The sequence below is a fragment of the Pseudomonas sp. THAF187a genome (genome assembly GCF_009363395.1).
In the GTDB taxonomy this organism is placed as follows: domain Bacteria; phylum Pseudomonadota; class Gammaproteobacteria; order Pseudomonadales; family Pseudomonadaceae; genus Aquipseudomonas; species Aquipseudomonas khazarica.
The window spans coordinates 4,644,149-4,758,057 of the sequence record NZ_CP045349.1 but is presented as its reverse complement, the minus strand read 5'-3'; the positions used below and the strand labels follow the sequence as shown (position 1 = coordinate 4,758,057).

Genomic DNA, 113,909 nt, shown 5'->3' with positions numbered 1-113,909 from the left:
GATCTTCAGCGCGCGCTCGAGCTTGGCCTGAACGGCGTCGGAGTTGAGGCGGTTCTGTTCCAGCCAGCTGCGATAACGCGTGATCTCGCGCATCAACTCGCGCTTCCAGGCAACGTAGGCGTCGACCTGTTGGCTGAGACGTTCCATGCTCATCCTGGCTCTCCTGTCGCAAGGGCAGCGGCTTGCCGGTTAAGGGGTTGAGTGGCTACGCGCTCACCGTCGTCGTGACGGGGCGCGGGTTGGCCGCCAGGACGCACGGCATTCGCAAGAATATTCTGCATTATGCGAGACGCGAAGCTGGCGTCAATTGCCTGCCTGTCAGTCCCGCCTTATGGTCGGGTATGGGGGCTGAGCGGTCATTTTCAGGCGCGCTGCAGCCCCGGCAGGGGTGGCAGGCTTTTCGGGGCATGGATACGCAGGCGCTTCTGACGGTTGAGCTCGCCGCTTTCCAGGCTCACCTGGCTCTTGGCAACGCCGAAGGCCTTGGCCAGGAACGCCTGCAGCTGCGCGTTGGCCTTGCCCTCCACCGGCGGCGCGGTCAGGCGGATCTTCAGCCGCTCACCATGCAGCCCGGCGAACTCGTCCTTGCTCGCCTTGGGCTGCAGGTGACAGTCGAGGATCAGGTCCTCGCCGTCCCAGCGGAAGTAGCTCACCGCCTCAGAGGAACGGGCTGAGCATCGGCGGCAGGCCGGTGTAGGCTGCCAGGCTGCCGATGATGAAGCGGTCTGCGAGGTTGATCGCGATGAACGCGAAGATCGGCGAGATGTCCAGGCCGCCGAGGTTCGGCAGCAGGCGGCGGAAGGGCGCCAGCAGCGGCTCGCAGATCTGGTTCACCAGCTGGGCGCCGGGGTTGTAGCTGCCCGGTGCGACCCAGGAGAGGATCACGCTGACGATCAGGGCGAAGAAGAACACCTTGAGGAACAGCGAGGTCACGCCGATCACCGACCACACCAGCAGCTGCAGGATGAAGCCGCCGACGTTGTAGCCCATCAGGGTCAGGGTGACCACCATCAGGACCAGCTGAACCAGGATGGCCAGGACCAGCGAGGCCAGGTCCAGCCCGGAGAAGCCGGGGATGATCCGGCGCAGCGGCGTCAGCAGCGGCTGGGTGGCCTTGACCACGAACTGGCTCAGCGGGTTGTAGAAGTCGGCCCTGACCAGCTGCAGGATGAAACGCAGCAGCACGATCAGCAGGTACAGGCTGCCGAGGGTCTGGATGATGTAGATCAGCGCTTCGATGAGTCCGGACATGCTGTCTCCTTATTGACCGAGCTGTTCGGCCAGTTCGGCGGAACGGTTGGCGGCGGCATTGAGTGCCTGTTGCACCAGCGCTTCGAAGCCGCCGGCCTGGAAGGTTTTGATCGCCGCTTCGGTGGTGCCGTTCGGCGAGGTGACGCGGCGGCGCAGCTCGGCTGCGTCGACATCGCTCTCGCTGGCCATGCGTGCGGCGCCCAGTGCGGTCTGGATGCTCAGCTGCGCGGCGGTCTCGCGCGGCAGGCCGAGCTGCTCGCCGGCAGTGGTCATCGCCTCGATCAGCAGGAAGAAATAGGCCGGTCCGCTGCCGGAAACGGCGGTCACGGCGTCGAGCTGGCTTTCCTCGTCCAGCCACAGGGCCAGGCCCACGGCGCTCAGGACCTGCTCCGCCTGCGCCTTCTGCGCGCTGCTGACTCGTGGGTTGGCGAACAGGCCGGAAACGCCCTGACGCAGCAGGGCCGGCGTATTGGGCATGCAGCGCACCAGCGGGCGTTCGCCCAGCCAGCCTTCCAGGCTGGCGCAGCTGATGCCGGCGGCGATGGAGATGATCACCTGGTTGGGCGCGAGGTGCGGCGCGAGGTCCAGGCAGACCGCTTTCATGACCTGTGGCTTGACCGCCAGCACGATCAGGTCGGCGCCGGCGATGGCCTCGGCGTTGTTGCCGAAGGTGGCGATGCCGTGTGCCTGTTGCAGGCGCTCACGCTGCTCGGTGCCCGGTTCGCTGGCACGGATGGCGCTGGCCTCCACTCCCTGGGCGCGCAGGCCGCCAATCAGGCTGGCGGCCATGTTGCCGGCGCCGACGAAGGTGATGATCGGGTTGCTCATTGCAGGAATTCCTTCATTCAGTGAGTGGGCTGGCCGTAGTCGCGGGCGCCGAACAGGGCGGTGCCGATGCGTACCCAGGTGGCGCCTTCGGCGATGGCGGCCTCCAGGTCATGGCTCATGCCCATGGACAGGGTGTCGAGGTTCAGCGCCAGGTCGTCGCGCAACTGGCGCAGGCGAGCGAAGGCGGCGTGTTGCGCGGCGATATCATCGGTGGCTTCGGGAATCGCCATCAGCCCGCGCAACCTGAGGTTGGGCAGGGCGCTGATGGCCCTGGCCAGCTCCGGCAGTTCCTCGGGGCTGCAGCCGGATTTGCTGGCCTCGAGGCTGACGTTGACCTGCAGGCAGATGTTCAGCGCGGGCAGGTGCGCCGGGCGCTGGTCGGACAGGCGTTGGGCGATTTTCAGGCGATCCACCGAATGTACCCAGTCGAAATGCTCGGCGATGGGCCGGGTCTTGTTCGACTGAATGGGGCCGATGAAGTGCCAGATCAAGGGCAGGTCGCTCAAAGCGGCCTGTTTTTCCAGGGCTTCCTGCAGGTAGTTCTCGCCAAAATCGCGCAGGCCGGCGGCATGGGCCTCGCGAACGGCGTCCGCGGGCTTGGTCTTGCTCACCGCCAGCAGGCCGATATCCTGCAAATTGCGCTGCGAGGCTTGCGCCGCCTCACGGATGCGCGCACCGACCTTTGCAATATTCTCTGCTATCGTGGACATTACTTGCGCTCTATCAGCCCTGCCGTTCGAGAGGGTGTCTACACGTCGCTGTGCCCGGCCATGCCGCGCTGGAATCAGCCGAAAAATGCTCATGTACGGCTCGTACGTGCCACTTTTCGCCTGATTGCCTCCCGCCTGACCGCTGCGCGCTGCCGTGTGAACACCGTCCAATGGGTCGCGGCATTCTACCTGCTTGCTTGTAATTGGGGAGTCCCATGGATATCACTGAGCTGCTTGCCTTCAGCGCCAAGCAAGGCGCGTCGGATTTGCACCTCTCGGCCGGTCTGCCGCCGATGATCCGCGTAGACGGCGATGTTCGCCGCATCAACCTGCCGCCGCTGGATCACAAGCAGGTGCATGCGCTGATCTACGACATCATGAATGACAAGCAGCGCAAGGATTTCGAAGAGTTCCTCGAGACCGACTTCTCCTTCGAAGTACCTGGCGTCGCGCGTTTCCGGGTCAACGCCTTCAACCAGAACCGTGGCGCCGGTGCGGTGTTCCGTACCATTCCGTCCAAGGTCCTGACCATGGAAGACCTCGGCATGGGCGACGTGTTCCGCAAGATCACCGACGTGCCGCGCGGCCTGGTGCTGGTCACCGGCCCGACCGGTTCGGGCAAGTCGACCACCCTGGCGGCGATGCTCGACTACCTCAACAGCAACAAGTATCACCACATCCTCACCATCGAAGACCCGATCGAATTCGTTCACGAGTCGAAGAAGTGCCTGGTCAACCAGCGCGAGGTGCACCGCGATACCCACGGCTTCTCCGAAGCCCTGCGCTCGGCACTGCGGGAAGACCCGGACATCATCCTGGTCGGTGAGATGCGTGACCTGGAGACCATCCGCCTGGCGCTGACCGCCGCGGAAACCGGTCACCTGGTCTTCGGCACCCTGCACACCACCTCCGCCGCCAAGACCATCGACCGGGTGGTCGACGTGTTCCCGGCCGAGGAGAAGTCGATGGTTCGCTCGATGCTCTCCGAATCGCTGCAGGCGGTGATCTCGCAGACCCTGCTGAAGAAGATCGGCGGTGGTCGTGTGGCCGCTCACGAAATCATGATCGGTACGCCGGCCATCCGTAACCTGATCCGTGAGGACAAGGTCGCGCAGATGTACTCGGCGATCCAGACCGGTGGTGCGCTGGGCATGCAGACCCTCGATGCCTGCCTCAAGACCCTGGTCAGCAAGGGGTTGGTCAGCCGCGACAGTGCGCGGGAAAAGGCCAAGACCCCGGAAAACTTCTAAACCGTTCGGCCGGCGCGTGTGGAGCACGCCCGCATGCGCCGCTGAGTGCCGAACAGTGCGTGTGGATTTGCGAGAGCGACGATGGAATTCGAAAAACTGCTGCGCCTGATGGTCGAAAAAGGTGGTTCCGACCTGTTCATCACTGCCGGTGTGCCGCCGTCGATGAAGGTCAACGGCAAGATCATGCCCGTGACCAAGAACCCCATGTCGCCGGAGCAGACTCGCGAAACCGTGCTCGGCGTGATGAACGAGGCGCAGCGCCGCGATTTCGCCGAAAACCACGAGTGCAACTTCGCCATCAGCGCGCGCGGCATCGGTCGTTTCCGCGTCAGTGCCTTCTACCAGCGCAACCTGGTGGGCATGGTGCTGCGTCGCATCGAGACCAACATCCCCACCATCGATGACCTCAAGCTGCCGGAAATCCTCAAGAAGCTGGCGCTGACCAAGCGCGGCCTGGTGCTGTTCGTCGGTGCGACCGGTACCGGTAAGTCCACCTCGCTGGCGGCGATGATCGGCTACCGCAACAAGAACAGCAGCGGCCACATCATCTCCATCGAAGACCCGATCGAGTACATCCACCAGCACCAGAACTGCATCGTCACCCAGCGCGAGGTCGGCATCGACACCGAGTCCTTCGAGGTGGCGCTGAAGAACACCCTGCGTCAGGCGCCGGACGTGATCCTCATCGGTGAGGTGCGCACCCGCGAGACCATGGACCACGCCGTGGCATTCGCCGAGACCGGCCACCTGTGCCTGGCGACCCTGCACGCCAACAACGCCAACCAGGCGCTGGACCGCATCATCAACTTCTTCCCGGCGGACCGGCAGAACCAGGTGTGGATGGACCTGTCGCTCAACCTCAAGGCCATCGTCGCCCAGCAGCTGGTGCCGACTCCGGATGGCAAGGGCCGCCGTGCGGTGATCGAGGTGCTGATCAACACCCCGCTGGCTGCCGACCTGATCCGCAAGGGTGAGGTGCACGAGCTCAAGGGCCTGATGAAGCGCTCCACCGAGCAGGGCATGCAGACCTTCGACCAGGCGCTGTACAACCTCTACACCCAGGGCGAGATCACCTACGAGGATGCCTTGCTCTACGCCGACTCGGCGAACGACCTGCGCCTGATGATCAAGCTCGGTTCGGAGACCGATGGCGACCACCTCACCAGCATGGCCAAGGGCCTGGAGCTGGAGGTCAGCGAGGAAGATCCGGGGCGTCGCTTCCGCTGATGCCTGAGAGGGGACGCAAGGCGTCCCCTTCGTTCATCCGGGCAATGCGTTTGCCCTTCCTGCCGGCCAGCACCCGTGCCTGGCCATCGCGCTGGGCACCGGCGCGCGCCTCGCTCATCAATTGCGGGATCAGTGGGCCTTCCGGCAGGTTCTTCCAGAACCTCAGCGGCAAGTGCTGCTGCATGGCCGTGCGATTGAGCCGCGCCGGGTTGAAGGTGCTGCCGTAATAGGCGCGCCACAGCGCCTGACCACTGTCATCGGGTTGCTGTGCCCAATCCTGCCACTGGGCCGGACAGTGCCGTTCGTGCTGCAGGCGTTGGCCATCCCAGTACACGCCGTCGCGCGGTGTCGTGATCAGCCAGCTGTGCTTGCCCAGGCGTTCGGCGAAATGGCCGCTGGCCGCGGCGAGGATGTCGTGAGCGGGCTCGAACCAGGCGACGAAGTCTGGCGCAGCGGGGGCCACGCATGGCTGGAAGCGCACGAAGGCATGCAGGTGATGGGCCTCGCGGCGCACGGCCTTGAGGCGACGGTGCAGCTCGCTGCCGTCGGGGTCGCCGGCCAGCACGGCGCTGCGCTCACCCTGGACGAAGCGCCAGAGCACGCGGTAGAGCAGGCTCCAGCGCTCATCGCCGCGATACTGCGCGGCGCTCTCCAGCAGTTCCAGCAGCTCGGGCGATACGCGCAGACGTCCGCTGGGTTCCTGCGTCCGCTCGGCAGGCTGGTCGAACAGGCCGGGGGCCGCCTCGTCGTCCTGCCATTGCAGCTGATGCGGCGCCAGGCCTTGCAGCAGGGCACGGCGCGCCACCTGGCGCCAGGTGGCGAAGGTGCCGTCGAAGCGCAGGCAGTGCATCACCACAGCGCCATCTGCGCCGGGGTATCGCGCAGTTGCTGGCGCAGCACCACGGACTCGTGTTCGCCACGCGGTGGCCGGTAGTCCTGGGTGACGATGAACGGCTTGGCCTTCTCCAGCACGCAGCGCAGGCGGGTCAGGTCTTCGAAGCGGATGCGTCGTTCCCGCCTCAGCGCCCCCAGGCGGCGTGCACTCAGCACGCCGATACCCGGAACGCGGGCGATCAGGGTTTCGTCGGCGCGGTTGAGGTCGACGGGAAACTGCTCGCGGTTGGCCAGTGCCCAGGCCAGCTTGGGGTCGATGTCCAGCGCCAGGTTGCCGGGGCCGTCGAGCAGCTCGGTGGCGCTGAAGCCGTAGCCGCGCATGAGGAAGTCGGCCTGGTACAGGCGGTGTTCGCGCAGCAGTGGCGGGGCTTCGAACGGCACGCTCCTGGGGCTCTGCGGAATCGGGCTGAAGGCCGAGTAGTAGACGCGGCGCAGGCGGTAGTCCTGGTACAGGCTCTGGGCGTTGTGCAGGATGGTGCTGTCGTCGGTGGCATCGGCGCCGACGATCATCTGCGTGCTCTGCCCGGCCGGGGCGAAGCGCGGCGCCCGCCGTTCTTCCCGTGCTTCGCGTTCGCCCTGGTGGATGTTGTGCATGGCCTGGTGAATGCTGCCGACATTCTTCTCCGGGGCCAGGCGGACCAGGCTGGTCTCGGTGGGTAGCTCGATGTTGACGCTGAGGCGGTCGGCATACAGGCCGGCCTCGGCGATCAGCTCCGGCGCGGCGTCGGGAATGGTCTTGAGGTGGATGTAGCCACGGAACTGGTGCTGTTCGCGCAGCAGCCTGGCGACGCGGATCAGCTGTTCCATGGTGTAGTCGGCCGAGCGGATGATGCCGGAGCTGAGGAACAGGCCGCTGATGCAGTTGCGCTTGTAGAAGTCGAGGGTCAGGGTGACCACTTCCTCGGGGGTGAAGCGCGCACGTGGCACGTCGCTGGAGCGGCGATTGATGCAGTACTGGCAGTCGTACAGGCAGAAATTGGTCAGCAGGACCTTGAGCAGCGCCACGCAGCGGCCATCCGGCGTGTAGCTGTGGCAGATGCCCATGCCGTTGGTCGAGCCGATGCCGTCCTTGCCCCTGGAACTGCGCTTGGGTGCGCCGCTGCTGGCGCAGGAGGCGTCGTACTTGGCGGCGTCGGCGAGGATGGTGAGTTTTTCGATCAGTTGCATGGCGGGCGATATCGATACTGTTTGTTTATACAGTATATGGGCGCCGTACAGCTATCAAGCAGTTCGTCCTGTTGCCTTGTCGTGGCAGGCATGCAACCTTCGCCTGGCGCGCAGCGTCTGAATCGTATCTCGCACAAGGAGTTCGTCATGCAACGACAGGACACGCATAGCAAGCTGATCGGCTACCTGCTGTGGATCTTCGGTTTCCTCGGTTCGCACCGTTTCTACTACGGCAAGCCGGTCACCGGCACCATCTGGTTCTTCACCCTCGGCCTGTTCTTCATCGGCTGGATCATCGACCTGTTCCTGATCCCCTCGATGGACCGCGAGGCCGACCTGCGCTTTACCGCCGGCGACACCGACTACAACGTGGCCTGGATCCTGCTGACCTTCCTTGGTGTGTTCGGCGTGCATCGCATGTACCAGGGCAAGTGGATCACCGGGATCATCTACCTGTTCACCGGCGGTCTGTTCCTGATCGGCGTGCTCTACGATTTCTGGACGCTGAACACGCAGGTCTCGCTGAAGAACGCGCAGCGCGCTTGAGCGGCAGAGGCCGGCGCTATGCGCGGTCTGCTCCCTCTCAAGCAAACGTCAGATGGGAGACAGTTCCGTAGCCCGGATGCAATCCGGGGAAATGAAAAGGGCATCCTGTGGGATGCCCTTTTTTCGTGACTCGGCGGGATCAGTCGTCGCTGTCGTCGTCGTCCCCGCCGTCGACCTTCATGCCCAGCTCCTTGATCTTGCGGGTCAGGGTGTTGCGACCCCAGCCCAGCAGCAGTGCGGCATCCCGACGGCGGCCGGCGGTGTGCTTGAGGGCTGTCTCGATCATGATGCGCTCGAAGGCCGGTACCGCGGTGTCGAGCAGGTTGGACTGGCCACGGGCCAGGGCCTGGTCGGCCCACAGGCGCAGCGCCTGCTCCCAGTTGGTGACGGGCGCGGCATCCTGCGGTTGGGTCAGCAGCTCCGGAGGCAGGTCGTCGACATGCACCTCACGGCCCGAGGCCATCACCGTGATCCAGCGGCAGGTGTTCTCCAGCTGGCGCACGTTGCCCGGCCAGGGCAGGTGCTTGAGGTAGTCCTCGGTTTCGCTCTTGAGCAGCTTGGGCTCCACTGCCAGTTCCTGCGCGGCGCGGGCGAGGAAGTGGTTGGCCAGGGTCGGGATGTCCTCGCGGCGGTCGGCCAGACGCGGGATGTGGATGCGAATGACGTTGAGGCGGTGGAACAGGTCTTCACGGAACTTGCCGGCCTGCACCAGGGTTTCCAGGTTCTGGTGGGTGGCGGCGATGATGCGCACGTCCACCTTCACAGGGGTGTGGCCGCCGACGCGGTAGAACTCGCCATCGGCCAGTACGCGCAACAGGCGCGTCTGGGTGTCGGCCGGCATGTCGCCGATCTCGTCGAGGAACAGGGTGCCGCCGTCGGCCTGCTCGAAGCGTCCGCGGCGCTGGTTGGCCGCGCCGGTGAAGGCGCCTTTCTCGTGGCCGAACAGCTCGGACTCCATCAGGTCCTTGGGGATCGCCGCCATGTTCAGGGCGATGAAGGGCGCTGCGGCGCGCGGGCTGTGGCGGTGCAGGGCATGTGCCACCAGCTCCTTGCCGGTCCCGGACTCGCCGTTGATCAGCACGGTGATGTTGGAGTGGGACAGCCGGCCAATGGCGCGAAACACCTCCTGCATCGCCGGCGCCTCGCCGATGATCTCGGGCGTGCGTGCCTGGGCGGCAGGGGCGGCCAGGCTCTGCTGCTCCTGGGCATGCTGGAAGGCGCGCTTGACCAGCGACACGGCCTCGTCGACGTCGAACGGCTTGGGCAGGTACTCGAAGGCGCCGCCCTGGTAGCTGGCCACTGCGCTGTCCAGGTCGGAGTGCGCGGTCATGATGATCACCGGCAGGCGCGGATACAGCTCGCGGATGCGCGCCAGCAGGTCGAGGCCACTGGCGCCGGGCATGCGGATGTCGGAGATGATCACGTCCGGCTGCTGGCGGGTCAGGCGGGCGAGGACACCGTCGGCACTGTCGAAACTCTGGGTGGTCATGCCTTCCTGTTGCAGGGCCTTTTCCAGTACCCAGCGGATGGAACGATCGTCGTCGACAATCCAGACGGTTTCACTGCGGCTCATGGCGTGGGCGCTCCTTGTTCCAGCGGCAGGAAGATCGAGAATACGGTGTGGCCGGGATAGCTCTCGCATTCGATCAGGCCTTGATGCTGGCTGATGATGTTCTGGGTGATGGCCAGGCCCAGGCCGGTGCCGTCGGCACGGCCACTGACCATGGGATAGAAGATGGTTTCCTGCAGCTCCGGCGGGATGCCGGGGCCGTTGTCGATGATCTCCACCTTGACCACCAGGCGGTGGCGGGTGTGGCCGATGGTGAACTGGCGCAGGGTGCGGGTGCGCAGGCTGATGCGCCCAAGTCTCATGTCGTGCTTCTGCCCGGCGATCGCCTGCATGGCGTTGCGCACGATGTTGAGCACGGCCTGGATCATCTGCTCACGATCGATGAGCAGGTCGGGAATGCTCGGGTCGTAGTCGCGCACCAGGGTGATGCCGCCCTGGCTTTCCGCCTCGATCAGGTTGGCGACGCGCTCCAGCACCTCATGCACGTTGGTCATCGCCAGCGACGGCAGCTTGTTCGAGCCGAGCATGCGGTCGACCAGGTTACGCAGGCGGTCGGCCTCCTCGATGATGACGTTGGTGTAGTCCTTGAGGTCTTCGTTGGGCAGTTCGCGCGAGAGCAACTGAGCCGCGCCGCGAATGCCGCCGAGCGGGTTCTTGATCTCGTGAGCCAGGCCGCGTACCAGCAGCTTGGTGGTCTCCTGCTTGGACAGCTGCGCCTCTTCCTTGGTGATGCGCAACAGGCGGTCGCGTGGGTGCACCTCCAGCAGCAGCAGGGTTTCGCCCTTGCTGAACAGCGGGGTCACCGCGTAGTCCACGGTCAGCGTCTGGCCGGTGACCGAGGTCAGCACGGCTTCGCGCTTGTTGAACGGATGCGCCTGTTCCACCGCCTGGCGCAGCGAAGTCAGCGCTTCAGGCGATTCGGTGAACAGGTCGCTGATGAACTGACCATGGCTGCGCTGGCCGCTGACGGCCAGGAGCATTTCCGCCGCCGGGTTCATGTACTCAAGGCACAGCTGGCTGTTGAGCAACAGGGTGGCGGTGGTCAGGTTGTCGAGTAGCAGGCGGTGCAGTGCGTCGTTGATGGTCATAGGCAGCGCGTTCCGGCAATGGGCAGGAAAATGCAAGAAGCAAACCAAGGCCCCGAAAAGACGCATTTTTTGTGCGGTCTGCCAGGTTTTGGTTGTGTGGCGGCGCGGCTGGGCGGGGAAAAACGACCCAAAACAGGGAGAGTTTAGGAGGTGGTGCGTCAGTGCGCACCATAAAGGTGCGCTCTGTCAGAAGAAGGGCAGGATGCTCACGTCTTCCTTGGGTTTGTCCTTGAGCGGGCACTCGGGACGTACGCCGTAGTCGTTCTTCTTGCAGGGGTTGACCTTGCGCTTCTGCGCCAGGCTCATCCGGTGCATGTGGAACGGCTGTGGCGGTGTGCGCTCGACGATGAGCCCGGCGGCGTCGATGATTTCCGCGGCCAGCTGATGGGTGCCTCGGTCGACGTGCTGCAGCGAGAATACCGGGCTGCGGCTCGCCTCGCCCTGCAGCTCGCCATCGAGCAGCAGTCGATAGCTGTGCCCTGGCAGCAGGCCGGGTTCGCTGGTGAGGGTGACGATCATGTCGCCGGAGCCGTTGTGAATCGAGGCGTCGGGCTCGGGGACGAGGATGCGCAGGACCTGGTAGTGCATGACCGGTTTGCTCACGGCGGGCGCCGGGGCCATGCGCACGGTCGGTGCCGGCGCGTTGAGCTGCGCGCTGTTGGACGGGGCGAGGATCACCCGTTCGGCGCTGCTGCTGCGCGGCTTGTCCGTGAACACGCGGTTACCCTCGGCGTCGATGTAGGTGTACACCTGGGCCAGGGTGGTCTGGGTCATGAGCAGCAGGCCGAGCAACAGCGTACGCATGGTGATGGGGTGCTTCACGGCGCGCCACGAGCCGGGCTGTTGACGCTGATGCGCTGCACGGTGAAGGTCTCCGTCGCGCTCTGCTGGACGATGCGATCGCCGGCCATCACCGCGACGGCCAGGCTGTGCTCGCCACGGTCGACGTTGGTCAGTTGCAGGCTCGGGACATTGCTCGCCTGGCCGTAGGGCTCGCCGTCCAGAATCAGGCGCAGGCGGTGGCCGGCTTGCAGGCGTGGCTGGATGTTCACGCTGACGATGAAGGTGCCGTTGTTGGCGCGCATCGCCTCTTCGTCAGGAATGCCCTGCAGGCTCAGCGCGGAGTAGGGCGCTGTGCTCTGGCTGGTGTCGCTGTCGTGCTTCTGGTCGGCCGGGACGTTCGGCGTCTTCATGTCGACCGTGTTGGTGCGCGGCAGGGTGACGCTCTCGCTGGGCGTGCCTTCCGGTGGCTGATTGGTGAACACCGTGTTGCCGTTGGCGTCGGTGTATTTGTAGATCTGCGCGCTGGCCGGCAGGGCCAGGGCGAGCAACAGGCAGGCGAGTAACGGGCGCATGGGCCGATCCTTCCGCGGATGATGCGCTAAGCCTTGCACTGCTGAGGATTCCTGGCAAGCGCAGGGCGTCGTGGCTGTGATGCCCGGCCCTAAATCAGCTGCACCGCGTCTGCCCCTTAAATGAAAAAAGCCCCGCCTGGCAGGGCCGGGCGGGGCTTTCGAACGCGCCGCCCGAAGGCGGCGCGGCACTGGCTTAGACGCTGTAGTACAGGTCGTATTCCAGCGGGTGTACGAAGGTACGTACCTTGATTTCTTCTTCGCTCTTCAGCTCGATGTAGGCATCGATGAAGTCGTCGGAGAACACGCCGCCCTTGGTCAGGAACGCGCGGCCCTTGTCCAGCTCTTCCAGGGCTTCTTTCAGGCTGCCGCAAACCTGCGGGATCAGCTTGCCTTCTTCCGGCGGCAGATCGTAGAGGTTCTTGTCAGCGGCATCGCCCGGGTGGATCTTGTTCTGGATACCGTCCAGACCGGCCATCAGCAGAGCGGCGAAGGCCAGGTACGGGTTGGCAGCCGGGTCCGGGAAGCGCGCTTCGATGCGGCGGGCTTTCGGGCTGGCGACGTACGGGATACGGATCGAGGCGGAGCGGTTGCGAGCCGAGTAGGCCAGCATGACCGGTGCTTCGAAGCCCGGAACCAGACGCTTGTAGGAGTTGGTCGACGGGTTGGTGAAGCCGTTCAGGGCCTTACCGTGCTTGATGATGCCGCCGATGAAGTACAGGGCGGTCTCGGACAGACCGGCATAGCCTTCACCGGAGAAGGTGTTCTTGCCGTCTTTGGAGATCGACATGTGCACGTGCATGCCCGAGCCGTTGTCGCCGTACAGCGGCTTCGGCATGAAGGTGGCGGTCTTGCCGTAGGCGTCGGCCACGTTGTGCACGCAGTACTTCAGGGTCTGAACTTCGTCAGCCTTGTTGACCAGGGTGTTGAACTTCACGCCGATTTCGTTCTGACCGGCAGTGGCCACTTCGTGGTGGTGCACTTCGACGACCAGGCCCATCTCTTCCATGGCGTTGCACATGGCGGTACGGATTTCGTGGTCGTGGTCGCACGGCGGAACCGGGAAGTAACCGCCCTTGACGGCCGGGCGGTGCCCCTTGTTGCCGCCTTCGACGTCGCCGTCGGTCATCCAGGAACCTTGCTCGGAGTAGATCTTGAACATCGAGCCGGAGATGTCGGACTTGAACTTGACTTCATCGAAGATGAAGAACTCGGGCTCCGGGCCGACGAATACGGTGTCGCCGATGCCGGTGGACTTCAGGAACTCTTCGGCGCGCTTGGCGATGGAACGCGGGTCGCGGTCATAGCCCTGCATGGTGCTCGGCTCGATGATGTCGCAGACCAGGATCAGGGTCGGTTCTTCGGTGAACGGATCCAGTACGGCGGTCTCGTCGACCGGCATCAGGATCATGTCGGAGGCTTCGATGCCTTTCCAGCCATGGATGGACGAGCCGTCGAACATCTTGCCGTGCTCGAAGAAATCTTCGTCCAGGGCGTCACGGGCCGGCATGGTCACGTGGTGCTGCTTGCCCTTGGTGTCGGTGAAGCGCAGGTCTACCCACTTCACGTCGTGTTCTTTGATCAGTTGAACAGCCTTAGACATGTTGTCCTCCAGGTGGAAAAGGCTCCTATCTATGAGCCTCGAATGTACGGTGAAGCCCGGCGGGATAGTCCGTCAGGGCGACCTGCCTCACAAGGGAGCAAATTGCATGCCAGTGCCCTGTATTGGGCAGAAGCCTGGAAACTCAGGCATGACGCCGGCTGCGCGGATTTTCCCTGGGGATATTTGCACTGATATGGGGCTGTAAATTATGGCAATGCCCGCTTTTGGTGCGCGCAGTGTTCGTTGCAGTATTTTTGGTCAAAGCTTGAGCAATTTCCGCTATAATCCGCGCCCCTGTTTTTTCGTCGCCTCGAGCGGGCGCCTTATCCATGAAACTGATCGTCAAAGTTTTCCCTGAAATCACCATCAAGAGTCGCCCGGTGCGCAAGCAGTTCATCCGCCAGTTGGGGAAGAACATCCGTGCCGTGCTGCGCGACCTCGACCCCGCACTGCGGGTGACCGGTGTGTGGGACAACCTGGAGGTCGAGACCGACCTGGACGATCCGCGCCTGCTCGCCGAGATGACCGAACGCCTGCGCAACACGCCGGGCATCGGTCTGTTCCTCGAAGTCAACGAGTACCCGCTGGGTGACCTCGACGAGATCACCGAGCACTGCAAGCGCCACTACGCCGACCAGCTGCCGGGCAAGATCTTCGCCGTGCGTTGCAAGCGCGGCGGCAAGCATGCGTTCAGCTCCATCGATGTCGAACGCCATGTCGGCAGCCGACTGCGTCAGGAGTGCGCTGCTGCCGGTATCGACCTGAAGAAGCCGGAAGTCGAAGTGCGCATGGAGATCCGCGACCAGCGCCTGTTCGTGGTGCACCATCGTCACGAAGGCCTGGGCGGCTATCCGCTGGGCTCGCTGGAGCAGACCCTGGTGCTGATGAGTGGCGGCTTCGACTCCACCGTGGCGGCTTATCAGATGATGCGCCGCGGCCTGGTCAGCCACTTCTGCTTCTTCAATCTCGGCGGTCGTGCCCATGAGCTGGGCGTGATGGAGGTTGCGCACTATATCTGGCAGAAGTTCGGTCGCTCGCAGCGCGTGCTGTTCATCAGCGTGCCGTTCGAAGAGGTGGTCGGCGAGATTCTCTCCAAGGTCGACAACAGCCAGATGGGCGTGATCCTCAAGCGCATGATGCTGCGTGCCGCGACCCGCGTGGCCGAGCGCCTGGATATCGAGGCGCTGGTGACCGGCGAGGCGATCAGTCAGGTGTCCAGCCAGACGCTGACCAACCTGGCGGTGATCGACTCGGCCACCGACATGCTGGTGATGCGCCCGCTGATCGCCAGCCACAAGCAGGACATCATCGATACCGCCACGCAGATCGGCACCGCCGAGTTCGCCAAGAACATGCCCGAGTACTGCGGGGTGATCTCGGTCAACCCGACCACCAAGGCGCGTGGTTACCGCGTGGAGAAGGAAGAAGCGCAGTTCGACATGGCCATTCTCGAGCGTGCCCTGGAGCGTGCGACCCAGCTGCCGATCGATCGGGTGATCGACGAGCTGGGCAAGGATGTGCAGGTCGAGACCGTTTTCGAGGCGCTGGCCGGACAGATCGTCATCGACATCCGCCATCCCGATGCCGCCGAAGACGAGCCGCTCGAGGTGCCCGGCGTCGAAGTGCAGGCGCTGCCCTTCTATGCGCTGAACAACAAATTCAAGGAACTGGATGAGAATCGCCAGTACCTGCTGTATTGCGACAAGGGCGTGATGAGTCGCCTGCATGCCCACCACCTGCTGAGCGAGGGGCATGCCAATGTGCGCGTGTACAGGCCCTTCGGGCAGCCGCAAGCTGCAAGCCACCAGCCGCAAGACGGGCGCGTGCAGTCACCATGAAAGGACATATCAGACGCAGTGCGCGGCGCCGCAGGCATCCTCCCGACTGCGACACCTGAATCCGTCATGTTTTTAGGCTTTTCTTTGGCTTTATCTTGCAGCTTGCCGCTTGCGGCTCGCGGCTCTCTTTCTAGGAAAAAACAGTGATCGAAAATCTGCGCAACATCGCCATCATCGCCCACGTTGACCATGGCAAAACCACCCTCGTCGACAAACTGCTGCGTCTGTCCGGCACCCTCGACCGCAAAGAAGCGGAAAACGAGCGCGTGATGGACTCCAACGACCAGGAGAAAGAGCGCGGCATCACCATTCTGGCGAAGAACACCGCACTGAAGTGGGGCGACTACAACATCAACATCGTCGACACCCCCGGACACGCCGACTTCGGCGGTGAAGTGGAGCGCGTGATGAGCATGGTCGACTCCGTGCTGCTGGTGGTCGACGCCCAGGACGGCCCGATGCCGCAGACCCGCTTCGTGACCCAGAAGGCGTTCAAGGCCGGCCTGCGTCCGATCGTCGTGGTCAACAAGATCGACCGTCCGGGCGCGCGTCCTGACTGGGTCATCGACCAGATCTTCGACCTGTTCGACAACCTCGGCGCCACCGACGAGCAGCTGGACTTCCCCATCGTCTACGCCTCGGCCCTGAACGGCATCGCCGGCATGGATCACGAGAACATGGACGACAACATGGACGCCCTGTTCCAGGCCATCGTCGACCACGTGCCGGCACCGGTCGTCGATGCCACCGGCCCGTTCCAGATGCAGATCTCCCAGCTGGACTACAACAGCTTCCTCGGCGTGATCGGTATCGGCCGCATCGCCCGCGGCACCGTCAAGGCCAACAGCCCGGTGACCGCCATCGGCGCCGACGGCAAGAAGCGCAACGGCCGCATCCTGAAGATCATGGGTCACTCCGGTCTGCAGCGCGTCGAAGTGCAGGAAGCCACCGCGGGCGACATCGTCTGCGTATCGGGCATGGACGAGCTGTTCATCTCCGACACCCTGTGCGACCAGAACAACGTCGAGGCCCTGCCGCCGCTGACCGTCGACCAGCCGACCGTGAGCATGACCTTCCAGGTCAACGACTCGCCATTCGCCGGCAAGGAAGGCAAGTTCGTCACCAGCCGCAACATCAAGGACCGTCTGGACAAGGAGCTGCTGCACAACGTGGCGCTGCGTGTCGAGCCGGGCGAGACTCCTGAAAAGTTCAAGGTCTCCGGCCGTGGCGAGCTGCACCTGTCGGTACTGATCGAAACCATGCGCCGTGAAGGCTTCGAACTGGCCGTTGGCCGTCCGGAAGTGGTGATCATCGAGAACGAGGCCGGCGACAAGCAGGAGCCGTACGAGAACGTCACCATCGACATCGAAGAGCAGCATCAGGGTTCGGTGATGGAGCAGATGGGCCTGCGCAAGGGCGATCTGACCAACATGATCCCCGACGGCAAGGGTCGTATCCGCCTGGAGTACACCATCCCGGCACGTGGCCTGATCGGCTTCCGTAACAACTTCCTGACCCTGACCTCGGGCAGCGGCATCCTGACCTCGACCTTCAGCCACTATGGCGCGATCAAGGCCGGTGAAGTGTCCAACCGCCAGAACGGTGTACTGGTCTCCATGGCCACCGGCACCGCGCTGACCTACTCGCTGGAAACCCTGCAGGCGCGCGGCAAGCTGTTCCTCGAGCCGGGCCAGGAAATCTACGAGGGCCAGCTGGCCGGTATCAACAGCCGTGACAACGACCTGGTGATCAACCCCACCAAGGGCAAGAAGCTCGACAACATGCGCGCTTCCGGCAAGGACGAAGTCATCGCTCTGGTGCCGCCGATCAAGTTCACCCTCGAGCAGGCGCTGGAATTCATCGCCGACGACGAGCTGGTGGAAGTGACGCCGAAGTCGATCCGTCTGCGCAAGAAGTACCTGAACGAGAACGACCGCAAGCGCTTCGAACGCGCCAAGGTCTGAGTCTCCCCAGGCTGAAATGAGAAGCCCCGCCAGAGCGATCTGGCGGGGTTTTTCATTGTGTGGTGCCCATCGGGCATCGCGCCCCGTGCGGCAAAAGAAAACCCCGGCCTCCATGCGGAGCCGGGGTTTTGCGTATCTGCCTCAGCCGCGCTGCGGTCGACAGGCCAGCAGCCCGTAGGCCGTCAGTCCGATCAACAGCAGCAGGCTGAGCGTCATCACTCGCCCGCCACCTGGCGCAGCGACTGTGCCGGGGTGTCGCCGAGGTTGTTGAGCATGCGCTCGCTGTACCAGTCGATGAAGTTGATCACGCCGAACTCGTAGGTCTTCGAGTAGGGGCCGGGCTGGTAGGCGGTGGAGTTGATGCCGCGCTGGTTTTCCTCGGCCAGGCGACGGTCCTGGTCGTTGGTGGCGTCCCATACCTGGCGCAGGCGGGCGACATCATAGTCGACGCCTTCCACGGCATCCTTGTGCACCAGCCACTTGGTGGTGACCATGGTTTCCTGGGCGCTGATCGGCCACACGGTGAAGACGATCATGTGATCGCCCATGCAGTGGTTCCACGAATGCGGCAGGTGCAGGATGCGCATCGAGCCGAGGTCCGGGTCGGTGATGCGGCCCATCAGCTTCCTGCAGCCCTGCTTGCCATCCATGGTCATGGATACGGTGCCCTTGAGCAGCGGCATGCGCACGATGCGGTTGCGCAGGCCGAAGCTGGCGTGAGCGTAGGGGATGTTGTCCTTGTCCCAGCGGGTGGTGCACTCGGCGACCTGATCCTTGAACGCCTGGCTGGCGCGCGGATCGGTGACGTCGTCCCACTCCAGCAGGGTGTTGAGCAGTTCGGGGTGCGAGCCGTTGCAGTGGTAGCACTCGCGGTTGTTCTCGAGCACCAGCTTCCAGTTGGCCTTCTCCATCAGGGTGGTCTGCACGGCCACCTTGGTGTTCTCCATGTCGTAGGGTTCCATGTAGTGCGTCAGGGTCGCGAGGAACTCGTCGATGGCTGGCGGGTTTTCCGCCAGGGAGATGAAGATGTAGCCGCCGGCGGTCTTGCAGGCGACCGGCTTGAGGCTGTAGTCGGCAAGGTTGAAGCCTTCGCCCATCTCGGTGCCGGCGAACAGCAGGCGGCCGTCCAGTTCGTAGGTCCACTGGTGGTAGGGGCAGACCAGCTTGGCGACCTTGCCCTTGTCGCTGACGCACAGGCGCGAGCCGCGATGGCGGCAGACGTTGTGGAAGGCGTGCACCTGGCCGTCGTTGCCGCGCAGGACGATGACCGGGTTGTCGCCGATCTGCAGGGTGAGGAAGTTGCCCTTGGTCGGGATTTCGCTGGTCATGCCGGCGATCAGCCATTCCTTGTGGAAGATCTCCTGCATGTCGACCTGGAACAGGCGCTCGTCGTTGTAGAAGGGCTGCGGCAGCGAGAAGCTGTGGTCGCGCTCGTTGAGCATCTGTGCGGTCGCCTTGCGGACGGGCTCCAGCGGGTCGCCCAGGCTCAGGTTTTGGGTGCAGTCCATGATGACTCCTCATTGGCGGGTGCCTGGCACCTGCCGGAAATAGTGGCTGTTACGGTATGTGCCGCAAGGTGTCGAGCGGTCGCTGCTGCCTGCTAAGGGCACGCATGCTTGGTGAGGCGGAGTGTGGATCCGGCCCGCGCTGAATCCTTATCCATGGGCGACATGGCCGGATGCGTTTCCGACGCGCCAAGCCCCGTGCAATGGGGCAGGTCGCGATAAGCATGCGGATGTCGCTGGTGGATAAATGACGTCCGCCAGCCTTTCGCACAATCCGCTGCAATTAGGCCGATGTCCGGCCGTGTGGAGAGTCGTTCATGACCGCCAACGCCTTCCTCAATCCGGTGACTACCCAGACCTGGACCAATGGCCGCCACGTGGTGCGCTGCGTCAAGGTCATTCAGGAAACCTGGGATGTGCGCACCTTCTGCTTCATGGCCGATCAGCCGGTGCTGTTCTTCTTCAAACCCGGGCAGTTCGTCACCCTGGAACTGGAGATCGAGGGGCAGCCGATCATGCGCTCCTATACCATCTCCAGCTCGCCGTCGGTGCCCTACAGCTTCTCCATCACCATCAAGCGGGTGCCGGGCGGCCGGGTTTCCAACTGGCTGCACGACAACCTCAAGGAAGGCGACGAGGTGCCGGTGCACGGCCCGGTGGGGCTGTTCAACGCCATCGACTTCCCGGCGGACAAGGTGCTGTTCCTGTCCGGTGGGGTCGGCATCACTCCGGTGATGTCGATGGCGCGCTGGTTCTACGACACCAACGCCAATGTCGACATGGTGTTCGTGCACAGCGCGCGCTCGCCGAAGGACATCATCTACCAGCGCGAGCTGGAGCACATGGCCGCGCGCATCAACAACTTCAGCCTGCATGTGATTTGCGAGAAGCATGGCCTGGGCGAGTCCTGGGCGGGCTATCGCGGCTACCTGAACAAGGCGATGCTGGAGCTGATGGCGCCGGACTACCTGGAGCGGGAAATCTTCTGCTGCGGCCCGACCCCCTACATGGGGGCGGTCAAGCGCCTGCTGGAGGCGGCGGGCTACGACATGAGCCGTTACCACGAGGAGGCGTTCGGGCCGACGCCGCCGGAGATTCGTGCCGAGGTCAAGGAGCTGGCCGCCGAGGCGGCCGACGCGCCGGAAGTGCCGGTCGGCGAGCTCAATCAGGTGGAGTTCTCCAGTACCGGCAAGAGCATCCGGGTGGCGCCGGGGGAAACCGTGCATGCGGCGGCGGCCAAGCTCGGCCTGCACATTCCCAAGGCCTGCGGCATGGGGATCTGCGGCACCTGCAAGGTCATGAAGACCTCGGGCGAGGTGGAGATGGAGCACAATGGCGGCATCACCGACGAAGACGTCGCCGAGGGCTACATCCTGTCCTGCTGCAGCGTGCCGAAGGGCGACGTGGCGATCGATTACTGACGCAGCTGCCGGCGGCATGGCGCATCGGGTTTCAGTGGCTCTGCGTCATGGTGTCTGCGGTGGGCTGCAACGCCACTCATGCGTGCCCTCCAGGCGTTCGGCATCCCTCACCGACCAGTTGCCGGCGCTACCGACCAAGCAGAAGCGCTTGTAGAACCACGCTCGTCGACGCTTCTGATCGCCAGCCTGTAGCAGAACCTCATAGATGCCCGGCTCAAGCGCACGAGGTGGGACCCTGGTCTCGAAGGAGGCAACAGGCTGGCCATACTCGATGCAGGTGTCGGGGCGTAGCTGCACGGTGGAACTCGTGGTGCCGGGTGGCAGGCTGGCTTCCCATGCCTGCGCTGACGGTCGATTGACCTGTACTGCATACAGCTCCACCTGATTCTGGTCGAGGCGAGCGTTGCGAGAAAAGAAGCCAGGCACTTCATAGGTTTCACTGGCTCCGATGCACAGCGCCTCGTCACGTATCCAGGCACGTGCGTCACCATCATGGTGTCGAGACATCGCATAGCCGTCACACACGCAGACGAGGGCCAGGATCGGCAGTAAAACGCTACGGAAGCAGTTTGCGGTCATTTGGATTGCTCAGAAAATCGCCGAGAACGTTCTTGTAAGCGTCTATGCTGGGCACTCGCCTGCCACTGGCACTCCTCGTGGCGTTGTTGGTCGACCAGCAATAGTAGTCGGCGATGATGTCGCCCTGTTGCTCCATGTTGAAGTCCTGCAGCTTGTCGCCAGGCTTAAGTTCGTACTGGTAGGGATCGCCAAGAAGCCCCCAAAGCGTGCCGGGGTGCAGCAGCAGGCCATGTAGTCTGACCCAATACCCGAGTTGGTATTGCCATACATGCACCATCTCATGCATGAACCAGTGTTGATCATTGGGGAGAAGGGAGAAGTCTTCCTTGTAGTAATCCGGATTGAAGTACATCTCACCATTTGGGGTCATCGCCGTATTGTCCGGTTGTAGACCGAACGGCAGATATTCTTCGCTGTGGATTTTTATCTTGGTGTAGTCAACCGAGTCTTTGAACAGGCTTTGCGCCATGGCGAGTTCGCCACTGGTCAGCATTCTGAACCTGTCGCTCTTGTTCACCGGTATAGGCGCTGTTTTCGTTCCGGCGTTTTGCGTTGTTTGCACTCCACTCAACGGGATCGATATACCGCTTGCCTGAGTCTGTACATGGCGGCCGCAGCAGTTCGATGCGGCCGTCGGTGGCAGCAGCTCTACGTTGGTGATAGCCATCTGCGTGAAGGTCCGTATTGCCTGGGTCGTGCCGGATGTATCTGTAATTCCTTTCTGAATTGAGCCATCTGCCAGGGTTACCCTGTACGGCAAGCACGAATACGCCTGCCCGTTGCTAGCCAAGAGTTGTAGCTGGCAACTGAAGGCGCTCGGCAGGGAGGTAGGTGCGGTGAAAGGGGCAGACGCGTGCTGGTTCCCGACTACTACATCTCCCGAGCCGGTAATGATGCTGCCGCCGTGACTGGTAGAGCTGCCGAGAAAGGCGATCGGTAATCCATTGACCAGAATACTGCTCATGCCTTCGGCCACGGTATCGCCGCAAGCACTGTTATCGCCTATTCGTAGTGTTGGTAGGCCATTGATCAGAACATCGGGGGAGCCGGTGACGGTTGGGTTGACGGCGTGTCCCGGCAGGGGGCAAGCATCTTGGTCACTTTGGCGAGCTGCGGGTTTGGACATGTCTTTGCTTCCTGCAATGGTATCCGACAGGCCTGGATCCGGCGGCCTGTGTCTTTGGTGTCTTTACATGGTTGATAGTTCCCCGAGTGATCGGTCTCATTCCATGACGTGTGTCGCTATTCGAGGGAATAGTCGAGGCTTAGGTGACGCAGCAACCATCCCGGGTCAGGCCGCTCGGCTGCATGGAAGGGCGCGTTGCGCCGCTGCCATGCTCAGCCAGGGCAGATTGCTCAGGCACCCATCACTTCGCGGATATCGGCGGCCAGCTGGCGCACGCGGGCTTCGTCGGTATCCCAGCTGCACATGAAGCGTGCGCCGCCGGCGCCGATGAAGGTGTAGAAGCGCCAGCCGCGGGCGGTCAGGGCGGCGATGGCGGGTTCCGACAGCTGCAGGAACACACCGTTGGCCTCCACCGGGAACATCAGGCTGACGCCCGGTACGTCGGCGACCAGCGTGGCCAGCAGTTGCGCGCAGTGGTTGGCGTGGTTGGCGTACTTCAGCCAGGCGTCGTCCTGCAGGATGCCGACCCAGGGAGCCGACAGGTAGCGCATCTTCGAGGCCAGTTGGCCAGCCTGCTTGCAGCGGTAGTCGAAGTCCTCGGCGAGGGCCTTGTCGAAGAAGATGATGGCTTCGCCCACGGCCATGCCGTTCTTGGTGCCGCCGAAGCACAGCACATCGATGCCGGCCTTCCAGGTCAGCTCCGCCGGGCTGCAGCCGAGGAAGGCGCAGGCGTTGGAGAAGCGGGCACCGTCCATGTGCAGGTGCAGGCCGAGTTCCTCGCAGGTCTGGCTGATGGCGCGGACCTCTTCGGGACGGTAAACGGTGCCGACCTCGGTGGCCTGGGTGAGGGTCACCACGCGCGGTTTCGGGTAGTGGATGTCCTGGCGCTTGAGTGCCACGTCGCGAATCGCCTGCGGGGTCAGCTTGCCGTTGTCGGTCCGGGCCAGCAGCAGCTTGGAGCCGTTGGAGAAGAACTCCGGTGCGCCGCATTCGTCGGTCTCGACGTGCGCGGTCTCCGAGCAGATCACGCTGTGGTAGCTCTGGCACAGCGAGGCCAGGGCCAGGGAGTTGGCCGCTGTGCCGTTGAAGGCGAAGAACACCTCGCAGTCGGTCTCGAACAGACGGCGGAAGTGATCGGCGGCGCGCGCCGTCCACTCGTCATCGCCGTAGGCGCGCTGGTGGCCCAGGTTGGCTTCGGCCATGGCTGCCCAGGCTTCGGGACAGATGCCGGAATAGTTGTCGCTGGCGAATTGCTGGGCATTGTCGGGCATTGGCGCGTTCCTTCTGAGTCGCAGCCGGCGAGGGTGCCGGCAAAGCCACCACTTTACTCCGTGGCTGGTGGGATGGACGTCCGTGGCGGCGACGACTTGTTGTGTCGATGCGTACTGCCGGGTCGGATCCTGAATGACCGTTCGCCGCAGGGAGGGAACTCGTGTCGGCGGATGGTGTTCCCACTACAGAGGGCGGCATCTGGCCCGTCTTCCGCAATCAAGAGAAGGAGTTTCATATGACCTATCGTCACCTGCTCGCCATCGCGCTGCCACTGGTCGTGGCCGTACCCGCCTCCGCCGCCGAGTGGTCCGACAATGCCAAGACCGAGTTCGTTCAGCAGTGTATCGCTGGCGCTCCGGCAGGCTACGAGGAGCCACAGCTGAGGGCGTATTGCGACTGCGCCGCGACCAAGGTCAGTCAGGAATTCAGCGAGGCCGAGCTGCAAGCCATGAGCCGTCAGTCGCCGCCTGATCAGGCCATGCAGCAGCGTCTGGTGAATGCATCCAGCAGCTGCAGCGGCAAGCTCAAGCCTTGAGTCGCATTGAGCAAATAGCACACGCTTGCGCCGGAGCCGCATCGGCTCTGGCCTGGCGCCGGTTTTCCACAGACAGCCCACAGCACTGCTCACAGTATTTGTGCACAAGCAGATGCTATCTTATTGATCCTGCTCGATTTTTACTCTCGCCTCGGTAAGCCCCGTCAGTACTGGCCTGGGCCGTTAACCGAACAGTCTATGCACAGCTTCATCCACATATTCTGTGCATATCCCCAGCGTTCCTCCCCTTGTCGTCCCGGTCGCAGGTGGACAACTCCGTCCGCGCGCAGCCCTGGGTGGATATCGATCAGTTCAGCGTACGTCAGGCCCAGCGAGGCCCCTGGCCTGGTATGGACAGCTTTTCCACAGCCTGCTCCACCGCTTCTGTGTATGTCTCTGGTTATTAACTTATTGATATTGCTCGGGAAATGACCTGATTCCGGGAGCCCGCGTGGCATCGGCCCTGCGCCCGCTTGTGCACCGCTTATCCACCGAACGATCCCCGTTTTCTGTGCGCAAGAGGCGCCGCCCGGGTGGCGCTTCCGTTTGCGACAGAGGCATGTCGCAAACGAATGCTCTCGCGGCGTTGGCAGGCATTTGAGGGGGCAGGGCCGGCCCTACCATCGCTGCAAATGGGCCTGCCGGCCCGCCCGACCAAGACCGCCGCCAGCAGGCGCGCAGGAGAATCGAGATGTTCAGCAAGCAGGACCAGATCCAGGGTTACGACGACGCGTTGCTCGCCGCCATCAATCAGGAAGAGCGCCGTCAGGAAGAGCATATCGAGCTGATCGCCTCGGAGAACTACTGCAGCCAGCGTGTCATGGAAGCTCAGGGCAGCGGCCTGACCAACAAGTACGCCGAAGGCTATCCGGGCAAGCGCTACTACGGTGGCTGCGAGTACGTCGACAAGGTCGAGCAGCTCGCCATCGACCGTGCCAAGGAACTGTTCGGCGCCGATTACGCCAACGTCCAGCCGCACTCCGGTTCCTCGGCCAACAGCGCCGTCTACCTGGCACTGCTCAACGCCGGTGACACCATCCTGGGCATGAGCCTGGCCCATGGCGGTCACCTGACCCACGGCGCCAAGGTGTCGTCCTCGGGCAAGCTGTACAACGCGGTGCAGTACGGCCTGAACCCGGCCACCGGCCTGATCGACTACGACGAGGTCGAGCGCCTGGCCGTGGAGCACAAGCCGAAGATCATCGTGGCCGGCTTCTCCGCCTACTCCAAGACCCTCGACTTCCCGCGCTTTCGCGCCATCGCCGACAAGGTGGGTGCCCTGCTGTTCGTCGACATGGCCCACGTCGCCGGCCTGGTGGCCGCCGGCCTGTACCCGAATCCGATTCCGTTCGCCGACGTGGTCACCACCACCACGCACAAGACCCTGCGCGGCCCGCGTGGCGGCCTGATCCTGGCCAAGGCCAACGAAGAGATCGAGAAGAAGCTCAACTCCGCCGTGTTCCCCGGTGCCCAGGGTGGCCCGCTGATGCACGTCATCGCGGCCAAGGCGGTGTGCTTCAAGGAAGCCATGGAGCCGAGCTTCAAGGCCTACCAGCAGCAGGTGATCGACAACGCCCAGGCCATGGCCGAAGTGTTCGTCGAGCGTGGCTACGAGGTGGTCTCCGGCGGTACCGACAACCACCTGTTCCTGCTCAGCCTGATCAAGCAGGGGCTGACCGGCAAGGAGGCCGATGCGGCCCTGGGTCGTGCCGGCATCACCGTGAACAAGAACGCCGTGCCGAACGACCCGCAGTCGCCGTTCGTCACTTCCGGCATCCGTATCGGCACGCCGGCGGTGACCACCCGTGGCTTCAAGGTCGCGCAGTGCCAGGCGCTGGCGGGCTGGATCTGCGACATCCTCGACCACCTCGGCGATGCCGACGTCGAGGCGCAGGTCGCCAAGCAGGTGGCCGCACTGTGCGCGGATTATCCGGTGTATCGGTAATTCGCAGGGTGGAAGGCGCTGTTTCCTTCCGCCCGCTATCGGTGGATCGATGAGGCGCGATCCACTTCAAGTGACCCTCTCCCCCGGCCCCTCTCCCGCAAGCGCGAGAGGGGAGTAAAAACTGGAGCATGCCCATGCAACGTTATTCCGGCTTCGGCCTGTTCAAGCACTCGTTCAGCCACCATGAGAACTGGCAGCGCATGTGGCGCAATCCGACGCCCAAGCCGGTGTACGACGTGGTCATCGTCGGCGGTGGCGGTCATGGCCTGGCCACCGCCTACTACCTGGCCAAGGAGTTTGGCGTGAAGAACGTCGCGGTGGTCGAGAAAGGCTGGCTCGGTGGCGGCAACACCGCGCGCAACACCACCATCGTGCGCTCCAACTACCTGTGGGACGAATCCGCGCATCTCTACGAGCATGCGATGAAACTGTGGGAAGGCCTGTCCCAGGACCTGAACTACAACGTCATGTTCTCCCAGCGCGGCGTCTACAACCTGTGCCATACCCTGCAGGACATGCGTGATGCCGAGCGTCGCGTCAGTGCCAACCGCCTCAATGGCGTGGATGGCGAGCTGCTCGACGCCAGGCAGGTCGAGGCGGAGATTCCCTACCTGGACTGCAGCAAGAACACCCGCTACCCGATCATGGGCTCCACCGTGCAGCGTCGCGGCGGCGTTGCTCGTCATGATGCCGTGGCCTGGGGCTATGCCCGTGCGGCCGATGCGGCCGGTGTCGACCTGATCCAGAACACCGAGGTGATCGGTTTCCGCAAGCAGAACGGCGCTGTGATCGGCGTGGAGACCAACAAGGGCTTCATCGGCGCCAAGCGTGTCGGCGTGGTCACTGCCGGTAACTCCGGGCACATGGCCGGGCTTGCCGGTTTCCGCCTGCCGCTGGAATCCCACCCGCTGCAGGCGCTGGTATCCGAGCCGATCAAGCCGATCATCGACAGCGTGATCATGTCCAACGCCGTGCACGGCTACATCAGCCAGTCGGACAAGGGCGACCTGGTCATCGGTGCCGGTATCGACGGCTACAACGGTTATGGTCAGCGTGGCTCCTACCCGACCATCGAACACACCCTGCAGGCCATCGTCGAGATGTTCCCGGTGCTTTCGCGGGTGCGCATGAACCGCCAGTGGGGCGGCATCGTGGACACCTGCCCGGACGCCTGCCCGATCATCTCCAAGACGCCGGTGGACAACCTGTTCTTCAACTGCGGCTGGGGTACCGGTGGCTTCAAGGCCACGCCGGGCTCGGGCCACGTGTTCGCCGCCAGCCTGGCCAAGGGTGAGATGCACCCGCTGGCCAAGCCGTTCTCCATCGATCGTTTCCACACCGGTGCACTGATCGACGAGCACGGCGCGGCTGCCGTGGCTCACTAAAACGCGCGTAGCGCAAAACCGATGACCCTCTCCCGCTCGCGGAAGAGGGTGGCCCGAAGGGCCGGGAGAGGGTGGCGCGGCCAACACCGCACGCCCTCTCCCCCGACCCCTCGCCCACGGGTGGGCGAGGGGAGACCAGATAAACCCCGTCGGCATCTGCGAGCGGGGAGCGTTTCAGGAGGCCACCATGCTGCACATCTTCTGCCCCTACTGTGGCGAACAGCGCTCCGAAGAGGAGTTCCATGCCAAGGGCCAGGCGCATATCGCCCGCCCGCTCGACCCCGATGCCTGCAGCGATGCCGAGTGGGGCGAGTACATGTTCTTCCGCGACAACCCGCGCGGTATCCACCATGAGCTGTGGGTGCACGCGGCCGGTTGCCGCAAGTATTTCAACGTCACCCGCCACACCGTGACCTACGAGATCCTCGAGACCTACAAGGTCGGCGAGCAGCCCTCGGTCACCGCAGCCGGCGCCTCCGAGAAGAAAGCCGTGGCAGAAGGAGTAACGGCATGAGCCAGGTCAATCGTCTTGCCAAGGGTGGTCGTATCGACCGCAGCCAGCCGCTGAGCTTCAGCTTCAACGGCCAGAACTATCAGGGCTACGCGGGCGACAGCCTGGCGGCCGCACTGCTGGCCAACGGTGTCGACATCGTCGGTCGCAGCTTCAAGTATTCGCGTCCGCGGGGCATCGTCGCGGCCGGCAGCGAAGAGCCCAATGCCGTGCTGCAGATCGGCTCCCGCGAAGCCACGCAGATCCCCAACGTGCGCGCCACCCAGCAGGCCCTGTACGGCGGCCTGGTGGCCAGCAGCACCAACGGTTGGCCGAGCGTCAACACCGACCTGATGGGCATTCTCGGCAAGGTCGGCGGGGGCATGATGCCGCCCGGCTTCTACTACAAGACCTTCATGTACCCGCAGAACCTGTGGCTGACCTACGAGAAGTACATCCGCAAGGCGGCGGGCCTTGGCCGTTCGCCCACCGAGGTCGACCCGGACATCTACGACCAGCTGAACCAGCACTGCGACGTGCTGATCGTCGGCGCCGGCCCGGCCGGCCTGGCTGCCGCGCTGGCCGCGGGTCGCAGTGGTGCCCGTGTGATCCTCGCCGATGAGCAGGAAGAGTTCGGCGGCAGCCTGCTCGACACCCGGCAGACCCTCGATGGCAAACCGGCCAGCGACTGGGTGGCCAAGGTGGTCGCCGAGCTGGAGAGCCTGCCGGAAGTGACCCTGCTGCCGCGTGCCACGGTCAACGGTTATCACGACCACAACTTCCTGACCATCCATCAGCGCCTCACCGATCACCTCGGCGAAGTCGCGCCCATGGGCCAGGCGCGCCAGCGCATGCACCGCGTGCGCGCCAAGCGCGTGGTCCTGGCCAGTGGTGCGCACGAGCGGCCGCTGGTGTACGCCAACAACGACGCGCCGGGCAACATGCTCGCCGGCGCCGTGTCGACCTACGTGCGCCGCTACGGCGTGGCGCCGGGCAAGGCCCTGGTGTTGTCGACCAACAACGATTATGCCTACCGCGTGGTGCTCGACTGGCTCGACGCCGGTCGCCAGGTGGTGGCCGTGGCCGACGTGCGCAGCAATCCGCGTGGTACCTGGGTCGAAGAGGCGCGCTCGCGTGGCGTGCGCATCCTCACCGGCAGTGCGGTGATCGAGGCGCGCGGCAGCAAGCGTGTCACCGGTGCCCGTGTCTGCGCCATCGACGTCAAGAACCACAAGATCACCAGCCCCGGCGAAGTCGTGGACTGCGACCTGATCGTCAGCTCCGGCGGCTACAGCCCGGTGGTGCACCTGGCTTCCCACCTGGGCGGTCGTCCCGAGTGGCGCGAGGACATCCTAGGCTTCGTTCCCGGTGCGGGCAATGGCATCCAGCAGCGCATCGATGCCGGTGCGGTGAACGGTGTGTTCGGTCTCGGCGACGTGCTGGCCAACGGCTTCGAGGCCGGTGCCAAGGCCGCCGCGGATACCGGTTACAAGGCCGTCAGCGACAGCCTGCCGAAGGCCAGCATCCTCAACGAAGACCCGATGCTGGCGCTGTTCCAGGTCCCGCACGAGAAGAACACCGCGCGTGCGCCGAAGCAGTTCGTCGATCTGCAGAACGACGTCACCGCCGCGGGCATCGAGCTGGCCACCCGTGAAGGCTTCGAGTCGGTCGAGCACGTCAAGCGCTACACCGCGCTGGGCTTCGGTACCGACCAGGGCAAGCTGGGCAACATCAACGGTCTGGCCATCGCGGCCCGTTCCATGGGCATCAGCATCCCGCAGATGGGCACCACCATGTTCCGCCCGAACTACACCCCGGTGACCTTCGGCGCCGTGGCCGGCCGTCACTGTGGTGCGCTGTTCGATGCCAAGCGCTACACCGCGATGCAGGCCTGGCATGTCAGCAACGGCGCCGAGTTCGAGGACGTCGGCCAGTGGAAGCGTCCCTGGTACTTCCCGAAGAACGGTGAGGACCTGCACGCCGCCGTGGCCCGCGAGTGCCTGGCGGTGCGCAACAGCGTGGGCATTCTCGATGCCTCCACCCTGGGCAAGATCGACATCCAGGGCCCGGATGCGCGCGAGTTCCTCAACCGCGTCTACACCAACGCCTGGACCAAGCTGGACGTGGGCAAGGCCCGCTACGGCCTGATGTGCAAGGAAGACGGCATGGTCTTCGACGACGGCGTGACCGCCTGCCTGGCCGACAACCATTTCGTCATGACCACCACCACCGGCGGCGCGGCGCGCGTGCTCGAGTGGCTGGAGATCTACCACCAGACCGAGTGGCCGGAACTGAAGGTGTTCTTCACCTCGGTCACCGACCACTGGGCCACCATGACCCTGTCCGGCCCGAACAGCCGCAAGCTGCTGGCCAAGGTCACCGACATCGACCTGGACAAGGACGCCTTCCCGTTCATGAGTTGGAAGGAAGGCCTGGTCGGCGGCGTGCCGGCGCGGGTGTTCCGCATCTCCTTCACCGGCGAGCTGAGCTACGAGGTGAACGTGCAGGCCGACTACGCCCTGGGCGTGTGGGAGCAGATCATCGCGGCGGGCAAGGAGTTCGACCTGACCCCCTACGGCACCGAGACCATGCACGTGCTGCGCGCCGAGAAGGGTTTCATCATCGTCGGCCAGGATACCGATGCCTCGGTGACGCCGGATGACCTCAACATGGGCTGGTGCGTTGGCCGCACCAAGCCGTTCTCCTGGATCGGCAAGCGTGGCATGAACCGCGACGACTGCCTGCGCGAAGACCGCAAGCAACTGGTCGGGCTGAAGCCGGTCGACCCGAACAAGGTGCTGCCGGAAGGTGCGCAACTGGTGTTCGACCCGAAACAGTCCATCCCGATGCAGATGGTCGGCCACGTCACCTCCAGCTACATGAGCGCGGCCATGGGCCACAGCTTCGCCATGGCCGTCGTCAAGGGCGGGCTCAAGCGTATGGGTGAGCGGGTGTTCGCCCCGCTGGTCGATGGCAGCGTGATCGAAGCCGAAATCTGCAGCTCCGTGTTCTATGACCCGAAAGGGGATCGCCAGAATGTCTAACGTCAACCTGTTCCAACAACGTCCCGCCGACATCGCCGGGCAATCCCCACTGCATCACGCCGGCCTGCACGAGCTGGCCGGCAAGGGCAGCAAGAGCGCCGGCGTGACCCTGCGCGAGAAGAAGCTGCGCGGTCATCTGGTGATCCGTGGCGACGCCAGGGACGCGGCGTTCTCCGGTGGCATCCACAAGGCCGTCGGCCTGGAGCTGCCGGTGGCGCTGACCCTGGTGGCTGATGGCGACACCTCGCTGCAGTGGCTCGGCCCTGACGAATGGTTGCTGATCGTGCCCGGCGGCACCGAGTTCGACGTCGAGCGCAAGCTGCGCGAGGCGCTGGACGGCCAGCTGTTCTCGGTGGTCAACGTCAGCGGCGGGCAGACCCTGCTGCAGCTCTCCGGGCCCAAGGTGCGCGAGATGCTGATGAAGTCCACGTCCTACGACGTGCACCCGAGCAACTTCCCGGTCGGCAAGGCGGTGGGCACCGTGTTCGCCAAGTCGCAACTGGTGATTCGCCATGTCGGCGAGGACACCTGGGAGCTGGTGATCCGGCGCAGCTTCGCCGACTACTTCTGGCTGTGGCTGCAGGATGCCTGCGCCGAGTACGGGTTGGCGGTCGAGGCTTGATATCCAACGGCTCCCTCTGGGGAGGCGGGAAGGGCAGACCGCGTTGACTCGGATAGCCCTCTCCCCGACCCCTCTCTCATGAATGGGAGAGGGGTGAACAGCAACGGAGTTTGTCTCGGAGATTGTTATGGGCCGCACCCCCGATACCTGGATTCTCACCGCTCACTGCCCGAGCGTGCTCGGCACCGTGGACGCGGTGACGCGCTTTCTCTTCGAGCAGCACTGCTACGTCACCGAGCACCACAGCTTCGATGATCGGCTGTCGTCGCGCTTCTTCATTCGCGTGGAGTTTCGTCAGCCGGACGGTTTCGACGAGCAGGCCTTCCGCGACGGCCTGGCCGAGCGCCTGGCGCCGTTCCAGATGCAGGTCGAGCTGACCCCGCCGGGCTACCGCGCCAAGGTGGTGCTGATGGTCTCCAAGGCCGATCACTGCCTCAATGACCTGCTCTATCGCCAGCGCATCGGCCAACTGGCCATGGACGTGGTGGCGGTGGTCTCCAACCACCCGGACCTCGAGCCGCTGGCGCGCTGGCATGGCATTCCCTATCACCATTTCCCGCTCGATCCGGCCGACAAGCCGGCGCAGGAGCGCAAGGTGCTCAAGGTGATCGAGGATACCGGCGCCGAACTGGTGGTGCTCGCCCGCTACATGCAGGTGCTGTCGCCCGAGCTGTGCAAGAAGCTCGATGGCTGGGCGATCAATATCCATCACTCGCTGCTGCCCGGCTTCAAGGGCGCCAAGCCCTATCACCAGGCCTACCAGAAGGGGGTCAAGCTGGTCGGCGCCACGGCGCACTACATCAACAACGACCTCGATGAGGGGCCGATCATCGCCCAGGGCGTGGAGGCGGTGGATCACGCCCATTACCCCGAGGACCTGATCGCCAAGGGGCGTGACATCGAGTGCCTGACCCTGGCGCGTGCGGTCGGTCACCACATCGACCGCCGCGTGTTCCTCAACGCCAACCGCACGGTGGTGCTCAACGCCTGAGGGCGGATCACCGGTAACCCGGACGCAAACCGGGGAAATTCTCGCTCACCGCCCTGCCAGGCTTTACCGGCGGTGACCGGCAACAGACGAAAGAAGCTCCAGTGCAAGGCCGCGTGGCCCTTCGGTCGCGCCTTGTATCCACAAAAAGAAAGGAGAGTTACGCATGTCTGGTAATCGTGGTGTGGTTTATCTCGGTGCGGGCAAGGTCGAAGTGCAGAAGATCGACTACCCGAAGATGCAGGACCCGCGCGGCAAGAAGATCGAGCACGGCGTCATCCTGAAAGTCGTTTCCACCAACATCTGCGGCTCCGACCAGCACATGGTGCGCGGCCGCACCACTGCTCAGGTCGGCCTGGTGCTGGGCCACGAGATCACCGGCGAGGTGATCGAGAAGGGCCGCGACGTCGAGCGCCTGCAGATCGGTGATCTGGTTTCCGTTCCGTTCAACGTCGCCTGTGGCCGTTGCCGCTCCTGCAAGGAGCAGCACACCGGCGTCTGTCTGACCGTCAACCCGGCGCGTGCCGGTGGCGCCTACGGTTACGTCGACATGGGCGACTGGACCGGTGGCCAGGCCGAATACGTGCTGGTGCCCTACGCCGACTTCAACCTGCTCAAGCTGCCGGACCGTGACAAGGCCATGGAGAAGATCCGCGACCTGACCTGCCTGTCCGACATCCTGCCGACCGGCTACCACGGTGCCGTGACCGCCGGTGTCGGTCCGGGCAGCACCGTCTACGTCGCTGGCGCCGGCCCCGTCGGCCTGGCTGCCGCCGCCTCGGCGCGCCTGCTGGGTGCCGCTGTGGTCATCGTCGGCGACCTCAACCCGGCGCGTCTGGCGCATGCCAAGGCCCAGGGCTTCGAGATCGCCGACCTGTCCAAGGACACCCCGCTGCACGAGCAGATCGCCGACCTGCTGGGCGAGCCGGAAGTCGATTGCGCCATCGATTGCGTGGGCTTCGAGGCCCGTGGTCATGGCCACGAGGGGGCCAAGCACGAGGCACCGGCCACCGTGCTCAACTCGCTGATGCAGGTGACCCGCGTCGCCGGCAAGATCGGCATCCCCGGCCTGTACGTGACCGAAGATCCGGGCGCGGTCGATGCCGCCGCCAAGATCGGCAGCCTGAGCATTCGCTTCGGCCTCGGCTGGGCCAAGTCGCACAGCTTCCACACCGGCCAGACCCCGGTGATGAAATACAACCGTGCGCTGATGCAGGCCATCATGTGGGACCGCATCAACATCGCCGAAGTGGTGGGCGTGCAGGTGATCAACCTGGACGACGCGCCGCGCGGCTATGGCGAGTTCGATGCCGGGGTGCCGAAGAAATTCGTCATCGACCCGCACAAGACCTTCAGCGCAGCCTGAGTTTCACGGCCCTGGGCGCATTGGTCCGCGCCTTTTTCGGGAGCCTGCGGGCTCCCTTTTTTCCTTTGCAAGATTCATGAGACGTTGCGCGGCTGAAGTTGCACCTACAGGCCGTACTTCTTCACCTTGTCGAACAGCGTGGTCTTGGCCATGCCCAGCGTCTGAGCGGCCTGGCTGAGGTTGCCGGCGTGGCGCTCCAGTGCAGCGCTGAGCAGGCTGCGTTCGAAGGCTTCCACGGCCTCGTTGAAGCCCAGCGTGTTGTTGTCGGCCTGGCCGCTTTTCTTGAACACCGGCAGGCCGAGGGCAAAGCGCTCGGCGACGTTACGCAGTTCGCGCACGTTGCCTGGCCAGTCGTGGGCGCTGAGCGCGGCCAGGGTCTGGCGGTCCAGCTCGGGCACGGCGCGGTCGAAGCGCAGCGCTGCCAACTGCAGGAAGTGCTCGAACAGCAGGGCGATGTCCTCGCGGCGCTCGCGCAGCGGCGGCAGTTCCAGGGTCACCACGTTCAGCCGGTAGTACAGGTCGCTGCGGAACTCGCCACGTTTGCCCAGTTCATCGAGGTCGGACTTGGTCGCGGCGATCACCCGGCAGTCGACGGCGACCGACTGGTTCGAGCCGAGGCGCTCCAGGCTGTGCTCCTGCAGGACGCGTAGCAGCTTGATCTGCAGGTTGAGCGGCATGCTCTCGATTTCGTCGAGGAACAGGCTGCCGCCGTCGGCGTGCTCGATCTTGCCGATGCGGCGCTTGCCGGCGCCGGTGAAGGCATGCGCCTCGTGGCCGAATATCTCGCTCTCGAACAGGCTTTCCGGCAGGCCGCCGCAATTGAGCGCGACGAACTGCTTGCTCTGCCGCCGGCTGAAGTCGTGGAGGCAGCGGGCGACCAGTTCCTTGCCGGTGCCGGTTTCGCCCTCGATCAGCACGTTGGCGTTGGTGTCGGCGACGTTGGCGATCAGCTCGCGCAACTGCTGCATGGCCGGCGAGCGGCCGATGATGCGCTGCTCCAGTGCCTGGCGCCCGGCCAGCTGGCGGCGCAGGGCGCTGACCTCGCGGGCCAGGGCGCGCTGCTCCAGGGCGCGGCGGGCGACGTCCACCAGGCGTTCCGGCGAGAACGGCTTCTCCATGAAGTCATAGGCGCCGTCGCGCATCGCCCCCACGGCCATGCCGATGTCGCCGTGGCCGGTGATCAGTACCACCGGCAGGCTGGCGTCGCGTTGCTTGAGGCGCGTCAGCAGCTCCAGGCCATCGATGCCGGGCAGGCGGATATCGCTGACGACGATGCCGGCGAAGTCGCTGTCGACCTGGGCCAGGGCTTCCTCGGCGCTGCTCACGCCGATGCTGGGAATGTCTTCCAGGGCCAGGGCCTGCTGGCAGCCGAGCAGCACATGGGGGTCGTCTTCGACGATCAGGACGGTGAGGCGGTCGCTCATGCTTGTGGCTCTCGCGGATAGGGCAGGCTGAGGACGAAGGCGGTGCCGCCTTCTTCCGGGTGGCGCGCGGTGAGGCTGCCACCGGCGGCGGCGGCGAGGCTGGCCGAGAGGGTCAGGCCGAGCCCCAGGCCCTGTTCGCCCGGCTTGGTGGTGAAGAAGGGTTCGAACAGATGGGCGCGGGTTTCCGGCGCGATGCCGGGACCGTTGTCGCGGATTTCCAGCAGGTAGTGCTCGGCTTCGGCGTTGCCGCTCAGCCAGATATGCCGGTCGCCTTGCGCTTGCAGCGCGTCGACGGCGTTGCTGATCAGGTTGACCAGGATCTGTTCCAGGCGAATCTGCTCGATGGCCAGGCGCGCCTCGGCGAATTCCTGGTGGATCTTCACCCGGGTGCGCTGCAGGCGCGGATGCAGCAGCAACAGCGCGGCGTCCACCGCCTGCTGCAGCGAGGCTTCGCCCTGGTCGCCGGCGCGGCGGGCGAAGGCGCGCAGGCTGGCGGTGATCTTGCCCATGCGGTCGACCAGCTCGGCGATGTTCTGCAGGTTGCTGCTGGCGACATCCAGCGCGCCGCGCTGGAGAAAGCGCACGGTGTTGGCCGACAGCGTGCGCAGGGCCGCCAGTGGCTGGTTGAGCTCATGGGCGATGCTGGTGGACATCTGCCCGATCACGGCCAGCTTGCCGGCCTGGACCAGCTCGTCCTGGGCCTGGCGCAGAGTGGTTTCGGCCTGCTCGCGCTCGCTCACTTCCGCCAGCAGGCGCGCGTTGCTGGCCTGCAGGTCGGCGGTGCGCTCGGTGATCTTGCGTTCCAGTTCGTCGTTGGCCGCCTGCAGCGCTTCGCGTGCGGCCAGGCGGGTGGCGATGACCTTGCGCCGTTCGTTCCAGGCGATCAGCAGGAAGGCCAGCAGCGCGCAGGCCACCGCCGCCAGCAGGGCATTGAGCAGGGCGGCGCTGCGCTGCTCCTGCAGCGGGCTGAGCAGCGTCAGGTGCCAGGGCGTGTCGACCAGCGGGCGAGTCTGCAGCAGGTAGCGGGTGATGCTGCCGTCGTGGTCGAGGCTGATCTGTTCCAGGCCGTCGCCGAGCGCTTCACGCCCGGCGAACTGCAGCTCCTCCAGCGCCGCCCAGTGATACTGCAGGCTGCGCGCCAGGCGCTCGCGGCTGGCGTCGTCCAGCGCCTGCACGGCCTTGAGCCGGCGCTCGGGCTTGCTGGAGAGGATGATGATGCCGTTCTCGTCGCTGACGTAGGCTTCCAGGTGGGCGCGCTGCCAGCGCTCTTCGAGGGTGTCCAGGCGCACCTTGACCACCGCCACGCCGATCACCTTGCCGTCTTCGCGCAACCCGTGAGACAGGTAGTAGCCCGCCTCGCCGGTGGTGCTGCCGATGCCGTAGAAGCGGCCGGCCTTGCCCTGCACGGCATCCTGGTAGTAGGCACGGAACGACAGGTCCTCGCCGAGGTAGCTGTCGGCGCGGTCCCAGTTGCTGGTGGCGATGACCCGCCCGTCCAGGTCGAGCACGTAGATGGCCAGGCTGCCGCTGCGCTGGTTCAGTCCGGCCAGGTACTGGTTGACGTGATGCCTGCGGTACGCCGTGGGGAACTGCAGCAGGCGCGAGACGTTGCCTTCCAGCTCCAGCAGGCTGGGCAGGTAGGTGTACTTGGTGATCTCGCTTTCCACCGCGCGGGCATTGAGTTCGAGCTGGCGCTCGCCGCTTTCGGCCAGCGTCTGGATACCGCTGCGGTCACTCAGCAGGTAGGCCGCATAGCCACTGCCAAGCACCAGCAGGAGGAGCAGGCAGGCCAGCGAGAGATGGCGAAGCAGGCGCGTTTTCACGATCAGGTCGGCGTGAGTACTGGCGGGCAGGCATTGCATCATAGTCATCCCTGTCTGGCCAGATGAGCGCCGCGCCGGGTGCGGCGTGCGCACCCGGCGGCGTCCGTGGGCGCTCAGTGCTGGAGAATCTTCGCCAGGAACTGCTGCGCGCGTTCGGAGCGGGCATTGATGTCGCCGAAGAACTCTTCCTTGGCGCAGTCCTCGACGATCTGCCCGCGGTCCATGAAGATCACTCGGTCGGCGACCTTGCGTGCGAAGCCCATTTCGTGGGTCACGCACATCATGGTCATGCCTTCCTGGGCCAGCTGCACCATCACGTCGAGCACCTCGTTGACCATCTCCGGGTCGAGCGCCGAGGTGGGTTCGTCGAACAGCATCACCACCGGGTCCATGGCCAGCGCACGGGCGATCGCCACGCGCTGCTGCTGGCCGCCGGATAGCTGGCCCGGGTGCTTGTGCGCGTGGGCGGCGAGGCCGACACGGTCGAGCAGGGCCAGGCCCTTCTCGGTGGCCTCGTCTTTGCTGCGGCCGAGCACCTTGACCTGGGCGATGGTGAGGTTCTCGGTGATCGACAGGTGCGGGAACAGCTCGAAGTGCTGGAACACCATGCCGACGCGCGAGCGCAGCCTGGGCAGGTTGGTCTTCTTGTCGGCGATGGAGGTGCCGTCGACCACGATGTCACCCTGCTGGAAGGGCTCCAGCGCGTTGACGCACTTGATCAGGGTCGACTTGCCCGAACCCGACGGGCCGCAGACCACGACCACTTCGCCCTTCTTCACTTCTGTGCTGCACTCGGTCAGCACCTGGAAGTCCCCGTACCACTTGTTGACGTTCTTGATGGCAATCATACGGCTAACCTTTTCTGCAGAAGCTTGACCAGTTGCGAGGCGGCGAAGCTGACGGTGAAGTAGACCAGGCCGGCGAAAATCAGAAACTCGTGGGGCTGGCCGATGATGTCGCCACGCGAGCGGGCGGCGTTGAGGAAGTCCATCAGGCCCACGGTGTACACCAGCGAGGTGTCCTGGAAGAGGATGATGCTCTGCTGCAGCAGCAGCGGGGTCATCTTGCGGAAGGCCTGCGGCAGGATGATCAGGCGCATGCTCTGCGCGTAGCTCATGCCCAGCGCCGAGGCGGCGCCCATCTGGCCCTTGGGGATGGCCTGGATGCCGGCGCGGACGATCTCGCAGAAGTAGGCGGCCTCGAACATCACGAAGGCCACCAGGCAGGAGCTGAACGCCCCGACCGGCGTGTCCTCGCCGGTGATCCAGCGCAGGATGAAGGGCACCGCGAAGTAGAACCAGGTGACCACCAGCAGCAGCGGGATCGAGCGGAAGTAGTTGACGTAGGTGGCGGCGATGTTCGCCAGCAGCCGACTGTGCGACAGGCGCATCAGGGCCAGCAGGGTGCCCAGCACCACGCCGCCGAGCACGCCGAGGACCATCAGCTGCAGGGTGATCAGCATGCCGTCCCACAGCCCCGGCAGCGCCGGAACGATCTGGCTGAAGTCCATCACTTGCCTCCTACGGAAATCAGGCCCGGCACCGCGACCTTCTTCTCGATCAGGCGCATCAGCAGCATCAGGCTCATGTTCAGGGTGAAGTAGATCAGCGTGGCCAGGGTGAAGGCCTCGAACAGGTTGGCGCTGAACTCGGCGGTCTGCTTGGTCTGCGCCAGCAGCTCCATCAGGCCGATCAGCGAGGCCACCGAGGAGTTCTTGAAGATGTTGAGGAATTCACTGGTCAGCGGCGGGATGATGATGCGAAACGCCTGTGGCAGCAGCACGTCCCGGTAGATCTGCGGCAGGCGGAAACCCAGCGCGTAGCCGGCGGCCAGCTGGCCCTTGGGCAATGCCTGGATACCGGTGCGCACCTGTTCGCAGACCCGCGCCGCGGTGAACAGGCCGAGGCACACGACGACCGAGAGATAGGCCGAGGTGGCCGGGTTGAGGTCCTGCTTGAACCACAGCTCCAGGGGTTCCGGCAGCAGGTCCGGCACCAGGAAGTACCAGAGGAACAGCTGCACCAGCAGCGGCACGTTGCGGAAGATTTCCACGTAGGCGGTGGCCAGGCCGGACAGCCAGCGGTTCGGCAGGGTACGCATGACGCCGAGCAGCGCGCCGAGCGCCAGGGCGATCAGCCAGCCTGCCAGGGCGATGGCGATGGTCCAGCCCAGGCCGGTGACGAACCAGTCCAGGTAGGTCTCGCTGCCGATGCCGGTGGACTTGAAGTAGATGCCCCAGTCCCAGTTGTAATTCATTGCAACTTTCCCCTCTGCTGAGGAAACGATCTGCTGCGCGTCGGCTCTGCTGTGTCGAAGGCAGATGCTCGCTGGCGAGATCGTGAATACGTTGGCGAAGCGCGAAAGCGGGCGACAGTTCCCCGTATCCGCGTGGGCGGATGGTCTCGGCTTCGTCAGGAATTAGGTTGGGGAGGCCGCAGACCTCCCCGGAGTCCCCGCGCCGTCACGCCTCGTGAGCGTGGCGGCGCATCACCGTCAAATCTGTTCTGCGGATTTGTCGGTCGGGTTGGCGATCAGCTGCTTCAGCTCGTCGCTCATGGGGAAATTCAGGTTCAGGCCCTTCGGTGGGACGGGCTGCTGGAACCACTTGGCGTAGATCTCGTTGATCTCACCGGAAGCGAAGGTGTCGCTGATGGCCTTGTCGACCACCTTCTTGAAGGCCTCGTCGCCCTTGCGCAGCATGCAGCCGTAGACCTCGAAGGACTGCGGCGTGCCGACCACGCTCCAGTCGTCAGGCTTCTTGGCCTTGGCCATCTCGCCGGCGAGCAGGGCGTCGTCCATCATGAAGGCCACGGCGCGGTTGGACTCGAGCATCAGGAAGGACTCCCCGTGGTCCTTGGCCGAAATCACGTTCATGCCCATCTGCTTCTCGGCATTCATCGACTTGATCAGGCGCTCGGAGGTGGTACCAGCGGTGGTCACCACGTTCTTGCCCTTGAGGTCGCCGAAATCCTTGATGCCGCTGCTGTTCCTGGCCAGCAGGCGGGTGCCGACCTCGAAGATGCCGACCGAGAAGTCGACCTGCTGCTGGCGCTCGACGTTGTTGGTGGTGGAGCCGCATTCCAGGTCGACGGTGCCGTTCTGCACCAGGGGAATACGGGTCTGCGAAGTCACCAGGTTGTAGCGTACCTTGAGGTCAGGCAGGCCCAGTTCCTGTTTCAGCGCCTCGACCACTTTCAGTTGCAGATCGTGGGAGTAGCCGATGGGTTTGCGCGAGTTGTCGCCGAAGTAGGAGAAGGGGATGGAGGAGTCGCGGTGGCCCAGGGTGATGGTGCCGGTGTCCTTGATCTTCTTCAGGGTGCCGGTCAGCTCCTCTGCGATGGCCGGAGTGGAGAGAATGGCTGCAGCGACGGCCACGCTCAGTACACGGTGGAAGGTACGCATGAATCGAGTCCTCGGTATTGTTGTTGTGATGGCGTGCTCACGCCACTTTGCTCACGGAAGGTCTATCGCATTCCTGAGGGGGACTTGAGCAGGTTGCATGCCAGCGCTTTCGAGGACCTTGTATTTATTTCAACTCATTGATTTTAAAGAGATTAAATTCATTTCCCGAGCAGAGCGAGATGCCTGTTCGTTCGACCTTCCGACCATCGCGCTGCGCGGCATTCGGAAAACCGAACGACAAGCCGGTCATGGCTGGGCGTCGTGGCGCAGGTCGGCGATGCGCGCGTCCTTGGCCTGCCACAGTGCGGACACCCAGTCCTGCATCTGCTGGCGGAAGGCGGGGTCGTTCTCGTAGTCGCCGCGGCACAGCGTGGGGTCGAGAGGCAGCGTGCGGATGTCGACGATGACCTTCGCGACCTGGCCGCTGAGCAGGTCCCAGAAGCCTGGTACCTGCTGGTCGGGGTAGACCAGGGTCACGTCCAGCACGGCGTCCAGCTGCTCGCCCAGAGCGGCGAGGACGAAGGCCACGCCACCCGCCTTGGGCTTGAGCAGATAGCGGTACGGCGACTGCTGCTGCGCCTGCTTGGCCGGGGTGAAACGGGTGCCTTCCAGGTAGTTGACCACGGTGACGGGCAGGCGCTTGAACTTCTCGCAGGCCGCCTTGGTGATCTCCAGGTCCTTGCCCTTCATGTGCGGGTTCTTCTCCAGGAACGCCCTGGAATAGCGCTTCATGAAGGGGTAATCCAGCGCCCAGAAGGCCAGGCCGAGGAACGGCACCCAGATCAGCTCCTGCTTGAGGAAGAACTTGAAGTAGGGCGTCTTGCGGTTGAACGCCTGGACCAGCGCGGGAATGTCGACCCAGGACTGATGGTTGCTGATCACCAGGTAGGAGCAGTCCTGGCGCAACTCGGCATTGCCGCGAATGTCCCAGCGGGTCGGGGTCAGCAGGGCGAAGATGCGCTTGCAGTTCTCGGCCCAGAATTCGGCGGCCCACATCACGCCGCGCGAGCAGGCGTCGCGCGCGGCCTGGCCGGGCAGCACGAATTTGCCCAGCGCGATCAGCAGCAACGGGCCGATAAGGATCAGGGTGTTGGCGAGTAGCAGAACGACGTTCGCAAGGCCGGTCAGCAGGTGGCGCATGTCGACTCCATGGCAGGCGGTGAGCGGCCATCTTATGCAAGCGCGGCGCTTTGCTCAAAGCGCTGCTGACTGGCCTATTGCCAGTTGAGAGGCTATATACCCATGAGCCTCATCGGAAGTAGCCTGGTCAGGGAAGGCATTCTCATCTTTCGGTACATGCCATGCTCAAACGGATCGCCGTCACCGATCTTCGTGTCGGAATGTTCATCCAGGAATTCTGTGGTTCGTGGATGGATCACCCCTTCTGGAAATCCAAGTTCGTCCTCAACTCCGAAAAGGATCTCGCACGCATTCGCGACAGCGCGATCAGCGAACTGTGGATCGACGTCAGCAAGGGAGCTGACGTCGCCGCCGGTGTGCAGGCCGCCACCGAGGCCGAGGTCGAATGCGAGGCACAGGCCCGCCTGCTGGCCGCCATCGAGCCACCCAAGGTCAGGAACCTGTCGATGGAGCAGGAGCTGGAGCAGGCGGTCAAGCTGTGCGCCCGCTCCAAGCAGGCAGTGGTGGACATGTTCAGCGATGCACGCATGGGCCAGGCGCTGCAGTTCGATCAGGCCGAGTCGCTGGTGGAGGAGATCTCCCAGTCGGTGATGCGCCACCCCAATGCGCTGATCAGCCTGGCGCGGCTCAAGCACAGCAACGAATACACCTACATGCACTCGGTCGCGGTGTGCGCGCTGATGATCGCGCTGGCCCGTCAGCTCGGCCTGCCCGAGGCGGCCGTGCGCGAGGCGGGGCTGGCCGGCCTGCTGCACGACATCGGCAAGATGGCGGTGCCGCAGGACCTGCTGGACAAGCCCGGCAAGCTCACCGACGGCGAGTTCGCCGCCGTGCGCAAGCACCCGGAGGAGGGCGGCAACATCCTCATCGCCAGCAAGCAGGTCAGCGCGCTGGTGCTGGACGTCTGCCTGCACCACCACGAGAAGATCGACGGCAGTGGCTACCCCCATCGTCTGCAGGGCGAGCAGATCAGCCTGCTGGCGAAGATGGGCGCGGTGTGCGACGTATACGACGCCATCACCTCGAACCGTCCGTACAAGGCGGGCTGGGACCCGGCGGAGTCGATCCGCAAGATGGCCGAGTGGAAGGGCCACTTCGACGAGCTGGTGTTCCAGGCCTTCGTCAAGACCGTCGGCATATACCCGGTCGGCGCGCTGGTGCGCCTGCAGAGCGGCCGTCTGGCCGTGGTCATGGAGCAGAACCCCAAGGCGTTGCTGGCGCCCAGGGTCAAGGTGTTCTTCTCGGCCAAGTCGCGCGTGCCGTTGCCGCAGAGTGTCGTCGATCTGAGCAAGATCACCGATCAGGACCGTATCGTCGGGCGTGAGTCCGCCGAGGAGTGGGGCTTCGAGCGCCTCGACGAGCTGTGGACCGGGATGGAGCTGCAAGGCCGTGGGCGCTAGCGCCTGAGGATGTAGCATGCGGTAACGCTTGGCGGGGAACATGGCCCGGGCAGGGCAGTCGTAGATTCGGTCACCGCAAACGAGAGGACCGATCCTTGAAATATGCTCTGCTCCTGCTGGCCGCTGCCATCAGTCTGCCGGCCATGGCCAACCAGCAACCCGATCTCTACGGTCGCTACGAACTGATCAAGCTCCCGGACCTGGGCAAGACCCTCAAGGCCAAGATGGACACGGGCGCCATGACTGCCTCGCTGTCCGCCAAGGACATCGAACCCTTCACCCGCGACGGCCAGGACTGGGTGCGCTTCCGTCTGGCCGTGGACGGTGCCGACGACACCCTGTACGAACATCCGCTGGTGCGCATCGCCGAGATCAAGAAGCGCGCCGAGGAAGGGGGCGAAGCCGGTACGCAGGAGGTCGCCTACTCGCAGCGCCCGGTGATCGAGATGCCGATCTGCCTGGGCGACGAGGAACACACCATCGAGATCAACCTGACCGATCGACGTACCTTCAGCTACCCGCTGCTGATCGGCGCCAGCGCCATGCGCGATCTTGGTGCAGCGGTGGACCCGGCCGAGCGATACACCCGCGACCGTCCCCAATGCTGAGTTAATTGTCGCATTTCGGCAAAGGCTGATTCCCATTGGCCATTACACTCATTCGGAGTGCCCTGTAACGACTTCCTCGCGCCATGGGGCGCCGGGCCTGCTTCTTGCTAACTGCAATTGTTTGCCAGGCCTGTAGGCCCATTAGGTCACTGAGGTGTCGTCATGACGGGAGTACTCAAGCCGGGTGTACGGCTGCTGCAGCGTTTCAGTTTTGCCCACAAGTTCCAGCTGGTGTTCCTGTTGTTCGCATTGCCGTTGGGCTATGCGCTCTGGGTGATCAGCAGCGATTCCCTCTCGCGCCTCGATTTCGTCGACCGCGAGGTCGAGGGTGCGCAGGCGCTCGAGCGCATGGCCAAGGTGCAGCAGGAGCTGATCGCCCAGCGCACCCTGTTCGCCCGCTGGAAGGGCACCGAAGACGCTGCCGAAGGGCAGCTGCGCCAGCGTGAAGCGCAGCTCGATGCAGCCCTGGAGCAGGCGGCCGAGCCGCTGCAGAGCGCGTTGATCAGCGCCCAGGCGCGCGAGCATTTCCAGGCCCTGCAGGGCGAGCGCGACAGCCTGCGTGCGGAGGCGCTGAAGAAGGTGGCGCTGCCCGATGCGCTGGAGCGCTACCAGAAGACCCTGCTGCATCTGATCGCACTGCGCGAGCAGGTGGCGACCGACAGTGCCCTGATTCTCGATCCGAATCTCGACACCTACCTGATGATGGAGCAGATCACCTACATCATGCCGCGCCTGCTCGAGCAGCTCGGCACCTTCGCCGCGCAGGGGCATGGCGCCGTGGTCTCGCAGCATTTCACCCTGCAGAGCCGGGTGCTGATTCGCGACCTGCGCCGCAGCCTGGACGAGCAGCAGGCGCAGCTGGTCAAGGCGCAGACCACCCTGTCACGCGAGGCCCCGCAGGCCATGCGCCAGCTGAGCGGGCCCTTCGACGCCTCGCTCAAGGCCTTCGACGAATTTCTTGCCCAGATCGACCGCGACATGTTCGAGGCCAGCCCCATGGCGCTGACGCCCGAGCAGTTCATCCAGCGTGTCGAAACCCTGCAAGTGCAGCTGCAGGACTTGCAGCAGGCGATCTATCAGCAGTTCTCCGTCAGCCTCGGTGGCTATCGGCAACGGGCGCTGAACGCGATGATCGAGGTGGTCGGCGCGTTCGTTCTGCTCACCCTGCTGGCGATGTACGTGCTGCTGTGCCTGAACGCTTCGATTCGCATCAGCACCGGCAACATCATCGAGGCCGCGCATGGCCTGCGTGACGGTGACCTGCGCGTGCGCATGGAGGTGAACGGACGCGACGATCTGGCGGCCATCGCCCAGGCATTGAACATCGCCGTCGAGCAGATGCGCGACTCGTTGCAAGGGGTCAACCGCGAGAGTCAGCAGCTCGACAGCACGGTGCAGCTGCTCGGTGGCCAGGCCCAGCACGCGCTGGACGCCGTCGAACAGCAACAGGCGCAGATGAGCCAGATCGCCACCGCCGCCACGCAGATGGCCGCCACCGCGCAGAGCGTGGCGCAAAGCTGCGAGCAGGCGGCCGTGGAAGCGCAGCAGACCCGCGAGGTGGCGCTGAGCAGCAACCAGCGCAGCGAGCGCACCAGCGCCAGCATGCGCCAGCTCAGCAGCCGCCTGGGCGACAGCGCCGCGGCGTTGCAGCAACTGCGTGAGCAGACGCAGCAGATCAACCGGGTGGTCGAGGTGATCAAGGGCATCGCCGAACAGACCAACCTGCTGGCGCTCAACGCCGCCATCGAGGCCGCCCGCGCCGGCGAGGCGGGGCGCGGGTTCGCCGTGGTCGCGGACGAGGTTCGCTCGCTGTCCAAGCGCACCCAGGACTCGACCCAGGAGATCGCCCAGACCGTGGACAACCTGCAACGCGTGGTAGGCCAGTCGGTCACGCTGATGGAGGACGCCTGCTCACAGGCCGACGGCGATATCGGCAGCGTGCTGGCCATGGGTGACGAGCTGCAGAACATCGTCGATTCCGTGCAGCGGGTCAGCGACCGCCTGGCGCAGATCGCCACGGCGGCCGAGCAGCAGGCCGCCACGGCCGATGAGGTCAGCGGCAACATCCAGCAGGTCGACCAGGCCGCAGGACAGTTGCTCGATGGCGCCCAGGCCGTCAGCAGCGCGGCCGAGCAGTTACGCCGTGGCAGCGAAGGGCTGGCGCAGAATACCGGGCGTTTCAGCCTCGACTGAGGTTGGGGTTGCGGCCGAAAACAGCGGTGCGCTGAGGCGGCGCCGGAGCCGGGCCGGAGCGCCCGCCCGGCCCGTTCCTCGCCTGTTCTGGCCGGCCTGAACGGCATTCGGCGATCTTTCGTGCAGCTCCTGAGCTGACCTGGCTGGCCAACTCTGCTAAAAACAATGCAAACCACACGGAGCCCCAGCATGAAAACGGTCGCCGAAGTCCTCAGAACCAAGTCGAACGCCCTTCTTTACAGCATCGATGCCGACGACTCCCTGCTCGATGGCCTGCGCATCATGTCCGAGAAGGGCATCGGCGCCCTGGTGGTACTGTCTGGCGGGCGGCTGGTGGGCATCGTCAGCGAGCGCGACTACGTGCGCAAGGTGGCCCTGGCCGAGCGCTCCATGCTGGCGGCCAAGGTCAGCGAAATCATGACCCGCGACGTGATCAGCGTCGGCCCGCGCGACAGCCTGCAGCACTGCATGGAGCTGATGACCGAGCGCCGTCTGCGCCACTTGCCGGTGCTGGCCGAGGGCGAGCTGATCGGCCTGCTCTCCATCGGTGACCTGGTCAAGGAAACCATCGCCGAACAGGCCGACCTGATTCGCCAGCTGGAACAGTACATTCGCGGCGAGCACTGAGCCTGCCCGAGCGCGTCGCGGTGCCCCCATCCCATGGCAGTTGCAGCCCGTCAACGGCGTCCCGGCGGGTTGCCCCCGCCTGCGCTTGACGCCCGCCGCCGCCCTCGGCAGTCTCCTGCCGTCGAACCCCAGGTGCAGGACGCCCGATGCCGCAGATACTCATAGTCGAAGACGAAGCCGCGATTGCCGACACCCTGGTCTATGCCCTGCAGGCCGAAGGCTTCACCACTCACTGGTCGAGCCTCGGCAGCGAGGCGCTGACCCTGCTGGAGAGCGGTCGCTTCGACCTGGCCATCCTCGACGTCGGCCTGCCGGATATCAGTGGTTTCGAGGTGTGCAAACGCCTGCGGCGCTTTTCCGAGGTACCGGTGATCTTCCTCACCGCGCGCAGTGAAGAGATCGATCGCGTGGTGGGCCTGGAGATCGGCGCCGACGACTATGTGGTCAAGCCCTTCAGCCCGCGCGAGGTGGCCGCCAGGGTCAAGGTCATCCTCAGGCGCATGGTGCCGCGCGAAACCACGGAGAGCGTCGCGCCAGGCGTTTTCCAGATCGACGACGCGGCCTTTCGCATCCACTACCACGGCCAGGCGCTGAGCCTGACCCGCCACGAGTTTCGCCTGTTGCGCACCTTGCTCGGCCAGCCGGGGCGAGTGTTCTCCCGCGAACAGCTGCTCGACGCGCTCGGCGTGCCCAGCGAAGCCGGTTACGAGCGCAACATCGACAGTCACATCAAGAGCCTGCGGGCCAAGCTGCGTAGCGTTGCCGCCACCGAGGAGCCGATCCAGACCCATCGTGGCCTGGGCTACAGTTTCGAGCCGGCGGCCTAGCGCCTTTCCTCGATCTGCCAGGCTCGGTCGGGCGGCGTTGCGGATACCTTCGGAATACTCGTTCACCCTTGTAAACTCCGCGTCCTCGGGCGTTTGCACCACCCTTTCCCTCCAGTTCGCGAGACCGTAGAGAGGCTCCTACCATGCCGTTGGGCGTTCGCATCTTCCTCGTCTACTTCCTCTTCGTCGGCCTGGCGGGCTGGTTCGTGCTCAGCACGGTGATGGACGAGATTCGTCCTGGCGTGCGTCAGAGTACCGAGGAGACCCTGGTCGATACCGCCAACCTGCTGGCGGAGATCCTGCGGGACGAGGTCAAGGCCGGTACCCTCGGCCAGGGCCGCCTGCCGGAGGCACTGGAGGCCTATGGCCGGCGCCAGCCGCAGGCGACCATCTGGGGGCTGACCAAGGCCGAGGTCAACCACCGCATCTACGTCACCGACGGCCAGGGCATCGTCCTGCTCGACTCTGCCGGCCAGGCGGTCGGTCAGGACTACTCGCGCTGGAACGATGTGCTGCTGACCCTGCGCGGCCAGTACGGTGCCCGTTCCACCCGCGAAGACCCGAACGACCCCGATTCGTCGGTCATGTACGTGGCGGCGCCGATCAAGGATGGCGAGCGGATCATCGGCGTGGTCTCGGTGGCCAAGCCCAACCGCACCCTGCAACCCTACATCGAGCGCTCGCAGAACCGCCTGGCCTGGCTCGGCGCCGGCCTGATCGGCCTCGGCCTGCTGATCGGGGCGGCGCTGTCCTGGTGGCTCAGCGCCGCACTGGGCAAGCTGACGCGCTATGCCCAGGCGGTCAGCGAGGGTCAGCGCGCCGAGGCGCCGCAGGTGCGGGGTGGCGAGCTGGGGCAACTGGCCGTGGCAGTCGAACGCATGCGCACCGAGCTGGAGGGCAAGGCCTACGTCGAGCGCTACGTGCACACCCTGACGCATGAGCTGAAGAGCCCGCTGGCCGCCATCCGGGGCGCCGCCGAACTGCTCGAGGGCGACATGCCGGTGGAGCAGCGCCAGCGCTTCGTGGCCAATATCCAGCAGGAAAGCGCACGCCTGCAGAACCTCATCGAGCGCCTGCTGCATCTGGCCCAGGTGGAGCAGCGCCAGGGGCTGGAAGAGCGCGTGACGGTCGCGCTGGGGGCTCTGGTCGACGAGCTGCTGCAGGCGCAGCAGGCGCGCATCACCGCCGCTGGTCTGCAGGTCGAAGACGCGCTGCCAGCGGGCCTCAGCCTGCGGGGCGAGCGCTTCCTGCTGCGTCAGGCGCTGGCCAACCTGCTGGACAATGCCCTGGACTTCACGCCACCCGGCGGGCGCATCCGTATCGCCGCCGAACGCCGGGGCGAGGGTGTCGTGCTGCGCCTGTTCAACCAGGGCGAAGCCATTCCCGATTACGCGCTGGCACGCCTGACCGAACGCTTCTACTCCCTGCCGCGCCCCAATGGCGGGCGCAAGAGCACGGGGCTTGGCCTCAACTTCGTCCAGGAAGTGGCCGAACTGCATGGCGGCGAGCTGCAGGTCGGTAACGTCGAGGGGGGCGTAGAAGTACGCCTGACGCTACCCACATAGGATGGGTAGCGCAACGCGAAACCCATCATCTGTTGGTTTCCAATTTTCGCTGCGCTCAAGCCAGGCAGGGTGGACAAGCTTCGCGTTGTCCACCCTACGCGACAGAAGCGTCTCCCACGGGACGGTGCCTGACAGCGCCCGCATGCAACCTGCTTCGCCACTGACTACATCCGGTCCGCCAGCGCTGCAGTGTCGCGCCCCTCGACCCCGGATGACGCGTGGAGCGATTCGTTCAACGACCGATGACTGACGCGGTTCGCCGCTGATGTTTCCTTGCTTGTTTGAATGAATATCTATTTATTCGATTAATTTCTTCGTTTATTTGCGCTATTTAATCGATTTAATGCGAGTAGCATAGGTTCCGTACTCACTTTCCAGCCTCATCCAGGAGCCTGATCATGAAAAAGCAAATCCTCGCCAGCCTCGTTATCGCCGCACTTTCCGCCAGCGCTTTCGCCGCGCCGCAGGTTGCCATTCAGTCCGTCGCTGCCCCTGTCGTCGCTGCAGACGGCGCTGACCGCGTGGGTGCGGACCGAGTGGCCGAAGGCGGGGCCGAACGTACTCTCGAGCGCTTTCGTGTCGCCGAGGGCGGTGCCGAGCGCGTAGGTGTCAATCGCATTGCAGAAGGCGGGGCCGAACGTACTCTCGAGCGTTTCCGTGTCGCCGAGGGTGGTGCCGAGCGAGTGGGCGCCAGTCGCACTGCCTGATCGACGCTTCACTCCGCTTCGACTGAAGGCGCCTATCCGGGCGCCTTCGTCGTTTACCGATGATGCTACTGCGGCCGAGGTCTACATTTCCTCGCGAGGGTGGGAGTGACCCCGCTGGTCAGTCATTGGCTTGGGTTTTCCGTCTCGATACCGGCTTTGTTCTTTCTTCCGCATTGTGGGCAGGTGTAGGTGACTTCGAAGTCGCTGCTCGATTGCGCTGGTTCGGTGCCGTATGTCATTAGCCTGTTGCACCGGGCGCACCATCGCGCTCTGTTCTTTTTCAGGTAGAAATAGGCGCCCCCCGCACCAAACAGTAGGGCGAATGCCAGGCCCAGTGGCTCTTCAAGGCGCCATGCGAAGTACGCCGAATAGATGCACGCCGCTGCGGCGCACAGCTCCAGAAGGTCTTCCCTGAGGACAAAGGTCAGTTTCATGCTGTCTGTGATCCGGTGGTCAGGCTATCGGGCCAGGCGTCGTTCTGGCTCAGCTTGATCTGCACTGCACATACCTCCATAAACATTCTGCGATGGAGCGTAAGTGTAGCGAGTGACCTTGAACTGCCTGCCGATCCCTTCATATGGCCTGGCCCAGCGCGAAAACAGGCAGGTACATCGCCAGGATCATGACGACGCTGGTCAGCGTCAGGCCGATGACGCCCGTCAGGCAGGCGGCCAATGGCCGGCGTTCGGCCTTGGGCCAGAACAGGAACGCCGCGATCACCAATATCGGCAGCACCCAGAACCACAGGTGGTAGCTCAGGGCGAGCTGCGTCATCAGCGGTAGTTGGGCCCCGAAACTGTCGAAGACCTGCTGAAACGAAGGGATGACCAGCATCGGCAGCGCCGCCGCAATGAGTGCACAGATCAGTCCCACGATCAGGCGGGTGGCCGTGGTGGCGCTGCCACCCTGAGCCGATCCGCCTTCGAGGGTCGACTGAGGGGGTTGGTATGGATTGGTCATAGGGCCATGGCGTCTGGGGGAAGGGGAGGGTTCGATGAGCGAAGCGACTCAGGTGTCAGGCGTTTCAACGCCGTTCGTCATTCAGGAGTCTTCCGCTTCGGGCGCTCGGAAAGCCTTGCTGTAGTAACCCGACTGATCGAAGCAGCAGACCCGTTTCTTGCCGGATGCCAGCATGTCGCAAGCATCGGCAATGCGCTTTTCGCGCGTCTTGAGCTGCTTGGCTGACGTGATCCAGTGTATCCAGTCTACGCGCGCGATGGTCGTCGTGGCGTTCCACACTTCACAGGCTCGAGGGATGGCTGCCAGTGCCGCCTGCAGATCCGCCGGGATCTCGGGTTCGGGTTCGCTGGCGACAGGGGCGAGCTCCAGTGTCACGACATCCCCGGCGGCTGCGCCTGCGGCTTCCTGCAGGGTGCTGCTGACCTGCAGCCAATGGCTCAGTTGGCCATCCGGCTCAAGGGTCGCCTGGAACGGGTGGCCATTGAGCCTGCCGGCAACGGTCGTCCTGCCGCGTCTTGGCAGCTGTTCGCTGGCCTCCCTCGGCAGTACCACGAACGTCCATGACCTGTCGCCGGCAGGCTTTGCCGGGCGCAGAAGCCTTGCTTCGAAGCGGCATTTCACATCGGCTGTCGTCACGGCAAACCCTCCGTTCAGTACGCCTGGCCATGGATGGACGCGCAATGGCGCACAGGCTGTGGGCGGTCTCGATGGATGACCTTCCGGGTCATGCTGGAAATCCTTCTCTGGTTCGCCGTCTGTGGCGAGGCGCTGGAGTGTCTGGAGGTTATACCGCATGTCGGATAGCTGTTGGGAGGTCGTGATCCCGCGCTGAGCGTCCGCCCGCCGGAGCGCGCCGCCATGATCGCGGATGCATCCGCTGCTACGGATCGGCTTGCGGCTCCAGCGTATGGGCTTGTCGCGGCAAACGCAGCAGGTCGACCTGCCACCAGGTCGGCAGCAGGCGACGGACTTCCGGGCGGGCGAAGCGGTCGTCGATCAGGTAGAGCACACCCTGGTCTTGCGGTGTGCGGATCACCCGGCCAGCGGCCTGCACCACCTTCTGCAAACCGGGATAGAGGTAGGTGTAGTCGTAGCCGTTGCCGAACAGGGCGTCCATGCGCTGGCGGATTTCCTCGTTGATCGGGTTGAGCTGCGCGAGGCCGAGCGTGGCGACGAAGGCGCCGATCAGGCGTTCGCCGGGCAGATCCACCCCTTCGCCGAAGACGCCGCCGAGCACGGCGAAGCCGATACCGCGACCACCGACCTGGAAGCGTTCGATGAAGCTCTGGCGCGCCGCTTCGTCCATCTGCCGTGACTGCGTCCACAGCGGAATCTGCGGGTGATCGCGGCGCAGTTGCTGCAGCACCTGCTCCAGGTACTGATAGCTGCTGAAGAAGGCCAGGTAGTTGCCGGGGCGTTCGCTGTACTGGCGCGCCATCAGCTGGCAGATCGGTGCCAGCGAGGCATCGCGGTGCTGGTAGCGGGTCGACAGGTTGCGCACCACCTGCACGTGCAGCTGTTCGGCGCTGAATGGCGAGGCGACGTCCAGGCACTGGGTCTCGATCGGCAGGCCGAGCAGGTCGAGGTAGTAGTGGCTGGGGCTGAGGGTGGCGGAGAACAGCGTGGCGCTGTGCGCCTCTTCGAAACGCGGGCCGAGGAAGGGCGCCGGCAGGATATTGCGGATGCACAGCGTGGAATGGCTGCGTCCGTTGCCGGCCTCTTCGCGGTTGATGTCGAACAGTGAGTGCGGGCCGAAGCTTTCCGCCAGGCGGCAGAACAGCATGGCGTCGAGGTAGAAGCTGAGCAGTTCACCGGCATTGCCTTCGGGCTGGTCGGTGAGCAGGTCGGTGATGGCGCTGACCGCCTTGCCCAGCGCGGCGAGCAGCAGGTCCGGCGCCAGCGGATAGACCTGGTAGGGGACCTGCTGTTCACGGTGCAGCTGGTCCCAGTGGCGGTCGACGCGTTCCAGCACGCTCCTCAGGCGCTTCGGTGCGTCGCGGCACATGGCCTTGAAGCGCGCCTGATCCAGCTCGGCGCTGTACATGCCGCGCCCGCGTTCGACCAGGTTGTGCGCCTCGTCCACCAGTAGGCAGACGCGCCACTGGTTGACCAGGGTGAGGCTGTGCAGCAGGGCGCCGAGGTCGAAGTAGTAGTTGTAGTCGCACACCACCACATCGCTCCAGCGGCACAGCTCCTGGCTCAGGTAGTAGGGGCAGACGCCATGGGCGATGGCGATATTGCGCACCGACTGCTGATCCAGCCAGCGCTCCTTGAGCGCCGCGCTGCGTGCTGCCGGCAGGCGGTCGTAGAAGCCCTTGGCCAATGGGCAGGAGTCGCCGTGGCAGGCCTTGCTCGGGTGCTCGCAGGCCTTGTCGCGGGCCACGTGTTCCAGCACGCGCAGTGGCGTGTCCGGCTCGCGCAGGCGCTGCAGGGCATCCAGCGCCAGGCGCCGGCCCGGTGTCTTCGCACTGAGGAAGAACAGGCGGTCAAGCTGCTGGCCGGGCATGGCCTTGAGCTGCGGGAACAGGGTGCCGAGGGTCTTGCCGATGCCGGTGGTGGCCTGGGCCAGCAGGTAGTGGCCGTCGCGTGCCGCGCGGTACACGGCCTCGGCCAGTTGCCGCTGGCCGTGGCGGAATTCGCCGTAGGGGAAACTCAAGGCCTCCAGCGCCTGGTTGCGCGCCTGCTGGTGGGCCTGCTCCTGCCGCGCCCAGGTAATGTAGCGGCGGCAGTGCAGGGCGAAGAACTCACCCAGCGACGCGGCGCTGTGGCGCTCGCGGAAGACCGTCTCCTGCTGGGTGATGACGTTGAAGTAGACCACCGCCAGGTCCAGCTCGTCGCAGCCCAGCTCCTGGCACAGCAGCCAGCCATAGATCTTCACCTGCGCCCAGTGCAGCAGGCGATGGTTGGCGGGGATGCGCGAGATGTCGCCTCGGTGGGTCTTGATCTCCTCCAGCAGACGAAACTCGGGGTCGAAGCCGTCGGCGCGACCACTGACCGTCAGCCCTTCGAACTCGCCGATCAGTGGCAACTCGGACACGTAATCCGGGCCGCGCCGGGCCACCACCGTGGCGTGCCCGGCCATGCCCTCCTGGGCCGTCGGCGAGGGAGTGAAACGCAGGTCGAGATCACCTTCCTTGGCGGTGAACTCGCACAGCTCGCGCACGGCGACGCGCAGGTTCAATCGAGCCACTCCACGTAGCACACGCTGACCGGCATGCCGTGCTCGGCGCAGAACGCCAGCCAGCGCTTCTGGTTGTCCTGCAGGCGGTCGCCGGGGCCCTTCACCTCGATCATCCGGTAGCGTCCCTCGCGGGGCCAGAACTGGATCAGGTCGGGCATGCCGGCGCGGTTCTCGCGAATATCGGCCAGCAGGCGGCGGAACCAGGCGCCCAGGTGCGCTGGCGGCAGGCAGGCCAGCGCCTGCTCCAGACGCTCGGCATCGAGCAGCTCCCAGAACACGAACGGTGACTGGATGCCGAATTTCTCGGCATGGGTACGGCGCATGGCGTCGCGATAGCTGCCGTCATCCAGGCGCGCCAGGCAGGCGGCGAACAGCTCGCTGCGCCGGGTGTGGAAGTCGGCGCGGTGCAGATCGACCGGGCCGGTATGAAAGGGATGGAAGAAGGCACCAGGCAGCGGGGCGAAGATCGCCTCCCAGCAGAGCAGGCCGAACAGCCCGCAGATCAGCGTGTTCTCCACGTAATGCACCGGCGCATCGGGCGCGGCCAGGTGCGCGGCCACGGCCAGCTCGACGCTGGCGGCGCGCGGCAGGCGCAGGTCGAGACGATCCTCAACGAGCTTCGCCGCCTTGGGCGCCGCCGGCAGGTCGAGGCGCTTGCGCAGGCGGGTGCGTGCGCGTTCGGCCAGTTGCGCTTCCTCGGCGTTGAGCGGCGCTTCTAGCACCTGCTCGACCAGGGCCAGCGCCTCGGTATCCTGGCCCAGGCGTTCCAGCACGCGAATCTGCCGTTGCCGTGAGCCGAGCGCGCGGGTGTCGCGATACAGCGTCAGCGCCGAGTCGAGTTCGCCCGCGCGCTCCAGATGCTGCGCCAGTTGCAGCAGCAGGCGCTGGTGGCGTTCGTTGATGTGCGCGCTGGCGCTGGCAAAGTCGCCGAGCTGCTGCAGCACCTCGGGCACCGTCACGCCTGCTTCGAAGGCTTCGCGGCAGAGGCGCAGGTGCAGGTAGTCGTCGATGTCCTGACGGCTGCGAAAACCGCGTGAGCCGGGGGTGATCGGCACCTGCTCGTACCGGAATATCCCCAGGTCGGCCAACACGAACTCCGACCAGTCCTGTGCCAGGTTGCCGAAGAACATCAGCCGCAGGCGGTCGCACAGCGGGCCGATGGCCAGGCTCAACAGGCGCTCGTCCAGTCGTGGGCACCAATCGGCCAGGCTGCGCGGTTCCGTGTGCAGGGCGCGCAGGTGTTCGAGCAATTCGCTCTTCTTCAGGCTGCCTCCGGGCAGGTCGTCGGCGAAGTGCGTGGCCAGCTCATCCTTGAGCAGCAGGGCGCCCAGCTCGTCGAAGGTCAGCGCTGCATGCTCGATCAGCCAGCCCGACGCCAGCAGCGCGCCAGCCGCAGTGGCGATGTCGCCGATCTCCACATAGCGCAGCTTGCCGGCGCGAAAGTGCACGCCCTTGCGCATGACCAGGCGCACCAGCAGCGCCTGGGATGGCAGCGGCAGTTGGACAAAGTTCGCGACGAAGGCCAGCTCGGCGTCGTCCATCAGGTCGCGATGATGGGTGTCGAGCCAGTCGAGGGCCTTGCGGAAGTTGGCCAGGTAATAGAGTTCGGGGGCGTCGAGGTTGAGCATGGTGCGAAGTCTTACTGGTTTTTTATACAGATGCCAGTGCCGTTCACCCGCTGCAGTGCCTGAGCAGACGGAAGGCGGGGCGCCTGAGTCGTGCCTGAGAGGTGAGCCTATCTAGCTGATCGGAAAGAGGTTTTTCAGCTATCGATGGCGTCGATTGTCACTATCCCGAGATGTCCCTTTTGCCGTTTCGGGGCGTGCGTAACATGACAACCGTACCCAGTTGCTCACCCCTTCTCAGGAGAACGAACATGAAAAAGCAGATCCTCGCCAGCCTTGTCCTCGCCGCCCTGTCCGCCAGTGCCTTCGCCCTGCCGCAGGTAGCCGCCGCGCAATCCACCGCCCCTGTCGTCGCTGAAGATGGCGCCGATCGTGTTGGCGCGAACCGTGTCGCCGAAGGCGGCGCCGAGCGCACGCTGGAGCGTTTCCGCGTAGCCGAAGATGGCGCCGATCGCGTCGGTGCGAACCTTGTGGCCGAAGGTGGTGCCGAGCGCACGCTGGAGCGTTTCCGCGTCGCCGAAGATGGTGCCGATCGCGTCGGTGCGAACCGTGTCGCCGAAGACGGTGCCGACCGCGTAGGTGCCAGCCGTATCAGCTGATCCGGTCATCCATCACGCGGGAGCAGTCTCATGCCGCACAGCCGTTAGCAAGGGCGCCCTCGACCGGCGCCCTTCTTGTTTCCCACATTCTCCACACAATCTCCACGCTCGCCCCATACCCCCGCCACCCAGGTTGCCCAGACTCTGCCGTACCTTCACTCGCTACGGAGAGCCGTACCATGAGCCGTACCCTGGGCTTCAAGCTGGGCGCCATCGCCCTGCTGATTCTGCTGTTGATGATTCCCCTGTTGATGATCGATGGCCTGGTCGACGAGCGCCAGGGCCTGCGCCATGACGTGCTGCAGGACATCGCGCGCAGCTCCAGCTATCGCCAGCAGGTCACCGGGCCGATTCTGGTCGTGCCTTACATCAAGACCACTCACGAGTGGAAAACCAACAAGACCACCGGCGAGCGCTACACCGAGGAGCGTCAGCAACGCGGGCGCCTGTACTTCCTGCCGGAGCGCTTCGTGCTCGAAGGGCAGGTCGGCACCGAGCTGCGGGCGCGGGGCATCTACCAGGCGCGCCTGTACCACAGCGACAGCCAGGTCAGTGGCCAGTTCCGCCTGCCGGCGCGCCTGGGCCTGGGCGACGACCTCGGCTTCTACCGCTTCGAGAAACCTTTCCTCTCGGTCGGCATCAGCGACATTCGCGGTATCAGCAATGACCTGCAGCTGCGCCTCAATGGCCAGACCCTGAGCTTCGCTCCCGGCAGCGGCGACGACAGTTTCGGCGCGGGCGTGCATGCACCGATCCCCGCGCTCGACCCGCAGGGTGGGCAGAGCCTGGAGTTCGCCTTCGACCTCAAGCTGCAGGGCACCGAGCAGTTGTCGATCGTGCCGGTCGGGCGTGACAGCCGGGTCAAACTGAGCTCCGACTGGCCGCACCCGAGCTTCGTCGGCGAGTACCTGCCGAACCGTCGCAGCATCGACGCCAAGGGTTTCACGGCCGAATGGCAGACCAGCTTCTTCGCCACCAACCTGGAGGAGGCGCTGCGTGACTGCGTGGTGGGCGAGCGTTGCCAGGCGCTGTTCGGCCGCCACTTCGGCGTCAGCTTCGTCGACCCCGTCGACCAGTACCTGAAGACCGACCGGGCGATCAAATACGCGCTGCTGTTCATCGCCCTGACCTTCGCGGCGTTCTTCCTCTTCGAAGTGCTCAAACGCCTCGCCGTGCACCCGGTGCAGTACGCCCTGGTGGGGCTGTCGCTGGCGCTGTTCTACCTGTTGCTGCTGTCGCTCTCCGAGCACCTGCCTTTCGCACTGGCCTATGGCCTTTCCGCCACGGCCTGCGTCGGCCTGATCGGCTTCTACGTCAGCCACGTGCTGCACAGCTGGCAGCGTGGTATGGGCTTTGGTGCCCTGCTGGCGGCGCTCTACGGGATGCTCTACGGCCTGCTCAGCGCCGAGGATTACGCCCTGCTGATGGGCTCGCTGCTGGTCTTCGGCGTGCTCGGCAGCGTGATGGTACTGACCCGCAAACTGGACTGGTATGGCGTTGGCCGCGCGGCCCCGCAAGCCTGAATCATATGGCGCGGCAGTGGCTGCGCCGCTTCTCTGGAGGTGATCCCATGCGTCTTCTCATGCAGTTTTCCGCGTGCCTGGGCCTTGGCCTGGTGGTGGCCGTGATGATTCTGATCGGTCTGATGTTCGTTGGCTGGTTCGACGTCATCGATGGTCTGCTGATGACTGGCAAGCCCCTCGCCAGCCTGAGCCTGATGGTGTTGCCGGAGGGCTTCTGGAGTTCGCTGACGGGGGTGCAGGACGCCGCGAACAACAGTTCGCTGCGTTCCTTTCTGGCGCTGTGTGCCGCACTGGGCCAGGTCGGCCTGATCCTGGCGCTGGGTTTCATGCGCCTGTGGTACCGCGCATGAGCGGGCATATCGGTTTGCGTGAGGAGGCGCGTGCCGGGCATCTGCTGGCACGACGCATCGCCTGGCTGTTTCGCGATGCCCGTCATGGGCGGTGGTGCTGCGCTGACGTAGACTCGCGACGGGATGAACAGGAGGTGTTCAGGGATGACATTCAGACTCGCCGTGGGCCTGGCCGGCCTGCTGACAGCCAGCGTGGCGCTGGCCGATGACTGCTCGGCGCAACTGCCTGGCTGGCTGGAACAGGCGCACCCGGGCCAGGCTGGCGGAATCTGGCTGCAGGATGAGCGCGGGGCCTATCGGGTGGATGCCCGGCAGAGCATCTGCAAGGTCTGGCCGGCGCGGCCGCACCTGACCCTGGTCGCCGTGCCGCTGCTGCGCGAGGAGCATGACGACCATGGCCAGAGCGACCTCGAAGTCCTGCTGCTCGATAGTGCCAGGCAAGATGTCGTGGCGCGGCTGATCGAACCCAACCGGCTGGATTGGGATGCGATATTCGTCGATGGCATCGAGTTCGATACCGCCCCTTATCGTCTGCGTGCGCAGGACCTGGCCTTCGGTGTCCGCATCAAGCGGCGCAACGGATCAGCCCCCAATCCCTTCCACGAAACCGAACTCAACCTGTACGAGCTGGATGGACAGCACCTCAGGTCGGTGTTGAGCGAGCTGGTGGTGCAGCGCTCGGGAGGGGAGTGGGATACCCACTGCGCCGGAGAGTTCAGCGAATCCACGGGCGTGGTGATCATCACCGAGCGCGTCGGGCATGCCGGCTATCGCGACCTGCTGCTCAGGATGAGCGCTATCCACAGCCGCTCCGCGGAGGTCGCCGGCGACTGTCAGACGGTCGAGCGCAGCACCCAGCGCTCCCGATACACCATCGAATACGGCGACGAGCGCTATCTGCTGCCGATCGAGCTGTCGCCGCTCTGAGCGGCCACCCCACTCCCGCACGATCTGCGCGAGGTTTTGCAAAACAGCGCCCGCATGCTGCACATGGACGGGCAGTCATGACGATCTTCGGCTAATACCAATGTCTAGCTGTCGGCTTTTGCTGGCCAGCTGCTAGTTTGAAGGTGCATCAGAATAACAATAACCGGAGGCGTCTATGACTTCTGAACAAGCAAATGCCGCGGCCTACTGGAAGGCCAATGTGCGGCTCATCACCTGGAGCCTGATCATCTGGGCGCTGGTTTCCTACGGATTCGCCATGATTCTGCGCCCCATGGTCGCGGGTATCTCGGTAGGCGGTTCCGACCTCGGATTCTGGTTCGCGCAGCAGGGCTCCATCCTCTTCTTCATCGGGCTGATCTTTCACTACGCGTGGAGACTGAACAAGCTCGATAAAGAATTCGGCGTCGAGGAGTAGGTCATGAGCCAGTTCGTAATCAACATGCTGTTCGTGGGGGCGTCCTTCGCGCTCTACATCGGTATCGCCATCTGGGCGCGCGCCGGTTCCACCAAGGAATTCTACGTCGCGGGCGGTGGCGTCCATCCGGTCACCAACGGCATGGCGACGGCTGCTGACTGGATGTCCGCAGCCTCGTTCATTTCCATGGCGGGCCTGATCGCCGCCGGTGGTTATGCCAACTCCACCTTCCTCATGGGCTGGACCGGTGGCTACGTGCTGCTGGCGATGCTGCTCGCGCCCTACCTGCGCAAGTTCGGCAAGTTCACCGTGCCGGACTTCATCGGTGATCGCTTCTACAGCCGCGGTGCGCGTCTGACTGCGGTGATCTGCCTGGTGATCATCTCCGTCACCTACGTGATCGGCCAGATGGCCGGTGCCGGTGTGGCGTTCTCGCGCTTCCTCGAAGTGAGCAACTCGACCGGTATCTGGATCGCCGCAGCGGTGGTGTTTGCCTACGCCGTATTCGGCGGCATGAAAGGCATCACCTACACCCAGGTGGCGCAGTACGTGGTGCTGATCATCGCCTACACCATTCCGGCCATCTTCATCTCCCTGCAGCTGACCGGTAACCCGATTCCGCCGCTGGGCCTGTTCGGTGACCATGCCGAGTCCGGCCTGCCGCTGCTGCAGAAGCTCGATGCCGTGGTCCGTGACCTGGGCTTCGCCGCCTACACCGCTGACGTCGACAACAAGCTGAACATGGTGCTGTTCACCATGTCGCTGATGATCGGTACTGCCGGTCTGCCGCACGTGATCATCCGCTTCTTCACCGTACCGCGCGTGGCCGATGCCCGCTGGTCCGCTGGCTGGACGCTGATCTTCATCGCGCTGCTGTACCTCACCGCTCCGGCCGTGGCCTCCATGGCGCGCCTGAACCTGATGACCACCATCTACCCGGAAGGCACCTCGGCGCCTGCGCTGTCCTATGAAGAGCGTCCGGAGTGGGTCAAGACCTGGGAAACCACCGGTCTGATCAAGTGGGAAGACAAGAACGGCGACGGCCGCATCCAGATGTACAACGATGCCGCACCGGCCTTCACCGCGACCGCTCAGGAGCGTGGCTGGAACGGCAACGAGCTGACCGTCAACAACGACATCCTGGTTCTCGCCAACCCGGAAATCGCCAACCTTCCGGGTTGGGTCGTGGGTCTGATCGCGGCGGGTGCCATCGCGGCTGCACTGTCCACCGCGGCGGGGCTGTTGCTGGCGATCTCCTCGGCGATCAGTCATGACCTGATCAAGACCCTGATCAATCCGAAGATCAGCGAGAAGAACGAGATGCTCGCCGCGCGGATCTCCATGGCCTGCGCGATCCTCCTGGCGACCTATCTGGGGCTCAATCCGCCTGGGTTCGCCGCGCAGGTGGTGGCGTTGGCCTTCGGTATCGCGGCAGCCTCGCTGTTCCCGGTGCTGATGATGGGGATCTTCTCCAAGCGCATGAACGACAAGGGCGCGATCTGCGGCATGGTCGCCGGTCTGGCCATCACCCTGGTGTACATCTTCACCTACCTGGGCTGGTTCTTCATTCCGGGCACCAACATGCTGGCCAATACCCCGGACAACTGGTTCATGGGCATCTCCCCGGCTTCCTTCGGTTCCGTCGGTGCGCTGATCAACTTCGCCGTGGCCTACGCCGTGTCGATGGTCACCGCCGAGCCGCCGCAGGAAATCCAGGATCTGGTGGAAAGCGTGCGTACTCCCAAAGGTGCTGGTGCCGCTCTGAGCCACTGAGCATAATCCTGGCCTGACGCCATCGTTCGATGGTCCAGGGTCTGACAGACGGGCCTCCACGGAGGCCCGTCTTTTTTCGGGAACAGTCGTATGTTGTGGACTTTGCTTGCCATCGTGGTTTCGGGGCTCGGCGCTGCCGGTATTGCCCTGCTGCTGCGCAAACTGACGCGCAATAGGTTGCCCAGGTGGATCATTCCGCTGTTCGGTGGCCTGGGCATGCTGGGTTACCAGGTGTCCTACGAGTACGCCTGGTTCGAGCACCAGCAGCAGCGCCAGCCGAAGGAATCGGTCGTGGTCGCGACCGAGCAGGGGCATGTGTTCTGGCGTCCCTGGAGCTACTTCGTACCCATCACCACGGCCTTCACCGTGCTCGACAGCAAGAGCGTCGTGCGCCAGCAGGTCGCGGATGCGCGGGTGGCGGAATTCATGCTCTATCGCTTCGAGAAGCAGCATGTCGACCACGTCTCGCACCAGGCACACCTGCTCAACTGCGAAACGGCCGAGCTGCTGCCGCTGGATGAGCAGAAACAGCCGCAGCTGGCCCAGCTCAAGCGTATCGACAAGAGTGACACCCTCTACCGCCTGACCTGTCAGTAGGTCAGCGCGTGACCTGCCTCGCCCATCTCGCGGCGGGGCACGGGTCTTTCTGCCGGCGCATAGACCCAGGTCAATGCCCGCGCAGTGCATCTGCATAGAATCGCCAGCCCCTGATTTTTCGAGCGCGCGGTCATGCCCCGTTTTCCCGAATTGCTGTCGCCGGCCGGCACCCTGAAGAACATGCGCTACGCCTTCGCCTACGGCGCCGATGCGGTGTATGCCGGGCAGCCACGTTACAGCCTGCGCGTGCGCAACAACGAATTCGATCACGCCAACCTGGCGCTGGGCATCGCTGAGGCGCACGCACAGGGCAAGCAGTTCTACGTGGTGGTCAACATCGCCCCGCACAACGCCAAGCTCAAGACCTTCCTCAAGGACCTGGCGCCGGTGATCGAGATGGCGCCCGACGCGCTGATCATGTCCGACCCCGGCCTGATCATGCTGGTGCGCCAGCATTATCCGCAGATGCCGATCCATCTGTCGGTGCAGGCCAACGCGGTGAACTGGGCCAGCGTCGAGTTCTGGCGGCAGCAGGGGCTGACGCGGGTGATCCTGTCGCGCGAGCTGTCGCTGGAGGAGATCGGGGAAATCCGCGCCCAGGTGCCGGGCATGGAGCTGGAGGTATTCGTCCACGGCGCGCTGTGCATGGCCTATTCCGGGCGCTGCCTGCTGTCGGGCTACATCAATCGTCGCGATCCCAACCAGGGCACCTGTACCAATGCCTGTCGCTGGCAGTACCAGGCCACGCCGGCAGCCGAGAACGAACTGGGCGAGATCGTGCGCGTGGTCGACCCGACCCTGGGCCAGGGGGCGCCGACCTCTCAGGCGTTCGTGCTGCAGGAAGCGGGGCGCCCGGAGGAGGAAATGAGCGCCTTCGAGGACGAGCACGGCACCTACATCATGAACTCCAAGGACCTGCGAGCGGTGCAGCACGTCGAGCGCCTGGTGCGCATGGGCGTGCATTCGCTGAAGATCGAGGGCCGCACCAAGAGCCACTTCTACGTGGCGCGCACTGCCCAGGTCTATCGCCGCGCCATCGACGATGCGCTGGCCGGCAAGCCCTTCGATCCGAGCCTGCTGGGCAGCCTCGAATCGCTGGCCCACCGTGGCTATACGGAGGGTTTTCTGCGCCGCCACGTGCACGACGAATACCAGAACTACGAGCGCGGCAGCTCGGTTTCCGAGCGTCAGCAGTTCGTTGGCGAGCTGACCGGCGAGCGCCGTGGCGAGCTGGTCGAGGTGCGGGTGAAGAACCGCTTCGCGGTGGGTGATGGCCTGGAACTGATGACGCCACAGGGCAACCTGCGCTTCACCCTGGAGCAGTTGCAGAACGCACAAGGCCAGGCGCAGTCGGTAGCACCGGGGGACGGCCACGTCCTCTATCTGCCGCTGCCGGCGCAGGTGCAGCTGGAGTACGGTCTGCTGATGCGCGATCTGTAGGGCGCGAGGGCGGAGGGGCGTTTCTGGTGGATGGGTGAAGCGTCATCCACCCTACGGGGGCTCTAGGGGCAGGGGTGGATCGCCGGCGAGCCGGCTCCTACGGATCGTGTCAGCCGATGCATCTGGCGACCTACCTGTAGGCGCGAATTCAGTCGCGATGCGGTCGAGCAGGGCGGCATCGCGTTCGGCAGTGTGTAGGAGCCCGCTTGCGGGCGATGCGCAGGGCGCCGCTACATCGCCTGCTGGCGGCGGCGTCGGCTGGCCAGCTGGCGTTCCAGTTCGCAGAGGCTGTCGATGCCCTGGCGGCGTGCCTTGCTGAACAGCATCAGCGCCAGCTCGGCGGTGACCAGCGCGTCGGCGCTGGCGTTGTGGCGCTGTTGCACCTGCAGGCCGAACTCGGCGACCCACTCATCCAGTCCGCCCTGACGCACGCGTGCCTGCGGGCAGAGCAGGGGGGCGATCTCGGCAACGTCGAAGAAGTTGTGCTGCAGGCGATAGTCCAGGCTCTGGCGCAGGGCACGCCCCAGCATGCGCTGGTCGAAACCGGCATGGAAGGCCAGCAGCGGGCTGCTGCCGACGAACTCCATGAAGTCCAGCAAGGCCTCGGCCGGGTCGACGCCGCGTGCCACCTCGCTGGGGGCGATGCCATGGATCAGGGTGCTGGCGCTGGCCTGGTGGTCGGGCCGGCGCAGGGTGCATTCGAACTGTTCGGCGAAGTCGATGGCGCCGTGATCGATTACCACCGCGCCAATCGCCAGTACCAGGTCGCGGCGCATGTTCAGGCCGGTGGTCTCCAGGTCCAGCACGACGATGCGCTGCTGGTGCAGCGGCCGCTCATCGAGCGGCGCGGGCGCACTCAGGGCCTGGCGACGTTGCAACTGCTGCTGGGTCAGGGCCGGGCCACGGCCGGTGAACCAGGTGAACTTGCTCATAGCTGATACCTCATGGCCAGGCTGCTCTGCAGTCGCTGAGCCTGGCGGAAGGACTCGCGCAGGATACGCCGGTCCAGGTGATTCAGGTGATCGGGGTCGACCCGATTGGAGTAGGGCAGTTCGTCGCGCGCCTGCAGCTGGTGCTGCTGCATGCGGGTTTGCTGGATGAAATGATAGGCCTCCTCGTAGGCCGCGCCATCCAGCGCGTCGATCACGCCCTTGGCGACCAGCGCGCGCAGGCGCTCCAGGGTGCCGACCGAGCTGATGCCGTTGGCCAGCGCCAGCAGGCGGGCGCCATCGACGAAGGGCGTCAGGCCCTGCACCTTGAGATCGAGGGTGTCCTTGTCGGCGCCGGAGCGCGCCACCACGAAGTCGCGGAAGCGGCCAACCGGCGGACGCTGGCGCAGGGCGTTCTCGGCCAGCATCTTCTGGAACAGGCTGTTGCTGGCGACGCGTTCGAGCAAGGCGGCGCGCAGCTGTTCGCAGCCGGCATCCGGGCCCCAGATGGTGCGCAGGTCGAAGTAGATCGACGAGCCCAGCAGGTTCTCCGGTGTCGCTTCGTCCACGAAACCGGCGAAACGCCGCGACCACTCCTGCCGCGACAGGCACAGCTCCGGGTTGCCGGCCATGATGTTGCCCTTGCACAGGGTGAAGCCGCATTGCGCCAAACGCTGGTTGATCTCGACGGCCAGCGGCAGCAGGCGGCCACGGATGGCGGCGGCCTCGGCAGCGTCGGCGGCCTCGAAGAGAATGCCGTTGTCCTGGTCGGTGTGCAGGGTCTGCTCGCGGCGGCCTTCGCTGCCGAAGCACAGCCAGGTAAATGCGATGCCCGGGTCGCCCATGTCCTCGAGGGTCAGCTCGATCACCCGGCACACGGTGTGGTCGTTGAGCAGGGTGACGATGTGGGTGATCTGCGTCGAGCTGGCGCCGTGGGCGAGCATGCGATCGACCAGCAGGCGAATGTCGCTGCGCAGCCCGGCCAGGGTCTCGACCTTGCCGGCATGGCGAATGGTACGCGCCAGGTGGACCAGGTCGACCCGCTGCAGGCTGAACAGGTCTCGCTCGGAAATGACCCCGCAGAGCTTCTCGTTCTGTACCAGGCAAACGTGGGCAATATGCCGCTCGGTCATGGCGATGGCGGCGTCGAAGGCACTGGCGTCCGGTTGCAGATGGAAGGGGTTGGGGGTCATCAGCCGGTCGATCGGCTGCGCCAGGTCGACGCCGTCGGCGACCACCCGGCGCAGGTCGCGCAGGGTGAAGATGCCCAGGGGCCGCTCGCTTTGGTCCACCACCACGATGCTGCCCACGTGCTGCTCGTGCATCAGCCGCACGGCCTCGCGCAGGGGCGTGTGCGGCGCGCAGCCGATGGGTTGGCGCATGGCCAGCTCACCCAGGCGGGTATCCAGCGAGTACTGCGCGCCGAGGGTTTCCACAGCGCGCAACTGCACCTGCTGGTTGACCTGGTCGAGCAGGCTGCTGACGCCGCGCAGGGCAAAGTCGCGCAACGGGTTGGAGACGGCGAACAGCTTGATGAAGGCGTGCTTGGCCAGCAGCAGGCAGAAGGTGTCTTCGGCGGCTAGGTGTTCGGTGCGGGTGGCGCGCTCGCCGATCAGTGCGGCCAGCGGAAAGCATTCGCCAGCGGTGATCTCGAAGGTGGTCTCGGTGCCGCGGCGTGCGCTGTGCGGGCGCTCACCGTGCACACGGCCCTGCTTGACGATGTAGAAGTGCTCGACCACGCCATCGGCGGGTTTGATGATCGAGTCGCCCTCGGCATAGAAGCGCAGCTGGCAATGCTCGACCAGAAACGCCAGGTGGGCGGTGTCCATCTGGTTGAAGGGGGGGAACTTCTGCAGGAACTCCATGGTGCCGTGGATGTTCTGCAGCACCGCGGTCTTGCCCGCATCGGCCATCGCGTCGGCCTTGCTCATGGGCTTGCGCCTCGCACGTTCGGGATGCTTGCAGTGTGGCCCCGGCACGGCGTTTTGCCCATTGCACCTAAGTAGGGGGCAGCGGCAACACGCGCCGCACGGGGTTTTGACGAAATTTTTACGTCCCCCCGGGCAGACTTCGCCAGCCCTCGTGTTCCGCAACCAGCAGGCCTTTCCATGCAGCCATCCGTACCCGCCGCCCGAGCCCCGGCTCAGGTCAGCATCGCCAGCCATCTGGCATTTATCCTGAGCAGCGCACTGTGCATGCTGCTGCTGTTCGCGCTGGCGCGCCTGGGCCTGCTGGCCTACAACCATGCGCTGATCGCCGATACGCCGGCCAGCACCTTCGCCGAGGCCTTCTTCAACGGCGCGCGGTTCGACCTGCGCCTGATCGTCTACCTGTGCATCCCGCTGACCCTGGCGCTGCTCAGCGTGCGGGCGATGCGTGCGCGTCACCTGCAGGTGGCCTGGCTGACCCTCGCCACCAGCCTGTGCCTGTTCTTCGCCGTGGTCGAACTGAACTTCTACCGCGAATTCCACCAGCGCCTGAACAGCCTGGTGTTCCAGTACATGCAGGAAGACCTGGGCACCGTGGCCAGCATGATCTGGAACGGCTTCCCGGTGCTGCGCCTGCTGCTGGTCTGGGCCCTGGCCAGCGTGCTGCTGGCCTGGCTGTTCCGCCGCATCGAACGCGCCACCCGTGCACGCGCGAACGCCAGCGCGCCGCACTGGGCGGCCCGCAGTGCGGTGTTCGTGATGTTCCTGCTGATCTGCGTCGTGGCCGCGCGTGGCACCCTGCGCTCCGGTCCGCCGCTGCGCTGGGGCGACGCCTATACCACCGATTCGATGTTCGCCAACCACCTGGGCCTCAACGGCACCCTGACCCTGGCCAATGCCGCCAGCAACTACTTCTCCGATCACCGTGACAACAGCTGGAAGGCGACCCTGCCGGCGGACGAGGCCCGGCAGGTGACCCGCGACCTGCTGCTGACCCCGCGTGACCGCCTGATCGATGCCGACCAGGCGGCCGTGCGCCGCATCTACACGCCGCCGCCCGAAGGCCAGCTGCCGCAGGTGCGCAACGTGGTGGTGATCCTCATGGAAAGCATGGCGGGGCGCTACATCGGCGCGATGGGCAACCAGGACGGCATCACGCCGAACTTCGATGCGCTGGCCAAGCAGGGCCTGCTGTTCCAGCACGTGTTTTCCAACGGTACCCACACCCACCAGGGCATGTTCGCCACCATGGCCTGCTTCCCCAACCTGCCGGCGTTCGAGTACCTGATGCGCATGCCTGAGGGCAGCCACCAGTTCTCCGGGCTGCCGCAGCTGCTCAGTGCCCGTGGCTACGATGACGTCTACGTCTACAACGGCAGTTTCGCCTGGGACAACCAGTCCGGCTTCTTCGCCAACCAGGGCATGCGCAATTTCGTCGGCCGCGAGGACTTCGTCGACCCGGTGTTCATCGACCCGACCTGGGGTGTCTCCGACCAGGACATGTTCAGCCGTGGCGCCGACGAGCTGGCCAGGCTGGGGCGCCAGGGCAAGCCCTTCTATGCGCTGCTGCAGACGCTCTCCAATCACACCCCTTACGCCTTGCCGGAAAACCTGCCGGTCGAGCGCGTCACCGGCCACGGTTCGCTCGACGAGCACCTGACCGCCATGCGCTACGCCGACTGGGCGCTGGGGCAGTTCTTCGCCAAGGCGCGTCAGGAACCCTATTTCAAGGACACCCTGTTCGTGGTGCTGGGCGATCACGGCTTCGGCAACGATGAACAGATCACCGAGATGGATCTTTCGCGCTTTAGCATCCCGCTGCTGATGATCGGTCCGGGCGTGCAGGAGACCTTCGGCAGTAGCCGCGATACCGTCGGCAGCCAGATCGACGTGGTGCCGACCATCGTTGGGCGCCTGGGCCTGCCGGTGCAGGCGCAGTGCTGGGGCCGCGACCTGCTGGCGCTGCCTCCGGGTGATGCGGGGGTGGCGGTGATCAAGCCGTCCGGCAGCGACCAGACCGTGGGCCTGGTGAGCGGTGACCGCATCCTGGTCAAGCCACGTGACCGTGACGCGCGCCTGTATCGCTACCAGCTGGGCCACGACGCAGGCGCCGAGGTGATCGATGACGCCCAGGCGCGTACGGACCTGGAGCGCAAGCTGTCGGCCTTCGTCCAGACCGCGACCGCCAGCCTGCTGGGCAATACCACCGGCGTCTCGCTGGACAAGACGGCGCAGGCCAAGCGCTAGCTGCACAGGCCTGCCGCGACCGCCCAATAAAAAACCGCCCCGAAGGGCGGTTTTTTCATACCTGCTGCGCGGGTATCATAGGCCGTTCTTGGCCTTGTACTCGCGGCGACGGCGGTGCAGGACCGGCTCGGTGTAACCGTTGGGCTGCTTGCAGCCTTCGACGACCAGCTCCAGCGCGGCCTGGAAGGCGACGTTGCTGTCGAAGTCCGGGGCCATCGGGCGGTACAGCGGGTCGGCCGTGTTCTGGCGGTCGACCACCGGTGCCATGCGCTTGAGGCTCTCGACCACCTGCGCCTCGCTGACGATGCCGTGGCGCAGCCAGTTGGCCAGCAGCTGGCTGGAGATACGCAGGGTGGCGCGGTCTTCCATCAGGCCGACATCGTTGATGTCCGGCACCTTGGAACAGCCGACGCCCTGGTCGATCCAGCGCACCACGTAGCCGAGGATGCCTTGCGCGTTGTTGTCCAGCTCGTTGCGGATTTCTTCCGCTGACCAGTTGGTGTCCTTGGCCAGCGGGATGGTCAGGATGTCATCCACCGACGCCGGGGTGCGCTTGGCCAGCTCGGCCTGACGGGCGAACACGTCGACCTTGTGGTAGTGCAGGGCGTGCAGGGTGGCGGCGGTCGGCGACGGGACCCAGGCGGTGTTGGCGCCGGACAGCGGGTGCGCGATTTTCTGCTCGAGCATGGCGGCCATCAGGTCCGGCATCGCCCACATGCCTTTGCCGATCTGCGCACGGCCCTGCAGGCCGGTGGCCAGGCCGACGTCGACGTTGTTGTTCTCGTAGGCACCGATCCAGGCCTCGCTCTTCATGGCGGCCTTGCGCACGACCGCGCCTGCTTCCATGGAGGTGTGGATCTCGTCACCGGTACGGTCGAGGAAGCCGGTGTTGATGAACACCACGCGCTCGCTGGCCGCCTTGATGCAGGCCTTGAGGTTGACGGTGGTGCGGCGCTCTTCGTCCATGATGCCGACTTTCAGGGTGTTGCGGGCCAGGCCCAGCACATCCTCGACGCGGGCGAAGATCTCGCTGGTGAAGGCGACTTCTTCCGGGCCGTGCATCTTCGGCTTGACGATGTAGACGCTGCCGGTGCGGGTGTTCTTGCGGCTGGTGTTGCCGTTCAGGTTGTGCACCGCGATCAGGCTGGTGAACAGCGCGTCCTGGATGCCTTCCGGAATCTCGTTGCCCTCGGCATCGAGGATGGCCGGGTTGGTCATCAGGTGACCGACGTTGCGCACGAACAGCAGCGAGCGGCCGTGCAGGGTCAGTTCGCCACCGTCGACCTTGGTGTAGACGCGGTCCGGGTTCATGGTGCGGGTGAAGGTGCTGCCGCCCTTGGACACTTCCTCGGCCAGGTCGCCCTTCATCAGGCCCAGCCAGTTCTTGTAGACCACGACCTTGTCGTCGGCATCGACGGCGGCGACGGAGTCTTCGCAGTCCATGATTGTGGTCAGCGCCGCTTCCATCAGCACGTCTTTCACGCCGGCGGCGTCGGTGCTGCCGATGGGGCTGCTGGCATCGATCTGGATTTCGAAGTGCAGGCCGTTGTGCTTGAGCAGCACCGCGACCGGTGCGCTGGCGTCACCCTGGAAGCCGATCAGTTGCGCGTCGTCGCGCAGGCCTGTGTTGCTGCCGCCCTTGAGGCCGACGACCAGCTTGCCGTCGACGATCTTGTAGGCGCTGGAGTCGACATGCGAGCCGGCGGCCAGCGGAGCGGCCTCGTCGAGGAAGGCGCGAGCGAAGGCGATGACCTTGTCACCACGGACCTTGTTGTAGCCCTTGCCCTTCTCGGCGCCACCTTCTTCGCTGATCACGTCGGTGCCGTACAGTGCGTCGTACAGCGAGCCCCAGCGGGCGTTCGAGGCGTTGAGGGCGAAGCGGGCGTTCATGACCGGCACGACCAGCTGCGGGCCGGCCAGGCGGGCGATCTCTTCGTCGACGTTCTGCGTGGTGGCCTGGAAGTCCTGCGGCTCTGGCAGCAGGTAGCCGATCTCCTGCAGGAAGGCCTTGTAGGCAGCGGCGTCATGAGCCTGACCCTGGCGCGCCTGGTGCCAGGCATCGATCTGCGCCTGCAGCTCGTCACGCTTGGCCAGCAGGGCACGGTTCTTCGGTGCCAGGTCCTTGATGACCGCGGCGGCGCCAGCCCAGAAGCTGTCGGCAGCGATGCCGGTACCGGGGATGGCTTCGTTGTTCACGAAGTCGTACAGGGCTTTGGCGACCTGCAGGCCACCGACTTGAACGCGTTCAGTCATCACTTGCCTCACTCTCTCTGAGCTCTACTCAAAAGCCACTTCGGGCCCCTCTGAAACTACCTGCGTTGCCATCGACTACGCCTTTGGAGAGGCTCGTCGGAGACGGCCTTGCCGTCTTGTAGTCCAAGGCGCGGCATACTACATCAAGATTCGGGGGAAATGCAGTGGGGATACGTCAGTCCGCGACCGAAAAGGTCTTTTCGGTCATTATCGATACGTTGTGTGTGCAAAAAAGAGTGTCATTGTTTCATAAAAATTGTAAAAACGTACACGATTAATTGTTCTAGCTACTGACAAGCACGCGAATATGGCCTACGCCGCCTCGCCTATACTGCCTGTCATGCATTCTGGAGTGCCTCATGACGGTATCTGCTGCTAGTGCCAATGACCTGGTCGATCTCGTGCGTCTGTTCGCCGGCTACCTGCGTTTCTACCAGGTGCCGAGGGCAGAGTCGGACATCGCGGATTTCCTCGGCGAGCGCCTGCAACGCGGCGACGCGCAGCTGCTCATCGCCCGCGATGCGCAGGGCGTTGCCCAGGGGTTCGTCCAGCTCTATCCGTTGTTCTCCTCGCTGGCGCTGGAACCGGCCTGGCTGCTCAGCGATCTGTATGTGGACGAAGCGTCCCGCCGCGCAGGTGTCGGCGAGGCGCTGATGAACGCGGCCCGTGCCCACGCCGAGGCCACGGGTGCCTGTGGCCTGCAGCTGGAGACGGCGAAGAGCAACCTGGCCGGGCAGCGTCTCTACGAGCGTCTCGGCTATGCGCGTGACGAACAGTTCCTTACCTATTGGCTGGCGCTGAAGCGCTGACCCTGTGGCTATGACATGAGAGAGGGGCAGTAGATGGATCATCTGGTATTGACGGTGATTGCCGCGGATCAACCTGGCCTGGTCGAGCGCCTGGCTGGCTGCGTCGCGGCCCACGGCGGCAACTGGCTGGAGAGCCGCATGGCGCGCATGGCCGGGCAGTTCGCCGGGATTGTGCGGGTGGACGTGCCGGGCGAGGCGCATGGTGCGCTGATCCGGGAGCTCGAAGCCCTGAGCGCACAGGGGATTCGCGTGCAACTGGCAGCCAGTGGCAGCGAGCCCGGCGGACGCTTCACCTCGATTCGCCTGGAACTGGTGGGTAACGACCGTCCGGGTATCGTCCGCGACATCACCCGTGTGCTTGCCGAGCAGGGCGTCAACCTGGAAAACCTGCTGACGGAAGTGGCGCCGGCGCCCATGAGCGGTGAGCTGCTGTTCACCGCCGAAGCCATGTTGGCGGTGCCCGAGTCGCTGGAGCTGGAGCAGTTGCAGGCACGTCTGGAAACCCTGGCCGACGACCTGATGGTCGAGCTGAACCTGCGTGCCGAGGACTGATATCCACGGCCTGCGTGGATCAGCCTGTGGATAAACTGGGGAGCCCCGACGCACCACCTAGTGCGCCGGGGCTTTTCGTTGTCTGGCTAAAAAATCAGCAGGATCAATGGCTTGTGCACAAATGCCGGGGATGGATCTGTGGATAAGCCTGGGGTGAACGAGGCCGCGCCAGGAGCGACGCGGCCTGCAGCCGGCTGAGCGTTTTCTGTGCAGCGAGCACAGCGCGCAACGCCTCGGCGCCGCCTCCTGCTGCCTATCGAGCGGGCGGGCGCTTGCGCAGGCTCAGCCAGATATCGATGCTGTATACAATCAGCGCGGCCCAGATGCAGGCAAAGGCGAGCAGGGTGCTCGGTGAGAAATGCTCGTCGAACAGCAGGATGGCCTGCAGCAGCACCAGCGTGGGCGCCAGGTACTGAAGAAAGCCCAGCGTGGTGTAGGGCAGGTGCCGCGCCGCCGCATTGAAGCACACCAGCGGCACCAGGGTGATCGGGCCTGCCGCCGCCAGCCAGAGGGCCTCGCTGCTGGTCCAGAAGCTTGCCTGACTGCTCGTGGCCGCCGGGTGCAGGAGCAACCAGCCCAGTGCCAACGGCAGCAGCAGCCAGGTTTCCACCACCAGGCCGGGCAGGGCCGCCACTGGCGCCTGCTTGCGAATCAGCCCGTAGAAACCGAAGGTCAGGGCCAGCACCAGCGAGACCCAGGGCAGGCTGCCCACCTGCCAGAGCTGTTGCAGCACGCCCAGCGCGGCCAGCGCGACGGCCAGCCACTGCAGGCGGCGCAGGCGTTCGCCGAGGATCAGCAGGCCGAGCAGAACGTTGATCAGCGGGTTGATGTAGTAGCCCAGGCTGGCCTCGATCATGCGCCCGTTGTTCACCGCCCAGACGTACACCAGCCAGTTGGTGGCGATCAGCAGGCCGCAGCCGGCGAGCACCGCCAGGCGCCTGGGGTTGTCACGCAGCTCGCGCCACCAGCCCGGGTGCTTCCAGACGAACAGCAGCAAGCCGCCGAACAGCGCCGACCAGAGCACGCGATGAACGATGATTTCCATCGCGGGTACGCTTTGCAGGGCTTTGAAGTAGAGGGGGAACAGGCCCCAGATGATGTAGGCGGTAAGGCCCAGAATGTACCCGCGCTGCGGGTTGGCGGTGGCCATCGATGATCCTTGCTGGGGCGGCTTGAGGGGCCGGCAAATTCTAGTCTTCTGGCCCCGGACTTGTCTGTCCGTTCAGTTTCCCTGGCTGCCCAGGCCTGGGGGAAAGTCGTAAGGCAAACTTTACGCGGTGCGTGCAACTGTATCGGTATGCGGGGCCGGCGCAGCCGCTGGGTAGCCCGGATGCGATCCGGGGCCGCGGGATGGAACGGCAAGCATCGCGGCTGAAGCCGCTCCTACGGCACAGGCGAACATCGGTAGGAGCGGCTTCAGCCGCGAAGGCTCCATCTCTCGGATAGCCGCAATGACCTCGCGCCAGGCCAGGTTTCAGAACAGCCGCAACGGCTCCTCATCCAGCGCAGCCAGCTGCTCGCGCAGGGCGAGAATCTGGTCGCCCCAGTAGCGCTCGCCGGCGAACCAGGGAAAGGCCAGGGGGAAGGCCGGGTCGTCCCAGCGCCGTGCGATCCAGGCGCTGTGGTGCATCAGGCGCAGGGCGCGCAAGCCCTCGATCAGCGGCAGTTCGCGGGCGGCGAAATCATGGAATTCCTGATAGCCATCGACCAGTTCTGCAAGCTGACCGAGGCGCTCATGGCGTTCGCCGGCCAGCATCATCCACAGGTCCTGCACGGCCGGGCCCATGCGGCAGTCATCCAGGTCGACCATATGGAAGCTGTCATCGCGGTACAGCAGGTTGCCGGGGTGGCAGTCACCATGCAGGCGGATGGCCTGGTAGCGCACGCGGGAGAACAGCTCGTCGAGGCGCGCCAGCAGGTCGCGGGCGACCGACTCGTAGGCCGGCAGCAGGCTTTTCGGAACGAAACCGCCGTCGAGCAGCGCGCCCAGGGCGGCATGGCCGAAGTTGTCCACCGCCAGGGTCTCGCGGTGGGCGAACGGACGACTGGCGCCGATGGCATGCATGCGCCCGAGCAACTGGCCGAGACGATACAGCTGGTCGAGATTGCCGGGCTCCGGGGCGCGGCCACCACGGCGCGGGAACAGGGCGAAGCGAAAACCGCCATGCGCGAACAGCGTCTCGCCGTTGCGTGACAGCGGCGCCACCACCGGCACCTCATTCTCGGCCAGCTCGGCGCTGAAGGCATGCTCTTCACGGATCGCCGCGTCGCTCCAGCGATCCGGGCGGTAGAACTTGGCGATCAGCGGCGTCTCGCCCTCGATGCCGACCTGATAGACGCGGTTCTCGTAGCTGTTCAGCGCCAGCACGCGAGCGTCACTGAGGTAGCCGAGGCTTTCCACGGCGTCGAGTACCAGGTCCGGGGTGAGGGTCGAAAAAGGATGGCTCATGAACGGCTCCGCACAAGTGGGCGCCCAGTCTACCGGCTTGCGCGAGGCGCAGGGGGCTGGTCGTCGCCGGTGCGCTACAGCTGGGTGCCGAGCAGCACCTGACTGGCGGCGAACTGGGCACGGACCGGGTCGTCGCGGTTCAGGCCCAGTGCCGTCAGCTGCTCGGCGGCGATCAAGGCGCACAGGGTCTGGCCGCTGGCCAGGCCGATGCGTACTTCGCTGGGGCCGTCGAGCGCCGGAATGATCTGTTCGATGCGCCCTTCGAGGGCATTGCGCTGTTCATCGCGAGGTGCGTGAAGCGGATGCAGCTCCAGCCAGCCGGCCTTGATCAGGGCGACGACGTTGCTGCCCGGCTGCAGGTGCAGGTTGTCCGTACTGTCGTGGGTGATCTGCGCCTGCAGCCGCTCACCGCCCGGCAGCTCGATATCGATCAGGTCGTTGTGCCCGCAGGGATGAATCGCACGCACGCGACCGGCGAGCTGGTTGCGCGCGCTGGTGCGCAGCATCAGCCGGCCGAGCAGTTGCAGGTCGGCGTCGTCCTCGGCGGCCAGCAGCAACTGGGCCTGCAGCGCCTGCACGCGCTGGTGCAGGGCCAGAAGGCGCTCGCCGGCTGGCGTCAGGCGTGCGCCGCCACCGCCCTTGCCGCCGACGCTGCGGCTGACCAGCGGCTGCTCGGAAAGATTGTTCAGCTCGTCGATGGCATCCCAGGCCGCCTTGTAGCTCAGCCCGGCGGCCTTGGCCGCGCGGGTGATGGAGCCCAGCTCGGCAATCCGCTCCAGCAGGGCCAGGCGTTTGGGGCGGCGGCTGAGCAGTTGCGCGAGAGGGTCGAGCTGAGACATGGCGGACGGGCAGGCGAGAAGAATGTCGGGCACGGTGCGTGACTGCGCCCGGCACGTCAAGTCAGCCGTCACCCGGTGCTGGCGTGCGGGCCAGGCAGTAGACGTCGATGCGTGACGCCCCGGCGCGGCGCAGCAGTTGGGCGATGCTGCTGGCGGTCGCGCCCGTGGTCAGCACGTCATCGATCAGCGCCAGATGAGCGCCACGGAGCCGCGCCTGCGGCTCCAGGGCGAAGGCCTGGCGCAGGTTGCGCTTGCGCGTGGCGGCGTTCAGCCCCTGCTGCGCAGGGGTATCGAGCGGGCGCCGCAACCAGTCGCCGTGAACCGGCAACTGCAGGCTGGCGCCCAGCCAGTCGGCGAGCATCTGCGCCTGGTTGAAGCCACGCTGCCGTTGCCGCCGCAGAGCCAATGGCACCGGCAGCAAGACCTGTGGCCTGGGCAGGCCCTCGGCATAGGCGTGGCGCAGGTGCTCGGCCAGCAACTCGGCGAGCAGGCGACCGTGCGGCCACTGGCCCTGGTGCTTGAAGCGGGTGATCAGGCTGTCTACCGGGAAGGCATAGCGCCACGGCGCTTCCACGCGGGTGAAGCCTGGCGCCTTCTTCTGGCAGGCGCCGCAGGTCAGTCCTTGCGCGGGCAAGGGTACGGCGCAGACCAGGCAATGCGCGCCCAGCCAGGGCAGCTCGGCTTCACAGGCCGTGCAGATGCCGTGCGTGGGGTGGTCGTTGGCGTCGTCGCACAGTTGGCAGTGGCGCCGCAGGCGCAACCAGCCGAGGCGTTGCAGCGAACACAGGTCGAATCCGGGCATGACGGCTCATCCTTGAGCGACGGAGCCCCGAGCCTAGCAGGTCTCAGCGAATCAACCAGCCCATCACCACCAGGCCGAGGAACAGCCAGATGATCCCGCCGATGATCGAGCGTCTCAGCAGCGCGCGCACGCCGTTGTAGAGAAACAGCAGGCCGATGATCAGCAGGATGATGCTGAAGATCGAGACGTCCATGCCGATGGCACTGGCCAGGCCGCGGAGGAAATCGTCGAACGCATCGGCAACGGCTCCCAGCGCACCGGACAGCACGTCCACGACGAAACGGATGGCGCGACCCAGTACCTGGCCGAGTCCTTCGAAGAAACCTTCTACCTGCATGCAAGCGTCCTGTATTGGCGATAGGCATTGGGCAAGATGCCATGATGGAAGTTCGATCGATCAATATGTGATCAATGGTAAACCTGTGTCTTTCTTGCGGTTGACAGCATCCAACTGCCACTTATGATGGCCTGAGCCTGAATGCCCCCTCAAACAGATGCCACCAAGCGTCGAAGGATTTCCCAGATGAGCGCAACCGCAGCAACCACCGCCCGCCACGATTGGTCCCTCGCCGAAGTTCGTGCGCTGTTCGAGCAGCCCTTCAACGATCTGCTGTTCCAGGCGCAGACGGTACACCGCGCGCACTTCGATCCCAACCGCGTGCAGGTCTCGACCCTGCTGTCGATCAAGACCGGTGCCTGCCCGGAGGACTGCAAGTACTGCCCGCAGTCCGGCCACTACAACACGGGCCTGGACAAGGAAAAGCTGATGGAGGTGCAGAAGGTGCTGGAGGCGGCGGCCGAGGCCAAGGCCATCGGCTCGACGCGCTTCTGCATGGGCGCGGCGTGGAAGCATCCGTCGGCCAAGGACATGCCCTACGTGCTGGAAATGGTCAAAGGCGTGAAGAAGCTCGGCCTGGAAACCTGCATGACCCTCGGTCGCCTGGACCAGGAACAGACCCAGGCGCTGGCCGATGCGGGGTTGGACTACTACAACCACAACCTCGACACCTCGCCGGAGTTCTACGGCAACATCATCACCACGCGCACCTACGGCGAGCGCCTGCAGACCCTGGCCTACGTGCGCGAGGCGGGCATGAAGATCTGCTCCGGCGGCATTCTCGGCATGGGCGAGTCGGTGGACGACCGCGCCGGGCTGCTGATCCAGCTGGCCAACCTGCCCGAGCATCCGGAAAGCGTACCGATCAACATGCTGGTCAAGGTCAAGGGCACGCCGCTGGCCGAAGAGAAGGACGTCGATCCGTTCGACTTCATCCGTACCCTGGCGGTGGCGCGCATCATGATGCCGCAGTCCCATGTGCGCCTGTCCGCCGGTCGCGAGCAGATGAACGAGCAGATGCAGGCCCTGGCCTTCATGGCCGGTGCCAACTCGATCTTCTACGGCGAGAAGCTGCTGACCACCGCCAACCCGCAGGCCGACAAGGACATGGCCCTGTTCAAGCGCCTCGGCATCAAGCCGGAAGAGCGCGAGGAACATGCCGACGAGGTGCACCAGGCGGCCATCGAGCAGGCCCTGGTCGAGCAACGCGACTCCCAGCTGTTCTACAACGCGGCCTCGGCCTGATATCTCCCAGGTGGATGGATGAAGCGTCATCCGCCCTGCGCAGCCCGATGCCATGCGCAGGGTGGCTGACCCGCTTGCGGTTATCCACCGTTCTCCGGTGCCTGCCATGTCTTTCGATCTTGCTGCCCGCCTGGCCGAGCGCCAGGCAGCCGACCTGTTCCGCAGCCGTCCTCTGCTGCAGACCCCGCAGGGTCCGCAGGTGCGTGCTGATGACCAGGAGCTGCTGGCCTTCTGCTCCAACGATTACCTGGGCCTGGCCAACCACCCCGAGGTGATTCGCGCGCTGCAGCAGGGCGCGGAGCAATGGGGCGTCGGTGGCGGCGCGTCGCACCTGGTGATTGGCCACAGCACGCCTCACCATGAGTTGGAAGAGGCGCTCGCCGCGTTCACCGGACGCCCGCGCGCGCTGCTGTTCTCCACGGGCTACATGGCCAACCTCGCTGTCGTCACCGCGCTGCTCGGCCAGGGTGACAGCGTGCTGGAGGATCGCCTCAACCACGCGTCGCTGCTCGACGCCGGCCTGCTGTCCGGCGCGCGCTTCTCGCGCTACCTGCACAACGATGCGGTCAGCCTGGCCAATCGCCTGCGCAAGGCCAGCGGCAACTGCCTGGTGGTCACCGATGGGGTGTTCAGCATGGATGGCGACCTGGCCGACCTGCCGGCGCTGTGCGCCGAGGCGCGGCTCAAGGATGCCTGGGTGATGGTCGACGATGCCCATGGCTTTGGCCCGTTGGGGGCGACCGGCGCTGGCATCGTCGAACATTTCGGCCTGGGCCAGGATGACGTGCAGGTGCTGGTCGGCACCCTGGGCAAGGCCTTTGGTACTGCCGGTGCCTTCGTCGCTGGCAGCGAAGAGCTGATCGAGACGCTGATCCAGTTCGCCCGCCCCTACATCTACACCACCAGCCAGCCGCCCGCCGTGGCCTGCGCCACGCTGAAGAGCCTGGAGCTGCTGCGTACCGAGAGCTGGCGCCGCGAGCACCTGGCCGGGCTGATTGCCCGCTTCCGTCAGGGCGCCAGCGAGATCGGCCTGGACCTGATGGACAGCCCGACGCCGATTCAGCCGATCCTGGTCGGTGACAGCGCCCGCGCCCTGAAGCTTTCGGCGCTGCTCAAGGCGCGCGGCATGCTGGTCGGCGCCATTCGTCCGCCGACCGTGCCGGCCGGCAGCGCGCGTCTGCGCGTGACCCTCTCCGCCGCCCATAGCGCAGCGCAGCTCGAACTGCTGCTCGAAGCCTTGGCCGAATGCTGGCCCCAGGTGCACACCGATGACTGAGAAACTGATTCTGCTGCCCGGCTGGGGCTTCGATGCGGCCGTGCTGCAACCCCTTGCGGATGCACTGGGTGGCGAGTGCCAGGTGCAGGTCGCCGCACTGCCCAGGTTGGCCTCCGCGTCTGCCGGGGACTGGCTCGACGAGCTGGATGCGCGCCTGGCCGATGGTTGCTGGCTGGCCGGCTGGTCGCTGGGCGGCATGCTCGCCGCTGCCCTGGCGGCGCGGCGCGGCGCGCGTTGCCGCGGCCTGATCAGCCTGGCCAGCAATGCCTGCTTCGTGGCCAGCGAGCGCTGGCCGCAGGCGCTGGCCGAAGACACCTACAGCGCGTTCTACCAGGGCTGTCAGGCGAATGCCGGCGCGACCCTGAAACGCTTCGCCATGCTCTGTGCCCAGGGCGCTGCAGATGCGCGCGGCCTGTCGCGGCAGCTGCAGACGCACCTGCTCGCGGGGGACGAGGCGGCACTGCTCGCCGGCCTGCGGGTTCTGGCGAGCCTCGACAATCGTGCGCCGCTGGCGGCCTTCGGCGGGGCGCAGCTGCATCTGCTGGCCGAGCTGGACGCACTGGTCCCGGCTGCGGCGGGCGACGCGCTGCTGGCGTTGTTGTCGGCGGGCGAGGTGGATGTGCTGGAGGGCTGTGGTCATGCCTTCGTGCACGAGCAGGCTGACAGCGTGGCGGCGCTGATGCTGGATTTCATCCGTGAGTCCGACGATGGCTGAGTGTTCCGAACGCGCGCAGGGCACCGACGCCGAGGTGAGCACGGCGGCCCTGCTGGACAAGCGCCAGGTGGCGGCGTCGTTCTCGCGAGCGGCGACGAGCTACGATGCCGTGGCCGAACTGCAGCGCCATGTCGGCACGCAACTGCTGGCGCGTCTGCCGGTTTCGCTGCAGCCGCATCGCTGGCTGGACCTGGGCAGCGGCACGGGTTATTTCACCCGCGCCCTTGGCGAGCGCTATGGGCAGTGGACGGGGTTGGCCGTGGACATCGCCGAAGGCATGCTGCGCCATGCCAGGCCCCAGGGGGGCGCCGCGCACTTCATCGCCGGTGATGCCGAGGCCCTGCCGCTGCAGGCGGCCAGCGTCGACCTGCTGTTCTCCAGCCTGGCGCTGCAGTGGTGCGCCGATTTCCCGCGCGTGCTGAGCGAAGCGCAGCGGGTGTTGCGCCCCGGCGGCGTGCTGGCGTTCTCCAGCCTGTGCGTCGGCACCCTGCAGGAGTTGCGCGACAGCTGGCAGGCGGTCGACGGCTTCGTCCACGTCAATCGCTTCCGCCGGTTCGAGGACTACCAGCAGTGCTGCGCCGCCAGTGGCATGCAGGTGCTGAGCCTGCAGCGCCAGGCGCAAACGCTGCATTTCCGCGACCTGCGCAGCCTGACCACTTCGCTCAAGGACCTCGGCGCGCACAACCTCAACCCTGGCCGGCCGGGTGGCCTGACCGGGCGTGCGCGTATTCGCGCGCTGGTCGAGGCCTACGAACGCTGGCGTCAGCCCGCCGGGCTGCCTGCTACCTATCAGGTGGTCTACGGCGTGTTGCAGAAACTTCCGGGCGACGTTGCTGGCGTCGCCTAGCGGCGGTCCGCAATCGCCCGCCAGAAAGACACCTTCGGATAGCAGCGACGGGAGACATCGTCATGACGCACGCCTACTTCGTCACGGGGACGGATACCGAGATCGGCAAGACCACCATCGCTGCCGGCCTGCTGCACGCTGCCCGCCTGCGCGGGTTGAGTACTGCGGCGGCCAAGCCGGTCGCCTCCGGTTGCCAGCGAACGCCGCAAGGGCTGCGCAACGACGATGCGCTGGCCCTGCTGGCGCAGTGTTCGCTGCCGCTGCGCTACGAGGAGGTCAACCCGCTGGCGTTCGAGCCGGCGATCGCGCCGCACCTGGCGGCGCGCGAGGTCGGCGTCGAGTTGACTGTCGCCAGCCTGGCCAGCCCGGTGCGCGCGATCCTGGCAAGGAACGCCGACTTCTCCCTGGTCGAAGGTGCCGGTGGCTGGCGTGTACCCCTGGCCGGGCGCGAGAGCCTGTCGGACCTGGCCCAGGCGCTGGCGATACCGGTGATCCTGGTCGTGGGTGTGCGGCTGGGCTGCATCAACCACGCGGTCCTGACGGCCGAGGCCATCGAACGTGACGGTCTCAAGCTTGCCGGCTGGGTCGCCAATATCGTCGACCCGCAGACCTCGCGCCTGGAAGAGAACCTGGCGACCCTGGGCGAGCGATTGCCCGCTCCGTGCCTGGGCCGGGTGCCGTACCTGGAAGATGCGAGCGCCGCCGCGGTGGCGCAGCACCTGGCGCTGGAACGCCTGGCCGACTGGGAATAAACAGCCGGCGGACGATAGCCTTTTGTCTGTACATTTTTTAGCCGACTTCTGCTTCAATACGCAGCATCAGGTTTTATTTCCCCTTGGGAGCTGTCGATGGAAATCTCCAGCAATGCATTCAGTTCGGGCTTGAACGGCATCCAGGCCGGGCAACGCCGTGTCGAGCAGGCGGCCAGCGACATCGCCAGCAACGCGGTGACCGAGCCGCAGCAGCCCAGCCAGACGCCACCGCAGAACCAGGTGAACCCCACGCCACAGTCTGCCGAGCAGACGCGCCCCGACCTGGCGGAAAGCCTAGTCGCCTTGCGCGTTGGCGAGAACGAGGTGCGGGCCAGCTCACGTGTCGTGGAAACCGCCGATGAGGTGCTGGGTACGCTCATCGACACGCGTGCGTAAGTAGTTCCACCCCGGCCGTGGATGCGGCCTGCAACGGGGTAGGAGGGAGCACATGCAGATCGGCAACAGCGTGCCACCTTTCGTCCCTGCGCCGTCCTTCTCTTCGGCTCGGCCCCTCTCGTCCGACGTTTCCCCCGATATCGCCCGTGCCGACCAGGCACCCGTGACCGCGCCGCAGGAGCAGCAGGCGAATTCCAGCGCCTCCGGGCGCGAAGAGGCTGACCGTGCCTCCACCGATACGGCGGACGACAGCGCCGAAGCCAGCCCCCGGGAGCAGCGCCAGCAGCAGCTGGAGATCGCCGATCTGGTTCAGCGTGATCGTGAAGTGCGCACCCACGAACAGGCCCATGCCGCTGTCGGCGGGCAGTACGCCGGTTCACCGACCTACAGCTTCAAGCGTGGCCCTGACGGCCAGCGCTATGCCGTCTCCGGCGAGGTCGGCATCGACACGGCCGCTGTCCCCAATGACCCCGAAGCCACCTTGCGCAAGATGGAAGTCGTGCTGCGGGCCGCCCTCGCGCCCGCCGAGCCCTCCGCACAGGATCTGCGCGTGGCTGCCCAGGCCCAGGCCAAGGCGGCGCAGGCGCGGGTGGAGCTGGCCGAACTGCGTCGCGACGAAGCCGCCAGCGCCAGCGAGGAGAGCAAGGGGCGTGACGACGAACGGCAAGCCCAGGAGGCGTCTGACGAGCAGGGCCAGCAGGCCGTGCCGCCCGCACCTGACCTTGACCTGTACCGGCGCCTGGGCGAGTTGCCGTCGTCGGAGCCCGGCATCGATCTGGTCGCGTGACGGGTCGATTGGCAGCGCTTGACAAGGGGTTGGCGTAAACGTATGTTTCAAACGCCTGTTTGATTGCTTCGGCCGCAGCCTCGTGGCCGGGCAGCCGGGAGTGATCCCGAGAGCGACCGCCAAGACGGTCACCCCAACTACTAGGAATCCACCGCAGAGGTTTACCGCTATGCCTGACTACAAGGCCCCCTTGCGTGACATTCGTTTCGTTCGTGACGAGCTGCTGGGCTACGAAGCGCACTACCAGAGCCTGCCAGGTTGCCAGGACGCCACTCCGGACATGGTCGACGCCATCCTCGAGGAAGGCGCGAAGTTCTGCGAGCAGGTCCTGTCGCCGCTGAACCGCGTGGGTGACACCGAAGGCTGCACCTGGAGCGAGTCCGGTGTGAAAACCCCGACGGGCTTCAAGGAGGCCTATCAGCAGTTCGTCGAAGGCGGCTGGCCGAGCCTGGCCCATGACGTCGAGCACGGCGGTCAGGGTCTGCCGGAGTCGCTGGGTCTGGCGATCAGCGAAATGGTCGGTTCGGCCAACTGGTCGTGGGGCATGTACCCGGGCCTCTCCCACGGTGCGATGAACACCCTGAGCGCCCACGGTACCGACGAGCAGAAGCACACCTACCTGACCAAGCTGGTATCCGGCGAGTGGACCGGCACCATGTGCCTGACCGAGCCGCATTGCGGTACCGACCTGGGCATGCTGCGCACCAAGGCCGAACCGCAGGCCGACGGCAGCTACAAGGTCACCGGCACCAAGATCTTCATCTCCGCGGGTGAGCACGACATGGCCGGCAACATCGTCCATATCGTCCTGGCCCGCCTGCCCGATGCACCGGCCGGTACCAAGGGTATCTCGCTGTTCATCGTGCCGAAGTTCATGCCCAACGCCGATGGCGGCGTAGGCGAGCGCAATGCCGTTTCCTGTGGCTCCATCGAGCACAAGATGGGCATCCACGGCAACGCCACTTGCGTGATGAACTTCGACGGCGCCACCGGCTTCCTGATCGGCCCGGCCAACAAGGGCCTGAACTGCATGTTCACCTTCATGAACACCGCTCGTCTGGGTACCGCGCTGCAAGGCCTGGCCCACGCCGAAGTCGGTTTCCAGGGTGGCATCAAGTACGCCCGTGAGCGTCTGCAGATGCGTTCGCTGACTGGCCCGAAAGCGCCGGAAAAAGCCGCTGACCCGATCATCGTGCATCCGGACGTGCGCCGCATGCTGCTGACCATGAAGGCCTTCGCCGAAGGCAACCGTGCCATGGTCTACTTCACCGCCAAGCAGGTGGACATCGTTCAGCACAGCGACAACGAAGAAGAGAAGAAGGTCGCCGACGAGCTGCTGGCGTTCCTGACGCCGATCGCCAAGGCCTTCATGACCGAAGTGGGCTTCGAGTCCGCTTCCCACGGCATGCAGATCTACGGTGGCCATGGCTTCATCAGCGAGTGGGGCATGGAGCAGAACCTGCGTGACTGCCGCATCTCCATGATGTACGAAGGCACCACCGGCGTTCAGGCGCTCGACCTGCTGGGCCGCAAGGTGCTGATGACTCAGGGCGGCGCGCTGAAGAACTTCACCAAGATCGTGCACAAGTTCTGCCAGGCCAACGAAGGCAACGACGCCGTCAAGGAATTCGTCGAGCCGCTGGCCAAGCTGAACAAGGAGTGGGGCGACATCACCATGAAGATCGGCATGGCGGCGATGAAGGATCGCGAGGAAGTCGGTGCCGCTTCGGTGGACTACCTGATGTACTCCGGTTACGCCTGCCTGGCCTACTTCTGGGCCGACATGGCGCGCCTGGCTGCCGAGAAACTGGCTGCCGGTGCGGGTGACGAGGCCTTCTACAAGGCCAAGCTGCAGACTGCCCGCTTCTACTTCGCGCGCATCCTGCCGCGCACTCGCGCGCACGTCGAGACCATGCTGTCTGGCGCCAGCAACCTGATGGACATGGATGAAGAGCACTTCGCGCTCGGCTTCTGATTCCGTCACGGTTGAACGCAAACGCCGCCCTTCGGGGCGGCGTTTGCGTTTTTGCGCGTCGTACTGAAGGGAATGTCGCATCCTGTCGCTGTTTTCAATCATCGAAGCAGGCAGAATGCCTTCATCTCTTGCTCAGGGTGTCCGCGTGATCCGTCCGGCCAATCTGCGCCTCAGCCATTTCCTCTCCTCGCTGCCGTTGCTGGTCGGCGCGTTCGTGGCTGCCCGGCTGCCGGTGCTCAGCGAATTCTTCATCTCCCTGTTCAATGTCCTGCCGACCCTGCTGTTGCTGCTCGGCGGCGCCTTCTGCCTGGCCTATGGCCGCCAGCGCGAGGTCTTCCTGCTGCTGGTGCTGTACGTCGGCTACTTCATGCTCGATATCCAGGTCGATCATTTCCGTGACAACGGCCAGGTCAGGGACGACGCCGTCCTGGTCTTTCACCTGATCTGCGTGCTGTTGCCGATGCTCTATGCCCTCTACGGCTGCTGGGAGGAGCGTTCGCACCTGGCCCAGGACATGCTGGCGCGGGCGCTGGTCCTGCTGGCGGTGAGTGCGGTGGCCTTCGCGCTCGGACGCCGCTATCCACAGGGCATCGCCGACTGGCTGGCGCAGATCCACTGGCCGGCGTTGCACGGCGCCTGGATGAGCCTCGCGCAGCTGACCTACCTGGTGTTCCTGGTCGCTTTCGTCGCGCTGCTGGTGCAGTACCTGCGACGCCCGCGGCCCTTGCACGCGGCGCAACTGGTCGGGCTTGTCGGCCTACTGTGGATGCTGCCGCAGGTGTTCATCATGGCCCATGCGCTGCAGGTGATGAGTAGCATGGTCATGCTCATGCTGGTGGCGGCGGTGGCGCACGAGGCCTACCAGATGGCCTTCCGTGACGAGCTGACCGGCCTGCCCGGACGGCGTGCGCTCAACGAGCGTCTGCAGCGCCTCGGGCGTGACTATGTGATCGCCATGGTCGATGTCGATCACTTCAAGAAATTCAACGATACCCATGGCCATGACGTCGGCGACCAGGTGTTGCGCCTGGTCGCCAGCCAGCTGCGCAAGGTCGGCGGTGGCGGCAAGGCTTACCGCTATGGCGGCGAGGAGTTCACCCTGCTGTTTCCCGGCAAGAGCGTGGAGCAATGCGTGCCGCACATGGAGGCCGTGCGCCTGGCCATCGAGCAGTACCGCATGCAGCTGCGCGACAAGCAGAGCCGTCCGCGTGATGATCGCGAGGGCAAGCAGCGTCGTGCCGGCAAGGCCGCCAGCGAGGTTTCGGTGACGGTCAGCATGGGCGTGGCCGAGCGCCAGGCCGAGCAGCGCACACCGCAGGAAGTGATCAAGGAAGCGGACAAGGCGCTCTACAGCGCCAAGGCCGCCGGGCGCAACTGCATTCGCAGCGCCGGGCAGCGACGTGGTGCAGTGAAGGTCAGCGCCCCGGCCGACTGAGCCGGCTTATGGCGGCGCATTCAGGCGGCCAACGATCATTGTTGCCGTTCCATTCGCGGCAGTAGCGTGGGGCACCTGACCGCTACCCGAATGGAGAACGACCATGCCCGAGTACAAGGCCCCGCTGCGCGACATGCGCTTTCTGATCGACGATGTCTTCGCCTTTCCCGCCCACTACGCAAGCCTGGGGGCCGACGATGCGAGCCCGGACATGGTCGCGGCGATCCTCGAGGAGGGCGCCAAGTTCTGCGAGCAGGTGCTGGCCCCGCTGAACCGCAGCGGTGATGAGGAGGGTTGCCATTTCGACAACGGCGTGGTGACCACGCCCAAGGGCTTCAAGGAGGCCTTCGCGCAGTATGCCGAGGGTGGCTGGATGGGCCTGGCCGCCGATCCGCTGCATGGCGGGCAGGGCCTGCCCGAGTCTCTCGGCCTGATCGTCGCCGAGATGGTCGCCTCGGCCAACCAGTCCTGGGCCATGTACCCGGGGCTGACCCATGGCGCCATGTCCGCGATCCACGCCCATGGCAGCGAAGAGCAGAAGCAGACCTACCTGACGCGCCTCACCGAAGGCCGCTGGACCGGCACCATGTGCCTGACCGAGCCGCATTGCGGTACCGATCTGGGCATCATCAAGACGCGCGCCGTGCCGCAGGCAGACGGCAGCCATGCGATCTCCGGGACGAAGATCTTCATCTCCGCGGGCGAGCACGACATGAGCGAGAACATCGTGCACCTGGTGCTGGCCAAGCTGCCCGACGCGCCTGCGGGCACCCGGGGCATTTCCCTGTTCATCGTGCCCAAGTTCCTGCCCCAGGGCGACAGCGTCGGCGCGCGCAATGCGGTGAGCTGCGGCTCCATCGAGCACAAGATGGGCATCAAGGCTTCGGCGACCTGCGTGATCAACTTCGACGCGGCGACCGGTTACCTGATCGGCGAGGCCAACAAGGGCCTCGCCTGCATGTTCACCATGATGAACCATGCCCGCCTGGGCACCGGCATGCAGGGCCTCTGCCTGGGCGAGGCCAGCTATCAGGGCGCGCTGCGCTACGCCAGGGAGCGCCTGCAGATGCGCGCACTGACGGGGCCGAAGGCGCCGGACAAGGCGGCCGATCCGATCATCGTGCACCCCGATGTCCGCCGCATGTTGCTGACCATGAAGGCGTTCAACGAGGGCAACCGCGCGCTGGCCTACTTCACTGCGCAGCTGATCGATGTCGCGCACCGCGCGGAGACGGCCGAAGCGCGCCAGGAGGCCGAGGACCTGCTGGCCTTGCTCACGCCGATCTGCAAGGCGTTCATGACCGAGACCGGGCTCGAGGCCACCAACCACGGCATGCAGGTTTTCGGCGGGCATGGCTACATCCGTGAGTGGGGCATGGAGCAACTGGTGCGCGATTGCCGCATCGCGCCGATCTATGAAGGCACCAATGGCATCCAGGCCCTCGACCTGCTCGGGCGCAAGGTGCTGGGCAGTCAGGGCAAGCTGCTGCGCGGTTTCACCCGTGTCCTGCACAAGTTCTGCGAGGCCCAGCAGGAGCATCCGCAACTGGCCCCGCAGGTGGCGCAGCTGGCGGCGTTGAACCGGCAGTGGGGGGAGCTGACGCAGAGCATCGGCATGGCAGCGATGAAGAATCCGGACGAGGTCGGCGCGGCGTCGGTCGATTACCTGATGTATTCGGGCTATGTCACCCTGGCCTACTTCTGGTTGCGCATGGCTGTGGTCGCCCAGGAAAAGCTCGCGCAAGGGGATGACGATGGCTTCCATCAGGCCAAGCTGGTGACGTGCGCCTTCTACTTCCAGCGCATCCTGCCGCGCACCGAGGCGCATCGTCTGGCGATGTCGGCGGGCAGCGCCAGCACCATGCAGCTGGCGGAAGAACACTTCGCCTTCTGACCGCTGGTCGAGGCAGTTCGGCCCGCCTTCTGGCGGGCCTTTTCATTTCATGGACATATGAGTGGTGACTGAATATATGGTCACAACATGACCCTATGTGTCTGAAAAGTTGTTGGATTAAACTCGGTCCACATACGTAAGTCCGCTTTTCGAGGATGTGTCATGGCCGATTACAAAGCCCCCCTGCGCGACATGCGCTTCGTGCTCAATGAAGTATTCGATGTCTCCAAGCTCTGGGCCGAGTTGCCGGCCCTGGCCGAAGTGGTCGACGCCGATACCGCCAGCGCCATTCTGGAGGAGGCCGGCAAGGTCACCGCAGGCAGCATCGCGCCGCTGAACCGCAGTGGCGATGAAGAAGGCTGCTCCTGGGACGACGGCGCGGTGAAAACGCCGGCAGGTTTCCCCGAGGCCTACCAGACCTACGCCGAAGGCGGCTGGGTGGGTGTCGGTGGTTCGCCGGAGTTCGGCGGCATGGGCATGCCCAAGGTGATCGGCGCCCAGGTCGAGGAAATGGTCAACTCGGCCAACCTGTCCTTCGGCCTCTACCCGATGCTGACCGCCGGTGCCTGTCTGTCGATTCTCAACCACGCCAGCGAAGAGCTGAAGGCGCAGTACCTGCCGAACATGTATGCCGGCGTCTGGGCCGGCTCCATGTGCCTGACCGAGCCGCATGCCGGCACCGACCTGGGCATCATCCGCACCAAGGCCGAGCCCCAGGCCGATGGCAGCTACAAGGTCACCGGCACCAAGATCTTCATCACCGGTGGTGAGCACGACCTGACCGAGAACATCATCCACCTGGTGCTGGCCAAGCTGCCGGATGCGCCGGCTGGCCCGAAAGGCATTTCGCTGTTCATCGTGCCCAAGGTCATGGTCAATGCCGACGGCTCGCTGGGTGAGAAGAACGCCCTGGGCTGCGGCTCCATTGAACACAAGATGGGCATCAAGGCCTCGGCCACCTGCGTGATGAACTTCGATGGCGCCACCGGCTACCTGGTCGGCGAAGTGAACAAGGGCCTCAGCGCCATGTTCACCATGATGAACTACGAGCGCCTGGGCGTTGGTATCCAGGGCCTGGCACTGGGTGAGCGCAGCTACCAGAGCGCCGTCGAGTATGCGCGCGAGCGCATCCAGAGCCGTGCCCCGACCGGCCCGCAGGCAAAAGACAAAGCAGCCGACCCGATCATCGTGCATCCGGACGTGCGTCGCATGCTGCTGACCATGAAGGCGCTGAACGAGGGCGGTCGTGCCTTCTCCAGCTACGTCGCCATGCAGCTGGACACCGCCAAGTACAGCGAGGACAAGGACACCGCCAGGCGCGCCGACGAACTGGTCGCCCTGCTGACCCCGGTGGCCAAGGCCTTCCTCACCGACATGGCGCTGGAAACCACCGTGCATGGCCAGCAGATCTTCGGCGGCCATGGCTTCATTCGCGAGTGGGGCCAGGAGCAGCTTGTCCGGGATTGTCGCATCACCCAGATCTACGAAGGCACCAACGGCATCCAGTCGCTGGACCTGATGGGGCGCAAGATCGTGGGCAGCGGTGGCAGCTTCTACAAGCACCTGTCCGACGAGATCAAGGCGTTCGTTGCCGCGGCCGATGCCGGCCTCGCCGAGTTCACCCAGCCGCTGACCGCGGCGGTGCAGAACCTCGATGAGCTGACCGCCTGGGTCCTGGATCGTGCCAAGAGCAATCCCAACGAAATCGGCGCGGCGTCGGTGGAGTACCTACATGTGTTCGGCTACACCGCCTACGCCTACATGTGGGCGTTGATGGCGCGCGCGGCGCTGGGCAAGGAAGGTCAGGACGAGTTCTACGCCAGCAAGCTGGGCACGGCGCGCTTCTACTTCGCCCGCCTGTTGCCGCGCGTTCACTCCTTGAGCGCCTCGGTCAAGGCCGGTAGCGAATCGCTGTACCTGCTGGATGCCGCGCAGTTCTGAGTCCCGCTGCGTGGTGGATGAGCCCCGGCCCCTGTGCCGGGGTTTTTCATTTCAGCGGCAGCGCGCGTTCAGCCTGCTCAGGTAGAGCAGGGCAGGGCGCTGCGACTGCAGGTGCAACGACCCCGGCTCGTTCTCCACGAGCAGGCCGTTGCCCGCCGCGATGTCGTGCAGCACGCCACCTGCATCGACCCTGACGGCAGTCTGCGCCGCGTTCCACAACAGCAGTACCTCGGCATCGTTCTCCACGAGCTGTTCGCCCTGCAGCCTCAGCGCCTGCAGGTCATGCGTCCAGGCGCCGCGTCGCGTCATCAGGTTGAGGTCGGTGATGGGGCCGTCCTGCAGCTGCGCGCTGATCGCCTCCTCACCGCCGAATACCGCGATGGTGCCGTTGCCCGACAGCGTCTCGCGCCGGCCGTTTTCCCGCTGCAGGTGCAAGCCCTTGCCGGCCAGCACGACCAGGCTGCGGTCGATGCCGGGGAAGCGGGAGAAGGCACCGCTGGAGGCGACGCTCGCGCTGCTGATGCGCCAGTCGAAGTCGTCCAGGCTGGCACCTGCCGGGCAGATGGCCAGTTCCAGCGTCGAGCCGCCTCCGTTCTTCCAGGGCATGGCGATGGCGCTGCTGGGGTCGAGCAGGGTGTAGGGCATGGTCTTCTCTAATGTATATACATATTGGGTGGGTCGTCGGCATGGCAACCGCCCGCCTCGTCATTCCCCGCGTGTCGCGGAGGTGGCTACAATCATAACGTATCACTGCAACGGTCAAGCGACAGGCGGATGATCTTGGCATGCGTCGCCGGCTTGACGTCGATTCGATTCGTTTCTATTGTATATACAAATAAAGCGCAAAGAGCACCTGGCCGATGCATTCCAATTCGAAACAGCTGTGGCGCGACGTTCAGGTCTTCGATGGCCAGGCGCTGCTGGACGAGGCGATGACCGTGCGCGTCGACGACGGTCGCGTGGCCGGCATGTGGCCGTCGCGGGCGTTCGCCGAAGCGGACGCCCAGGGCGCCGTCGAAGCGGGGCTGGGTGGGGTGATGACGCCGGGCCTGGTCGACTGTCACACGCACCTGGTCTACGCCGGCGACCGCGCCGGTGAATTCGAGCAGCGCCTGGAAGGGGTCAGCTACGCCGAGATCGCCAAGGCTGGCGGCGGCATCCTCAGCACCGTGCGCGCGACTCGCGAAGCCAGCGAGGAGGCGCTGCTCGCCGCCAGCCTGCCGCGTCTCGACGCGCTGCTCGCCGATGGCGTGACCACCGTGGAGATCAAGTCCGGTTATGGCCTGACCCTGAGCGACGAGCTGAAGATGCTGCGTGTCGCCCGTCGTCTCGGCGAGCTGCGCCCGGTGCGCGTCACCACCACGCTGCTGGGGGCCCACGCGCTGCCTCCGGAATACGCCGGGCGCGCCGATGATTACGTGAGCCTGGTCTGCGACGAGATGATCTCGGCCGCCGCTGGCGAAGGGCTGGCCGACGCGGTGGATGTGTTCTGCGAAGGCATCGGTTTTTCCCCGGCGCAGTGCGAGCGCATCTACCAGGCCGCCCAGGCGCACGGCCTGGCGATCAAGGCGCATGCCGAGCAGCTGTCCAACCTCGGTGGCAGCGCCCTGGCCGCGCGCTACGGCGCGTTGTCGGCCGACCATATCGAATACCTCGACGAGGCCGGCGTGCGAGCCATGGCCGAGGCCGGCACCGTTGCCGTGCTGCTGCCCGGCGCCTTCCACGTGTTGCGCGAAACCCAGTTACCGCCCATCGACCTGCTGCGCCAGTACCAGGTGCCGATGGCCGTGGCCAGCGACGCCAACCCCGGCACCTCGCCGATCTGCATGCCGAGTCTGATGGCCAACCTGGCCTGCACCCTGTTCCGCCTGACCCCGCGTGAAGCCCTGGCCGGCATGACCGCTCATGCTGCCCGCGCCCTCGGCCTGCCCGAGCTGGGACGGATCGCCGTCGGCGCAGCGGCGGACCTGTGTCTGTGGGACATCCAGCACCCGGCCGAGCTGGCCTACGCGGTGCAGAGCGGGCGCCTGCGCCAGCGCATTTTCAACGGAGTCATCACCCATGCTCGCTGATCGTTTCTCCCTCGACGCCTGGACCGGCCGTATCGACCCCGAGCCGGACAGCCCGCGCTGGCACCAGCGCATCCAGCCGCTGGCCGAGGCCCGCGAGCCAGGCCTGGCCCTGCTCGGCTTCGCCTGCGACGAGGGCGTGCGACGCAATCATGGTCGCGTCGGCGCCGCCGGCGGGCCGCTGGCCCTGCGCAAGGCTCTGGCCAACCTGGCCTGGCACCGTGAAGCGCCGGCCTTCGACGCCGGCGACGTGATCTGCGAGGACGGCGACCTGGCCGCCGCCCAGGCGCGCCTGGCGCGTGGCGTCTGCGCGCTGCTGGAGGCCGGGCACCTGCCGCTGGTGCTCGGTGGCGGCCATGAGGTGGCCTTCGGCAGCTGGTCCGGCCTGGCCGAGCATTTCGCCGGACGGAAGACGGCGCCGAAGATCGGCATCGTCAACTTCGACGCGCATTTCGACCTGCGCGATCCGGCGCATGTGCAGTCCTCGGGTACGCCCTTCGCGCAGATCGCCGAGCAGTGCCAGGCCCGTGGCTGGCCGTTCCACTACGCCTGCCTGGGCGTCAGCCGAGCCAGCAATACCCGCGCGCTGTTCTCCCGCGCCGCCGAGCTGAACGTGCTGGTGCGCGAGGACCACGAGATGCGCGAGGCCGGCCTGGCCGCCATCGCAGCCGAGCTGGAGACCTTCCTCGCCGACTGCGACGCCTTGTACCTGACCATCGATATCGACGTGCTGCCCGCCTGCGAGGCGCCGGGCGTCAGCGCACCGGCCGCGCGCGGGGTCCCGCTGGCGCTGCTCGAGCCGCTGCTCGAAGGCCTCAAGCGCAGCGGCAAGCTGCGCCTGGTGGATTTCGCCGAGCTCAACCCGAACCACGACATCGACAACCGTACCGCCAAGGCGGCGGCGCGCCTGATTCACCTGCTCAGTCTCTGAGCAGGCGCCACCCCGACGCTTTCTCGCACAACAACAACTACGAGGAACCTCCCATGTACGTCATCGCCCGCCGCAGCGGCCAGGAGCCGCGCCATGTCTGAACCCCTGTCACTGAGCGGCAGCGTGTCGCGCCCGCGTGCCCTGGCGCGCCTGCTGGGTTACAGCCTGATCGGCCTGCTGCTGTTCTTCGTACCGTTCGACATCGGCGGGCGCTCGACCATCCTCCTCGACCACGCCGCCAGCGCCCTGCAACTGCACGCGCGTCCGCTGGTGATCGGCCTGGCCCTGCTGTTCATGCTCTACGGCGCGCTGGCGCCCTGGCTCGACGGCAGCTGGCGCAGGAGCCTGACCCACACCGCGTTCAGCGTCCTCAAGGTATTCGGCCTGTTGATCGGACTGGCCTACCTGCTGCAGCTCGGGCCGCAGGCGCTGTACCAGCCGGGCATGCTGCCGTTTCTGTTCGACAAGCTGGTGCTCAGCCTGGCACTGATCGTGCCGCTGGGCTCGCTGGCCCTGGTGTTCCTCATCGGCTTCGGCCTGCTCGAGCTGATCGGCGTGCTGATGCAACCGGTGATGCGGCCGATCTGGCGGACACCCGGCAAGTCGGCCATCGATGCCGTGGCGTCGTTCGTCGGCAGCTACTCGGTGGGCCTGCTGATCACCGACCGCATGTATCAGCAGGGGCACTACAGCGTGCGTGAGGCGGCGATCATCGCCACCGGCTTCTCCACCGTGTCCGCGCCGTTCATGGTGATCATCGCCAAGACCCTGGGCCTGATGGGGCAGTGGAACCTGTATTTCTGGGGAGCCATGGCCGTGACCTTCAGCGTGACTGCGGTCAGCGCGCGCATCTACCCGCTCTCGCGGTTGCCATCCGAGGCCATTCCCGAGGCGCAGCTGCAGGCCGGTGAAAGCCGCCTGGGCAGTGCCTGGCGGGCCGGCCTGGAGCAGGCGGGCAGCGCGCCATCGTTGCTCTGCGCGCTGCGCGAGACTTTCGTCGACGGCCTGCGCATGACCGCCGCGATCCTGCCGAGCATCCTCGCCGTCGGCCTGCTCGGGCTGCTCGCGGCCAAGTACACGCCGCTGTTCGATGCCCTCGGCGTGCTGCTCTACCCGCTGATCTGGCTGTTCGGTCTGGACGAGCCGATGCAGGTGGCCCGCGCCCTGTCCTCCGGCCTCGCGGAAATGTTCCTGCCGGCGATGCTGCTCAAGGACGCCGATGTGCTGGTCAAGTTCGTCACCGCCATCGTCTCGGTGAGCAGCGTACTGTTCCTTTCCGCCTCGATTCCCTGCGTGTTGGCCACGCGGATTCCCCTGAGCCTGGGGCAACTGCTGCTGATCTGGCTGCAGCGCACCCTGCTCAGCCTGCTGTTCGCCATCCCCCTGGCGTACCTCGCACAATTTCTGGGCTGGCTCTGACCGCCCGTGACTAACCCGTTCTCCCCAGGAGCCCGCAACATGACCAAGTTCCGCGACACCGAAATCCGCGCCCCGCGCGGTACCCAACTGAATGCCAAGAGCTGGCTGACCGAAGCGCCGCTGCGCATGCTGATGAACAACCTCGACCCGGACGTGGCCGAGAATCCCAAGGAACTGGTGGTGTACGGCGGCATCGGCCGTGCCGCGCGCAACTGGGAATGCTTCGACAAGATCGTCGAAACCCTGAAGGAGCTGAACGACGACGAAACCCTGCTGGTGCAGTCGGGCAAGCCGGTCGGCGTGTTCCGCACCCACAAGGACGCGCCGCGGGTGCTGATCGCCAACTCCAACCTGGTGCCGCACTGGGCCACCTGGGAACACTTCAACGAGCTGGATGCCAAGGGCCTGGCCATGTACGGCCAGATGACCGCCGGCAGCTGGATCTACATCGGCAGCCAGGGCATCGTCCAGGGCACCTTCGAGACCTTCGTCGAGGCCGGTCGCCAGCACTACGACGGCAACCTCAAGGGCCGCTGGGTACTCACCGCCGGTCTCGGCGGCATGGGCGGCGCCCAGCCGCTGGCCGCGACCCTGGCCGGTGCCTGCTCGCTGAACATCGAGTGCCAGCAGTCGAGCATCGACTTCCGCCTGCGCAGCCGCTACGTCGACGAGCAGGCCAGCGATCTCGACGACGCCCTGGCGCGTATCGCCAAGTACTGCGCCGAAGGCAAGGCCATCTCCGTCGCGCTGCTGGGCAACGCCGCCGAGATCCTGCCGGAGCTGGTCAAGCGTGGCGTGCGCCCGGACATGGTCACCGACCAGACCAGCGCCCACGACCCGCTCAATGGCTATCTGCCGATCGGCTGGACCTGGGAACAGTACAAGGATCGCGCCGCCACCGACCCGGCCGCAGTGGTCAAGGCGGCCAAGCAGTCGATGGCCGTGCACGTGCAGGCCATGCTCGATTTCCAGAAGATGGGCGTGCCGACCTTCGACTACGGCAACAACATCCGCCAGATGGCCAAGGAAGAGGGCGTGGCCAACGCCTTCGACTTCCCGGGCTTCGTGCCGGCCTATATCCGTCCGCTGTTCTGCCGTGGTGTCGGCCCGTTCCGCTGGGCGGCGCTGTCCGGCAACCCCGAGGACATCTACAAGACCGACGCCAAGGTCAAGGAACTGATCCCGGACGACGAGCACCTGCATCGCTGGCTGGACATGGCCCGCGAGCGCATCAGCTTCCAGGGCCTGCCGGCGCGCATCTGCTGGGTCGGCCTGGGCCTGCGTGCCAAGCTCGGCCTGGCGTTCAACGAAATGGTCCGCAGTGGCGAGCTGTCCGCGCCAGTGGTGATCGGCCGCGACCACCTCGACTCCGGTTCGGTGGCCAGCCCCAACCGCGAGACCGAGGCGATGGCCGACGGCTCCGATGCCGTGTCCGACTGGCCGCTGCTCAACGCCCTGCTCAACACCGCCAGCGGTGCCACCTGGGTGTCGCTGCACCATGGTGGCGGCGTGGGCATGGGCTTTTCCCAGCACTCCGGCGTGGTGATCGTCTGTGACGGTACCGACGAGGCCGCCGCCCGTATCGCCCGTGTGCTGACCAACGACCCCGGTACTGGTGTAATGCGTCACGCCGATGCCGGTTACCAGATCGCCATCGATTGTGCCCGCGAGCAGGGTATGAACCTGCCGATGATCGGCAAAGGAGAATGAACGTGACTGCCCTGAACCTGAACCCTGGCCAGCTGACCCTGGCCGACCTGCGCACCGTCTACCAGGCTCCGGTGCGCCTGACCCTGGACCCGAGCGCCCATCAGGCGATCGACGCCAGCGTCGCCTGCGTCGAAAGCATCATCGCCGAGGGACGCACCGCCTATGGCATCAACACTGGCTTCGGTCTGCTGGCCTCGACCCGCATCGCCAGCCATGACCTGGAAAAACTGCAGCGCTCGCTGGTGCTGTCGCACGCGGCCGGTATCGGCGAGCCGCTCAGCGACGCCATGGTGCGCCTGATCATGGTGCTGAAGATCAACAGCCTGGCGCGCGGTTTCTCCGGCATCCGGCGCAAGGTGATCGACGCGCTGATCGCCCTGGTCAACGCCGAGGTCTACCCGCACATTCCGCTCAAGGGCTCGGTAGGCGCCTCCGGCGATCTGGCGCCACTGGCGCACATGTCCCTGGTGCTGCTCGGCGAGAGCCAGGCACGGCACAAGGGCGAGTGGCTGTCGGCCACCGAGGCGCTGGCCGTGGCCGGCCTGGAGCCGATGACCCTGGCCGCCAAGGAGGGCCTGGCCCTGCTCAATGGCACCCAGGTGTCCACCGCCTATGCCCTGCGCGGGCTGTTCGAGGGTGAAGACCTGTACGCCGCTGCCAGCGTCTGCGGCGCGCTCAGCGTCGAGGCGCTGCTCGGTTCGCGGTCGCCGTTCGATGCGCGCATTCACGCTGCCCGTGGCCAGCGCGGACAGATCGATGCCGCCGTGGCTTACCGTCACCTGCTCGGCGACAGCAGCGAGATCGGCCGCTCCCACGAGGCCTGCGACAAGGTGCAGGACCCGTATTCGCTGCGCTGCCAGCCGCAGGTCATGGGCGCCTGCCTGACCCAGCTGCGCCAGGCGGCCGAGGTGCTGGGCGTCGAGGCCAACGCGGTATCGGACAACCCGCTGGTGTTCGCCGCCGAAGGCGAAGTCATCTCCGGTGGCAACTTCCACGCCGAGCCGGTGGCCATGGCCGCCGACAACATCGCCCTGGCCATCGCCGAAATCGGTTCGCTGTCCGAGCGTCGTATCTCGCTGATGATGGACAAGCACATGTCGCAGCTGCCGCCGTTCCTGGTGGCCAATGGCGGGGTCAACTCCGGCTTCATGATCGCCCAGGTCACCGCCGCCGCGCTGGCCAGCGACAACAAGGCCCTGGCCCATCCGCACAGCGTCGACAGCCTGCCGACCTCGGCCAACCAGGAAGACCATGTGTCGATGGCACCCGGCGCCGGCAAGCGCCTGTGGGAAATGGCCGCCAACACCCGTGGCGTGCTCGCCGTCGAGTGGCTGGGCGCCTGCCAGGGCCTGGACTTCCGCGAAGGCCTGAAGAGCACCCCGGCGCTGGAACAGGCGCGGGAAATCCTGCGCGGCGAGGTACCGTACTACGTCGAGGATCGCTTCTTCGCGCCGGACATCGCCGCGGCCAACGAGCTGCTGGCCGAACGCGTGCTGACGCCCCTGCTGCCGGCCGGGATGCTGCCTTCCGTGGGCTGATCCAGGCCCTGTAGGAGCCCGCTCGCAGGCGATCAGGCCCACACGCCTGGCGCCGGCGAGCCGGCTCCTACAGCGAACGGCGGTTGTCGCGTTATCATCCGCGCAGCCGGATTCACCAAGGAGCTTTCGTGACCACCACCCCGCGCTACAAGGCCATCGAGGATTTTCTGCTCGAACGCATTCACGGCGGTGCTTATCCGGTCAATCACCAGATTCCGCCGGAAGAGCAGCTGGCCCGCGATTTCTCCGTCAGCCGCATGACCGCCAACAAGGCGATCCAGAATCTGGTGCAGAAGGGCTACCTGGTACGCCAGGCCGGTCTGGGCACCTTCGTCACCGACCGCAAGGCCGAATCGCCGCTGCACGAGGTGATGAACATCGCCAGTGAAGTGCGTGGTCGCGGCCATGCCTATTCCAACCAGGTGCTGCGCTGCGAGGCCATCGCGGCGGACGACGAGGTCGCCTTGCGCCTGGGCGTGCGCCTGGGGGCCGAGGTGTTTCACAGCGTGCTGGTGCACCTGCAGGATGGCCTGCCGATCCAGCTGGAGGATCGCTTCGTCAATCCGCGCTGGGTGCCGGACTACCTGCAGACCGACTTCAGCCAGCGCACGCCCAACGAGGTGCTGGTGGCGAGCAGCCCGATGTCCGATGTCGAGCATGTGGTCGAGGCCGTGCTGGTGGATGCGCGTACCGCCGAGCAGTTGCAGATCGACCCCGCCATGCCCTGCCTGAGCGTGATTCGGCGAACCTGGTCGGGTGACCATCTGATCAGCTATGCGCGCCTGATCCATCCGGGCGAGCGCTACAAGCTGCGTTCGCTGCACAAGCGCAGAAGCTAGGCGCCGGACCAGGCGATCCGCAGCCGTCCTGTCGCGCTCAAGGCGCTTGCCACTGCGTCGGCTCAGTCGCCGATCAACTGATCCACCAGGTCCGGGTCGTCGATGAAGCGGTTGCGCGTGCCTTGCAGCACCTCGATCCTGTCGTTGCGCGCCCTCTCGTCGGCATCGGGCGGGTCCAGGCGGTGCCAGGCCTTGAACATCGGTATCAGACCGACGATGGGCAGATCGTATTCCACGTGCATGTAGAAGATCGCCCGGGCGATATTGCCCTTGGCTTCGTCGCGCGGCTCGACCAGCTGGAAGCTGTTCTTCATGTCGCAGCCGATATCGGCGAACTTGCTCGATACATCGTCACCCAGCTCGCCGAACTGCGCATTGCGTCTGACCAGCTCCACCCGGGTCAGGGCCGGGTAGTGGTTGTGCAGGTCGGCGGCGATGTAGGGATAGCGCGGGTTCATGATCGTGCATTGACGATCGGTCACGCAGCGCATGGCGCTCTTGAGCTGCTTGCTGCTGTAGATCGGGCTGGCGGTGAGTGCGCCGCCGCCACTCTCGAACGCCTTGCCGCAATACAGCGTAGTGCCGCCATTGCCATAGAGGCTCTGCCAGAACGCCTGGTCGATGGCTTGCTTGACGTTGCCCAACTGACTTTGCCCGCTGCCCAGAGCGGAAACGCTGACGCAGGTTGCCAGGCAACCCAGAAACAGGATGACCGTACGCATGCTTTGGCTGCCATTGCCGGGGGAGGTTTCTTGTAGGACAAAGTGAAGTCTAGCAAGACGTGCGTCACAAAAGCACGAGGCATTGCGCCAGCACTTGCAAGGTGCGCAACGGACCCTGGGGCGCGTAGCAACGGGCGCCGCAGCGTGGCCTCAACTGCGGGGTGAAAGCGTGTAAGTCATGGCTTACATGATGTCCCGATTATCACCACTGTCGGTGTTTCAGGTACGGGCGTACTCTTCTTCCATGGATTCAGCGCAGGAAGCGCACAAACGAACAGGGACACACTGGACAGCCACCAGGACGGTGAGCAGATCAAGGATGTCAGGACAACAGTCTGCAAGGCCCCGCAATCGCGGGGTTTTCTTTTTTCCGGCTTTCGACTTTCCGCAACGGCAATCGTCGCGCGCTGACGCAGCGACAGCGCCGTCGCGTGGCGCTCACGCCGCCTGCCGCTCGGCCTGCAATTGCTCGAACCAGTCCAGCGTCTCGTCCCACAGGCGCTGCGCGGCCGGACGGAAGTAGCCCATGTGACCGACATTGCCCAGCCCCTCGGCCTGGGAATCGAGCGTGCGCGCCTGGTACGGCGCATTGACGTAGGCGGCCATGAAGGCGTCGCGTGAGGCCGGTGGCGCCCACAGGTCATCGAGCGTATTGAGTGCCGTCACGGGGGTGACGACCTGGGCGAAGCGTTCGGCCAGGCCCGGCATCTGCGGGTCGTCGAAGAAATAGCGCGGGTAGCGGCACCAGCGTTTCCACTGTCGGTAGACGCCCATTGGCAGGTCTTCACCCATGCCCAGCTTGCTCCAGGCCAGGTAGCCCTTGTAGCGCGTCATCAGCGGGCCGATCAGCCGCCACATGGCCAGCACCCGCACCTGCTCGGCCCTGGGCATCCAGCCATGCCAGCCGGCGCCGGTGCCGAAGGTGTAGAAGCCGGCGACCTGATCATGGTTGGGCAGCAGGCCGAAGGCGTGCCCGCCGAACGAGTGGCCGATCATGTACAGCGGCCGTTCGGCATGCCGGTGCTGGTCGACTGCCGCAGCCAGGTCGAGGTGCGCCCAGTCCAGATAATCCATCTCGAAACCGCGCAGAGTAGCGGGCCTGGATTGGCCGACGCCACGGTAGTCCAGGGTCAGGGTATTGAAGCCGCGGCGCGCGGCATGCTCGGCGAAGCGCCGGTAGAAACCCTGCGGCACGCCGGTGGCACCGGCGATCAGCAGTTGCGCGTGCGGCTGTTCGGCGTGGTAGCGCGTCGCCGTCAACGGGTAGTCGTCGAGGGCGAGCAGGGACAGGGTTTCACTGCGAATGGGAGCGGTCATGCTGGCTGGCCTCCGTGTGCTGCTGGCGGGTCAGGTGGAGCAGGGTGGTAGCGGCCTGTTTCAGTGGCTCGCTGCTGTCGGCGGCGCGTGCTTGCAGCAGGCCGCCTTCGTAGAGTGCGACGAACAGGGCGGAGAGCCCCTCCGGTTGCGGGTAGCCGTGGCGTTGCAACTGCTGTTGCAGGGCTTGGCGAATGGCGCTGAAGGCGTTGGCCAGGGCTGCACGAATCTCGCTGTCGGCCGGGCCGCTTTCCAGGGCCACGGCGGCCAGCGGGCAGCCACTCTCGAAAGCGCTGCCCTGCAACTGGTCGAGGGCGCCGTGCAGCCAGGTGGCCAGGGCATCGAGCGGGTCGGGCTGGCGCTCGAAGAGCGTGGCGAAGGCCTTCTCCGCGCGCTGGCCGACGCGTTCGATGGCGGCGACCGCCAGTTCGCTCTTGCCGCCCGGAAAGTGGTGGTAGAGGCTGCCCTTGGGAGCGCCGGCGCTGGCCAGCAGTTCGCTCAGGCCGACACCATGCAGGCCCTTGCGCTGCAGGGCGTCGATCATGGCGTCGATCAGCTTGTCACGTGTGCTCTTGTTCATGGCTGAATTATGTAGACCGGTCGGTCTAGTAGCGAGTGTCATTCAGGCCGTGGGTGAGGGCATATCGGCAATCACGCTTGAGGTCAGGGTGTTTCCCAGGCGCCGTCCAGTGCGCTGCGCAGCAGGTCGATCATCGCCTGCTGGCGCTGTGCGTCGCGGTAGACCAGGCCCACCTGCAGGGGGATGCGCGGCTCGCTGAGGGGCTTCCAGAGCAGCCCGTGATGGGCGTGCATCTGCCGCGCGCGGCCCGGCAGCACGCTGGCCAGCGTGGTGTGCGGCAGGCTGTCGAGGATGCCGTTCATGTGGTTCAGCTCGGCCTGCACCTGGGGCCGGCGACCGAGCAGGGCGAGCTGTTCCTGCCAGATCTGGCGTACGCGAAACTCTTCGCCGAGCAGCAGCATCGGCAGTTCCGCCGCCTGGCTCAGCGAGACCTTGCGGAAGTCGCGCAGCGGATGATCGTCCTGCACCACCAGCTGTAGTTCGTCCTCATACAACGCCAGGCTGTGCAGGCCCGGCTGGCGCGGCGGCAGGAAGCCGATGCCGATGTCCAGACCGCCGCTGAGCAGGCGCCGCTCGATGTCCACGCCGGACAGCTCGAAGAGCTTCACCACCAGCTGTGGCTGCGCCTGCTGCAGGCGCTCCAGCAGCAGCGGCACCAGGCTGGCATTGACCGTCTGCAACACGCCGATGGACAGACTGCGCGGCCCCGGCCCACGAAAGCTGCGCAACGCCTCGCGGGCCCGCTCCATGCCGTCCAGCAGCGGCACCGCGTGGTTGTACAGCGTATGCGCGGCGAGCGTCGGCAGCAGGCGGCGGCCATTGCGCTGGAACAGGCCGACATCCAGATCGCCTTCCAGCTGGCGGATCTGCTGCGACAGCGCCGGTTGAGAAATGCTCAGGCGCTCGGCGGCACGGCCGACGTGACCTTCCTCGTAGAGCGCGACGAAATAGCGGAGTTGGCGAAAATCCATAAGTTCTAATTATGAATCAAGCAGGGAAATCGAAATGTCAAAATGGTCCGATGCTCCCTAGTCTAGCGGCATGATCAACAGCCGATAAGGCCGGAGCGGTCGGTGAAGCAGGTCGAGATCCTGGGTGTATTCATAGGTAAAGCTGAAGATATTGGCGGTGGCCTCAGTGCCGCGCGCTGCAAGCAGCGGGCTGAGCACCGTCTGTGGCTGTGGCCCCAGGGGCTGGGCCAGGACGAACAGGGCGACGCACGCTTCCATGGCGGGCCGGAGCGCGCCTTGCACCACTTGCCGAGCGAGCACTATGCCTACTGGCGCTCGCATCACCCCGAGCTGCAGTGGCCGCTGTCGAGTTTCGGGGAAAACCTTTCCAGCCGCGGGCTGAGCGAGGAGCAGGTGTGCATCGGCGATATCTTCCGCTGGGGTGACGTGCTGCTGCAGGTGAGCCAGCCGCGTTCGCCCTGCTATCGCCTCAACCGCCCGGGAGCCAACCCGGAACTGGCCAGGGCGGTACAGGACAGTGGCCGCTGCGGCTGGTTCTACCGCGTGCTCAGGCCAGGGTTCGTCAGTGCCGAGATGCCCTTCGAGCTGGTCCAGCGCAGCTACCCGAGCCTCAGCGTGGCGCAGGCGCTGCAGCATTTCTACCACTTCCCCATGGAGCGCGCCGGCCTGCAGCAGCTGCAACTGTGCCCGGCGCTCTCCGCACGCTGGCGCGAGATCGCGGCGCAGCGCCTGCGCAGCGGGCGCCTGGAGGACTGGTCGGCACGCCTGCAGGGTGTGCCGCTGGAGGGTGTGGTGGCCGAGGGTGGGCGTCGTTATGCGTGACAGCATGGCGCGCCTGCAGTTGATGGGTGAACGTGCCGCGCCGGTGTTCGTGCGCGGCCAGGGTTCCTGGCTGTGGGATGCCGAAGGCAGGGCCTATCTGGATTTCGAGCAGGGCATGGGCGGCAACAGCCTGGGGCACAGCCCGACGTTGCTGCTCGATGCACTGCGGCGGCAGGCCGAACTGCTGGTCAGTCCCGGTCGCCAGTACTGCAGCCGTGGTCAGCTCAAGCTGGCGGCGCGCCTGTGCGAGGCGACCGGCAGCGAACGCGTGGCGTTCTGCAGCGGCCCGGTCGAAGCCAACGGGCTGGCGGTGCGCCTGGCACTGCAATGGGCGGCGGAACAGAACCCCGCCGCCGACACCCTGGTAGTGCTCGACGGCAGCCACGTCGAGCTGCCCGCGCAGCTCGGGGCGACGCGTGTGCTGCGCGTCCCCTTCAATGACCTCGAGGCCCTGGCGGCGGTGGTCGACCTGCGCTGCGCCGCCGTGCTGATCGAGCCGCTGCAGCTCGCCAGGGGCGTGGTGCCAGCGACACTGGAATACCTGCAAGGCGCGCAGCGGCTATGCCGCGAGCAGGGCGCCGTACTGATCCTCGATGAAAGCAGCAGTGGTATGGGACGTTGTGGCGCACTGCTGGCCGAGGAACTGTACGGCGTGCGCGCCGACCTATTCACGCTGGGCAGTGCCCTGGCGGGCGGCCTGCCGCTGGCGGCCGTGCTGGCGCGTGGGCGGATCGCCAACGCGGCTGCCGATGCGCTGCCGCAGGCCTGTCCGGGCGAGGCATTGCTGACGGTGGCCGGTGTCGCGGTGCTGGGTGCCGTGCTCGATGGCAGCTTCTTCGCGCAGACACGTGAGGTGGCCGAACACCTGCGCGAGGGGCTGGCCCATCTGGCGCGGCGTCATGCTCATGGGCCGCTGCGGGGGCACGGGCTGATGCTCGGCCTGCCATTGATCGGACAGCGTGCGCGCGTCGTGCAGCAGGCGGCCCGGGAGCAGGGGCTGCTGCTGGGGATGGCGGGTGACGAGTGCCTGCGCCTGTCGCCGGCCCTGACGGTGAGCCATGGCAATGTCGAGGAGATGCTCAGGCGTCTGGGCCGGGCATTGCGACGAGTCGAACAGCGCTGTGAGGAGGTCGCCTGATGCGTATCGCGCTGCTGCAACACGCGCCCAGTGCCGGCCCTGCGGCGCTGGACCGCTGGCTGGACGGGCACCAGGTCAGCTGGCGCCGGCTGTACGCTGGCGCCCCGCTGCCGGGGCTGGATGAGTTCGACCTGCTGATGCTGCTCGACGGTGCGCTGAGCGTGCACGACGAGCGCCATCACCTGTGGATGTCCGCCGAGAAGCGCCTGATCCACCGTGCCTTGCTGGCGCGCAAGCGGGTCTTCGGCAGTGGTCTGGGAGCCCTGCTGTTGGCCGAAGCGCTGGGCGCACGTATCCAGCATGCCGATACGGACGTGCAGGTCGGCTGGTGGCAGCTGGAGAAATGCGCGTCGTCACGCCAGTCACCGCTCGGGCGCATGCTGCCGCCGCGTTTGCTGGCGCTGCACTGGCAGCGCGAGACCTGCAGCCTGCCGCACGGTGCCATCGCCTTGTACGGCTCGCCCGTCGCCGAGCTGCAGGGCTTCGTCTGGCAGGAGCGGGCCATCGGTTTGCTGTGTCAGCTGGAGTGCAACGGCGCCAGCCTGGACGAGCGCCTGCAGCAGGACGCGGCCGAACCGGGACGCTCCACTGCACAGGACATCGCCGCCATTCGTGACGGCGCGCCGCACGCCGCCTCGGCCAACGCCACGCTGTTTCGCGTGCTCGATTACCTCTCGGGTGCTCATGCCCACATGACCTGAACACCCTTTTGCGAGTCTGTCGCGACGCCCCGTTCTACCGCCGGGGCGTGTTTTCTTCTGCCGTCAGCCGACCTGTTTCGCGACCCAGGCCGCGTAGGCGTCGATGAACTTCTGCAGGAACGGCTTGATGCCTTCGCTGAGGTTGCCGTTGTCATCGAAGAAGCTGCCGGCGCCACCAAGGTAGGCCTCCGGCTGCTGCAGCACATGGACGTCGAGGAACACCAGGCACTGGCGCAGATGATGGTTGGCGCCGAAGCCGCCAATGGCACCGGGTGAGGCGCTGAGCACGGCGCCGGGCTTGCCGCTGAAGCTGCTCTGGCCGTAGGGGCGCGAACCGACGTCGATGGCGTTCTTCATCGCACCAGGGATCGAACGGTTGTACTCGGGGGTGACGAACAGCACTGCGTCGGCTGCCTTCAGCTTGCTGCGAAAAGGCGCGTAGGTAGCGGGTGCGCTGTCGCCATCGGCGTCTTCGTTGTACAGCGGCAGGTCGCCGATCTCGACGATCTCCAGGTTCAGCGAGGCGGGTGCCAGGTCGGCCAGGGCCAGGGCCAGTTTGCGGTTGATGGAGGCCTTGCGCAGGCTACCGACCAGTACGGCGACATTGTAAGTCTTGCTCATGTGTACTCCAGAAGGCGTGGTGAGGAAGGAATCACCACTATAGACCCCGGATGTTTCAGGCGGTGCCGGGTGCGTGTGGGGTCATTCGCCGAGGCGGCGCAACAGGCCGCCAGCAGCCAGCCTCGACGAATGTCAGGCTGGCTGTGTTGCACTCAGCCTCTGATCAGAATCGCTGCCAGCGTTGCAACGACCACGGCGGCCAGTGCCAGAGGGCCGTAGCTGCCGGACTGGCGCGGACGCTTTCGCTCGCCAACAGCGGGTGTTGCCTGTTGTTCGACCTTTGCCGCATCAGTCACCAATGGCTGCGCTTGCACGGAATCCGGCTCGGGTTCCAGAGCGGGGGCCGTAGTGATTTCTTCTGTTGTCTGCTCAACGCTCGCGGGTAGCAATTCGTTGTCGCGGTAGCTCTCCAGAACATGCAGTTGCTGGTTGGCGTCTCTGGCGAGTATCTCCAGCTTGCAGCCCACCTCTAGGGTGATCATCACGGCTTGGTCTTCGATCTCCTTGCTCGCCAGAAGTCGCTGCCACTCGACGTGCATCGATTCGTGCACCAGTGCGTCCCATATCTGCTCAAGAGCGGGTAGGTCGAGATTGGCTGGCAGCATCAGTCGTTGTGTGCCCGACAGCTTCAGGCAGCGTACGGGGTGCCCATAGGCTGGCTTGTATGTCTTGGGATCGAGCACGTAATTCGCCTCATAGTGCAGGTCGCTGCCGATGACCAGGCGCACCCGCTCCCATTCCTGCTGGCGCTCGGATAGATCGGGCTGCTCGCTTTCGTGTGCTCGTTGGCGAAGCAGGAGCAACAGGAGCGAGAGGGTCTCATAGGCGATGCCGTATGCCGGTTGGGTATCATCCAGGCACTCGCCGTCTAGGACGATTTCACAGCGTTCCTGCGGCAGGCCAGCCAGTTCTGCCTGCTTGAGCTGTTCCTGATGGATCTCCAGATGGCTCGGGTACGTCAGGGTCTGACTGTCGGAAAAGGCGGGGGTCAGGGTGATGGTCATACCCGGCAGTAGTGCGCAGATCAGACTCGTGGGCGGCAGATCCGACGCCTGCAGTTTGCTCAGAAGGTTGCCCGCCGCATTGACGGGGTTAAGGCGTTCATGCAATTCCTCGAGCCCGACGCAGCCAGGTTCGTTGGCCGCGATAAGCATCTTGCCGATGATCAGGCCCGGCGTTACCTGATGCGCCTTTACTTCAGCATCCGGATTTCTTTCGCCCAAATCCAAGCTGCCACCGGAATGCAGTTGCACGTGGGCCCGTAAGCCATAGAGCACTGAATCGATGTCGCGTGGATGCTTGATGCGTTCAGGGTGCTGGTCGGCCAGAGCCTGACGAACGAGATAACCGGCCAGGTTCAGCAGGTTTTCGTTGTCCTCGGGCTGACCGTCGATCTCCAGCGACAGATCGGACCAGGCCTTGAATGGCAGATCGTCTTCGAGAGGGTTGGTGCAAAATACGAGCGGAGTGGGGGCGGGCAGGCTCATCGGAAACGGTCCTTGTTCATGAGGGAGGCGCAACCATGCCAGTGGGCAGTCGAGCATGCAATCGCGACGTCTCAACAGCGTGACTCGGGTTGCCAATGGCGATCGGCCAGTGAGCTCCGGGCAAAAAAACGGGCCCGTTCAGGCCCGCAAGTTCACGCTCAAAGAGTGCCCAGTGAGTGGGCCAGCCCGAGGGGCTCGGGCCTGAACAGTCGTGCATCCATCAGCCTGGGCTGGTTCACGATGGGGGCGAAGTCCATGCGCGCGAGTATGTCGCGGTCGATGTCCACGCCCGGTGCCACCTCGATCAGTTCCAGGCCCGCACGGGTCAGGCGCAGCACGCAGCGTTCGGTGACGTAGAGCACCGGCTGGCCACGCTCGGCGGCCAGCTGGCCGGCGAAGGTGCGGTGTTCCACTTCGCTGACGAACTTGCGCACGTCGCCATCCTCGACGATGCGCAGCTGGCCATCCTCGATGCGGATGTCCTGTTTGCCGGCGCTGAAGGTGCCGACGAACACCACCTGCTTGGCGTTCTGGCTGATGTTGATGAAGCCACCGGCACCGGCCAGGCGCGAACCGAACTTGGACACGTTGAGGTTGCCCGCCGCGTCGGCCTGGGCCAGGCCGAGGAAGGCGATGTCCAGGCCACCGCCGTCATAGAAGTCGAACTGGTAGGGCTGGTCGAGCAGCGCGCTGTGGTTGCTGGCGGCGCCGAAATCCAGGCCCGAGGCCGGCACGCCACCGATCACGCCGGGTTCGGCGGTGAGCGTCAGGCGCTCGATCACACCTTCTTCGGCGGCCACAGCGGCGACGCCCTCGGGCATGCCGATACCGAGATTGACCACCGCCCCGGCCTGCAGCTCCAGCGCCGCACGGCGGGCGATCAGCTTGCGCACGTCCAGCGGCATGGGCGCCAGGCTGTTCACCGGTACCCGGGTTTCTGCGGCGAAGGCCGGGTTGTAGGCGGTGGCGAACGTCTGCTGGTGGTTGGCGGGTTCGGCCACCACCACGCAGTCCACCAGGATGCCGGGAATCTTCACCTGGCGCGGGTTGAGCGAGCCACGTTCGACCACGCGCTCGACCTGGGCGATGACCAGGCCGCCGCTGTTGCGCGCGGCCATCGCGATGGCCAGGCTCTCGATGGTCAGCGCCTCGCGCTCGAAGCTGAGGTTGCCGTCGGCATCGGCACTGGTGGCGCGGACCACGCCGACATGCACCGGAAAGCTGGGGTAGAACAGGTAGTCCTCGCCGTCGATGGGCAGCAGCCGCACCAGGTCGGTGGTGGTGCGCGCGTTGAGCTTGCCGCCACCATGCCGCGGGTCGACGTAGGTGCCCAGGCCAACACGGGACAGCTGCCCCGGCTTGCCGGCGGCGATGTCGCGGAACAGCTGGGAGATCACCCCCTGCGGCAGGTTGTAGGCCTCGATGCGGTTGTCCACGGCCAGCTTCTGCAGCCCCGGCACCAGGCCCCAGTGGCCACCGATCACACGGCGCACCAGGCCCTCGTGGGCCAGGTGGTTGAGGCCGCGACCCTTGCCGTCGCCTTGCCCGGCGGCGTACACCAGGGTCAGGTCGCGTGGCGCCTGCTCGGCGATAAAACGCTGTTCCAGGGCGATGGCGATCTGCTCGGCGAAGCCGATGCCGACGAAACCACCGGTGGCCAGGTTGGCGTTGTCCGGGATGCGCGCCACGGCGGCGGCGGCGGTCATGATCTTGCTCATGGCGGGTACTCGAAAAACGATTGAACACATTGCGCTACGGGGAGCTGCCTGCGCCCAGGCGGGGAGGGCTGCGTACCGCTGTACGCGAACTCTCCGTGCCTGAGTGCAGGCTTCACCTGCCTCGTCAGAAACTGCCGAACAGGGTGCCCAGGGTGATCACCACGGCCAGGGCCATCATCGGGAAGGCCACGGTGTTGACGAAGATGAACTTGTACGACTCGCGGTGCGTGAGCTTGCAGATCGCCAGCAGCGAGATCACCGCGCCGTTGTGCGGCAGGGTGTCCATGCAGCCGGAGGCCATGGCGGCGACGCGGTGCAGCAGCTCGGGGCTGATGCCGGCGGCGGTGGCCAGGGTCAGGTATTGCTCGCCGAGGGTCTTCAGCGCGATGGACATGCCGCCGGACGCCGAGCCGGTGATGCCGGCGAGGATGTTCACCGCCACCGCTTCGGAGATCAGCGGGTTGCTCGAGACGCCCAGCACCAGGTCACGGATGACGACGAAGCCGGCCAGCGATGCGATCACCGTGCCGTAGCCCACCTCGGCGGCGGTGTTGAGGATCGGCAGCATGGAGCCGAAGGCGCCGTCGTTGACGCTCTTCTTCAGGTCCATCCAGCGCTTCCAGTGCAGGCCGATGAGCAGCACGATGGCCACGCCGAGGGCGACGATGATCGACCAGATGCCGATCAGCGACCTGGCATCCTGCAGACCGCCGAACTCCGGTTTGGCCAGGTAGCTGGTGTCCACCGCCGGGAGAATCTGCTTGGCCATCAGGAAGTTCAGGCCGATCACCACGAAGATCGGCAGCAGCGCCAGCCAGAAGCCGGGAATGTCGCGGCGCTCCTCGACGACCGGATCGTCACGGTGTTCGCCGTAGCCTTCGCCTGCCGCCATCAGCTTGCGCGACTGTGCGGTGAGCCACCAGGTGCCGAGGCCAAACATGATCAGCCCGGCAATCACGCCCAGGCCCGGCGCCGCGAAAGCGTCGGTACCGAAGAAGGGATTGGGGATGGCGTTCTGGATCGCCGGCGTACCGGGCAGCGCGGTCATGGTGAAGGTGAACGAGCCGAGGGCAATGGCACCGGGGATCAGGCGCTTGGGAATGCCCGCTTCACGGAACAGCGCGGCGCCGATCGGGTACACGGCGAAGGCCACCACGAACAGCGACACGCCGCCGTAGGTGAGGATGCCGCAGGCCAGCACGATGGCCAGGATGGCACGCTCGCTGCCGACCTTGGCGACGATGCCGTGGGCGATGGCGCGCGCCGAGCCGGAGTCGTCCATCAACTTGCCGAACAGGGCGCCCAGCAGGAACAACGGGAAGAACTGGATCACGTAGCCGCCCATGGCCTTCATGAACACCTGGGTGTAGGTGGGCAGCAGCAGGCCGATGTCGCCGGCGAACAGCAGTGCCAGCAGGGCCAGGAGCGGGGCGAGGATGAGGACGTTGATGCCGCGATAGGCGAGGTACATCAACAATGCGAGCGACAGCAGAATACCGAGGGTACCCATGGGTGATTCCTTTTGTTGTTGTTCTAGCGGCGCTGGGCCGTTGTATGAGCAGGCGCGTGTGCGGCAGTGCGCCCTTGACGGCTATAGAGCCAGAGTCGTGCCAGTCTCGGGTGAGACTTTGGTCGAAAGGGCGCAGAGGCCTGTAGCTGGGGGATTTCAGGCGGGTTTGGCAGGCAGGGGCGTGGTGGATGTTGGTGAATGAGTGTCCAGATTTATGGATTTGGTCCAGATTTATGGACTTTTGCGGGTGGGTATTCCAGAAATCTGGATGCTTGGTGGCTCCGTAGCCCGGATGCAATCCGGGGCTGCCGTGGTGCCTGCCCCCGGATTTCATCCGGGCTACGTACCTGCGGTTGGCAACGATCTCTGTAGGAGCGGCTTCAGCCGCGAAGGGGGGCGAAAGAGCATCGCGGCTGAAGCCGCTCCTACGGTGAATGCATACGCCAAATGCGTAGGGCGGGTGCAACCCGCCAACGGCCGACTCTCTGAAGTACCGTAGCCCGGATGCAATCCGGGGTCATCGTGGTGTCTGCTCCCCGGATTTCATCCGGGCTACGCACCTGCGGTCGGCAACGATATCTGTAGGAGCGGCTTCAGCCGCGAAAGATTGCGAGAGAGTATCGCGGCTGAAGCCGCTCCTACGGTGACTGTGTCGGGCGGGTGCATACGCCAAATGCGTAGGGCGGGTGCAACCCGCCAGTGACCGCCCCCACAGCTGGTCCGCTCAGTCCCTGCGTCCGAGCCCATGCTGCGCCAGCTTGGCGTAGAACCCGGCGCGGGATATTCCCAGGCGTTCGGCGGCCTGCTGGCGGTTGCCGTCGGCGGCCGTGAGTGCCGCCTGCAGCGCCTGGCGTTCGACCTGCGCCAGCTGTTCGGCCAGCGTCCTCGCCGGGCTCGCCACCACCGGCGCAACGGGCACCGGCTCGCTCGGCGCTACCGGGTCCACCAGCAGGCTACGCAGGGTTTCATCATCCAGGCGGCCATCCAGCGCCAGTTGCGCCCGCTCCAGCAGGTTGCGCAGCTCTCGCACGTTGCCGCGCCAGGGCTGGGCGCAGAGCAGGGCCAGTGCGTCGTCCGTCAGTTCCAGCGGCGCCAGGCCGGAACGGTTGGCCAGGTCATCGAGCAGGTGTTCGATCAGTGCGGGGATGTCACTGGCCCGTTCGCGCAGCGGTGGCACGCGCAGGGCCAGCACGTTGAGGCGGTAGTAGAGATCGTCGCGGAACTGCCCGGCGGCGACCTTGGCCTCAAGGTCGATATGGGTGGCGGCGATCACCCGCACGTTCAGCGGTTTGACCTGGTTGGAGCCGAGCGGCTCGACCTCCTGTTCCTGCAGCACACGCAGCAGCTTGGCCTGCAACGGCAGCGGCAGGTCGCCGATCTCGTCGAGGAACAGCGTGCCGCCGTTGGCCACCTCGAACTTGCCGATGCGCCCCTTGCGCTCGGCGCCGGTGAAGGCGCCCGGTGCGGTGCCGAACAGCTCGGCCTCGACCAGGGTTTCCGGTATCGCGGCGACGTTGACCGCGACGAAGGGGCCGTTGGCCCGTGGCGACAGGTTGTGGATGCCCTGGGCCAGCAGCTCCTTGCCGGTGCCGGTCTCGCCCCTGATCAGCACCGTGGCGTCCAGTTGCGCGGCGCGCCGGGCCTGGCGCTTGACCTCGCTGGCCGCGGCGCTGGCGCCGATGAACCCGGCGATGGTGTAGCGCGCCCGACGGGCCTTGGCCAGCTCGTGCTGGGTGGCGAGCAACTGGCTCTGCAGGTTGTTGTACTTGGCCATCAGCGGCTTGAGATGGCGGGCGCGGTCGAACAGGACGAAACCCAGCGCACCGACCAGGGTACCGTCCTCGTCGCGCAGCGGGATGCGGGTGACCACGAAGTGTTCGCTGCCGAAGGCCATCAGGTCGAGCATGCTCGGCTGGCCGCTCTCGACCACCTCGCGCAGGCGGCTGGCCGGCAGCACTTCCTCGATCTCCTTGCCCAGTGCGGTACGCGGATCGGCGATGCCGACCTTCTGCGCGTACTTGTCGTTGATCCAGACGATGCGCGCCTGGCGATTGACCGCGATGGTGCCCTCGCACTGGGCGTTCAGGTGGTCGAACAGCAGCGGCATGGCCACCGCGCGAAAACGCTCGGGCGACACACCGATGATCAGGCCGTGCTGGTCGAGGTCGTCGCGAGAGATGGCCATGGGCGAATATCCGAAGTCACAAGCCGCTGATTATGGTTGGCGGCGCTGCCAGCGGGCAACGTCGACGGACATCGGACAATGGCATTCGGCGCGCGCTTCTGGAATAGTTAGGCGGCTATGCGTAACCCGCTGGCACCTGCCGATCGCCCACAAGGCCAGCCCGGCAGTCGTGACACCTGCCGTGTCCCTCTCGCGTGCCAACCTGGCGCGCCAGGCGAGCCACCCGTTCGCCGCTGGATCCGCACCCTTGCCCGGTGCCACAACGACAACGACCAAGATCCATACAAGGACGCCCCGATGAAACTCAAGCGACTCTTTTCCGCGCTCGCCGCCGGCGCTGCGCTGACTGCCCTGTGCGCCACCGCGCAGGCACGCGAATATTCCGTGTCCACGGTCCTGTCGGATGCCTTCCCCTGGGGCCAGGCCGCACAGAAGTGGGCCGACCTGGTCAACGAACGCTCCGAAGGGCGCATCACCCTGCGCGTGTACCCCAATGCGCAACTGGTGGCTGGCGACCAGACCAAGGAGTTCTCCGCCATGCGCTCCGGCCTGATCGACATGGCCGTGGGTTCGACCATCAACTGGTCGCCGCAGGTCCCGGAACTCAACCTGTTCTCCCTGCCGTTCCTGATGCAGAACGACGCCGACCTCGACGCCATCACCCAGGGTGAAGGCGGCAAGCTGGCGTTCGCCGCCATCGAGCAGCGCGGCATCGTGCCGCTGGCCTGGGGCGAGAACGGCTTTCGTCAGCTGTCGAATTCGGCCAAGCCGGTACGCAGCCCAGCCGATCTGGCGGGCCTGAAGATCCGTGTGGTCGGCTCGCCGCTGTTCCAGGACACCTTCACCGCCCTCGGCGCCAACCCCACGCAGATGAGCTGGGCCGACGCCAAGCCGGCGCTGACCACCGGTGCGGTGGACGGCCAGGAAAACCCGCTGTCGGTGTTCGACGTGGCGCGGATCGACCAGGTAGGCCAGAAGTACCTGACCCTGTGGAACTACATGGCCGACCCGCTGATCTTCGCGGTCAACCAGCGCGTCTGGAAAGCCATGCCGGAAGCCGACCGCGAGCTGCTCAGCCAGGCCGCACGCGATGCCGGCAAGTGGGAGATCGAGCTGTCGCGCAATGCCCAGGACCAGCGTCTGGCAGACATCCGCGAGCGTGGCGTAGAGGTGATCGAACTGAGCGAGGCCGAGCGTGCCGCGTTCGTCGAGGCCACTGCCAGCGTGCAAGAGAAATGGGCACCGCGTATCGGCGATGCGCTGATGGACGCCGCGCGCAAGGCCGTGGCCCAGCCCTGATCCGTTTCATCTGACCGCAAGCCCAAGGGCTTTGCGGCGTGGTGCGGCAGATATGTCGCGCGACACCGATCCGCTCCCCTCTCTCGTTCATGGGAGAGGGGCTGGGGGAGAGGGCCGCTCTTCTGCTGGATCACGCCAAGCCGGTCGTTCGAGGTTCTTATGAGCAAGCAAGTCGACGCGCCACTGGAGCGCGCGCTCGCCACCCTGGCCCTGGTGATCATCAGTCTGATCAGCCTGGCCAACGTCGTGGTGCGTTATTTCACCGATGCTTCTTTCGCGTTCACCGAGGAAATCTCGGTGTTCCTGCTGGTGGTGCTGACCTTCGCCGGTGCCAGCGTGGCCATGCGCAGCAATCGGCACATCCGTATCGGCCTGCTCGAGCGCCTGTTCCCGCGCCTGCGCACGCCGCTGATCCTGCTGCAGTGGCTGGCCGGCGTGCTGGTACTGGGGCTGGTGTGCTGGTTCGGTGGCCAGTTCGCCTGGGAGGAATACCAGTGGGAGTCGCAGTCGCCGGGGCTCGGCCTGCCCAACTGGTGGTACGTGGTGTGGCTGCCGATCCTGGCGCTGCTGGTGTTCGTGCGGCTGAGCCAGATGACCCTGGATCGCCTGCGTGGGAGGATCAGCGATGAGCCCTGATCTCTGGTTGATCCTCAGCTTCGTCGTGCTGCTGGCGCTCGGTGTGCCGGTGGCCTTTGCCCTGGGGCTGTCCGGCGCCATCGGCATCATCGCCGGGCTGTCGCCGGACATGCTCGCCACCCTGGGTACCAACACCTACAACGGCGTGGCCAAGTACCCGCTGATCGCCATTCCGCTGTTCATCCTCACCGGCCTGGTGTTCGAGAAGGCCGGCGTGGCCTTGCGCCTGGTGCGTTTCGCCCAGGCGCTGATCGGCCCGCGTCATGGTGGCCTGGCGCTGGTGGCGGTGCTGGTGTGCCTGATCATGGGCGGCATGAGCGGCTCCGGTCCGGCGGATGCCGCTGCGGTGGCCATGGTGATGCTGCCGAGCATGACCCGGGCAGGCTATCCCAAGCCGTTCTCGGCCACCCTGATCGCCGCCTCGGCGTCCACGGCGATCCTGATCCCGCCGTCGATCGCGCTGATCCTCTACTCCATCGTGGTGCCCGGCGTGGACCTGCGCGCGCTATTCGCCGCCGGCCTGTTCCCCGGCATCATCGCCGGCCTGGTGCTGCTGCTGCCGGCCTGGCTGCTGTCGCGTCGCTACGGCTGGGAGTCC

The 113,909-nt window shown here is 65.4% G+C and carries 102 protein-coding genes (2 of these 102 running past the window's edge); 55 read left to right on the top strand and 47 right to left on the bottom strand.

What is annotated here, in order from left to right; genetic code table 11:
- From FIV02_RS22210 to FIV02_RS22190, 5 genes are all read right to left on the bottom strand, one after another.
- On the bottom strand, window positions 1-153 hold the start of the coding sequence (locus FIV02_RS22210) for a dynamin-like GTPase family protein (protein ID WP_152489807.1). 1,815 nt of this gene lie to the left of the window's left edge; the window shows 153 of its 1,968 coding nt (coding positions 1-153); the start codon lies at window positions 151-153; its stop codon lies off the left edge, out of view.
- Between the two features lie 209 nt (window positions 154-362).
- The gene (locus FIV02_RS22205; protein ID WP_037056545.1) at window positions 363-653 is read right to left on the bottom strand and encodes a DUF167 domain-containing protein; all 291 of its coding nucleotides are present in this window, start codon (window positions 651-653) and stop codon (window positions 363-365) included.
- A gap of 4 nt (window positions 654-657) precedes the next feature.
- Window positions 658-1,251 carry a YggT family protein gene (locus FIV02_RS22200; protein WP_037056544.1) on the bottom strand — a complete coding sequence of 198 codons (594 nt, stop codon included), beginning with the start codon at window positions 1,249-1,251 and terminating at the stop codon, window positions 658-660.
- A 9-nt stretch (window positions 1,252-1,260) separates the two neighbouring features.
- A complete protein-coding gene (proC, locus tag FIV02_RS22195) occupies window positions 1,261-2,079 on the bottom strand; it encodes a pyrroline-5-carboxylate reductase (protein WP_152489806.1) in 819 nt (272 codons plus the stop codon).
- Between the two features lie 17 nt (window positions 2,080-2,096).
- A complete protein-coding gene (locus FIV02_RS22190; RefSeq protein ID WP_134676426.1) occupies window positions 2,097-2,789 on the bottom strand; it encodes a YggS family pyridoxal phosphate-dependent enzyme in 693 nt (230 codons plus the stop codon).
- Window positions 2,790-3,004: 215 nt separating this feature from the next.
- On the opposite strand from FIV02_RS22190, the gene FIV02_RS22185 reads away from it, so the two are divergent.
- Window positions 3,005-4,039, top strand: coding sequence for a type IV pilus twitching motility protein PilT (locus FIV02_RS22185; RefSeq protein ID WP_037056538.1), 1,035 nt, complete (start codon window positions 3,005-3,007; stop codon window positions 4,037-4,039).
- A gap of 81 nt (window positions 4,040-4,120) precedes the next feature.
- The gene (locus FIV02_RS22180) at window positions 4,121-5,266 is read left to right on the top strand and encodes a PilT/PilU family type 4a pilus ATPase (RefSeq protein ID WP_037056536.1); all 1,146 of its coding nucleotides are present in this window, start codon (window positions 4,121-4,123) and stop codon (window positions 5,264-5,266) included.
- Here FIV02_RS22180 and FIV02_RS22175 read toward each other — a convergent pair.
- Window positions 5,232-6,116 carry a TIGR03915 family putative DNA repair protein gene (locus FIV02_RS22175; protein ID WP_152489805.1) on the bottom strand — a complete coding sequence of 295 codons (885 nt, stop codon included), beginning with the start codon at window positions 6,114-6,116 and terminating at the stop codon, window positions 5,232-5,234. The two genes, FIV02_RS22180 and FIV02_RS22175, sit on opposite strands and share 35 nt — an antisense overlap.
- The gene (locus FIV02_RS22170; RefSeq protein WP_037056531.1) at window positions 6,116-7,327 is read right to left on the bottom strand and encodes a putative DNA modification/repair radical SAM protein; all 1,212 of its coding nucleotides are present in this window, start codon (window positions 7,325-7,327) and stop codon (window positions 6,116-6,118) included. The genes FIV02_RS22175 and FIV02_RS22170 overlap by 1 nt, the downstream gene beginning before the upstream one ends.
- Window positions 7,328-7,474: 147 nt before the next feature.
- On the opposite strand from FIV02_RS22170, the gene FIV02_RS22165 reads away from it, so the two are divergent.
- Complete coding sequence (locus FIV02_RS22165) at window positions 7,475-7,873, top strand: TM2 domain-containing protein (protein ID WP_037056528.1); 399 nt, start codon at window positions 7,475-7,477, stop codon at window positions 7,871-7,873.
- A 139-nt stretch (window positions 7,874-8,012) separates the two neighbouring features.
- Here FIV02_RS22165 and ntrC read toward each other — a convergent pair whose 3' ends face one another.
- The 6 genes from ntrC to FIV02_RS22135 all read right to left on the bottom strand — a co-directional run bounded on the left by ntrC (window position 8,013) and on the right by FIV02_RS22135 (window position 13,817).
- Window positions 8,013-9,446, bottom strand: a complete 1,434-nt coding sequence (ntrC, locus tag FIV02_RS22160) for a nitrogen regulation protein NR(I) (protein ID WP_037056525.1) — start codon at window positions 9,444-9,446, stop codon at window positions 8,013-8,015.
- Window positions 9,443-10,531 (bottom strand): nitrogen regulation protein NR(II), encoded by a 1,089-nt coding sequence (gene glnL / locus FIV02_RS22155; RefSeq protein WP_152489804.1) that lies wholly within the window; start codon window positions 10,529-10,531, stop codon window positions 9,443-9,445. The genes ntrC and glnL overlap by 4 nt, the downstream gene beginning before the upstream one ends.
- A gap of 186 nt (window positions 10,532-10,717) precedes the next feature.
- Window positions 10,718-11,335, bottom strand: a complete 618-nt coding sequence (locus FIV02_RS22150; protein ID WP_152490153.1) for a DUF4124 domain-containing protein — start codon at window positions 11,333-11,335, stop codon at window positions 10,718-10,720.
- Between the two features lie 14 nt (window positions 11,336-11,349).
- Complete coding sequence (locus FIV02_RS22145) at window positions 11,350-11,886, bottom strand: DUF4124 domain-containing protein (RefSeq protein WP_152489803.1); 537 nt, start codon at window positions 11,884-11,886, stop codon at window positions 11,350-11,352.
- 193 nt (window positions 11,887-12,079) lie between these two features.
- The gene (gene glnA / locus FIV02_RS22140; protein ID WP_037056518.1) at window positions 12,080-13,486 is read right to left on the bottom strand and encodes a glutamate--ammonia ligase; all 1,407 of its coding nucleotides are present in this window, start codon (window positions 13,484-13,486) and stop codon (window positions 12,080-12,082) included.
- A gap of 142 nt (window positions 13,487-13,628) precedes the next feature.
- A complete protein-coding gene (locus tag FIV02_RS22135) occupies window positions 13,629-13,817 on the bottom strand; it encodes a hypothetical protein (protein ID WP_152489802.1) in 189 nt (62 codons plus the stop codon).
- Here FIV02_RS22135 and thiI point away from each other — a divergent pair.
- A complete protein-coding gene (gene thiI / locus FIV02_RS22130) occupies window positions 13,816-15,324 on the top strand; it encodes a tRNA uracil 4-sulfurtransferase ThiI (RefSeq protein WP_152489801.1) in 1,509 nt (502 codons plus the stop codon). The two genes, FIV02_RS22135 and thiI, sit on opposite strands and share 2 nt — an antisense overlap.
- A gap of 143 nt (window positions 15,325-15,467) precedes the next feature.
- Window positions 15,468-17,288 (top strand): translational GTPase TypA, encoded by a 1,821-nt coding sequence (gene typA / locus FIV02_RS22125; RefSeq protein WP_047585814.1) that lies wholly within the window; start codon window positions 15,468-15,470, stop codon window positions 17,286-17,288.
- Window positions 17,289-17,503: 215 nt separating this feature from the next.
- Here typA and gbcA read toward each other — a convergent pair whose 3' ends face one another.
- A complete protein-coding gene (gene gbcA, locus FIV02_RS22120) occupies window positions 17,504-18,796 on the bottom strand; it encodes a glycine-betaine demethylase subunit GbcA (RefSeq protein ID WP_152489800.1) in 1,293 nt (430 codons plus the stop codon).
- 314 nt (window positions 18,797-19,110) lie between these two features.
- Here gbcA and gbcB point away from each other — a divergent pair, with 314 nt between their 5' ends.
- On the top strand, window positions 19,111-20,214 hold the full coding sequence (gbcB, locus tag FIV02_RS22110) for a glycine-betaine demethylase subunit GbcB (protein ID WP_152489799.1): 1,104 nt from the start codon (window positions 19,111-19,113) through the stop codon (window positions 20,212-20,214).
- A gap of 45 nt (window positions 20,215-20,259) precedes the next feature.
- Here gbcB and FIV02_RS22105 read toward each other — a convergent pair whose 3' ends face one another.
- The 3 genes from FIV02_RS22105 to FIV02_RS22095 form a co-directional block, all read right to left on the bottom strand.
- Window positions 20,260-20,793, bottom strand: coding sequence for a hypothetical protein (locus FIV02_RS22105; RefSeq protein WP_256663020.1), 534 nt, complete (start codon window positions 20,791-20,793; stop codon window positions 20,260-20,262).
- A complete protein-coding gene (locus tag FIV02_RS22100; RefSeq protein WP_152489798.1) occupies window positions 20,771-21,919 on the bottom strand; it encodes a PAAR domain-containing protein in 1,149 nt (382 codons plus the stop codon). The genes FIV02_RS22105 and FIV02_RS22100 overlap by 23 nt, the downstream gene beginning before the upstream one ends.
- 230 nt (window positions 21,920-22,149) lie before the next feature.
- A complete protein-coding gene (locus FIV02_RS22095) occupies window positions 22,150-23,190 on the bottom strand; it encodes a low specificity L-threonine aldolase (RefSeq protein ID WP_152489797.1) in 1,041 nt (346 codons plus the stop codon).
- Window positions 23,191-23,426: 236 nt separating this feature from the next.
- Between FIV02_RS22095 and FIV02_RS22090 the strand changes: the two genes are divergently transcribed.
- The 8 genes from FIV02_RS22090 to fdhA all read left to right on the top strand — a co-directional run bounded on the left by FIV02_RS22090 (window position 23,427) and on the right by fdhA (window position 33,566).
- Complete coding sequence (locus tag FIV02_RS22090; RefSeq protein WP_037056501.1) at window positions 23,427-23,726, top strand: hypothetical protein; 300 nt, start codon at window positions 23,427-23,429, stop codon at window positions 23,724-23,726.
- A 691-nt stretch (window positions 23,727-24,417) separates the two neighbouring features.
- The gene (gene glyA, locus FIV02_RS22085; RefSeq protein ID WP_134676433.1) at window positions 24,418-25,671 is read left to right on the top strand and encodes a serine hydroxymethyltransferase; all 1,254 of its coding nucleotides are present in this window, start codon (window positions 24,418-24,420) and stop codon (window positions 25,669-25,671) included.
- A 134-nt stretch (window positions 25,672-25,805) separates the two neighbouring features.
- Window positions 25,806-27,056, top strand: coding sequence for a sarcosine oxidase subunit beta family protein (locus FIV02_RS22080; RefSeq protein ID WP_037056274.1), 1,251 nt, complete (start codon window positions 25,806-25,808; stop codon window positions 27,054-27,056).
- 187 nt (window positions 27,057-27,243) lie between these two features.
- Complete coding sequence (locus tag FIV02_RS22075) at window positions 27,244-27,570, top strand: sarcosine oxidase subunit delta (protein WP_037056275.1); 327 nt, start codon at window positions 27,244-27,246, stop codon at window positions 27,568-27,570.
- Window positions 27,567-30,590: a sarcosine oxidase subunit alpha gene (locus FIV02_RS22070; protein ID WP_152489796.1), complete on the top strand. Its 3,024-nt coding sequence runs from the start codon at window positions 27,567-27,569 to the stop codon at window positions 30,588-30,590. The genes FIV02_RS22075 and FIV02_RS22070 overlap by 4 nt, the downstream gene beginning before the upstream one ends.
- On the top strand, window positions 30,583-31,212 hold the full coding sequence (locus tag FIV02_RS22065; protein WP_037056277.1) for a sarcosine oxidase subunit gamma: 630 nt from the start codon (window positions 30,583-30,585) through the stop codon (window positions 31,210-31,212). The genes FIV02_RS22070 and FIV02_RS22065 overlap by 8 nt, the downstream gene beginning before the upstream one ends.
- 127 nt (window positions 31,213-31,339) lie before the next feature.
- The gene (gene purU / locus FIV02_RS22060) at window positions 31,340-32,203 is read left to right on the top strand and encodes a formyltetrahydrofolate deformylase (RefSeq protein WP_047592001.1); all 864 of its coding nucleotides are present in this window, start codon (window positions 31,340-31,342) and stop codon (window positions 32,201-32,203) included.
- Between the two features lie 163 nt (window positions 32,204-32,366).
- The gene (gene fdhA, locus FIV02_RS22055) at window positions 32,367-33,566 is read left to right on the top strand and encodes a formaldehyde dehydrogenase, glutathione-independent (protein WP_037056281.1); all 1,200 of its coding nucleotides are present in this window, start codon (window positions 32,367-32,369) and stop codon (window positions 33,564-33,566) included.
- A 104-nt stretch (window positions 33,567-33,670) separates the two neighbouring features.
- On the opposite strand, the gene FIV02_RS22050 is transcribed toward fdhA, so the two are convergent.
- The 7 genes from FIV02_RS22050 to FIV02_RS22020 all read right to left on the bottom strand — a co-directional run bounded on the left by FIV02_RS22050 (window position 33,671) and on the right by FIV02_RS22020 (window position 41,355).
- Window positions 33,671-34,942 (bottom strand): sigma-54 dependent transcriptional regulator, encoded by a 1,272-nt coding sequence (locus FIV02_RS22050; RefSeq protein ID WP_231499349.1) that lies wholly within the window; start codon window positions 34,940-34,942, stop codon window positions 33,671-33,673.
- A 44-nt stretch (window positions 34,943-34,986) separates the two neighbouring features.
- Window positions 34,987-36,852, bottom strand: a complete 1,866-nt coding sequence (locus FIV02_RS22045; RefSeq protein ID WP_371923198.1) for an ATP-binding protein — start codon at window positions 36,850-36,852, stop codon at window positions 34,987-34,989.
- 74 nt (window positions 36,853-36,926) lie between these two features.
- A complete protein-coding gene (locus FIV02_RS22040; RefSeq protein WP_037056288.1) occupies window positions 36,927-37,661 on the bottom strand; it encodes an amino acid ABC transporter ATP-binding protein in 735 nt (244 codons plus the stop codon).
- Complete coding sequence (locus FIV02_RS22035; protein WP_172979188.1) at window positions 37,658-38,326, bottom strand: amino acid ABC transporter permease; 669 nt, start codon at window positions 38,324-38,326, stop codon at window positions 37,658-37,660. Before FIV02_RS22035 ends, FIV02_RS22040 begins: the two co-directional genes overlap by 4 nt.
- Window positions 38,323-39,069 (bottom strand): amino acid ABC transporter permease, encoded by a 747-nt coding sequence (locus tag FIV02_RS22030; RefSeq protein WP_150606851.1) that lies wholly within the window; start codon window positions 39,067-39,069, stop codon window positions 38,323-38,325. The genes FIV02_RS22035 and FIV02_RS22030 overlap by 4 nt, the downstream gene beginning before the upstream one ends.
- A 237-nt stretch (window positions 39,070-39,306) precedes the next feature.
- Complete coding sequence (locus FIV02_RS22025; RefSeq protein ID WP_152489794.1) at window positions 39,307-40,215, bottom strand: glutamate/aspartate ABC transporter substrate-binding protein; 909 nt, start codon at window positions 40,213-40,215, stop codon at window positions 39,307-39,309.
- Window positions 40,216-40,461: 246 nt separating this feature from the next.
- Window positions 40,462-41,355 (bottom strand): acyltransferase, encoded by an 894-nt coding sequence (locus FIV02_RS22020; protein WP_152489793.1) that lies wholly within the window; start codon window positions 41,353-41,355, stop codon window positions 40,462-40,464.
- A gap of 161 nt (window positions 41,356-41,516) precedes the next feature.
- Between FIV02_RS22020 and FIV02_RS22015 the strand changes: the two genes are divergently transcribed.
- The 7 genes from FIV02_RS22015 to FIV02_RS21985 all read left to right on the top strand — a co-directional run bounded on the left by FIV02_RS22015 (window position 41,517) and on the right by FIV02_RS21985 (window position 49,282).
- Window positions 41,517-42,755: an HD-GYP domain-containing protein gene (locus FIV02_RS22015; RefSeq protein ID WP_152489792.1), complete on the top strand. Its 1,239-nt coding sequence runs from the start codon at window positions 41,517-41,519 to the stop codon at window positions 42,753-42,755.
- Window positions 42,756-42,850: 95 nt separating this feature from the next.
- A complete protein-coding gene (locus FIV02_RS22010) occupies window positions 42,851-43,363 on the top strand; it encodes an ATP-dependent zinc protease (RefSeq protein ID WP_037056304.1) in 513 nt (170 codons plus the stop codon).
- 162 nt (window positions 43,364-43,525) lie between these two features.
- On the top strand, window positions 43,526-45,556 hold the full coding sequence (locus FIV02_RS22005; protein ID WP_152489791.1) for a methyl-accepting chemotaxis protein: 2,031 nt from the start codon (window positions 43,526-43,528) through the stop codon (window positions 45,554-45,556).
- Window positions 45,557-45,745: 189 nt separating this feature from the next.
- Window positions 45,746-46,183 (top strand): CBS domain-containing protein, encoded by a 438-nt coding sequence (locus FIV02_RS22000; RefSeq protein ID WP_037056309.1) that lies wholly within the window; start codon window positions 45,746-45,748, stop codon window positions 46,181-46,183.
- Window positions 46,184-46,329: 146 nt separating this feature from the next.
- On the top strand, window positions 46,330-47,010 hold the full coding sequence (gene creB / locus FIV02_RS21995; protein WP_152489790.1) for a two-component system response regulator CreB: 681 nt from the start codon (window positions 46,330-46,332) through the stop codon (window positions 47,008-47,010).
- A 143-nt stretch (window positions 47,011-47,153) separates the two neighbouring features.
- The gene (gene creC / locus FIV02_RS21990) at window positions 47,154-48,575 is read left to right on the top strand and encodes a two-component system sensor histidine kinase CreC (protein WP_152489789.1); all 1,422 of its coding nucleotides are present in this window, start codon (window positions 47,154-47,156) and stop codon (window positions 48,573-48,575) included.
- 398 nt (window positions 48,576-48,973) lie between these two features.
- Window positions 48,974-49,282: a phage infection protein gene (locus tag FIV02_RS21985; RefSeq protein WP_256663018.1), complete on the top strand. Its 309-nt coding sequence runs from the start codon at window positions 48,974-48,976 to the stop codon at window positions 49,280-49,282.
- Window positions 49,283-49,404: 122 nt separating this feature from the next.
- Here FIV02_RS21985 and FIV02_RS21980 read toward each other — a convergent pair whose 3' ends face one another.
- From FIV02_RS21980 to FIV02_RS21960, 5 genes are all read right to left on the bottom strand, one after another.
- The gene (locus tag FIV02_RS21980; RefSeq protein ID WP_152489788.1) at window positions 49,405-49,716 is read right to left on the bottom strand and encodes a hypothetical protein; all 312 of its coding nucleotides are present in this window, start codon (window positions 49,714-49,716) and stop codon (window positions 49,405-49,407) included.
- Window positions 49,717-49,855: 139 nt separating this feature from the next.
- Entirely contained in the window at window positions 49,856-50,242 is a 387-nt protein-coding gene (locus FIV02_RS21975) for a hypothetical protein (protein WP_152489787.1), read from the bottom strand.
- A gap of 81 nt (window positions 50,243-50,323) precedes the next feature.
- Entirely contained in the window at window positions 50,324-50,878 is a 555-nt protein-coding gene (locus FIV02_RS21970) for a YdeI/OmpD-associated family protein (RefSeq protein WP_152489786.1), read from the bottom strand.
- A 244-nt stretch (window positions 50,879-51,122) separates the two neighbouring features.
- Window positions 51,123-53,423: an ATP-dependent DNA helicase gene (locus tag FIV02_RS21965; RefSeq protein WP_152489785.1), complete on the bottom strand. Its 2,301-nt coding sequence runs from the start codon at window positions 53,421-53,423 to the stop codon at window positions 51,123-51,125.
- A complete protein-coding gene (locus FIV02_RS21960; RefSeq protein WP_152489784.1) occupies window positions 53,420-55,051 on the bottom strand; it encodes a VRR-NUC domain-containing protein in 1,632 nt (543 codons plus the stop codon). Before FIV02_RS21960 ends, FIV02_RS21965 begins: the two co-directional genes overlap by 4 nt.
- Window positions 55,052-55,299: 248 nt before the next feature.
- Between FIV02_RS21960 and FIV02_RS21955 the strand changes: the two genes are divergently transcribed.
- The 8 genes from FIV02_RS21955 (at window position 55,300) to yegQ (ending at window position 62,693) form a co-directional block, all read left to right on the top strand.
- The gene (locus FIV02_RS21955) at window positions 55,300-55,647 is read left to right on the top strand and encodes a phage infection protein (RefSeq protein WP_152489783.1); all 348 of its coding nucleotides are present in this window, start codon (window positions 55,300-55,302) and stop codon (window positions 55,645-55,647) included.
- 179 nt (window positions 55,648-55,826) lie between these two features.
- Complete coding sequence (gene creD, locus FIV02_RS21950; protein WP_047591870.1) at window positions 55,827-57,170, top strand: cell envelope integrity protein CreD; 1,344 nt, start codon at window positions 55,827-55,829, stop codon at window positions 57,168-57,170.
- Between the two features lie 47 nt (window positions 57,171-57,217).
- Complete coding sequence (locus tag FIV02_RS21945; protein WP_037056330.1) at window positions 57,218-57,520, top strand: hypothetical protein; 303 nt, start codon at window positions 57,218-57,220, stop codon at window positions 57,518-57,520.
- A gap of 144 nt (window positions 57,521-57,664) precedes the next feature.
- Window positions 57,665-58,447 carry a hypothetical protein gene (locus FIV02_RS21940; RefSeq protein WP_152489782.1) on the top strand — a complete coding sequence of 261 codons (783 nt, stop codon included), beginning with the start codon at window positions 57,665-57,667 and terminating at the stop codon, window positions 58,445-58,447.
- Between the two features lie 175 nt (window positions 58,448-58,622).
- Window positions 58,623-58,883: a DUF4212 domain-containing protein gene (locus tag FIV02_RS21935; protein ID WP_037056334.1), complete on the top strand. Its 261-nt coding sequence runs from the start codon at window positions 58,623-58,625 to the stop codon at window positions 58,881-58,883.
- 3 nt (window positions 58,884-58,886) lie between these two features.
- A complete protein-coding gene (locus tag FIV02_RS21930) occupies window positions 58,887-60,656 on the top strand; it encodes a sodium:solute symporter family protein (protein WP_037056336.1) in 1,770 nt (589 codons plus the stop codon).
- A 90-nt stretch (window positions 60,657-60,746) separates the two neighbouring features.
- On the top strand, window positions 60,747-61,253 hold the full coding sequence (locus tag FIV02_RS21925) for a hypothetical protein (RefSeq protein ID WP_152489781.1): 507 nt from the start codon (window positions 60,747-60,749) through the stop codon (window positions 61,251-61,253).
- A gap of 132 nt (window positions 61,254-61,385) precedes the next feature.
- Window positions 61,386-62,693, top strand: coding sequence for a tRNA 5-hydroxyuridine modification protein YegQ (gene yegQ, locus FIV02_RS21920; RefSeq protein ID WP_152489780.1), 1,308 nt, complete (start codon window positions 61,386-61,388; stop codon window positions 62,691-62,693).
- A gap of 230 nt (window positions 62,694-62,923) precedes the next feature.
- On the opposite strand, the gene FIV02_RS21915 is transcribed toward yegQ, so the two are convergent.
- Both FIV02_RS21915 and FIV02_RS21910 read right to left on the bottom strand, forming a co-directional pair.
- Window positions 62,924-63,625: a PolC-type DNA polymerase III gene (locus tag FIV02_RS21915; protein WP_037056347.1), complete on the bottom strand. Its 702-nt coding sequence runs from the start codon at window positions 63,623-63,625 to the stop codon at window positions 62,924-62,926.
- The gene (locus tag FIV02_RS21910) at window positions 63,622-65,553 is read right to left on the bottom strand and encodes a putative nucleotidyltransferase substrate binding domain-containing protein (protein ID WP_152489779.1); all 1,932 of its coding nucleotides are present in this window, start codon (window positions 65,551-65,553) and stop codon (window positions 63,622-63,624) included. The genes FIV02_RS21915 and FIV02_RS21910 overlap by 4 nt, the downstream gene beginning before the upstream one ends.
- A gap of 177 nt (window positions 65,554-65,730) precedes the next feature.
- On the opposite strand from FIV02_RS21910, the gene FIV02_RS21905 reads away from it, so the two are divergent.
- Entirely contained in the window at window positions 65,731-67,797 is a 2,067-nt protein-coding gene (locus tag FIV02_RS21905; protein ID WP_152489778.1) for an LTA synthase family protein, read from the top strand.
- A 75-nt stretch (window positions 67,798-67,872) separates the two neighbouring features.
- Here the strand turns inward: FIV02_RS21905 and FIV02_RS21900 are convergent, their stop codons facing one another.
- A complete protein-coding gene (locus tag FIV02_RS21900; protein WP_152489777.1) occupies window positions 67,873-70,050 on the bottom strand; it encodes a malate synthase G in 2,178 nt (725 codons plus the stop codon).
- 359 nt (window positions 70,051-70,409) lie between these two features.
- On the opposite strand from FIV02_RS21900, the gene FIV02_RS21895 reads away from it, so the two are divergent.
- Both FIV02_RS21895 and FIV02_RS21890 read left to right on the top strand, forming a co-directional pair.
- Window positions 70,410-70,859: an N-acetyltransferase gene (locus FIV02_RS21895; RefSeq protein ID WP_152489776.1), complete on the top strand. Its 450-nt coding sequence runs from the start codon at window positions 70,410-70,412 to the stop codon at window positions 70,857-70,859.
- 33 nt (window positions 70,860-70,892) lie between these two features.
- Window positions 70,893-71,411 carry a glycine cleavage system protein R gene (locus tag FIV02_RS21890; RefSeq protein WP_037056085.1) on the top strand — a complete coding sequence of 173 codons (519 nt, stop codon included), beginning with the start codon at window positions 70,893-70,895 and terminating at the stop codon, window positions 71,409-71,411.
- Between the two features lie 253 nt (window positions 71,412-71,664).
- On the opposite strand, the gene rarD is transcribed toward FIV02_RS21890, so the two are convergent.
- The 5 genes from rarD to FIV02_RS21865 form a co-directional block, all read right to left on the bottom strand.
- On the bottom strand, window positions 71,665-72,561 hold the full coding sequence (gene rarD, locus FIV02_RS21885; protein WP_134676454.1) for an EamA family transporter RarD: 897 nt from the start codon (window positions 72,559-72,561) through the stop codon (window positions 71,665-71,667).
- A gap of 324 nt (window positions 72,562-72,885) precedes the next feature.
- Window positions 72,886-73,860, bottom strand: a complete 975-nt coding sequence (locus FIV02_RS21880; RefSeq protein ID WP_152489775.1) for a serine/threonine protein kinase — start codon at window positions 73,858-73,860, stop codon at window positions 72,886-72,888.
- A 74-nt stretch (window positions 73,861-73,934) separates the two neighbouring features.
- On the bottom strand, window positions 73,935-74,699 hold the full coding sequence (locus tag FIV02_RS21875) for a TOBE domain-containing protein (RefSeq protein ID WP_134676523.1): 765 nt from the start codon (window positions 74,697-74,699) through the stop codon (window positions 73,935-73,937).
- A gap of 61 nt (window positions 74,700-74,760) precedes the next feature.
- The gene (locus FIV02_RS21870) at window positions 74,761-75,501 is read right to left on the bottom strand and encodes a ComF family protein (RefSeq protein ID WP_152489774.1); all 741 of its coding nucleotides are present in this window, start codon (window positions 75,499-75,501) and stop codon (window positions 74,761-74,763) included.
- Window positions 75,502-75,544: 43 nt separating this feature from the next.
- A complete protein-coding gene (locus FIV02_RS21865; RefSeq protein WP_134676457.1) occupies window positions 75,545-75,838 on the bottom strand; it encodes a hypothetical protein in 294 nt (97 codons plus the stop codon).
- A 186-nt stretch (window positions 75,839-76,024) separates the two neighbouring features.
- On the opposite strand from FIV02_RS21865, the gene bioB reads away from it, so the two are divergent.
- From bioB to FIV02_RS21810, 11 genes are all read left to right on the top strand, one after another.
- Window positions 76,025-77,083, top strand: a complete 1,059-nt coding sequence (gene bioB / locus FIV02_RS21860; RefSeq protein WP_037056076.1) for a biotin synthase BioB — start codon at window positions 76,025-76,027, stop codon at window positions 77,081-77,083.
- A 106-nt stretch (window positions 77,084-77,189) separates the two neighbouring features.
- Window positions 77,190-78,359 (top strand): 8-amino-7-oxononanoate synthase, encoded by a 1,170-nt coding sequence (gene bioF / locus FIV02_RS21855; RefSeq protein WP_037056074.1) that lies wholly within the window; start codon window positions 77,190-77,192, stop codon window positions 78,357-78,359.
- Window positions 78,352-79,074 carry an alpha/beta fold hydrolase gene (locus FIV02_RS21850; protein WP_152489773.1) on the top strand — a complete coding sequence of 241 codons (723 nt, stop codon included), beginning with the start codon at window positions 78,352-78,354 and terminating at the stop codon, window positions 79,072-79,074. Before bioF ends, FIV02_RS21850 begins: the two co-directional genes overlap by 8 nt.
- A complete protein-coding gene (gene bioC / locus FIV02_RS21845) occupies window positions 79,067-79,921 on the top strand; it encodes a malonyl-ACP O-methyltransferase BioC (RefSeq protein WP_152489772.1) in 855 nt (284 codons plus the stop codon). Before FIV02_RS21850 ends, bioC begins: the two co-directional genes overlap by 8 nt.
- A gap of 62 nt (window positions 79,922-79,983) precedes the next feature.
- Window positions 79,984-80,673, top strand: coding sequence for a dethiobiotin synthase (gene bioD, locus FIV02_RS21840; protein ID WP_152489771.1), 690 nt, complete (start codon window positions 79,984-79,986; stop codon window positions 80,671-80,673).
- Window positions 80,674-80,769: 96 nt separating this feature from the next.
- The gene (locus FIV02_RS21835; RefSeq protein ID WP_047592815.1) at window positions 80,770-81,069 is read left to right on the top strand and encodes a hypothetical protein; all 300 of its coding nucleotides are present in this window, start codon (window positions 80,770-80,772) and stop codon (window positions 81,067-81,069) included.
- Between the two features lie 52 nt (window positions 81,070-81,121).
- Window positions 81,122-81,856, top strand: a complete 735-nt coding sequence (locus FIV02_RS21830) for a putative metalloprotease CJM1_0395 family protein (protein ID WP_152489770.1) — start codon at window positions 81,122-81,124, stop codon at window positions 81,854-81,856.
- A gap of 169 nt (window positions 81,857-82,025) precedes the next feature.
- On the top strand, window positions 82,026-83,831 hold the full coding sequence (locus FIV02_RS21825) for a phenylacyl-CoA dehydrogenase (protein ID WP_134676460.1): 1,806 nt from the start codon (window positions 82,026-82,028) through the stop codon (window positions 83,829-83,831).
- 115 nt (window positions 83,832-83,946) lie between these two features.
- Window positions 83,947-85,266, top strand: coding sequence for a GGDEF domain-containing protein (locus tag FIV02_RS21820; protein WP_371923197.1), 1,320 nt, complete (start codon window positions 83,947-83,949; stop codon window positions 85,264-85,266).
- Between the two features lie 103 nt (window positions 85,267-85,369).
- Window positions 85,370-87,160, top strand: a complete 1,791-nt coding sequence (locus FIV02_RS21815; RefSeq protein ID WP_152489769.1) for an acyl-CoA dehydrogenase C-terminal domain-containing protein — start codon at window positions 85,370-85,372, stop codon at window positions 87,158-87,160.
- A 162-nt stretch (window positions 87,161-87,322) separates the two neighbouring features.
- Window positions 87,323-89,101 (top strand): acyl-CoA dehydrogenase C-terminal domain-containing protein, encoded by a 1,779-nt coding sequence (locus FIV02_RS21810; RefSeq protein ID WP_152489768.1) that lies wholly within the window; start codon window positions 87,323-87,325, stop codon window positions 89,099-89,101.
- Window positions 89,102-89,152: 51 nt separating this feature from the next.
- On the opposite strand, the gene FIV02_RS21805 is transcribed toward FIV02_RS21810, so the two are convergent.
- Entirely contained in the window at window positions 89,153-89,746 is a 594-nt protein-coding gene (locus FIV02_RS21805) for a HutD family protein (RefSeq protein WP_152489767.1), read from the bottom strand.
- 215 nt (window positions 89,747-89,961) lie between these two features.
- Here FIV02_RS21805 and hutI point away from each other — a divergent pair, with 215 nt between their 5' ends.
- From hutI to hutC, 6 genes are all read left to right on the top strand, one after another.
- Complete coding sequence (gene hutI, locus FIV02_RS21800) at window positions 89,962-91,173, top strand: imidazolonepropionase (protein WP_152489766.1); 1,212 nt, start codon at window positions 89,962-89,964, stop codon at window positions 91,171-91,173.
- Window positions 91,163-92,101 carry a formimidoylglutamase gene (hutG, locus tag FIV02_RS21795; RefSeq protein WP_134676463.1) on the top strand — a complete coding sequence of 313 codons (939 nt, stop codon included), beginning with the start codon at window positions 91,163-91,165 and terminating at the stop codon, window positions 92,099-92,101. Before hutI ends, hutG begins: the two co-directional genes overlap by 11 nt.
- A gap of 93 nt (window positions 92,102-92,194) precedes the next feature.
- Window positions 92,195-93,520 (top strand): YjiH family protein, encoded by a 1,326-nt coding sequence (locus FIV02_RS21790; protein ID WP_152489765.1) that lies wholly within the window; start codon window positions 92,195-92,197, stop codon window positions 93,518-93,520.
- 39 nt (window positions 93,521-93,559) lie between these two features.
- Window positions 93,560-95,230: a urocanate hydratase gene (hutU, locus tag FIV02_RS21785; protein WP_152489764.1), complete on the top strand. Its 1,671-nt coding sequence runs from the start codon at window positions 93,560-93,562 to the stop codon at window positions 95,228-95,230.
- Window positions 95,227-96,768, top strand: coding sequence for a histidine ammonia-lyase (gene hutH / locus FIV02_RS21780; protein ID WP_037056054.1), 1,542 nt, complete (start codon window positions 95,227-95,229; stop codon window positions 96,766-96,768). The genes hutU and hutH overlap by 4 nt, the downstream gene beginning before the upstream one ends.
- A gap of 128 nt (window positions 96,769-96,896) precedes the next feature.
- A complete protein-coding gene (gene hutC, locus FIV02_RS21775) occupies window positions 96,897-97,607 on the top strand; it encodes a histidine utilization repressor (RefSeq protein ID WP_037056053.1) in 711 nt (236 codons plus the stop codon).
- Window positions 97,608-97,669: 62 nt separating this feature from the next.
- Here the strand turns inward: hutC and FIV02_RS21770 are convergent, their stop codons facing one another.
- From FIV02_RS21770 to FIV02_RS21755, 4 genes are all read right to left on the bottom strand, one after another.
- Window positions 97,670-98,329, bottom strand: a complete 660-nt coding sequence (locus FIV02_RS21770) for an endonuclease (protein ID WP_037056052.1) — start codon at window positions 98,327-98,329, stop codon at window positions 97,670-97,672.
- A gap of 438 nt (window positions 98,330-98,767) precedes the next feature.
- Window positions 98,768-99,646 (bottom strand): alpha/beta fold hydrolase, encoded by an 879-nt coding sequence (locus FIV02_RS21765; RefSeq protein WP_047592504.1) that lies wholly within the window; start codon window positions 99,644-99,646, stop codon window positions 98,768-98,770.
- Window positions 99,624-100,223 carry a TetR/AcrR family transcriptional regulator gene (locus FIV02_RS21760; RefSeq protein WP_047592507.1) on the bottom strand — a complete coding sequence of 200 codons (600 nt, stop codon included), beginning with the start codon at window positions 100,221-100,223 and terminating at the stop codon, window positions 99,624-99,626. The genes FIV02_RS21765 and FIV02_RS21760 overlap by 23 nt, the downstream gene beginning before the upstream one ends.
- An 83-nt stretch (window positions 100,224-100,306) precedes the next feature.
- Window positions 100,307-101,194, bottom strand: a complete 888-nt coding sequence (locus FIV02_RS21755; protein ID WP_037056049.1) for a LysR family transcriptional regulator — start codon at window positions 101,192-101,194, stop codon at window positions 100,307-100,309.
- 102 nt (window positions 101,195-101,296) lie between these two features.
- Here FIV02_RS21755 and FIV02_RS21750 point away from each other — a divergent pair, with 102 nt between their 5' ends.
- The 3 genes from FIV02_RS21750 to FIV02_RS21740 are packed head-to-tail and all read left to right on the top strand — an operon-like array spanning window position 101,297 to window position 103,855.
- A complete protein-coding gene (locus FIV02_RS21750; protein ID WP_134676467.1) occupies window positions 101,297-102,016 on the top strand; it encodes an MOSC domain-containing protein in 720 nt (239 codons plus the stop codon).
- Window positions 102,009-103,154, top strand: coding sequence for an aspartate aminotransferase family protein (locus FIV02_RS21745; RefSeq protein ID WP_152489763.1), 1,146 nt, complete (start codon window positions 102,009-102,011; stop codon window positions 103,152-103,154). Before FIV02_RS21750 ends, FIV02_RS21745 begins: the two co-directional genes overlap by 8 nt.
- A complete protein-coding gene (locus FIV02_RS21740) occupies window positions 103,154-103,855 on the top strand; it encodes a type 1 glutamine amidotransferase (protein ID WP_152489762.1) in 702 nt (233 codons plus the stop codon). The genes FIV02_RS21745 and FIV02_RS21740 overlap by 1 nt, the downstream gene beginning before the upstream one ends.
- A 63-nt stretch (window positions 103,856-103,918) precedes the next feature.
- Here FIV02_RS21740 and FIV02_RS21735 read toward each other — a convergent pair whose 3' ends face one another.
- The 5 genes from FIV02_RS21735 to FIV02_RS21715 all read right to left on the bottom strand — a co-directional run bounded on the left by FIV02_RS21735 (window position 103,919) and on the right by FIV02_RS21715 (window position 111,376).
- Window positions 103,919-104,476, bottom strand: a complete 558-nt coding sequence (locus FIV02_RS21735; RefSeq protein ID WP_152489761.1) for an NADPH-dependent FMN reductase — start codon at window positions 104,474-104,476, stop codon at window positions 103,919-103,921.
- A 152-nt stretch (window positions 104,477-104,628) separates the two neighbouring features.
- Window positions 104,629-105,963, bottom strand: coding sequence for a hypothetical protein (locus FIV02_RS21730; RefSeq protein ID WP_152489760.1), 1,335 nt, complete (start codon window positions 105,961-105,963; stop codon window positions 104,629-104,631).
- Between the two features lie 158 nt (window positions 105,964-106,121).
- Window positions 106,122-107,681, bottom strand: coding sequence for an acyl CoA:acetate/3-ketoacid CoA transferase (locus FIV02_RS21725; RefSeq protein WP_152489759.1), 1,560 nt, complete (start codon window positions 107,679-107,681; stop codon window positions 106,122-106,124).
- 124 nt (window positions 107,682-107,805) lie between these two features.
- Entirely contained in the window at window positions 107,806-109,191 is a 1,386-nt protein-coding gene (locus FIV02_RS21720; RefSeq protein ID WP_037056042.1) for a GntP family permease, read from the bottom strand.
- 724 nt (window positions 109,192-109,915) lie between these two features.
- Window positions 109,916-111,376 carry a sigma-54-dependent Fis family transcriptional regulator gene (locus FIV02_RS21715; RefSeq protein WP_152489758.1) on the bottom strand — a complete coding sequence of 487 codons (1,461 nt, stop codon included), beginning with the start codon at window positions 111,374-111,376 and terminating at the stop codon, window positions 109,916-109,918.
- Window positions 111,377-111,673: 297 nt separating this feature from the next.
- On the opposite strand from FIV02_RS21715, the gene FIV02_RS21710 reads away from it, so the two are divergent.
- From FIV02_RS21710 to FIV02_RS21700, 3 genes are all read left to right on the top strand, one after another.
- On the top strand, window positions 111,674-112,675 hold the full coding sequence (locus FIV02_RS21710) for a DctP family TRAP transporter solute-binding subunit (RefSeq protein ID WP_152489757.1): 1,002 nt from the start codon (window positions 111,674-111,676) through the stop codon (window positions 112,673-112,675).
- A 159-nt stretch (window positions 112,676-112,834) separates the two neighbouring features.
- Window positions 112,835-113,311 (top strand): TRAP transporter small permease, encoded by a 477-nt coding sequence (locus FIV02_RS21705; RefSeq protein WP_037056038.1) that lies wholly within the window; start codon window positions 112,835-112,837, stop codon window positions 113,309-113,311.
- A protein-coding gene (locus tag FIV02_RS21700; protein ID WP_037056035.1) for a TRAP transporter large permease crosses the window boundary here: on the top strand, window positions 113,301-113,909 show its 5' end (the start). It continues 687 nt past the right edge of the window; only the first 609 of its 1,296 coding nucleotides appear in the window; its start codon is at window positions 113,301-113,303; the stop codon falls past the right edge of the window. Before FIV02_RS21705 ends, FIV02_RS21700 begins: the two co-directional genes overlap by 11 nt.

Coding starts and splice junctions, on each gene's coding strand:
- FIV02_RS22175 (WP_152489805.1), bottom strand. CDS start 6,116: ATGCACTGCCTGCGCTTCGACGGCACCTTCGCCACCTGGCGCCAGGTG.
- FIV02_RS22185 (WP_037056538.1), top strand. CDS start 3,005: ATGGATATCACTGAGCTGCTTGCCTTCAGCGCCAAGCAAGGCGCGTCG.
- gbcB (WP_152489799.1), top strand. CDS start 19,111: ATGACCGCCAACGCCTTCCTCAATCCGGTGACTACCCAGACCTGGACC.
- FIV02_RS22090 (WP_037056501.1), top strand. CDS start 23,427: ATGACCTATCGTCACCTGCTCGCCATCGCGCTGCCACTGGTCGTGGCC.
- FIV02_RS22100 (WP_152489798.1), bottom strand. CDS start 21,919: ATGTCCAAACCCGCAGCTCGCCAAAGTGACCAAGATGCTTGCCCCCTG.
- hutI (WP_152489766.1), top strand. CDS start 89,962: ATGCATTCCAATTCGAAACAGCTGTGGCGCGACGTTCAGGTCTTCGAT.
- FIV02_RS21900 (WP_152489777.1), bottom strand. CDS start 70,050: ATGACTGAACGCGTTCAAGTCGGTGGCCTGCAGGTCGCCAAAGCCCTG.
- FIV02_RS21820 (WP_371923197.1), top strand. CDS start 83,947: ATGCCTTCATCTCTTGCTCAGGGTGTCCGCGTGATCCGTCCGGCCAAT.
- FIV02_RS22005 (WP_152489791.1), top strand. CDS start 43,526: ATGACGGGAGTACTCAAGCCGGGTGTACGGCTGCTGCAGCGTTTCAGT.
- glnA (WP_037056518.1), bottom strand. CDS start 13,486: ATGTCTAAGGCTGTTCAACTGATCAAAGAACACGACGTGAAGTGGGTA.
- FIV02_RS22190 (WP_134676426.1), bottom strand. CDS start 2,789: ATGTCCACGATAGCAGAGAATATTGCAAAGGTCGGTGCGCGCATCCGT.
- FIV02_RS22170 (WP_037056531.1), bottom strand. CDS start 7,327: ATGCAACTGATCGAAAAACTCACCATCCTCGCCGACGCCGCCAAGTAC.
- FIV02_RS21935 (WP_037056334.1), top strand. CDS start 58,623: ATGACTTCTGAACAAGCAAATGCCGCGGCCTACTGGAAGGCCAATGTG.
- FIV02_RS21870 (WP_152489774.1), bottom strand. CDS start 75,501: ATGCCCGGATTCGACCTGTGTTCGCTGCAACGCCTCGGCTGGTTGCGC.
- creC (WP_152489789.1), top strand. CDS start 47,154: ATGCCGTTGGGCGTTCGCATCTTCCTCGTCTACTTCCTCTTCGTCGGC.
- hutU (WP_152489764.1), top strand. CDS start 93,560: ATGACCAAGTTCCGCGACACCGAAATCCGCGCCCCGCGCGGTACCCAA.
- FIV02_RS21895 (WP_152489776.1), top strand. CDS start 70,410: ATGACGGTATCTGCTGCTAGTGCCAATGACCTGGTCGATCTCGTGCGT.
- FIV02_RS21835 (WP_047592815.1), top strand. CDS start 80,770: ATGGAAATCTCCAGCAATGCATTCAGTTCGGGCTTGAACGGCATCCAG.
- FIV02_RS22045 (WP_371923198.1), bottom strand. CDS start 36,852: ATGCAATGCCTGCCCGCCAGTACTCACGCCGACCTGATCGTGAAAACG.
- ntrC (WP_037056525.1), bottom strand. CDS start 9,446: ATGAGCCGCAGTGAAACCGTCTGGATTGTCGACGACGATCGTTCCATC.
- bioF (WP_037056074.1), top strand. CDS start 77,190: ATGTCTTTCGATCTTGCTGCCCGCCTGGCCGAGCGCCAGGCAGCCGAC.
- FIV02_RS22070 (WP_152489796.1), top strand. CDS start 27,567: ATGAGCCAGGTCAATCGTCTTGCCAAGGGTGGTCGTATCGACCGCAGC.
- hutG (WP_134676463.1), top strand. CDS start 91,163: ATGCTCGCTGATCGTTTCTCCCTCGACGCCTGGACCGGCCGTATCGAC.
- FIV02_RS21880 (WP_152489775.1), bottom strand. CDS start 73,860: ATGAGCCATCCTTTTTCGACCCTCACCCCGGACCTGGTACTCGACGCC.
- FIV02_RS22000 (WP_037056309.1), top strand. CDS start 45,746: ATGAAAACGGTCGCCGAAGTCCTCAGAACCAAGTCGAACGCCCTTCTT.
- FIV02_RS21715 (WP_152489758.1), bottom strand. CDS start 111,376: ATGGCCATCTCTCGCGACGACCTCGACCAGCACGGCCTGATCATCGGT.
- FIV02_RS21770 (WP_037056052.1), bottom strand. CDS start 98,329: ATGCGTACGGTCATCCTGTTTCTGGGTTGCCTGGCAACCTGCGTCAGC.
- FIV02_RS21985 (WP_256663018.1), top strand. CDS start 48,974: ATGAAAAAGCAAATCCTCGCCAGCCTCGTTATCGCCGCACTTTCCGCC.
- FIV02_RS21910 (WP_152489779.1), bottom strand. CDS start 65,553: ATGAGCAAGGCCGACGCGATGGCCGATGCGGGCAAGACCGCGGTGCTG.
- rarD (WP_134676454.1), bottom strand. CDS start 72,561: ATGGCCACCGCCAACCCGCAGCGCGGGTACATTCTGGGCCTTACCGCC.
- FIV02_RS21955 (WP_152489783.1), top strand. CDS start 55,300: ATGAAAAAGCAGATCCTCGCCAGCCTTGTCCTCGCCGCCCTGTCCGCC.
- FIV02_RS21930 (WP_037056336.1), top strand. CDS start 58,887: ATGAGCCAGTTCGTAATCAACATGCTGTTCGTGGGGGCGTCCTTCGCG.
- FIV02_RS21975 (WP_152489787.1), bottom strand. CDS start 50,242: ATGACCAATCCATACCAACCCCCTCAGTCGACCCTCGAAGGCGGATCG.
- bioC (WP_152489772.1), top strand. CDS start 79,067: ATGGCTGAGTGTTCCGAACGCGCGCAGGGCACCGACGCCGAGGTGAGC.
- FIV02_RS21810 (WP_152489768.1), top strand. CDS start 87,323: ATGGCCGATTACAAAGCCCCCCTGCGCGACATGCGCTTCGTGCTCAAT.
- FIV02_RS22200 (WP_037056544.1), bottom strand. CDS start 1,251: ATGTCCGGACTCATCGAAGCGCTGATCTACATCATCCAGACCCTCGGC.
- FIV02_RS21765 (WP_047592504.1), bottom strand. CDS start 99,646: ATGACCGCTCCCATTCGCAGTGAAACCCTGTCCCTGCTCGCCCTCGAC.
- FIV02_RS21745 (WP_152489763.1), top strand. CDS start 102,009: ATGCGTGACAGCATGGCGCGCCTGCAGTTGATGGGTGAACGTGCCGCG.
- FIV02_RS21725 (WP_152489759.1), bottom strand. CDS start 107,681: ATGAGCAAGATCATGACCGCCGCCGCCGCCGTGGCGCGCATCCCGGAC.
- glnL (WP_152489804.1), bottom strand. CDS start 10,531: ATGACCATCAACGACGCACTGCACCGCCTGCTACTCGACAACCTGACC.
- FIV02_RS21850 (WP_152489773.1), top strand. CDS start 78,352: ATGACTGAGAAACTGATTCTGCTGCCCGGCTGGGGCTTCGATGCGGCC.
- FIV02_RS22180 (WP_037056536.1), top strand. CDS start 4,121: ATGGAATTCGAAAAACTGCTGCGCCTGATGGTCGAAAAAGGTGGTTCC.
- FIV02_RS21755 (WP_037056049.1), bottom strand. CDS start 101,194: ATGGATTTTCGCCAACTCCGCTATTTCGTCGCGCTCTACGAGGAAGGT.
- FIV02_RS21945 (WP_037056330.1), top strand. CDS start 57,218: ATGCGTCTTCTCATGCAGTTTTCCGCGTGCCTGGGCCTTGGCCTGGTG.
- FIV02_RS21730 (WP_152489760.1), bottom strand. CDS start 105,963: ATGAGCCTGCCCGCCCCCACTCCGCTCGTATTTTGCACCAACCCTCTC.
- FIV02_RS21940 (WP_152489782.1), top strand. CDS start 57,665: ATGACATTCAGACTCGCCGTGGGCCTGGCCGGCCTGCTGACAGCCAGC.
- FIV02_RS21890 (WP_037056085.1), top strand. CDS start 70,893: ATGGATCATCTGGTATTGACGGTGATTGCCGCGGATCAACCTGGCCTG.
- FIV02_RS22145 (WP_152489803.1), bottom strand. CDS start 11,886: ATGCGCCCGTTACTCGCCTGCCTGTTGCTCGCCCTGGCCCTGCCGGCC.
- FIV02_RS22020 (WP_152489793.1), bottom strand. CDS start 41,355: ATGCGCCACCTGCTGACCGGCCTTGCGAACGTCGTTCTGCTACTCGCC.
- FIV02_RS21760 (WP_047592507.1), bottom strand. CDS start 100,223: ATGAACAAGAGCACACGTGACAAGCTGATCGACGCCATGATCGACGCC.
- FIV02_RS22040 (WP_037056288.1), bottom strand. CDS start 37,661: ATGATTGCCATCAAGAACGTCAACAAGTGGTACGGGGACTTCCAGGTG.
- proC (WP_152489806.1), bottom strand. CDS start 2,079: ATGAGCAACCCGATCATCACCTTCGTCGGCGCCGGCAACATGGCCGCC.
- creD (WP_047591870.1), top strand. CDS start 55,827: ATGAGCCGTACCCTGGGCTTCAAGCTGGGCGCCATCGCCCTGCTGATT.
- yegQ (WP_152489780.1), top strand. CDS start 61,386: ATGCCCCGTTTTCCCGAATTGCTGTCGCCGGCCGGCACCCTGAAGAAC.
- FIV02_RS21825 (WP_134676460.1), top strand. CDS start 82,026: ATGCCTGACTACAAGGCCCCCTTGCGTGACATTCGTTTCGTTCGTGAC.
- FIV02_RS22080 (WP_037056274.1), top strand. CDS start 25,806: ATGCAACGTTATTCCGGCTTCGGCCTGTTCAAGCACTCGTTCAGCCAC.
- FIV02_RS21710 (WP_152489757.1), top strand. CDS start 111,674: ATGAAACTCAAGCGACTCTTTTCCGCGCTCGCCGCCGGCGCTGCGCTG.
- FIV02_RS22150 (WP_152490153.1), bottom strand. CDS start 11,335: ATGCGTACGCTGTTGCTCGGCCTGCTGCTCATGACCCAGACCACCCTG.
- FIV02_RS21865 (WP_134676457.1), bottom strand. CDS start 75,838: ATGCAGGTAGAAGGTTTCTTCGAAGGACTCGGCCAGGTACTGGGTCGC.
- bioD (WP_152489771.1), top strand. CDS start 79,984: ATGACGCACGCCTACTTCGTCACGGGGACGGATACCGAGATCGGCAAG.
- hutH (WP_037056054.1), top strand. CDS start 95,227: ATGAACGTGACTGCCCTGAACCTGAACCCTGGCCAGCTGACCCTGGCC.
- FIV02_RS21790 (WP_152489765.1), top strand. CDS start 92,195: ATGTCTGAACCCCTGTCACTGAGCGGCAGCGTGTCGCGCCCGCGTGCC.
- FIV02_RS22135 (WP_152489802.1), bottom strand. CDS start 13,817: ATGGATAAGGCGCCCGCTCGAGGCGACGAAAAAACAGGGGCGCGGATT.
- FIV02_RS21875 (WP_134676523.1), bottom strand. CDS start 74,699: ATGTCTCAGCTCGACCCTCTCGCGCAACTGCTCAGCCGCCGCCCCAAA.
- FIV02_RS21960 (WP_152489784.1), bottom strand. CDS start 55,051: ATGCTCAACCTCGACGCCCCCGAACTCTATTACCTGGCCAACTTCCGC.
- thiI (WP_152489801.1), top strand. CDS start 13,816: ATGAAACTGATCGTCAAAGTTTTCCCTGAAATCACCATCAAGAGTCGC.
- FIV02_RS21830 (WP_152489770.1), top strand. CDS start 81,122: ATGCAGATCGGCAACAGCGTGCCACCTTTCGTCCCTGCGCCGTCCTTC.
- FIV02_RS21735 (WP_152489761.1), bottom strand. CDS start 104,476: ATGAGCAAGACTTACAATGTCGCCGTACTGGTCGGTAGCCTGCGCAAG.
- FIV02_RS21740 (WP_152489762.1), top strand. CDS start 103,154: ATGCGTATCGCGCTGCTGCAACACGCGCCCAGTGCCGGCCCTGCGGCG.
- FIV02_RS22095 (WP_152489797.1), bottom strand. CDS start 23,190: ATGCCCGACAATGCCCAGCAATTCGCCAGCGACAACTATTCCGGCATC.
- FIV02_RS21815 (WP_152489769.1), top strand. CDS start 85,370: ATGCCCGAGTACAAGGCCCCGCTGCGCGACATGCGCTTTCTGATCGAC.
- FIV02_RS21915 (WP_037056347.1), bottom strand. CDS start 63,625: ATGAGCAAGTTCACCTGGTTCACCGGCCGTGGCCCGGCCCTGACCCAG.
- creB (WP_152489790.1), top strand. CDS start 46,330: ATGCCGCAGATACTCATAGTCGAAGACGAAGCCGCGATTGCCGACACC.
- FIV02_RS22015 (WP_152489792.1), top strand. CDS start 41,517: ATGCTCAAACGGATCGCCGTCACCGATCTTCGTGTCGGAATGTTCATC.
- FIV02_RS22065 (WP_037056277.1), top strand. CDS start 30,583: ATGTCTAACGTCAACCTGTTCCAACAACGTCCCGCCGACATCGCCGGG.
- bioB (WP_037056076.1), top strand. CDS start 76,025: ATGAGCGCAACCGCAGCAACCACCGCCCGCCACGATTGGTCCCTCGCC.
- fdhA (WP_037056281.1), top strand. CDS start 32,367: ATGTCTGGTAATCGTGGTGTGGTTTATCTCGGTGCGGGCAAGGTCGAA.
- FIV02_RS22165 (WP_037056528.1), top strand. CDS start 7,475: ATGCAACGACAGGACACGCATAGCAAGCTGATCGGCTACCTGCTGTGG.
- FIV02_RS21720 (WP_037056042.1), bottom strand. CDS start 109,191: ATGGGTACCCTCGGTATTCTGCTGTCGCTCGCATTGTTGATGTACCTC.
- FIV02_RS21925 (WP_152489781.1), top strand. CDS start 60,747: ATGTTGTGGACTTTGCTTGCCATCGTGGTTTCGGGGCTCGGCGCTGCC.
- FIV02_RS22025 (WP_152489794.1), bottom strand. CDS start 40,215: ATGCGTACCTTCCACCGTGTACTGAGCGTGGCCGTCGCTGCAGCCATT.
- gbcA (WP_152489800.1), bottom strand. CDS start 18,796: ATGGACTGCACCCAAAACCTGAGCCTGGGCGACCCGCTGGAGCCCGTC.
- FIV02_RS21905 (WP_152489778.1), top strand. CDS start 65,731: ATGCAGCCATCCGTACCCGCCGCCCGAGCCCCGGCTCAGGTCAGCATC.
- FIV02_RS22105 (WP_256663020.1), bottom strand. CDS start 20,793: ATGACCGCAAACTGCTTCCGTAGCGTTTTACTGCCGATCCTGGCCCTC.
- FIV02_RS22030 (WP_150606851.1), bottom strand. CDS start 39,069: ATGAATTACAACTGGGACTGGGGCATCTACTTCAAGTCCACCGGCATC.
- FIV02_RS21805 (WP_152489767.1), bottom strand. CDS start 89,746: ATGCCCTACACCCTGCTCGACCCCAGCAGCGCCATCGCCATGCCCTGG.
- FIV02_RS21980 (WP_152489788.1), bottom strand. CDS start 49,716: ATGAAACTGACCTTTGTCCTCAGGGAAGACCTTCTGGAGCTGTGCGCC.
- FIV02_RS21705 (WP_037056038.1), top strand. CDS start 112,835: ATGAGCAAGCAAGTCGACGCGCCACTGGAGCGCGCGCTCGCCACCCTG.
- glyA (WP_134676433.1), top strand. CDS start 24,418: ATGTTCAGCAAGCAGGACCAGATCCAGGGTTACGACGACGCGTTGCTC.
- FIV02_RS22075 (WP_037056275.1), top strand. CDS start 27,244: ATGCTGCACATCTTCTGCCCCTACTGTGGCGAACAGCGCTCCGAAGAG.
- purU (WP_047592001.1), top strand. CDS start 31,340: ATGGGCCGCACCCCCGATACCTGGATTCTCACCGCTCACTGCCCGAGC.